This window comes from Leadbetterella sp. DM7, assembly GCF_040829825.2.
In the GTDB taxonomy this organism is placed as follows: Bacteria; Bacteroidota; Bacteroidia; order Cytophagales; family Spirosomataceae; genus Leadbetterella.
This window is the reverse complement of record NZ_JBFOLH020000014.1, coordinates 1-115,343: the sequence shown is the minus strand read 5'-3', so window position 1 is coordinate 115,343 and position 115,343 is coordinate 1. Positions and strand designations below refer to the sequence as shown.

At 49.2% G+C, this 115,343-nt stretch carries 100 protein-coding genes and 1 riboswitch (1 of these 101 running past the window's edge); of the genes, 57 read left to right on the top strand and 43 right to left on the bottom strand.

Features of this window, described 5'->3' with window-relative positions; translation table 11 throughout:
* The 4 genes from AB2U10_RS15180 to AB2U10_RS15165 all read right to left on the bottom strand — a co-directional run.
* A protein-coding gene (locus AB2U10_RS15180) for a TonB-dependent receptor (protein ID WP_367915691.1) crosses the window boundary here: on the bottom strand, positions 1-899 show its 5' portion. 1,837 nt of this gene lie to the left of the window's left edge; the window shows 899 of its 2,736 coding nt (coding positions 1-899); it begins with the start codon at positions 897-899; its stop codon lies off the left edge, out of view.
* Positions 900-914: 15 nt separating this feature from the next.
* Positions 915-1,568, bottom strand: coding sequence for a hypothetical protein (locus tag AB2U10_RS15175; RefSeq protein WP_367915690.1), 654 nt, complete (start codon positions 1,566-1,568; stop codon positions 915-917).
* A gap of 139 nt (positions 1,569-1,707) precedes the next feature.
* Positions 1,708-2,286, bottom strand: coding sequence for a hypothetical protein (locus AB2U10_RS15170; protein WP_367915689.1), 579 nt, complete (start codon positions 2,284-2,286; stop codon positions 1,708-1,710).
* A 31-nt stretch (positions 2,287-2,317) separates the two neighbouring features.
* Positions 2,318-4,666, bottom strand: a complete 2,349-nt coding sequence (locus AB2U10_RS15165; protein WP_493820662.1) for a TonB-dependent receptor — start codon at positions 4,664-4,666, stop codon at positions 2,318-2,320.
* Positions 4,667-4,806: 140 nt separating this feature from the next.
* Here AB2U10_RS15165 and argB point away from each other — a divergent pair, with 140 nt between their 5' ends.
* From argB to AB2U10_RS15100, 13 genes are all read left to right on the top strand, one after another.
* Positions 4,807-5,580: an acetylglutamate kinase gene (gene argB, locus AB2U10_RS15160; protein ID WP_367915688.1), complete on the top strand. Its 774-nt coding sequence runs from the start codon at positions 4,807-4,809 to the stop codon at positions 5,578-5,580.
* 4 nt (positions 5,581-5,584) lie between these two features.
* The gene (trhA, locus tag AB2U10_RS15155; protein ID WP_367915687.1) at positions 5,585-6,214 is read left to right on the top strand and encodes a PAQR family membrane homeostasis protein TrhA; all 630 of its coding nucleotides are present in this window, start codon (positions 5,585-5,587) and stop codon (positions 6,212-6,214) included.
* Positions 6,215-6,390: 176 nt separating this feature from the next.
* Positions 6,391-7,938 carry a M28 family metallopeptidase gene (locus AB2U10_RS15150; protein WP_367915686.1) on the top strand — a complete coding sequence of 516 codons (1,548 nt, stop codon included), beginning with the start codon at positions 6,391-6,393 and terminating at the stop codon, positions 7,936-7,938.
* 303 nt (positions 7,939-8,241) lie between these two features.
* On the top strand, positions 8,242-8,823 hold the full coding sequence (locus tag AB2U10_RS15145; protein WP_367915685.1) for a Crp/Fnr family transcriptional regulator: 582 nt from the start codon (positions 8,242-8,244) through the stop codon (positions 8,821-8,823).
* Between the two features lie 166 nt (positions 8,824-8,989).
* Positions 8,990-10,831, top strand: coding sequence for a prenyltransferase/squalene oxidase repeat-containing protein (locus AB2U10_RS15140; protein ID WP_367915684.1), 1,842 nt, complete (start codon positions 8,990-8,992; stop codon positions 10,829-10,831).
* Positions 10,831-12,036, top strand: a complete 1,206-nt coding sequence (locus tag AB2U10_RS15135; RefSeq protein ID WP_367915683.1) for a zinc metalloprotease — start codon at positions 10,831-10,833, stop codon at positions 12,034-12,036. The genes AB2U10_RS15140 and AB2U10_RS15135 overlap by 1 nt, the downstream gene beginning before the upstream one ends.
* An 11-nt stretch (positions 12,037-12,047) precedes the next feature.
* Positions 12,048-12,257 (top strand): hypothetical protein, encoded by a 210-nt coding sequence (locus tag AB2U10_RS15130; RefSeq protein ID WP_367915682.1) that lies wholly within the window; start codon positions 12,048-12,050, stop codon positions 12,255-12,257.
* A 68-nt stretch (positions 12,258-12,325) separates the two neighbouring features.
* A complete protein-coding gene (locus AB2U10_RS15125; protein ID WP_367915681.1) occupies positions 12,326-13,474 on the top strand; it encodes a carboxypeptidase-like regulatory domain-containing protein in 1,149 nt (382 codons plus the stop codon).
* Positions 13,437-14,354 (top strand): DoxX family protein, encoded by a 918-nt coding sequence (locus tag AB2U10_RS15120; RefSeq protein WP_367915680.1) that lies wholly within the window; start codon positions 13,437-13,439, stop codon positions 14,352-14,354. Before AB2U10_RS15125 ends, AB2U10_RS15120 begins: the two co-directional genes overlap by 38 nt.
* Before the next feature lie 319 nt (positions 14,355-14,673).
* The gene (locus AB2U10_RS15115; RefSeq protein WP_367915679.1) at positions 14,674-14,886 is read left to right on the top strand and encodes a hypothetical protein; all 213 of its coding nucleotides are present in this window, start codon (positions 14,674-14,676) and stop codon (positions 14,884-14,886) included.
* Complete coding sequence (locus AB2U10_RS15110; RefSeq protein WP_367915678.1) at positions 14,864-15,145, top strand: hypothetical protein; 282 nt, start codon at positions 14,864-14,866, stop codon at positions 15,143-15,145. Before AB2U10_RS15115 ends, AB2U10_RS15110 begins: the two co-directional genes overlap by 23 nt.
* Before the next feature lie 443 nt (positions 15,146-15,588).
* Entirely contained in the window at positions 15,589-16,407 is an 819-nt protein-coding gene (locus AB2U10_RS15105; protein ID WP_367915677.1) for a GLPGLI family protein, read from the top strand.
* 607 nt (positions 16,408-17,014) lie between these two features.
* Positions 17,015-19,027 (top strand): hypothetical protein, encoded by a 2,013-nt coding sequence (locus AB2U10_RS15100; protein ID WP_493820658.1) that lies wholly within the window; start codon positions 17,015-17,017, stop codon positions 19,025-19,027.
* Between the two features lie 212 nt (positions 19,028-19,239).
* Here the strand turns inward: AB2U10_RS15100 and AB2U10_RS15095 are convergent, their stop codons facing one another.
* Positions 19,240-19,803, bottom strand: a complete 564-nt coding sequence (locus tag AB2U10_RS15095; protein WP_367915675.1) for a hypothetical protein — start codon at positions 19,801-19,803, stop codon at positions 19,240-19,242.
* Position 19,804: 1 nt separating this feature from the next.
* On the bottom strand, positions 19,805-21,565 hold the full coding sequence (locus tag AB2U10_RS15090) for a T9SS type A sorting domain-containing protein (protein ID WP_367915674.1): 1,761 nt from the start codon (positions 21,563-21,565) through the stop codon (positions 19,805-19,807).
* Between the two features lie 211 nt (positions 21,566-21,776).
* Between AB2U10_RS15090 and AB2U10_RS15085 the strand changes: the two genes are divergently transcribed.
* The 10 genes from AB2U10_RS15085 to AB2U10_RS15040 all read left to right on the top strand — a co-directional run bounded on the left by AB2U10_RS15085 (position 21,777) and on the right by AB2U10_RS15040 (position 36,726).
* Positions 21,777-22,703: a DUF4249 domain-containing protein gene (locus AB2U10_RS15085; protein ID WP_367915673.1), complete on the top strand. Its 927-nt coding sequence runs from the start codon at positions 21,777-21,779 to the stop codon at positions 22,701-22,703.
* A complete protein-coding gene (locus AB2U10_RS15080) occupies positions 22,704-24,986 on the top strand; it encodes a TonB-dependent receptor (RefSeq protein WP_367915672.1) in 2,283 nt (760 codons plus the stop codon). It begins immediately after the preceding gene.
* 4 nt (positions 24,987-24,990) lie between these two features.
* The gene (locus AB2U10_RS15075; protein WP_367915671.1) at positions 24,991-25,584 is read left to right on the top strand and encodes an outer membrane beta-barrel protein; all 594 of its coding nucleotides are present in this window, start codon (positions 24,991-24,993) and stop codon (positions 25,582-25,584) included.
* 149 nt (positions 25,585-25,733) lie between these two features.
* Positions 25,734-25,930: riboswitch (cobalamin riboswitch) on the top strand.
* A 150-nt stretch (positions 25,931-26,080) separates the two neighbouring features.
* Positions 26,081-28,375 (top strand): 5-methyltetrahydropteroyltriglutamate--homocysteine S-methyltransferase, encoded by a 2,295-nt coding sequence (gene metE / locus AB2U10_RS15070; RefSeq protein WP_367915670.1) that lies wholly within the window; start codon positions 26,081-26,083, stop codon positions 28,373-28,375.
* A 5-nt stretch (positions 28,376-28,380) separates the two neighbouring features.
* Positions 28,381-28,743 (top strand): cysteine-rich CWC family protein, encoded by a 363-nt coding sequence (locus AB2U10_RS15065; RefSeq protein WP_367915669.1) that lies wholly within the window; start codon positions 28,381-28,383, stop codon positions 28,741-28,743.
* A 122-nt stretch (positions 28,744-28,865) separates the two neighbouring features.
* Positions 28,866-29,543 carry a response regulator transcription factor gene (locus AB2U10_RS15060; RefSeq protein WP_367915668.1) on the top strand — a complete coding sequence of 226 codons (678 nt, stop codon included), beginning with the start codon at positions 28,866-28,868 and terminating at the stop codon, positions 29,541-29,543.
* A 39-nt stretch (positions 29,544-29,582) separates the two neighbouring features.
* Positions 29,583-30,944 (top strand): sensor histidine kinase, encoded by a 1,362-nt coding sequence (locus tag AB2U10_RS15055; RefSeq protein WP_367915667.1) that lies wholly within the window; start codon positions 29,583-29,585, stop codon positions 30,942-30,944.
* Positions 30,945-31,163: 219 nt separating this feature from the next.
* The gene (locus tag AB2U10_RS15050; protein WP_367915666.1) at positions 31,164-32,438 is read left to right on the top strand and encodes a TolC family protein; all 1,275 of its coding nucleotides are present in this window, start codon (positions 31,164-31,166) and stop codon (positions 32,436-32,438) included.
* Between the two features lie 117 nt (positions 32,439-32,555).
* The gene (locus tag AB2U10_RS15045) at positions 32,556-33,626 is read left to right on the top strand and encodes an efflux RND transporter periplasmic adaptor subunit (RefSeq protein ID WP_367915665.1); all 1,071 of its coding nucleotides are present in this window, start codon (positions 32,556-32,558) and stop codon (positions 33,624-33,626) included.
* A gap of 13 nt (positions 33,627-33,639) precedes the next feature.
* Positions 33,640-36,726, top strand: a complete 3,087-nt coding sequence (locus AB2U10_RS15040) for an efflux RND transporter permease subunit (RefSeq protein ID WP_367915664.1) — start codon at positions 33,640-33,642, stop codon at positions 36,724-36,726.
* 83 nt (positions 36,727-36,809) lie between these two features.
* Here AB2U10_RS15040 and AB2U10_RS15035 read toward each other — a convergent pair whose 3' ends face one another.
* Entirely contained in the window at positions 36,810-38,588 is a 1,779-nt protein-coding gene (locus AB2U10_RS15035) for a hypothetical protein (protein WP_367915663.1), read from the bottom strand.
* A gap of 174 nt (positions 38,589-38,762) precedes the next feature.
* Here AB2U10_RS15035 and AB2U10_RS15030 point away from each other — a divergent pair, with 174 nt between their 5' ends.
* Positions 38,763-39,320 (top strand): thioredoxin family protein, encoded by a 558-nt coding sequence (locus tag AB2U10_RS15030; RefSeq protein ID WP_367915662.1) that lies wholly within the window; start codon positions 38,763-38,765, stop codon positions 39,318-39,320.
* Positions 39,321-39,345: 25 nt separating this feature from the next.
* On the opposite strand, the gene yidD is transcribed toward AB2U10_RS15030, so the two are convergent.
* Both yidD and AB2U10_RS15020 read right to left on the bottom strand, forming a co-directional pair.
* Entirely contained in the window at positions 39,346-39,630 is a 285-nt protein-coding gene (yidD, locus tag AB2U10_RS15025; RefSeq protein ID WP_367915661.1) for a membrane protein insertion efficiency factor YidD, read from the bottom strand.
* 76 nt (positions 39,631-39,706) lie between these two features.
* Positions 39,707-41,389, bottom strand: a complete 1,683-nt coding sequence (locus AB2U10_RS15020; protein ID WP_367915660.1) for an AMP-binding protein — start codon at positions 41,387-41,389, stop codon at positions 39,707-39,709.
* A 187-nt stretch (positions 41,390-41,576) separates the two neighbouring features.
* Between AB2U10_RS15020 and AB2U10_RS15015 the strand changes: the two genes are divergently transcribed.
* Together AB2U10_RS15015 and AB2U10_RS15010 are read left to right on the top strand one after the other, a co-directional pair.
* A complete protein-coding gene (locus AB2U10_RS15015) occupies positions 41,577-42,104 on the top strand; it encodes a DinB family protein (RefSeq protein WP_367915659.1) in 528 nt (175 codons plus the stop codon).
* 24 nt (positions 42,105-42,128) lie between these two features.
* Positions 42,129-44,399 carry a GH92 family glycosyl hydrolase gene (locus AB2U10_RS15010; protein WP_367915658.1) on the top strand — a complete coding sequence of 757 codons (2,271 nt, stop codon included), beginning with the start codon at positions 42,129-42,131 and terminating at the stop codon, positions 44,397-44,399.
* Here the strand turns inward: AB2U10_RS15010 and AB2U10_RS15005 are convergent.
* Both AB2U10_RS15005 and AB2U10_RS15000 read right to left on the bottom strand, forming a co-directional pair.
* On the bottom strand, positions 44,383-44,517 hold the full coding sequence (locus AB2U10_RS15005; protein WP_367915657.1) for a hypothetical protein: 135 nt from the start codon (positions 44,515-44,517) through the stop codon (positions 44,383-44,385). The two genes, AB2U10_RS15010 and AB2U10_RS15005, sit on opposite strands and share 17 nt — an antisense overlap.
* Before the next feature lie 195 nt (positions 44,518-44,712).
* Positions 44,713-45,855 carry a RagB/SusD family nutrient uptake outer membrane protein gene (locus AB2U10_RS15000; RefSeq protein WP_367915656.1) on the bottom strand — a complete coding sequence of 381 codons (1,143 nt, stop codon included), beginning with the start codon at positions 45,853-45,855 and terminating at the stop codon, positions 44,713-44,715.
* 72 nt (positions 45,856-45,927) lie between these two features.
* On the opposite strand from AB2U10_RS15000, the gene AB2U10_RS14995 reads away from it, so the two are divergent.
* Complete coding sequence (locus AB2U10_RS14995; protein ID WP_367915655.1) at positions 45,928-47,196, top strand: alkaline phosphatase family protein; 1,269 nt, start codon at positions 45,928-45,930, stop codon at positions 47,194-47,196.
* 66 nt (positions 47,197-47,262) lie between these two features.
* Here the strand turns inward: AB2U10_RS14995 and AB2U10_RS14990 are convergent, their stop codons facing one another.
* The 5 genes from AB2U10_RS14990 to AB2U10_RS14970 all read right to left on the bottom strand — a co-directional run bounded on the left by AB2U10_RS14990 (position 47,263) and on the right by AB2U10_RS14970 (position 54,276).
* Positions 47,263-48,951 (bottom strand): ribonucleoside-diphosphate reductase subunit alpha, encoded by a 1,689-nt coding sequence (locus tag AB2U10_RS14990; protein WP_367915654.1) that lies wholly within the window; start codon positions 48,949-48,951, stop codon positions 47,263-47,265.
* A 14-nt stretch (positions 48,952-48,965) separates the two neighbouring features.
* The gene (locus AB2U10_RS14985) at positions 48,966-49,940 is read right to left on the bottom strand and encodes a ribonucleotide-diphosphate reductase subunit beta (protein WP_367915653.1); all 975 of its coding nucleotides are present in this window, start codon (positions 49,938-49,940) and stop codon (positions 48,966-48,968) included.
* A 580-nt stretch (positions 49,941-50,520) separates the two neighbouring features.
* Positions 50,521-52,470 (bottom strand): DNA topoisomerase (ATP-hydrolyzing) subunit B, encoded by a 1,950-nt coding sequence (gyrB, locus tag AB2U10_RS14980; protein ID WP_367915652.1) that lies wholly within the window; start codon positions 52,468-52,470, stop codon positions 50,521-50,523.
* A 143-nt stretch (positions 52,471-52,613) separates the two neighbouring features.
* The gene (locus AB2U10_RS14975) at positions 52,614-53,468 is read right to left on the bottom strand and encodes a ParB/RepB/Spo0J family partition protein (RefSeq protein WP_367915651.1); all 855 of its coding nucleotides are present in this window, start codon (positions 53,466-53,468) and stop codon (positions 52,614-52,616) included.
* A complete protein-coding gene (locus tag AB2U10_RS14970) occupies positions 53,458-54,276 on the bottom strand; it encodes a ParA family protein (protein ID WP_367915650.1) in 819 nt (272 codons plus the stop codon). The genes AB2U10_RS14975 and AB2U10_RS14970 overlap by 11 nt, the downstream gene beginning before the upstream one ends.
* 161 nt (positions 54,277-54,437) lie before the next feature.
* Between AB2U10_RS14970 and dnaG the strand changes: the two genes are divergently transcribed.
* The 3 genes from dnaG (at position 54,438) to AB2U10_RS14955 (ending at position 58,120) form a co-directional block, all read left to right on the top strand.
* Positions 54,438-56,345 carry a DNA primase gene (gene dnaG / locus AB2U10_RS14965; protein WP_367915649.1) on the top strand — a complete coding sequence of 636 codons (1,908 nt, stop codon included), beginning with the start codon at positions 54,438-54,440 and terminating at the stop codon, positions 56,343-56,345.
* A gap of 104 nt (positions 56,346-56,449) precedes the next feature.
* Positions 56,450-57,544 carry a TerC/Alx family metal homeostasis membrane protein gene (locus AB2U10_RS14960; RefSeq protein WP_367915648.1) on the top strand — a complete coding sequence of 365 codons (1,095 nt, stop codon included), beginning with the start codon at positions 56,450-56,452 and terminating at the stop codon, positions 57,542-57,544.
* Between the two features lie 132 nt (positions 57,545-57,676).
* Entirely contained in the window at positions 57,677-58,120 is a 444-nt protein-coding gene (locus AB2U10_RS14955) for a regulatory protein RecX (RefSeq protein ID WP_367915647.1), read from the top strand.
* A gap of 16 nt (positions 58,121-58,136) precedes the next feature.
* On the opposite strand, the gene AB2U10_RS14950 is transcribed toward AB2U10_RS14955, so the two are convergent.
* The 6 genes from AB2U10_RS14950 to AB2U10_RS14925 form a co-directional block, all read right to left on the bottom strand.
* A complete protein-coding gene (locus AB2U10_RS14950) occupies positions 58,137-58,538 on the bottom strand; it encodes a hypothetical protein (protein ID WP_367915646.1) in 402 nt (133 codons plus the stop codon).
* A complete protein-coding gene (locus tag AB2U10_RS14945; protein WP_367915645.1) occupies positions 58,528-59,694 on the bottom strand; it encodes a DUF4221 family protein in 1,167 nt (388 codons plus the stop codon). The genes AB2U10_RS14950 and AB2U10_RS14945 overlap by 11 nt, the downstream gene beginning before the upstream one ends.
* A 111-nt stretch (positions 59,695-59,805) precedes the next feature.
* On the bottom strand, positions 59,806-59,991 hold the full coding sequence (locus AB2U10_RS14940; protein WP_367915644.1) for a hypothetical protein: 186 nt from the start codon (positions 59,989-59,991) through the stop codon (positions 59,806-59,808).
* A 276-nt stretch (positions 59,992-60,267) separates the two neighbouring features.
* Positions 60,268-61,722, bottom strand: coding sequence for a SusD/RagB family nutrient-binding outer membrane lipoprotein (locus tag AB2U10_RS14935; RefSeq protein ID WP_367915643.1), 1,455 nt, complete (start codon positions 61,720-61,722; stop codon positions 60,268-60,270).
* Positions 61,723-61,737: 15 nt separating this feature from the next.
* A complete protein-coding gene (locus AB2U10_RS14930; RefSeq protein WP_367915642.1) occupies positions 61,738-62,001 on the bottom strand; it encodes a hypothetical protein in 264 nt (87 codons plus the stop codon).
* Positions 61,971-64,892: a SusC/RagA family TonB-linked outer membrane protein gene (locus AB2U10_RS14925; protein ID WP_367915641.1), complete on the bottom strand. Its 2,922-nt coding sequence runs from the start codon at positions 64,890-64,892 to the stop codon at positions 61,971-61,973. Before AB2U10_RS14925 ends, AB2U10_RS14930 begins: the two co-directional genes overlap by 31 nt.
* Positions 64,893-65,435: 543 nt before the next feature.
* Here AB2U10_RS14925 and AB2U10_RS14920 point away from each other — a divergent pair.
* The 4 genes from AB2U10_RS14920 to tpiA all read left to right on the top strand — a co-directional run bounded on the left by AB2U10_RS14920 (position 65,436) and on the right by tpiA (position 70,322).
* Positions 65,436-66,980 (top strand): DUF1800 domain-containing protein, encoded by a 1,545-nt coding sequence (locus AB2U10_RS14920; protein ID WP_367915640.1) that lies wholly within the window; start codon positions 65,436-65,438, stop codon positions 66,978-66,980.
* An 11-nt stretch (positions 66,981-66,991) separates the two neighbouring features.
* Positions 66,992-68,620 carry a DUF1501 domain-containing protein gene (locus tag AB2U10_RS14915; protein ID WP_367915639.1) on the top strand — a complete coding sequence of 543 codons (1,629 nt, stop codon included), beginning with the start codon at positions 66,992-66,994 and terminating at the stop codon, positions 68,618-68,620.
* 209 nt (positions 68,621-68,829) lie between these two features.
* Positions 68,830-69,558 carry a YebC/PmpR family DNA-binding transcriptional regulator gene (locus AB2U10_RS14910; RefSeq protein WP_367915638.1) on the top strand — a complete coding sequence of 243 codons (729 nt, stop codon included), beginning with the start codon at positions 68,830-68,832 and terminating at the stop codon, positions 69,556-69,558.
* A complete protein-coding gene (gene tpiA, locus AB2U10_RS14905; protein ID WP_367915637.1) occupies positions 69,555-70,322 on the top strand; it encodes a triose-phosphate isomerase in 768 nt (255 codons plus the stop codon). The genes AB2U10_RS14910 and tpiA overlap by 4 nt, the downstream gene beginning before the upstream one ends.
* Before the next feature lie 403 nt (positions 70,323-70,725).
* On the opposite strand, the gene AB2U10_RS14900 is transcribed toward tpiA, so the two are convergent.
* Positions 70,726-71,055: a hypothetical protein gene (locus AB2U10_RS14900; RefSeq protein ID WP_367915636.1), complete on the bottom strand. Its 330-nt coding sequence runs from the start codon at positions 71,053-71,055 to the stop codon at positions 70,726-70,728.
* A gap of 60 nt (positions 71,056-71,115) precedes the next feature.
* Between AB2U10_RS14900 and AB2U10_RS14895 the strand changes: the two genes are divergently transcribed.
* Positions 71,116-71,898 (top strand): L-fucose dehydrogenase, encoded by a 783-nt coding sequence (locus tag AB2U10_RS14895; protein ID WP_367915635.1) that lies wholly within the window; start codon positions 71,116-71,118, stop codon positions 71,896-71,898.
* Positions 71,899-72,024: 126 nt separating this feature from the next.
* Here AB2U10_RS14895 and recF read toward each other — a convergent pair whose 3' ends face one another.
* Positions 72,025-73,092, bottom strand: a complete 1,068-nt coding sequence (recF, locus tag AB2U10_RS14890) for a DNA replication/repair protein RecF (RefSeq protein ID WP_367915634.1) — start codon at positions 73,090-73,092, stop codon at positions 72,025-72,027.
* A gap of 156 nt (positions 73,093-73,248) precedes the next feature.
* On the opposite strand from recF, the gene pdhA reads away from it, so the two are divergent.
* From pdhA to AB2U10_RS14830, 12 genes are all read left to right on the top strand, one after another.
* Complete coding sequence (gene pdhA / locus AB2U10_RS14885) at positions 73,249-74,265, top strand: pyruvate dehydrogenase (acetyl-transferring) E1 component subunit alpha (protein ID WP_367915633.1); 1,017 nt, start codon at positions 73,249-73,251, stop codon at positions 74,263-74,265.
* A 260-nt stretch (positions 74,266-74,525) separates the two neighbouring features.
* Positions 74,526-75,224, top strand: a complete 699-nt coding sequence (locus AB2U10_RS14880) for a tetratricopeptide repeat protein (protein WP_367915632.1) — start codon at positions 74,526-74,528, stop codon at positions 75,222-75,224.
* 65 nt (positions 75,225-75,289) lie between these two features.
* Entirely contained in the window at positions 75,290-75,769 is a 480-nt protein-coding gene (gene ribH / locus AB2U10_RS14875; protein WP_367915631.1) for a 6,7-dimethyl-8-ribityllumazine synthase, read from the top strand.
* Between the two features lie 14 nt (positions 75,770-75,783).
* Positions 75,784-77,118 carry an aspartate kinase gene (locus tag AB2U10_RS14870; protein WP_367915630.1) on the top strand — a complete coding sequence of 445 codons (1,335 nt, stop codon included), beginning with the start codon at positions 75,784-75,786 and terminating at the stop codon, positions 77,116-77,118.
* 5 nt (positions 77,119-77,123) lie between these two features.
* A complete protein-coding gene (serS, locus tag AB2U10_RS14865; protein ID WP_367915629.1) occupies positions 77,124-78,395 on the top strand; it encodes a serine--tRNA ligase in 1,272 nt (423 codons plus the stop codon).
* A 111-nt stretch (positions 78,396-78,506) separates the two neighbouring features.
* Positions 78,507-79,286: a succinate dehydrogenase cytochrome b subunit gene (locus AB2U10_RS14860; protein WP_367915628.1), complete on the top strand. Its 780-nt coding sequence runs from the start codon at positions 78,507-78,509 to the stop codon at positions 79,284-79,286.
* Positions 79,287-79,301: 15 nt separating this feature from the next.
* Positions 79,302-81,290: a fumarate reductase/succinate dehydrogenase flavoprotein subunit gene (locus tag AB2U10_RS14855; protein WP_367915627.1), complete on the top strand. Its 1,989-nt coding sequence runs from the start codon at positions 79,302-79,304 to the stop codon at positions 81,288-81,290.
* Between the two features lie 34 nt (positions 81,291-81,324).
* Positions 81,325-82,074 carry a succinate dehydrogenase/fumarate reductase iron-sulfur subunit gene (locus tag AB2U10_RS14850; RefSeq protein ID WP_367915696.1) on the top strand — a complete coding sequence of 250 codons (750 nt, stop codon included), beginning with the start codon at positions 81,325-81,327 and terminating at the stop codon, positions 82,072-82,074.
* Between the two features lie 120 nt (positions 82,075-82,194).
* On the top strand, positions 82,195-83,523 hold the full coding sequence (gene rseP, locus AB2U10_RS14845) for an RIP metalloprotease RseP (RefSeq protein ID WP_367915626.1): 1,329 nt from the start codon (positions 82,195-82,197) through the stop codon (positions 83,521-83,523).
* Between the two features lie 118 nt (positions 83,524-83,641).
* Positions 83,642-84,097, top strand: a complete 456-nt coding sequence (locus AB2U10_RS14840; RefSeq protein ID WP_367915695.1) for a MarR family winged helix-turn-helix transcriptional regulator — start codon at positions 83,642-83,644, stop codon at positions 84,095-84,097.
* A 16-nt stretch (positions 84,098-84,113) separates the two neighbouring features.
* Positions 84,114-84,545: a hypothetical protein gene (locus tag AB2U10_RS14835; protein WP_367915625.1), complete on the top strand. Its 432-nt coding sequence runs from the start codon at positions 84,114-84,116 to the stop codon at positions 84,543-84,545.
* Positions 84,542-84,961 carry an NUDIX domain-containing protein gene (locus AB2U10_RS14830; protein ID WP_367915624.1) on the top strand — a complete coding sequence of 140 codons (420 nt, stop codon included), beginning with the start codon at positions 84,542-84,544 and terminating at the stop codon, positions 84,959-84,961. Before AB2U10_RS14835 ends, AB2U10_RS14830 begins: the two co-directional genes overlap by 4 nt.
* 122 nt (positions 84,962-85,083) lie before the next feature.
* On the opposite strand, the gene AB2U10_RS14825 is transcribed toward AB2U10_RS14830, so the two are convergent.
* A complete protein-coding gene (locus AB2U10_RS14825) occupies positions 85,084-86,070 on the bottom strand; it encodes a hypothetical protein (RefSeq protein ID WP_367915623.1) in 987 nt (328 codons plus the stop codon).
* Between the two features lie 144 nt (positions 86,071-86,214).
* Between AB2U10_RS14825 and AB2U10_RS14820 the strand changes: the two genes are divergently transcribed.
* Positions 86,215-87,213: an NAD(P)H-dependent glycerol-3-phosphate dehydrogenase gene (locus tag AB2U10_RS14820; protein ID WP_367915622.1), complete on the top strand. Its 999-nt coding sequence runs from the start codon at positions 86,215-86,217 to the stop codon at positions 87,211-87,213.
* Here AB2U10_RS14820 and ftsZ read toward each other — a convergent pair.
* The 11 genes from ftsZ to AB2U10_RS14765 all read right to left on the bottom strand — a co-directional run bounded on the left by ftsZ (position 87,210) and on the right by AB2U10_RS14765 (position 97,073).
* The gene (gene ftsZ / locus AB2U10_RS14815) at positions 87,210-88,532 is read right to left on the bottom strand and encodes a cell division protein FtsZ (RefSeq protein ID WP_367915621.1); all 1,323 of its coding nucleotides are present in this window, start codon (positions 88,530-88,532) and stop codon (positions 87,210-87,212) included. The genes AB2U10_RS14820 and ftsZ overlap by 4 nt on opposite strands.
* Positions 88,529-89,941: a cell division protein FtsA gene (gene ftsA, locus AB2U10_RS14810; RefSeq protein ID WP_367915620.1), complete on the bottom strand. Its 1,413-nt coding sequence runs from the start codon at positions 89,939-89,941 to the stop codon at positions 88,529-88,531. Before ftsA ends, ftsZ begins: the two co-directional genes overlap by 4 nt.
* 51 nt (positions 89,942-89,992) lie before the next feature.
* A complete protein-coding gene (locus AB2U10_RS14805) occupies positions 89,993-90,757 on the bottom strand; it encodes a cell division protein FtsQ/DivIB (protein ID WP_367915619.1) in 765 nt (254 codons plus the stop codon).
* A complete protein-coding gene (locus tag AB2U10_RS14800; protein WP_367915618.1) occupies positions 90,754-91,530 on the bottom strand; it encodes a GNAT family N-acetyltransferase in 777 nt (258 codons plus the stop codon). Before AB2U10_RS14800 ends, AB2U10_RS14805 begins: the two co-directional genes overlap by 4 nt.
* Positions 91,527-92,615, bottom strand: coding sequence for an undecaprenyldiphospho-muramoylpentapeptide beta-N-acetylglucosaminyltransferase (gene murG, locus AB2U10_RS14795; protein WP_367915617.1), 1,089 nt, complete (start codon positions 92,613-92,615; stop codon positions 91,527-91,529). Before murG ends, AB2U10_RS14800 begins: the two co-directional genes overlap by 4 nt.
* Positions 92,612-93,784 carry an FtsW/RodA/SpoVE family cell cycle protein gene (locus AB2U10_RS14790; RefSeq protein WP_367915616.1) on the bottom strand — a complete coding sequence of 391 codons (1,173 nt, stop codon included), beginning with the start codon at positions 93,782-93,784 and terminating at the stop codon, positions 92,612-92,614. The genes murG and AB2U10_RS14790 overlap by 4 nt, the downstream gene beginning before the upstream one ends.
* Positions 93,785-93,999: 215 nt before the next feature.
* On the bottom strand, positions 94,000-94,401 hold the full coding sequence (gene mscL / locus AB2U10_RS14785) for a large conductance mechanosensitive channel protein MscL (RefSeq protein WP_367915615.1): 402 nt from the start codon (positions 94,399-94,401) through the stop codon (positions 94,000-94,002).
* 17 nt (positions 94,402-94,418) lie between these two features.
* Positions 94,419-95,441, bottom strand: coding sequence for a DUF3078 domain-containing protein (locus tag AB2U10_RS14780; protein WP_367915614.1), 1,023 nt, complete (start codon positions 95,439-95,441; stop codon positions 94,419-94,421).
* 10 nt (positions 95,442-95,451) lie between these two features.
* Positions 95,452-96,288 (bottom strand): mechanosensitive ion channel family protein, encoded by an 837-nt coding sequence (locus tag AB2U10_RS14775; RefSeq protein ID WP_367915613.1) that lies wholly within the window; start codon positions 96,286-96,288, stop codon positions 95,452-95,454.
* A complete protein-coding gene (locus AB2U10_RS14770) occupies positions 96,281-96,478 on the bottom strand; it encodes a hypothetical protein (RefSeq protein WP_367915612.1) in 198 nt (65 codons plus the stop codon). Before AB2U10_RS14770 ends, AB2U10_RS14775 begins: the two co-directional genes overlap by 8 nt.
* Positions 96,468-97,073 carry an RNA polymerase sigma factor gene (locus AB2U10_RS14765; protein WP_367915611.1) on the bottom strand — a complete coding sequence of 202 codons (606 nt, stop codon included), beginning with the start codon at positions 97,071-97,073 and terminating at the stop codon, positions 96,468-96,470. The genes AB2U10_RS14770 and AB2U10_RS14765 overlap by 11 nt, the downstream gene beginning before the upstream one ends.
* 261 nt (positions 97,074-97,334) lie before the next feature.
* On the opposite strand from AB2U10_RS14765, the gene AB2U10_RS14760 reads away from it, so the two are divergent.
* The gene (locus tag AB2U10_RS14760) at positions 97,335-97,643 is read left to right on the top strand and encodes an SCP2 sterol-binding domain-containing protein (RefSeq protein ID WP_367915610.1); all 309 of its coding nucleotides are present in this window, start codon (positions 97,335-97,337) and stop codon (positions 97,641-97,643) included.
* Between the two features lie 14 nt (positions 97,644-97,657).
* On the opposite strand, the gene AB2U10_RS14755 is transcribed toward AB2U10_RS14760, so the two are convergent.
* Positions 97,658-97,894 (bottom strand): hypothetical protein, encoded by a 237-nt coding sequence (locus AB2U10_RS14755; RefSeq protein ID WP_367915609.1) that lies wholly within the window; start codon positions 97,892-97,894, stop codon positions 97,658-97,660.
* Positions 97,863-98,468, bottom strand: a complete 606-nt coding sequence (locus AB2U10_RS14750; RefSeq protein ID WP_367915608.1) for an RNA polymerase sigma factor — start codon at positions 98,466-98,468, stop codon at positions 97,863-97,865. The genes AB2U10_RS14755 and AB2U10_RS14750 overlap by 32 nt, the downstream gene beginning before the upstream one ends.
* A gap of 306 nt (positions 98,469-98,774) precedes the next feature.
* Between AB2U10_RS14750 and AB2U10_RS14745 the strand changes: the two genes are divergently transcribed.
* Positions 98,775-100,124 (top strand): hypothetical protein, encoded by a 1,350-nt coding sequence (locus AB2U10_RS14745; RefSeq protein ID WP_367915607.1) that lies wholly within the window; start codon positions 98,775-98,777, stop codon positions 100,122-100,124.
* Here the strand turns inward: AB2U10_RS14745 and rimO are convergent.
* On the bottom strand, positions 100,117-101,427 hold the full coding sequence (gene rimO, locus AB2U10_RS14740) for a 30S ribosomal protein S12 methylthiotransferase RimO (protein ID WP_367915606.1): 1,311 nt from the start codon (positions 101,425-101,427) through the stop codon (positions 100,117-100,119). The genes AB2U10_RS14745 and rimO overlap by 8 nt on opposite strands.
* A gap of 301 nt (positions 101,428-101,728) precedes the next feature.
* Entirely contained in the window at positions 101,729-103,732 is a 2,004-nt protein-coding gene (locus AB2U10_RS14735; protein ID WP_367915605.1) for a T9SS type B sorting domain-containing protein, read from the bottom strand.
* A 75-nt stretch (positions 103,733-103,807) separates the two neighbouring features.
* Here AB2U10_RS14735 and AB2U10_RS14730 point away from each other — a divergent pair, with 75 nt between their 5' ends.
* A complete protein-coding gene (locus AB2U10_RS14730) occupies positions 103,808-104,392 on the top strand; it encodes a hypothetical protein (RefSeq protein WP_367915604.1) in 585 nt (194 codons plus the stop codon).
* A complete protein-coding gene (gene recO / locus AB2U10_RS14725) occupies positions 104,382-105,065 on the top strand; it encodes a DNA repair protein RecO (protein WP_367915603.1) in 684 nt (227 codons plus the stop codon). The genes AB2U10_RS14730 and recO overlap by 11 nt, the downstream gene beginning before the upstream one ends.
* A 139-nt stretch (positions 105,066-105,204) precedes the next feature.
* Here the strand turns inward: recO and plsY are convergent, their stop codons facing one another.
* Together plsY and AB2U10_RS14715 are read right to left on the bottom strand one after the other, a co-directional pair.
* A complete protein-coding gene (gene plsY, locus AB2U10_RS14720) occupies positions 105,205-105,795 on the bottom strand; it encodes a glycerol-3-phosphate 1-O-acyltransferase PlsY (RefSeq protein ID WP_367915602.1) in 591 nt (196 codons plus the stop codon).
* 118 nt (positions 105,796-105,913) lie between these two features.
* On the bottom strand, positions 105,914-107,074 hold the full coding sequence (locus AB2U10_RS14715; protein WP_367915601.1) for a 2-isopropylmalate synthase: 1,161 nt from the start codon (positions 107,072-107,074) through the stop codon (positions 105,914-105,916).
* Positions 107,075-107,302: 228 nt separating this feature from the next.
* Between AB2U10_RS14715 and pyk the strand changes: the two genes are divergently transcribed.
* From pyk to AB2U10_RS14700, 3 genes are all read left to right on the top strand, one after another.
* Positions 107,303-108,760, top strand: coding sequence for a pyruvate kinase (pyk, locus tag AB2U10_RS14710; RefSeq protein WP_367915600.1), 1,458 nt, complete (start codon positions 107,303-107,305; stop codon positions 108,758-108,760).
* A 241-nt stretch (positions 108,761-109,001) separates the two neighbouring features.
* The gene (locus AB2U10_RS14705; protein WP_367915599.1) at positions 109,002-109,790 is read left to right on the top strand and encodes a UDP-2,3-diacylglucosamine diphosphatase; all 789 of its coding nucleotides are present in this window, start codon (positions 109,002-109,004) and stop codon (positions 109,788-109,790) included.
* Positions 109,787-110,965, top strand: coding sequence for a glycosyltransferase family protein (locus AB2U10_RS14700; protein ID WP_367915598.1), 1,179 nt, complete (start codon positions 109,787-109,789; stop codon positions 110,963-110,965). The genes AB2U10_RS14705 and AB2U10_RS14700 overlap by 4 nt, the downstream gene beginning before the upstream one ends.
* On the opposite strand, the gene AB2U10_RS14695 is transcribed toward AB2U10_RS14700, so the two are convergent.
* Positions 110,930-112,402, bottom strand: a complete 1,473-nt coding sequence (locus tag AB2U10_RS14695; RefSeq protein WP_367915597.1) for an MFS transporter — start codon at positions 112,400-112,402, stop codon at positions 110,930-110,932. The genes AB2U10_RS14700 and AB2U10_RS14695 overlap by 36 nt on opposite strands.
* A 412-nt stretch (positions 112,403-112,814) precedes the next feature.
* Between AB2U10_RS14695 and AB2U10_RS14690 the strand changes: the two genes are divergently transcribed.
* A complete protein-coding gene (locus tag AB2U10_RS14690; RefSeq protein WP_367915596.1) occupies positions 112,815-113,165 on the top strand; it encodes a hypothetical protein in 351 nt (116 codons plus the stop codon).
* 590 nt (positions 113,166-113,755) lie between these two features.
* On the top strand, positions 113,756-115,219 hold the full coding sequence (locus tag AB2U10_RS14685) for an SGNH/GDSL hydrolase family protein (protein WP_367915595.1): 1,464 nt from the start codon (positions 113,756-113,758) through the stop codon (positions 115,217-115,219).
* Positions 115,220-115,343 lie beyond the last annotated feature (124 nt).

The window sequence follows — 115,343 nt, the reverse complement described above, 5'->3', positions numbered from 1 at the left end:
CCGCCCCTTACGTTGAAGCCGTTAGCCGCTTCTCCCACGGTCTGTACGCCCGGAAGCGTAAGAATAACGCTGATCACATCGGCTTCTCCAAAAACGGCCGGGGTTTGTTTAATCGTCTTTATATTAAGCTTTTCCAGGCCCATCTGCATCCTTTTGACCTGGTTGCCCCGTTCGCCGGCCACCACTACCTCGTTCAGGGAGAACACCTGGTCGGTCATATCAATATCCAGGCGGCCGCTTCCGTACATGACCAGCTGCCGGCGGGTGTCACGCAGGCCTATGCTGGTCACAAGCAGCGTGCTGCGCTCTTCCGGTACGCTGATCGAGTAATATCCGTAGGCGTCGGTCTGCACGGCAGAAGGCTTGCCCACCACGCTTACCGTGGCATTGCTTATCGGAGCCCCCGTGTTCTTGCTCCGGATATACCCCGAAAGTATTTTCTCGCCTTTCGCCGGGTGATCTTTGCTCCCGATTTCAAAAACCTTGTTTTCAATGGAAATGTCTTCCGGTTGGGCTTCCAGGAAATCGTGGATCACCACATCGGGCAGTGCCGTTGAAGTATCCTTTTTTACGACATGAATATCCCGGAATTCGGTAAGAATAAAGGCATCCCGCGTAATATAGATCTTCTTGCGGGGGTCTGTTGAAAACCGGAAATTCAGGGGATGGAGTATTTCAGACAATACCTGGGACAGCGCCTTATTCGTGCCTGAATAGCTGATCAGCAGGCTGTCGGTATCGGCAGGAAGGTAATAGAACTTATAGGGAGTCTGGGTTTCCAGGCTCCGGATCATTTCACTGAACCGGGCAGAAGACAAATGCAGGCTTACCGGGTCATTCTGGGCCATTGCTTTTACGGATAGAAGAAGAATCAGCCAGAGAAAACAGATTTTATTCATGTTCGGAAAGAGGCTTTAAAGCGATGCTTTGTTAAGATAATCCAACACCAAAGCAATGGATGCCGGGAAGCTGTCCGGGTTTCCATGAGTACGCAATAAGTGTCTCAGTTTTTTTTTGTATTGCTTATCAAGGGTAAGCAGGTTTCGTATATTTCTTACCGGTATAAAATGCTCCGAACCGGGTGTTTTTACAAAATATTTTACGGTCTCGAGATAATAGCTTTTTTCTTTTACGGCCCGGGGCTCTTTGATCTCCTTTTTATAACGGGCCACGCCTTTGTACGCCGGTGAGTTGAAAATCTGCAGATAAAAGCCGTCGTCGGGCAGGCCGGTGGCAGCTTCTTTCAGATAGACAATGGTGTCTTTACCAATGGTAAAGAAATCTACCAGCTCCTTCACCACGATCATGTCGGTCAGCTCCTCGCGCCGCCGGGTGATGAGCTCGTCTGCTTTTATGTCGTAGAGCAGCCGTACATTTTTGTAGAGTACCTTGTCAAACAGGAGAGTGTTATTCTCCTGGTTTTCTCCGTCATTAAAAAAGGGAGATCCGGAAACAAGAATAGTGGTGAGCACATATTCCTTTCCGTCGTAAATCTTTGAATGAGAAGTTTGTGCAGTGGCGGGGATTAATGGAGCAAAACAAAACAAACATTTTAATAGCCTTTTCATTCTCATAAATCTAAGCAATAGCTTGCAAAGATAGGATTTCCGGCTGACGGACGCACCTTTGAGGAGAAATTTTTAGAAAGTCCCCGTATAATAAACAAAATAGAGGGTGTTTATTATACGGGGACTTTCTTTCTGCACCTTACTTGATCTTTGTATTAAAGGTTACTTCTGCATCTGTACTTGACTTCGTACTGTTAACAGGATCTGCGGTGGCCTTACCCGGTGGATTCCCGGGATAGTGTCTGAGCGTAACTTTTACGGTTCCGTTGGCGACAGCGCCTGTGGTCCACTTGCTTGTGATACCCAGGGGAACGCCATTGTCATCGTTATTCAAATCTGAAACGGTAATGTTGCTTCCGGAAGACGGCTCATAATAAAAACGATGTGCCGCATTTTCTTCTTTTACTTCAAGCGTAATATCTTCGGCAGGCGTTTCGGTTTCATTGAGCAGCTGCACGGTTACGTCATAGGTTTTAGACGGAGCCAGTACAATCTCTTCCACTGTGGGTTCAGCCCCTCCCGGCCCGTCGGCATCCCGGTACTGGTACGTAAGCGCTGTGCCGCCGCCCTGAGGGGTAAAAGTGAGCTTCACGGTAGTGATTACCTCGTTATCGTTCTCTTCCGGCTCCGGATCATCTTTTTTACACGCGGTAAAGATGCTTCCTGTCAATAAAACGCCTAATGCTGCTGCTGCTAATTTTGTTCTTAACGGTTTCATTACGATATAATTTAAAAAGTTATTGTTTGTTTTATGGTTGGGTGACGGGGATTTTCACACGGATACCCACATTCCGCCCGGTTTCATCGGTGAAATAGCGCATACTGTTCAGATAATCCCGGTACCGTGCATTGAGCAGATTGTGAACGCCAATACCCAGGGTAATAGCTGATTTACCAACGGCTACCGTAGTAGCGAGGTTAAGGTTCAGCAGGAAATAGGCCGGTGGGGGTGCTTTATAATCCTGTTTTCCCTGGCTTTCATCAGGTATATGCTTTTGCTGCATTACGTTTTGCATTTCGCAGGAGATATAGCTGTTGGACAGATGCCCGGTATTTTTGAAACGATAAGTGATCTCGTTGCTTATCCTGTTGGCCGGCATAAGGATAAGCCAGTCCTTTTGTGTAACATCTTTTGCATTGAGCACCGATAATTTTGTTTCCCATTGCAGGGCGGGAAGTATTTTCCAGGATGCGGCTATATCCGCTCCGCTTAGCCAGGCATCGGTTTGCCCGTACTTTATCAGTGGAAATGCCCCGGTAATGGTTAATACCGGGCTGTCGGGAACCGGCTTGCGGTAAATAAAATTGTGAATAGTATTGGAATACAGCAGCACATCAATTACCAGTGTCCTGGCGTTATTTTGATAATTAATGCCGGTGGAAATATTGGTGGAACGTTCTGCCTTCAAATTAATATCCCCTTTTTCATACGTTGCCGTACCGTGGTGTATGCCGTCGCTCAACAGTTCATTTACATAAGGAGCACGGCTGGCGCGGCTGGCATTTACATTGAAATGCCAGTTTTCAGAGGCATTATAAATGATATTGCCGGATGCCGCCAGCGTTGAAAAATTAAAATCGTGGCTGATGGTGTCACTATTGAATTTCAGCCGTGTAGTGCTGATGGTTTTGTGATCATACCGTATCCCCGCCTGAAAATCCCATTTATGCCTGCTCCATTTTTCGATATAGTAGCCACCATTCGTGTAAGAGGTATAATTGGGTATAAAATATCGCCCGGAGTAGCTGTTATCCTGTTGCATCAGGGCTACCCCTGCCACCCCGCTAAAGCCATTTGTTTTGGGATGCTCCCAGTTCAGGTCTTCGGTAAACGTAGCCACCGATAAGTGCATCTGCGGTTGGGAATTGGAGCTGCTCCTTACTATGTCAAATTCCTTACGGTCGTTAAACTGTCCTGCCAGTAAAAGGCTGAACTTATGATCGCCTTTCCACAGAACAGACTGGGATTTCAGTAAATGATGGGTAACGTCCTGGTAAGGGCGCCGGATGCTGTATGTTTTTTGCCCCAGGAAAACATCATCCGGTTTTGTTGCGTTAATGGCATTTTGCAGGTCGGTAAGGTTGCCGATATGTGAACCCGTAAATATGCCCACCCGGGTATTAAAAACGCTGTAATACAGGTTGGTGTTGAACTTTTCTTTCCAGTAGGCGGCGGTAGCCGAAAAGTTCTTTTCTTCGCTGCCCGTGTTGTTCAGACGGTAATCAGGGGTGGCCGCATTTGCCCCCTTTTTAAATGTACCCTGCAAACGGTAAGTAAAGGCAGGCAGCTTTTTAAACTGCTGTTCCCATATACCCGATACCATGTACTGGCGGTTATTGGTAAAATAAGCCGTATTGATTTCACCGGAATGGCCTGCAGCATTTCTCAACGCCTTTGGCTGTACCAATATCACACCGGCAATGGCATCAGAGCCATAACGCAGTTCATCTACCCCTTTTATAACAACGAGCTTATCGGCAATTAAGGGGTCTATTTCAGAGGCGTGCTCATTACCCCACTGCTGCCCCTCTTGCCTGACGCCATTGTTAATGGTCAGGATGCGGCTGCCATGCAACCCGTGAATTACGGGCTTTGCAATAACAGAGCCCGTTTGAAGCATGGTTACCCCGTTTAGCTTGCTTAAGGCCTCGGCCAGTGAAAGGCCTTTGACCTCTTCCATCTGCTTTGAAGTAAGCTCCTTTTTGTAGCCGGTATCGGGGATTCCTTTTTTGGTCTCTATGGTCACGGTTCCCAGCATTTTCATGGCATGGGGCATATAAATATCAATATGCAGGTCTTTTGTAAGCGTGACGGTTCTCTCAAGGGTATCGCAGGCAACATGGGTAACCTGCAAAGTATATTTGCCGGGGCACAGTCCCGTAAATATGAAATCACCCTTATCATCTGTAACATAGCTGGCATGGGTTTCTTTAAGGGTTACAATAGCGCCCGGGAGCATCTCTTTGATGTCTTTGTCTTCTACATGCCCCGATAAGGTTATAGCACAGGTTTGTGAAAAAAAAGTGTTTTCCTCAAGCCAGAAGCACTGTCCCAAAACCGGGGAGAAAGTAAATAGCACGATAATCAAATATTTCAAACCCACAAACGTAACGTATCTGATTTTAAAAATGCAATAGCGTTGCAAAAGTAGTAAATAAATCAACTGCAACAACGTTGCAGTTGATTTATTTCAGGTTATTTTTCTTTAATAGGGCCGGTTTGCCTAATTTTGAGGTAATGAATATTGTTAAAATAGGGGGCAATGTAATTGATGACGCTGAGAAGCTGGCCGGTTTCCTGTACCGGTTTTCGCGGCTCCCGGGCAAAAAGATCCTGGTACACGGAGGTGGCAAGATTGCCACAAGAGTGGCCGGAGAGCTGGGCATTGAAAGCCGGATGACCGAAGGAAGAAGGATCACCGACGCCCCCATGCGTGACGTGGTGACCATGGTTTACGGCGGCCTGGTGAACAAGCGGATGGTGGCCGGGCTCCAGAGCCTGGGCTGCAATGCCATTGGCCTGACAGGGGCTGACGGCGCCGCTATCCTCTCGCACAAACGGCCCGTAAAAACCATTGATTACGGCTATGTGGGCGATGTGGAGAAGGTCAATGTGCCGTTTATAACCCTGTTGCTGCAAAACGGGCTTTCCCCCGTGTTTGCCCCGCTGACGTTTGATGCCGGCGGCGATATCCTGAACACCAATGCCGACACCCAGGCCTCTGAAATAGCCCGGGCGCTCAGCAGGGGAGAAGCCGTGAACCTGGTGTATTGTTTTGAGAAAAAAGGGGTATTGAAAGATGCCGCTGACGATGATTCGGTGATCTCCCGCCTGACCCCGGAAACCTATGAGCAATACAAAAGTGAAGGGATCATTTATGACGGCATGATCCCCAAGCTTGACAACGCCTTTGCCGCCATACGGGCCGGGGTAAGAAAGGTAATTATCTGTGATGCAGATGACCTGGCCGAAGCCGTAGAAGGTTCGGCCGGAACGACCATTGAAATATAAGCGAGTGGAAAACGAGAGACACCTGAAGACCGAGCTAGCCAATGCGTTATCGCACGGGATAGGCATTATCCTGATCCTGGCGTTCTCGCCCCTGCTGTTTCTGAAAGCGTACGAAAGCCAGGTTCCCTACCTGGTACCGGCAGTAAGCTTTTATGTCTTCGGCCTGCTGATGGTTTTTACCTTTTCCACCCTCTACCATGCCACTGAGAACCCCCTGGCCAAATCGGTGCTTCGCATATTTGATCATATCAGCATTTTCCTGCTCATAGGCGGCACCTACCTGCCGCTGGTCATACTGCACGCTGACCCCGTCAGGGCCAGGTGGCTGCTGGTGGTGCAGTGGATCGTTATTGTGGCGGGCATAATCAACAAAGTACTGTTTACCGGCCGGTTCAGGCTGTTATCAAGCCTGGTTTACATCGGGTTGGGCGTAATGGTGCTGGCAATGGGAGAAAAATTCTGGTCGGGCCTGCCGCCGGTATCGCTCTACCTCCTGGTGGGTGGCGGGCTGCTTTATCTTTTCGGTGTGCTGTTTTACCAGGTCCGCTCCTGGCAGTACAATCATTTTATCTGGCACCTTTTTGTGCTGGCTGCCGCCATCCTGCATTTTCTTTCTGTCTGGTTTGCATTCTGAAATCAGAACCTGTTTGACAGCCTTTTAGGGGGCATAGCTGCAGACCGGCTTTTTTAGTCGGCTGAAAACAGGCATTAATCTTCATAATCCAGCGGATAATCGCAATGCAGGTCAACTACCGGAAATCAGTTACTATATTTAAACTGCATTTATTTCGTAACAATACTAATAAGACAATGAGGAGAATTTTATCATTTGTAGTACTGATGAGCCTGGGCTGGGCGGTAACGGCACAGGACAAGGTGGATGAGGAGGCGGTTAAGAAATTCCGGAAGGAAGGTCTTGAAAACTCCAAAGTGATGGATATCGCTTTTAACCTGACCGATGTCAGCGGTCCGAGGCTGCAGGGCTCACCCGGTTTTATGCGTGCCGCAAAATATGCGCAGGCCACGCTGAAAGAATGGGGCCTTGAAAATGTTCAGCTGGAACCCTGGGGAGAATTCGGAAAAGGCTGGGAGCTGGAGAAATGTTACGTGGCCATGACCGCGCCTTACTATAAGCCGATCCTGGCCCTGCCTAAGGTATGGACAGCCGGCAGCAACGGCCTGCGCCAGGCAGAAGTTCTGCTGGTAGATGAGCAGGATACCACCGCCCTCATGCAATACAGGGGGAAATTCAATAACAAAGTGGTGCTGCTGTACAGCGACGCCAAGCTTCCTTCGGGCTTCAATCCGGATGTAAGAAGATATACCGACGAAGAGCTTGAAAAAATGGCTAAAGCCGAGATCCAGGCAAGAGGCGGACAGGGCGGAAGAGACAATGCCGAATTCAGGGAAATGATCGCCAATATGCGCCGGGCTTCCTATGTGTCCAATAAAACCAAGGAAATGGCCCATGCAGAAGGTGCCATCACCTTTATAAGCATCAATGCCAGGGGCAAAGACGGCACCCTGTTTGTGCAGGGCGGCGGTTCTTATAAGGCGTCAGATCCTGAAAACATGCTGGATATGGTGATGTCTACCGAAGACTACCTGACAATTGTTCGCCTGGCCAAAGCGGGTATACCGGTGAAGATGGAGCTGGAAGTAAAAAGCAAATTCCATACCGATGACCTGAAAGGGTACAATGTGCTGGCCGAGATCAAAGGAACGGATCCGAAGCTGAAAGACGAAGTGGTGATGCTGGGCGCCCACCTTGACTCGTGGCATACCGGCACCGGCGCTACTGACAACGCAGCGGGTTCTTCGGTCATGATGGAAGCCATGCGGATATTGAAAGCCAGCGGACTGAAACCGAAAAGAACCATTCGCCTGGCCCTGTGGAGCGCGGAAGAGCAGGGACTTCACGGTTCAAGAAATTATGTAAAAAATCACCTGAGCGACACCGTTAAGCAATGGAGCAATGCGGCAGGAGATAAAATCTCTGCCTACTACAACCTGGATAACGGTAGCGGTAAGATCAGGGGCATTTACCTGCAGGAGAATGAAGCGGCCCGCCCGATATTTACCAAATGGCTGGAGCCTTTTCACGACCTTGACGCCAAAACGGTGACCATCAACAATACGGGCGGTACAGACCACCTCTCGTTTGACCGGGTGGGCATTCCGGGCTTCCAGTTTATCCAGGATCCCCTGGAATACAGCACCCGTACGCACCATACCAATATGGACACCTACGATCACCTGTACCCGGATGATCTGAAGCAGGCGGCCACCATTGTTGCGTCATTTGTTTACCATACGGCCCAGCGCGACCAGAAAATTCCAAGAAAAGCGAAGAAATAATAGAGGCTTAGCCGACATAGTTACAAAATCTAGTTGTTTAATTGAATCAGAAATTGGTCACCATTTTGGTGACCTTTTTTTATGGGGTTATGTATATCTCCGACCGGCCGGCCTACCGGTCAAACGTCTTCGGGGTAGGGTATAATGGCTTTTTAACTGCTTGATTACGTAGAAATACGGATAAAAATACCGTGTTTTCACGGGTGTTTTTGTATGTTTTTGGTTTTTACCTTTGTACCGTCATTGATTTGACATAACACACCCATTTAAAAACGATACTCGACACGATAAACAGAATCCTGTATGAACTCATTATTAACACTACTTGAGCCCTATGTACAACCGGAACCTGAAATACTTCATCAGATATCCACGGTGTTAAGAAAAGCAATATATTCCAAAGGCAGTATTTTGCTTCAGCCGGGGGATATTGCTGATAAAATCTACTTTGTCAAAGCCGGGGTGCTTCGTGAATTTTTTATCCGGGAACAGACTGGTGAAGAATTGACCACCCAAATAGTGACGGAAAATACCTTTTTCTATTCTACTCTGAGTTTTCTTAGTGTAGCCCCATCGAACAGGATAGTAGAGGTACTGGAAGATTGCGTTTTGATCACTCTGAAAAAGGATGATCTGGAGTATTGGTGCAGCAAAATTCCTGGACTTGAACATTTTACCCGGAATATGCTGGAACAGGCACTTATCAGAGCAGAAAAACGCACAGAATTATTACGGCTTAGAAAGCCTGAAGAAAGATTGGAAGTTTTTGAACGTCTTCATCCCGAACTACGGAACCGGATACCGTTGGGTTATATCGCTTCCTTTTTGAATATCACCCCTCAAACCCTAAGCAAGGTGAGAAGGGGAAGAGGGGCAAGGGGTTAATAATAAGCATGTAGTGTCATTTTTAATTTAGATTCATTATACTTTGAATCAGAATTCAGTGATTTTCTAATTATAGATAATCTGTTTTTGAATCCAGGTTCAGAGGGGGGAAATAGGAACACCCGAACTTTGTAATGGTTTATGTTATGAAGATGAACGATTAGGAATGATGATTAACACTACAAAACTTCCCAGGGAACATCGCTTCTATATTGAGCTGATTCCTATGCTTTCTGATCTCTATAAGAATATAGATCAGGAGAAGGTAAATTTGTTGAGTGGGGCTTCTTACAAGTACTTTTCTTTTTTGTTAAGCCTGGATACTTTTATAGACCATGAGAATATTGAACCTAAACATTTCCGTTTTACTAATTTTCTCCATGCCGTAAAAGACCTTGAATGGGCTATTCAGCAATTATCTTTACTATATCCTCCTCAAAGTGATTTTTGGAGGAAATTTGAAGAGTCAAAGAATCATTATTTTAAGGCGATTGTATATGAGAAGGTTATCTCAAATAAAAAGCCCGTAATGGATGAGCGTCTTTTCCTGAAAATTGCAATTGGTAAGTCCGTAATGTGCCATAATGCAGTTTACTCATTACAGGAACTGGCTAAGAATACCCAATACGAGGAAATACTTATAAAAAGTATTAATGAAATTCATATTGCTTTTCAATATCTTGATGACATAAGTGATTTTAAAAAAGATATTCACGAAAATCAATGGACATATCCCCAGTCGCAGATAAGAGAATTTCTACTGGAAAGATCAATTGAAGTAAAAGAACCTGCAGACTTATATAAATACCTTTTCCTGTCCGGCATTGCAGAACAGAATATACAAAAAGCAATTGCCCATTATCAGGAAGCTGTAAAAATTACGGATACCCTTCATCTTTTCGGCTTAGGGAAGTATATAAAAGAACAGATAGCAAATGCTGAATTCTACTTAAATGAGGTTACCTACCTATTTGAAAAAACAAAGACTAAATCAACGAAAAGCAACCTTATAATAGAGGGCAACTCTCTTTGTAAAGCAGTTGATCTCGGATTAGAATATATCTGGAAGAACCAGAACAGGGATGCCTCTTGGTCTGATTTTATGACAAGTGCGGGGGAAGGAAAAGCCTGGATAACAGGATATGTGGGTATGCAATTGGCTGAACATTTCAGGGATGATCCATCCGTTAAAAAGGTTATTGAAGTGATAAAAGAAAATCCGGAAAACTTTTTGTCATATAATCAAAGTATTTTTCAGGATGGAGACTCTACTACTTTTATTATTGGTTTGTTAAACTATTACGGGTTAGGCGACAGTTGTTTATTACATAAATGGGAACAGTTCTTTACAATTAGTGGAGGTTGGATTACTTATAACGAGGAAAAGTTGTTGAGAAAACGTTTAAAACTGTCTGAAGATATTTCTGTACATGCCTGGCTGAGCCCTCAAAATTGTGTCGCCGCCGCTGCCGCTTACGTTCTTAGGCTGAAGAGTCACCCCAAATTAGGTCAGACATTAACTTTCCTGAAAAAGAGAATGAATGAAAATGGTTCATGGAGCTCATATTGGTGGACCAGCCCGGTCTATGCTACTGCTTTTGCTGTACTTGCCATGGTGAAAAATGATAATGAACTGGCGAGGAAAGGGGCAGACTTTCTTCGAAATATACAAGAAACAGACGGAAGCTGGATAAACCCATTTACCGGCAAACCCAATGCTTTTTATACAGCACTAGCTTTAAAAGCTTTGTTGTCTTATGATTCAGGACAATATGCTGATACGATTGAGAATGGGATAAATTGGCTATTGGGAAACCAGGCTACAGACGGCAGTTGGATAACTGATCGGATATTGCAAATTCCGGCAACAGATATTCATGACCCCGAAGTAGTAACTAACTGGAGGAGCAGTTCTTTCGGAGTGAATTGTGTTACAGATGATCATAACCGGGTCTTTACGACAGCTACGGTAATCAACTGTTTATGCACTTATAATTCCTTAATCTGATGCTGGTAAATGAAAATATAACGGCTCATGCGTGGGGAAACGGGAAATGGGTACTTCATACCGGAGCAGAGCGGAATATTCTTTTGAATGAAAAATCGTTTGAGCTGTACAGGATATTACAGGAAACTGAAACTTACGAAAATGCACTCATCAGGTTTAACACTATGTATATGTGGAGTCTTAACATGGAAGATTTCAAAACACACATAGCTACAGTTTTCGGAGGGTATGGTTTGCTGAAAGATGATTTTAAAGTGGAGCGACCGGACATGAAAAATCAATACCTGAAGTTGAAAATACAGTTAATAAACCCAGAATGGGCTTCAATCCTCGCAAAACCTGTCTCATGGTTATACACCCCGAAATATTTCTGGAAAGCTGGGTTACTATGTGTTCTATTTATAGCGTGCATGGCTTTTTTAGATCCAGCTACCACTTCCAGTATTGAGGTTTCAGGTTTAGGAAGTATAGCTGTGCTTTTTTACTTTACTATGTTGGTGCATGAAGTAGGACATATAGCAGCCTGTCAAAACAGTGGTGTAAAACACGGAGGTATAGGGTTTGGGTTTTATTTTATTATGCCGGTGATGTATGCCGATATTAGTAACATTTGGTTAGCCAATAAAGAGCGTCGGGTGATAGCTAATCTGGGAGGAATATTTAATGAACTTATATACAGTTCAATTTTATTGATCATATTTTGGTTTACGAGAGATATGAGACTCTATTTAGTAGCTATTACTATAGCGATTTTTGTAATCTTTGAGTTAAACCCTTTTGTGAGATTTGACGGGTATTGGGTACTTTCTGATCTAAGTAATACGCCAAATTTGAGATTAAAATCCAAGAAGGTTTTACTAAAAACCTTAAAGGAGTTCGGGAAAAGGAGGGGTCTTGTAAGGCAGGAGGTCGGATTGTTTATTTACGGGTTTATTAATTCTGTATTTCTTTTTCTCTTTATGGGGGCAATATTCATTAATTATAGAATTGAGATTATAGAATTTCCTGAAACAGTTTATTACTTTATTCAAAAAGCCTTAGGGGGAAATTGGGATGAGGGAACACTTAACCGTAAGTTTCTTCTGATTCTTACCTTCTATATTTTACTTGGGAGGAAGATTTATGGCTATGTGAAAAAGAAATCGGGTGTTTTGTTTATTGGGGCGGGCAAAACAAAAACCGGTGAAATACGCCCATTACTTTAATTTTTTTAACTATGGAAAATTTAACAAAATCGTTGCCATCTGAATTGTCTCATTTTCAGGTAGAAGAGCTTGAGAATAGGTTGGAGAATTGTTGGAAAGGTATGGAAAACCAAGACCGAGGGTACTATGACCAATACGGCGAGTGGCATTCCAACTGGTTTAAGGTGCCTTGCGGTACAGAAAATCCAAACGATGTGGATACTCCATCTCCTTGGCATTAATTCTTTGTTTCTTATCCCTCTCAATTGTAGAACCAGTTGGGAGGGATTCCAAAAATTTACATAAGACGATGAAAGCATTGTTGTGTTTACTGATTTCTATGCTTAGTACTCAGGTATTAGGACAATATATATTGAAAGGTGTAATTTTAGATAGCCTTAACAACTCTCCGATAATTGGAGTTACTATTAATGAAGAAAGTAAAAAATCAGGGACAATATCTAATGAGGATGGGGAATTTGAGTTTATTGTTAATCAATTACCTGCCAGACTTGTATTTAGCCATGTTTCATATAAGAAAATCACGCTGGAGGTTAGGACAGATGAATATATTAAAGTCATAACATCTCCTGCTGTAATTCAGTTGCCAGAATTTAGAACCGGAGACCCGACACTTAATTATATCAGACGCGCTATTGATAAGTTATTAGAAGATACGTCAAGTGTCAGATATTTTAAAGCATTCTATCAAGATATTGTTCAGAGTAATGAGAACTACAAACTTTTAAACGAAATCCTGATGAATGTTTCATGGAACGCTTTTGGAGTTCAAAAATGGCAACCTTACAATATGCGTTATGCTATGGCTGATCGGCAATCTTACTTCTCTAATAATCAGACATTTTTGCCTTTTCTTTATTCTTCAATAATTTATAAGCATATTAGGTTTCCAATAAATAATAAGGATGTAGAACTAATCTATTCTTTTAAGATCAAACATTACTTGAATACTAACACAACTGATGAAACCGTCGTAATATCTTGTACTCCTAAGAGTAGAAAAATGGAGATGTCCCTCTTCGATGGTGATATCTTTATTGACATAGAAACTAATAATATCGTAAAAATGGCCGGAAAATTTACTTATCCCAATAAGAACAAAGATAAGCATATAGAATTTATAAGTATCGATTTTATGGAGGATGGTCTAGGCCAATCAATTCCTGAAAAAGTGAATATACGAACCGAAAGAACATTAAGCAAGGCAAATAGTAAGATAGTTCATAATACATGGCTTTATTTTTTTGAAGAGATCAGAGGATTTGGACCAGATCCGGTATATCCAGGCTATAATAGAAGTGATTTAGAGATATTGGAGAAAATCCCCTATAATGAGGATGTCTGGCAAAAGAATCGGTTCATTAAGCAACCTAATCTTTCAAAAGAAGTGTTAAATTCTTTTGAAAAAGGAAAGGCTGGGTTCAGAAGTAACTACTAAAATGATTAAACAAAATTTATCCAGATTACTTCCCATTGCACTAGGAACTATTTTTTTACTTAGTGGCCTCGCGAAAGTTTTGGACTCTGGGGAGTTAATTATTCGTTCCTTTAACCTCGGTTTGGGAGAAATTAGTTTACTTTCACCTTTACTTCCTCCACTAGAGATAATTTTAGGTTTATGCTTAATTTTGAACATTTATACAAAACGCATAGCACTGGTCGTTTCCGTATTTACATTTTTATTCACTATTGTTTTTGGTTATGCATATTTTTTTAGAGGAGTGGAAGACTGTGGCTGTTTTGGTGATTGGTTTAATATGAGCCCTGCTTTTACTTTTATCCGAAATATTTTTATAATAGGAGGTGGAGTATTTATCTGGATGAAAAGTGACTATAACGGTGCATATAAGGTATGGAAAGTAGCTTTCGTGTTAATATCGGGAGCTTTCTCATTTGCCATGACAGGATTTACAGTAGATAATTCTCTTACTACAACTATAAACTTTAGAACGCTAAAAGGTAAAAATATATCTGAAACGAATCTCGAAGGCTTAGGGCTTGAAAAAGGAGAATATGCAGTTTTTTTATTTAGCCCATCCTGCTCGCATTGTTGGAACTCCACCGAAAATATCAAACAAATAAAAGCATCTGGTTTGTTTGATGATGTAATTGGTTTAGTGGCAGTATCTCAGAGTAAAGCATTAGATAATTATAAAAAAGTGATGAAGCCAAATTTTGAAATTAAGGCACTGGAAACCAAGAAAATTGACCGCATATTCGGTATGCGTATGCCTAAACTTTTGCTTTTGAAGAATGGGATAATAAAACATATATATGAAAAGGATGATATTCCATGCTATCAATTGATTCACATTTAAATTATTGGAAGTGTCAGGCTCTGTATGGCTTATTGAAAATTTTAATGCTCCTCGTAGTTTAAGTATTAAAAGCTGGAAACTTTAGAAAACAGTAATGCACATAAAGAAGATAAACTTTATGAAACAGTTAGCAGAACTTATGTTTAATCTTATTCCAGTAGCTTTTGATAAATTGGCTCAGGTACCAGATGATACCCTTATTTTTTTAACTATTAGAGGAGCAGATTATTGAAACTGGTGCAGCATTATGAAATAGTCATATGTATAGCTATCGTATTATTATACTTTTAGTTGGGCTTTTTCTGAATATCCCCCCATAGTGCGGGGAAAAGAAAGTAAACGCGTTGAATTCGGGGCTAAGGTAAACAGCATACAGGTGGACGGTATCAACTTTATCGAGCACCTGAGCTTCAAAGCCTTCCACGAGGGTATACGTTTACCACGGAGCATAGACCATCAGCAATCGCTGCTTGGAAAACGGGTGACTCACCTGGCAGCAGATGCCCTATATGCCACCAATTATAACCGGTAGGTATTGCCATGGCAAAGGTATCCTGACCAGCTTTGTGCGTAAGGGTAAGGAGGTCAAAGACGAAAAGCAGCGTAAACAAATTCGCTCCCTGTTGAGAAAGGAGAGGGCCACCCGACTGGAAGGAAGCTTCGGGACCGAGAAACAACACTACTCCCTGGGAAGGATTAAGGCACGAACAAAGAAAACCGAAATCCTACGAATCTTCTTTGGTATCCACACCGCCAATGCCGTCAGAATGATATCCAAAATGAAAGATTAACCTTTAAGGCTCACCGGGTAACATCTCTCTATAAACCGCTCACAAAAAACTGAAAACCATATTGTTGGGGTGGGAAACTATTGTTCATAATCCACAAAATCAGACCCTTGACAACAACGTATTATCCCATCAGCAAAATCAGTAGCTGGCACTTCCTTAAAAAAACAAAATCGGCTGTCAAAAAGTTATTCAACAACCGATTTCAATTCTATTTACTGAATATCCCTATGTATATCTCCGACCCGGCCGGCCTACCGGTCAAACGTTTTCGGGTGTACGGTATAATGTCTTTTTAACTGCCTGATTACGTAGAAATACGGATAAAAATACCGTGTTTTCACGGGTGTTTTTGTATGTTTTTGGTTTTTACCTTTGTACCGTCATTGATTTGACATAACACACCCATTTAAAAACGATACTCAACACGATAAACAGAATCCTGTATGAACTTTGACATCGTAAAACTTCTCTTGGGAATATTCCTTACCCTTCATTTAAATACGGGCCTGGCACAGCAGGTTTTCAATATTACCCATGAAGCCAGGTATGAACTGAAATACAGACCGGATAAACAGTCAGACACGTATAAGATTAATACATTTATTCTTTTCATGAATCAGCAGGAAAGTTTTTTCAAAAACATGGCGGTGTATGTAAAAGACTCCCTTGAAAGACAAGGTACTTTGAAAAAAACGGGAGACATATATAAAGATCTGGCCAATTATGACAAATATATGCCTGAATTTCCTTACGCCATTTATACCAACAGAAACAAAGTTGTTTTCTCTGACCGGATAGCAATGACCGGGAATTACCGATATGAAGAGGAGGTACGGTTTGACTGGAAGTTAACCAGCGAAACCGGTATAATAAAAGGGATCAAATGTGTAAAAGCCACTACTTCAAAATGGGGAAGGAATTGGATAGCCTACTATTCTCCAACCCACCCGCACCCTTTTGGCCCTTATAAATTTCACGGTTTGCCCGGCCTGATCTTCAAAGTGGAGGATGAAGACAGGAACTTTGTATTTGAGCTGTACAAATACATTAAACGCAACGAAAAAGGGTTTAACCTGAATAATCCGGACAAAGTGGATTGGGTTTCCAAAGAGAAATATGTCAAAATGAAAAGGAATAGCGAAATAACTTTACCTAACGGGATTGACTTTCCGGATATGGATGTAAAAAGAAAGGCAGAGATACTAAACAGGATCAGGAAAGAGTATGAAAATAAAGTGCACCTGGAAATTTCTGAAGAATAGAGGTCTTCACCTGTGTGTATTTCTTTTATTTACACCTTTTTATTTATTCTCACAAGATAGAATTGAAGGGTTTTTATATGATCAGTCAGGGCTTCCCGTTTTAAATGCTTCAATAGTTGCAGAAGATACCCTCCGGAATGAAATACTTGGATTTGCACTATCCGATGAAAAGGGCTATTTCCGGATTAAAAAAACACCCCTGAAATTTCCCGTAAAGATAAAGATTACCTCATTAAACCATAAGCCTCTGGAACAGGTTATTCCTGCTGACCGCGGGATATTAAAATTTATATTGGAGCCAGCTGTCAATGACCTGGAAGAGATAACTGTTAAGGCTCCTGCTATACAACAACACGGAGATACTATACGCTATAACGTACAACAGTTTACAGGTAAAAACGATCGTGTATTGGCCGATCTACTGCAGAGAATTCCGGGAATTGAAGTTGAAAAAAACGGAAGCCTCCGGTATCAGGGGGTACCCATCAATAAATTTTATGTGGAAGGTAAAGATCTTCTGGAAGGGGGGTATTCTCAAATTACGAATTCTTTACCCGTTTCTGCAGTTTCAGGATTACAGGTATATGAACGGCATCAACCGGTTAAAATGCTGAGAAAAGAGGTTCCAAGTCCAAACGCAGCAATAAACATTGAGCTGGCCGGCAACACCGAAAGGGCAGGAAGGGTAGAACCGGGTATGGGTTTACCAGGCCCGTTGTGGAATGTAAAAGCCACGCTGATGCACTTTAATAAGAAGTATCAGCGTCTGTTGTCTTACAAATCCAATAACAATGCAGAAGACATAGTTTCTGAATCATTGTCGTTTGAAAATGGTTTCGAAAAGCCGGATATCCCACCGGCCACAGGTACAGTTTTAGATGCCGGAAAAGTAAATGAGCCTTTGTTTGATTCGGAAAGATACCTTTTTAATAAAACGCATGCCTTAAGCAGCAATGTGCTGGTTCCGATGAAGGAAGATTGGGAACTGAGGATAAATTCAGATTTCATCCTGGATAAAAGTACCTATACCGGGAGAGAAAGTACGATCTTACATTTGCCGGATTCAACTTTTCAATTATCCAGGGAAAACGAATATTTACAAAATAAAAGAGGGCTGAAGCTGACGGCTACTCTGATAAAAAATGCAGCTAAATCCTACCTGGTCAATAAGACCTCATTTAAGATAAACCGGGATCGGGTTTCTTCTGATCTGAAGATAAATACAGACCGGTTGGATCAGGCTTTAAACTCTCCCGGCGGTTACCTGGTGAATCAGTTTAAAAATATAATTCCTATAGGCAGATTACCGGTAAGCCTAACATCCAAATGGACATATATAAATGATGATCAAAATTATAGGGTGCAGCCGTGGAACGGTGTTTTCCCGGGTAATGAGCCGGGATCGCTGGAAAGGATAAGCCAGAAAAATTTACGGAAAATGTGGACTTCAGACAATAATGTTGCCGTCAGAACCCGGTTGGCAGGAGGAAGCTTTTCGCCTTTTATCGGGTTGAATTATTCATGGGAAGATAATAAAACACAAACATTTCTGACACCTGATAATACCGGTGGAACTTCTCTTAAATATGAAAATAATCTTGTGTATACAAAATATGTCCCCTCTGTTGGAGGGGCGTTTGACTTAAACCGTGAACACCTTAAAATGAACATCAGGTTGCCCCTGAATACATATTCCATTTCGGCTAACGACCGGCTCCGGGAAGAAATAAAATCAGTTTCTAAAATAGCCTTTGAACCTGAGCTATGGGCAACCTATATCCTGAATCAACAGTTCAGCAACACCTTAAGCAGCTATAAAAGGGTGACCTACTCTGACGCCCGGAATCTTCTCGGTGCTTATGTTTTTACGGGGTTAAATTTTACGGTTCAGGACGCAGGAATAGGGCACAGCACTATGTACAGCATCAGTGACCAGGTCGATTATAAAAATATTCTTGCCGGCATATTTATAAGCTTTAGAATGTCGGCTAAGTCGTTTTATTCCAATGTTATCGTATCGAACAAAATACAGGAGAACGGGCTCATGACCAGCACTCAGCTGGACAAAAATAGTATGGGTGGAAGTAAAAGTGTCGGAGCGGATGTGAGTAAATATTTTGCGGATTCAAAGCTTAAACTATCGCTTAATACCAGCTTCTCACGTCATTTTACGGAAATGATCATCAACGGGCAAAATACAAGGATTACTCAGAATACATGGTCTGTATTGCCCAAAGCAAATTATATCGGGTTAAAATGGGCTGTTCTGGAGTTCAGAGGCATGCTTTTAAATACATCAAACGGGTATGATAATAAAATTCAGATGATCAATGCCCGGATTTTACCCGGCTTTATTATTGGAAAATCGCATTTCCTGGGAATGGAATCGGAGAACTATCTCAATATCGTAAACAGGAGTAAATCGGGTAACAACCTGTTCAACATCAGATACAGGTATACGTTTCTCAAAACAAAAGCCGATCTGGAAGTGGAAATGACCAATATATTTCATCAAACCGTTTTTCATGAAAGCTTAACGAATTCATACGGTTACTCCGTTACCGAAACGGTGTTAAGGCCCCGCCAGGTGATAGTAACCTGTATGTTTAATATAAAGTAAGGCAAATTCCTCCCCGCTGTTGTATTATTATACTTTTAGTTGTAAGCCCACGTTATTGGGTTACAGAAAGAAGATATGAAATCTTGTATAAACCTGTTATTAACTGCTTTATCGTATTGTTTCTCACCGCCTGCCGGGGCCGGGAAGTGACCCTGTTTCCCGACAGTTCATGGGGGTATGACCGGGGCCGGAAAATCATCCTGCGTATTATTTCACTTCTCCTCTCCCGGTTGCCCCACAGGTACTTTAAACCTTCCCTGCCTGAACCGGAGGGTGTCTGCCGATGTATAGGTAGGCTTATCCCATCTCTCATCAATGATAAAGGTTATTTCAAACTCTCCTTCTATCATTTTTGTCACGGGGTCATAGGCTGTTACAGTAATATAGCTGCTATCTCCCAATACTCTGTACATTTTATCCAGAACATCACCATCCGCTATATGTGTAGAAAATGCTCCCTGAACCCAGGCTCTGTTATGGCTGATATACTCCTCATGAATCGGGTTATCTTGTATAACGAGTGGAATATTTTCCACAAACAAGACCTCTCTGTTTTCCTCATACTCTGTAAAAACGCCCAGCCGAAGAAAAAAAAGGTCTTCTCCCGAAACAACACGCCCTACCCCTGCTATAGCCGCCCATTGCTGACCGTTCTTTAAAGCAGTAGCTTTACCCGGATAGTAATCATACAACCCCGGTTCCGGTGGCAGGTTCTCCTCTGTACGGCATGCTAAAATACTTCCCACAATGCCCAGCACCACTATTATTTTTCGCATATTATTTTACTATAATCAGGCGATCTGACTGGATTTCGCCTGAACCCATTACTTTAACAATATAGTTCCCTTCGTTCAATGCAGACAAATCCAGGTCATCTTCCTGTCTGCCTGCATTTAATTTCTCCCGGTTTTTCCATAAAATTACTTTACCGGACACATCGGTTACTATCAAAGAGACTTTTTCCTCGTTATGCCGAAGGTTATAATATAACGTAGCCCTTCCTTTAGACGGATTAGGGAAAACCAGGCCTTTTACCTCTCCAGATACTCCTTCGGCAGTTACTCTGCACCCCGAACAGGCGTCTGTATTGAGGGTAGTAAAAGAAGCCGTTGAATACCGACCGTCTACATCCGTTGCGGTAAGCTTTAAATATAAATTCTGATTAAAGGGGAGTGGAGCCGTTACACTTGATGCTGTAGAAAACGGATAGTAATTTACCAGGTCTGTGCTGTATTGCCAGTTATACGTATAAGGCGTATGCCCGTTACTTACTGAGGAAGTCCAGGTATAGGTTCCTAAATTATTTCCGGAAAGAGGACCATTAATGGATGCTGACATAGGCCCGTAGATCTGGAATGCCGCTACGGTAGCCGCCTGCTCACTCAGCTGCCGGGCATTATCATTGACAGAAGTACCCGTTGCAACTCCACTATAATTAATGCCCGGGCTGGAGTAATGTAATATCCTGGATTCTCCGCTGGGAAGTGCAGCCAAAACCGTTCTGCGATGTGTTGATCCTGTATAGAAACTATGAGCATGCGCATAACCCGCGGCAGGATCCGTATCATGGCGTGCCCCAAATAAGTGCGCTAACTCATGGGCAAATGTGTAACGCCCGGTAGCAGCCGTAACCTGCACAATACCGTATGCTTCAGCATTACTTGGGCCAATATTTCGCACTATGCCAAAATAATCACCATACAAACTACTATTTGTCAGCATAATCACGACATCTGCCCCATAGTTATTTCTCAGGGCCTGAACTGTCGAGTTTGTACTTAAATTACCTACATCTATATCTATATAAGAGGTTTCCGTAAAACTGATTGGCTGTGTTCCCGCATAACTAAGATCCAGGTTAGTTACGCCACTATTGGCAAGCGCATCATTAGCCTGTGCCACACCCAACATGGCCGCGTTAATAATATTAGGCACTGCCGCGTAGGCAGCCGGAGTATAGAGAACCAGCACCCTGACCTGGCCATAGGGGTTGGTCATGGTTCTGCCTTTCGGAGCGTTTAATTCTACAGGTGTCTTACTATGATCAGTGGCACACTCGTCCAAAGTATATTTGGCATCATTGATACGAACCAGCAGATTAACTTCATTACCCAAATCGTGAATTTCGTACGCCTTATTCCCCATTGTTAAATGGCCAAAAACGTTTCCGACACCGTCTCCCAGTAGCATGATACTCCCTTCAATATCTGTGAATTCTCCCACCCAGGTAAATTCTGTCTCTGACTCTATGGTTTGTCTCCTGGTTTTGGCTTCATATTCCTTTCCGGCTCCCGGCAACCCAACTTTTAAACTCCCATCTTTCAGAAGTTCTGTTAAAGACCCTACTCTAATGAGAGTAGCGTCCAAATACATATCATTGGCCTTCATCTTGTTAAACATATCTTTCTGACCTGGAGAAAGCCTTTCTGCAGAAGGTGTGTCTAAAACCTCCATTAGTTTTTCAGAGCTTCTTTTCTGAGCATTCAGTGAAAAAAAGGGAATGAAGAAGATGAGGAAGATGTAATGAATTCTTTTCATAACTATAGATGTGTTTGGGTGAATAATAAGTACTGCTAAGTTATATATTATGTTTGAATATTACAATTTTCATAGGATTTTATTCATCTGAATTAAATTTAACCTTACCCAGTGGAATTGATGCAGAATTATGAAACAGTCATACGTATAGCTATCGTATTATTATACTTTTAGTTGGAAGCTCACGTTATAGGGTTATGAACGAAAATTCATGACATTTGTAAAGAAGCCCGTTTTTATCGCCATTATTATCTTCCTTCTCACCGCCTGCCGGGGCCGGGAAGTGACCCTTCCCCTGGCGTTTGAGGGGGAGAAGCTGGTTGTATGGGGTAAGCTGGAGGCGGGCCAGCCCGCTCAGGTACAGGTGAGGAAAACTTTCCCGGCGGTAGGGCCTGTTCCTGAGCAGACCGCCGTAACCACGGCAACGGTTTCCCTGTATAAAAATGGGGCGCTTTATACCCGGCTGGTACCGCGGGAAGAGGCCGGTATATACGGTTCAGACAGCCTGATACAGGCAGGAGAGCGCTACGTGGTAAAGGTAGAAGCCCCGGGCCTGGCCACGGCCGAGTCGGAAGAAGTAACGGTGCCGGCTGGTCTTCCCGGATTTACCTACACCCGTAAGCGGGATGCCGAACCGGAAAAGGACGCTGCTACCCGTCCGCACCAGGACCTTGTTTCGCTCCGCTTTACCGGCAACCTTCATAATTCTTACCTTATCGTGGGTTTCCTGGCCTATTTTACAGCGCATAACTGGCCTTTCTACTGGCCGGCCACAGACAATATCGTGGCCAATGAAGAAGACTGCCACACCCGGAGCAGTTTTTACGACCGGACCTACGGAGAAATGTTCATGATGAACGGAGATTGCGTACCTGCCGACACGCCGCTGGGCTTCTTTGTAAGTACGGGGGTCTGGACCCTGTTTCCCGACAGTTCATGGGGGTATGACCGGGCCCGGAAAATCACCCTGCTGCTGGCCTCCTCCACCCGGGAGTGGTTCCTCTACAACCAGATAGAAAATAAACAGCCGGAAGGGTTGGACCACCTGGTGCTTCCGCCCCAGAAGGCGTATACCAATATTAAAAACGGGTACGGTATTATTTATGGCTATCATGCCGCACAAATAGAATTAGAATAAATGAGAAAAATTTTAGGCATTCTTTTCTGGAGTTGTTCTATCCAGGCAGCGGCGCAACAGTTCACGGTAAGCGGACAGGTGCGTGATGCGGGCAGCGGAGAGCTGCTGGCCGGCGTGAGCGTGTGGGACAGCCTTTCAGGAGCGGGTACCTTTACCAATGCCTACGGTTTTTTCAGTCTTACCCTGGTGGCTCAGCCGCAGAAGATAAAATTCAGCCATGTGGGCTACCGCCCGCATTATGCCCGGCCTGAGAAAGATAAGCCGCTTGACATCCGTTTAAACCGGGCTGCAGAGCTGGAAGAGGTGGTGATCAGCGCCCCGCGGCGGCTTTCGGGTAACCCGGTTTCCCTGCCCGTCAGCGAGATCCGGAGCATGCCCTCGCTGCTGGGAGAAGCCGATGTGCTGAAAGCCTTCAGCTTTACCCCGGGCGTTTCTACCGGTAACGAAGGCAGCGCCGGGCTTTATGTACGGGGCGGCTCGCCGGACCAGAACCTGATTTTGCTCGATGACGCGCCCGTATATAACGCCATGCACCTGGGCGGTTTCTTCTCGGTGTTTAATCCCTCCTCCCTGAAAAGCGCAGATTTGTATAAAGGGGCTTTTCCCGCCCGGTATGGCGGGCGCCTTTCGTCGGTCATTGACCTGGCCATGAAAGAAGGCAACAATCAAAAGTTCGGCGGAGAAGTGGGTTTGGGGCTGCTGAATCAGAACCTGACCCTGGAAGGGCCTTTGCTGAAAAACAAAGCGTCGTTTATAGTGTCCGGAAGGGTGTCTACCCTGGGCCTGAGCTCTTTGCTTACACCCAAAAGGCGGGTAAATGCCTCGGGGGAAGATTACACCTATAAATTCCATGATCTTAACGCCAAAATGAACTTTCAGCTGAGTAAAACCGATCATATCTACCTCAGCTTTTACAACGGCTTTGACCGCTTTAAATACGACGAATGGTCAAAAACCGACACAAAAGAGGTGAGCACGGCCGTAGGGAATAACTGGGGAAACAACACCGGGACCATTCGTTACAGTAAAACGCTTTCTCCCCGGCTTTTCTCACGGGCTATGCTCATTTATTCGGACTATACCAGCCAGTTTACCAATGAGTTCAGCGACGGGGCGGAGACTGCTTACCGTTACAGCGATACCCGGATCACCGATATAGGCGGAAAGGTGCAGCTGGACTATTTCCCTTACCGGTGGATGGAGATGCGTACAGGGATTGAGCTCACCCGTCACCGGTTCGAACCGTTCAATATGACCACCAATTACGGGGTGAAAGGCAACGATCAGTCCGTTAGCCAGAAAGCCGTGGAGTCGGCCCTGTTTTTAGAGGCTGATATAAAGCTCAGCTCCCGCTGGAGCCTGAATGCCGGGGGGCGCTACACGGAGTATAGCATGGGAAGAGCGGCTTTTCGGAGGCCGGAACCCCGGCTGGCTCTTAACGGCTCGCTGGCCCGCGACTGGAAATTTTTTGCGGGCTATACCGTGATGAACCAATACCTCCATTTGCTGGTGAATAACGGGTACGGGTTCGGTTACGATGCCTGGCTGCCGGCCACCTCCCGGATACCGCCCTCAAGAGCCGTACAATGGTCGGCGGGCTTCTCGAAAAAACTGGCTCAACCCGGTGTGGATATCTCACTGGAAGTATACAGCAAGCGCCTGAAGAACATGATCGACTACCCCGAAGGCACCAATTTTACGGGTATGCTGGCAGACTCCTGGGAGAATATCGTTACCGGCAGAGGCGTGGGGCGAAGCGCAGGCCTGGAGCTGATGGCCGCCCGCAATACGGGCAAATTAAGAGGCCGGCTTTCTTACACCCTGTCCCGGAGCGAGCTCCGGTTTGATGACATTAATGCAGGGAAGTGGTACCCTATGAAATACGACCGCCGCCACAACCTGAACGCTTCTGCCACCTATCTTTTCAATAAAAAATGGAACATAACCGGGACATTTTTATACCAGACCGGGCATGCGGTCACATTGCCCGCAGGTGCGGTTCTTTACAATGATGAACCGCGGTTTATTTATCATGAGCGCAATAACGGCCGGATGCCCGATTTTCATAAGCTGGACCTGGGGATAAACCGGAACGGTACCCTTTGGAAAAAATACGAAACCCGGCTGAGCTTTGGGGTGTACAATGCCTATAACCGCGCAAACCCGCTGTACCTCGATTTCAAAACGGCCTATGATCAGCAGACCGGCCAGCGGTCGCTGGTGATCAAACAATATTCCATGTTTCCTGTTTTACCATTTATTAATTATTCTGTTAAATTCTAAAGTGATGAAGCATTTTCTTTTTTTAGCGACCGTTTTCGTTTCTTTTTACGCTGTGGGGCAGGAGACCGCACAGCCCGGTATTAATTTTTCCAAAGGAACATACATAGCGGGCATCTACGGCTCGGGAGGGTTCAATAACAGCCCCCTGTATAAGCACCCTACCTGGTCGCTTTCTCCCTGGGCAGGCTACTTTGTGGCCCCTAACCTGGCCACCGGCCTTCGCATAGCGTATGGAAATGACGCCAGCCGGTTTAAAGACGGTACGGCAGCCAGCTCTGTCATGCTTGAACACGATCATCGGTCGCTCGCACCCGAAATTTTTGTACGGTATTATGTACCCTATATCAAAGTAAAACCCTTTATACAGGTGAGCGCAGGATATAATTTTCAATGGGGAGAATCGGAGAACGACTCGGGCCGGATGGAAAAAGTGAAAGCCTCCAATGCAATAGGTTCGATAGAAGGCGGAATCCGTTTCCCGGTCGGGAAAAGGGTATCTATAGATGCCGCCTATAACTACAGAATTTTTTCAACCTCCGCATTGCAGGATCCCAATCAAAAGGGAAAAATCAGGATAGGCCTGTCTTACCGCTTCTGAGGCCGGTGCTGCAAAGTATGCAGATATACTACATATGGTTGATTTTTTGTTTGTTTTATCTAAAATTCATTTAATTTATAAATAAATTATCTGGTATATTTTATTATAACAGATAAATCATCTACATTCGCATCTGTAAAGTTCTAATCTTCATCAAAAGCAGAAGAGGTTGCCGCTTGCCGGTATGAAAAGGGAACCGTGTGTGAATCACGGGCTGTCGCGCAACTGTAAGTGCCTTTAACAGCTTTTGCCTGAGGGGTCCGGCCCCGAACAGGTCCACTGCTCCGGCGGGAAGGACGGCAAAAGCGGCACAAGCCAGGAGACCTGCCTGTTCTGAGTTGACAGTGGCTTTCGCGGACTGAAGCCTTCGGTTGGTTTTGATGTACCCGGTACTCCGTTTCGGCGGAGTAAGCAGCGGCGCGTATACCTCTCTGAAATCTTCCCGTTTTAAGCCCGGAGTTCAGGACTGTTTTTCTTCATTTTTCTCTCAAAAATTATGCAGACACAGAATCTTGGCTACCCGCGCATTGGTAGCCGCCGGGAACTGAAAAAAGCTTCTGAAGCTTATTGGGCGGGTAAAATACCCGTTGCCGAACTCGAAAAAACAGGCCGGGAGATCCGGCTTAAGAACTGGAAGAGCCAGCAGGAGAGCGGTATCGACCTGATCCCGTGCAACGACTTCTCCTTTTACGACCAGGTGCTTGATATGAGCGTTTTGCTGGGGGCTATCCCCGAACGTTATGCCGGCTTTGCCCGTACCCACTCAGGTACCGACCTGTATTTTGCCATGGCACGGGGATATCAGAAAGGTGATTTTGACCTGACAGCCATGGAAATGACCAAATGGTTCGATACCAATTATCACTATATCGTGCCCGAGTTTAAGGCGGGGCAGACGTTTGAGCTGAACCCGGCCAAGCTTCTGAGCGAGCTTCAGGAGGCCCGTGAGGCCGGTATCCAGGCCAAGCCGGTCATTATCGGCCCGGTAACATATCTTTTGCTCGGGAAAGAAAAAGAAACCGGCTTTCACCGGGTAGAGCTGCTGAGCCGCCTGCTGCCTGTATACGAACAACTGCTGAAATTACTGGCTGAGCAGGGTGTGCAATACGTACAGATTGATGAGCCGGCCCTGGCGCTGGATCTGACCCCGGCTGAACAGGAGGCCATCGCGCGCACGTATACGTTCTTCGCTGAGGCCGTGCCTTCGCTGAAGATCATCCTGGCCAATTATTTTGAATGTTACGGCGATAACCTGCAGACCGCCATCCACCTGCCGGTAGATACCCTGCACCTCGACCTCGTTCGTTGCCCGCTGCAGCTGGAAGACATCCTGGCTACAGATTTTGTTCAGAAGAAAACCCGGCTTTCGCTGGGCGTGGTAGACGGCAGAAATATCTGGAAAAACGACTTTGAAGCCTCTTTACAGCTGATTGAGCAGGCCAAAGCCGCCCTGGGAGCAGAAAGGCTCCTCATTGCCCCGTCGTGTTCACTGCTCCATTCGCCCTGCGACCTGGACTTTGAGAAGAAGCTGAACCCGGAGATCAAAAACTGGATGGCCTTTGCCCGTCAGAAAACAGATGAAGTGGCTTTTCTCCGGAAATGGGCTTCAGGTGAGCGATCAGAAGCGCTGAAAGCGGTATGGGAAGCCAACCGGCAGGCCATTGAAAGCAAAAAGACCTCGCCGCTGATCCACGATCCGGCGGTGAAAGACCGGGTAGAACAGGTGACCGAAAAAGATACCCGCAGGAACAGTCCTTTTGCCGCAAGAAGAAAGCAGCAGCAGGAAGTACTGGCCCTGCCCCTGTTTCCTACCACCACCATCGGGTCTTTCCCGCAAACACCGGAAGTAAGGAGCTGGCGCGCAAGGCTCAAAAAAGGAGAGCTGACGCAGGAAGAATACGACAGGCTGATTGAGCAGGAAACGGCTGACGCCATCCATTGGCAGGAGGAGATCGACATGGACGTGCTGGTGCACGGTGAGTTTGAGCGGAACGACATGGTGGAATATTTCGGAGAAAAGCTGCAGGGCTTTGTCTTTACCGAAAACGGGTGGGTGCAAAGCTACGGCAGCCGCTGCGTGAAGCCGCCGGTGATTTTCGGCGACATCAGCCGGCCGGAACCCATGACCTTACGCTGGACAAAATACGCGCAGTCGCTGACCCCGAAATGGGTGAAAGGCATGCTGACCGGCCCGGTGACCATTCTCCAGTGGTCGTTTGTACGGAACGATCAGCCCCGGCGCGATACCTGCATGCAGATTGCCCTGGCCATTCGTGACGAGGTAACCGACCTCGAAAAAGCGGGTATCCGTATCATCCAGATCGATGAACCGGCGATCCGGGAAGGACTGCCCCTGCGGAAAGAGAACCGGAGAACCTACCTCGACTGGGCGGTTCGGGCATTCCGGGTTTCGGCCAGCGGTGTGGAAGACGCTACCCAGATCCATACCCACATGTGCTATTCGGAATTTAATGATATCATCCAAAGTATTTCAGACATGGATGCCGACGTTATTACTATAGAATGTTCGCGTTCGCAGATGGAATTGCTGGACGCCTTCCATAAGTTTGCCTACCCGAACGAGATAGGACCCGGCGTTTACGATATTCACTCGCCACGGGTACCTTCTGAAGAAGAAATGGTAGGCCTCATGGAAAAAGCCCGTAAGGTGATCCCGGATGAGCAGCTGTGGGTGAACCCCGACTGCGGTCTGAAGACCCGTCACTGGGAAGAAACCCGCCTGGCCCTCGAAAAGATGGTTTCGGCGGCTAAAAAGCTGAGAACGGTGTAAGAATCATGAAACACGAAGAGGTACGGTGCCCGAGATGTGGCGGCGGGTTCGAATGCAAGGTGGGCGATGTGGCCAACTGCCAGTGCAGTACGGTCAGGCTATTGCCCGAAACGCAGGAGTACCTGTCCCGGACCCACTACGGATGCCTCTGTAAAAAGTGCCTGGAAGAGCTTAATCGCGCCGTAAAGGCCCGCGGAACCTACAAGTTCCCGGCCTCTCCCGAGCTGCTGGTAGAAGGCCTGCACTATTACAAAGAAAACGGCCTCTTCGTGTTCACTGAATTTTATCACATACTTCGCGGCTACTGCTGCCGGAACGGATGCCGGCACTGTGCCTACGGGTTTCATCCTGAAATGAGCGTAAAATAACACAACCCAGGCCGGATCTCTCCCGGCAGCTTAACGGAATTCTGCCCGATTGCCGGTGCCTGCCGTGAAATAACATTCGTGCATGTTGTGGTAATCCGCAGGTAGCCTGTATATTTACCCGCATGAAAATCCTGATTGTAGAAGATGACCCTACCTTAAGCCGGAATATCCGTGAAGCGCTGGAGGCCGAAGACCTCCGGGCTGAAAACGTATATGACGGGCTCCTGGCCGAAAGAATGCTGCAGAAAAACGCGTATGACTGCATCATCATGGACGTTAACCTGCCCGGTAAAACGGGCCTGGAGCTGCTGCAGAACCTCCGGGACCAGGATAATCCCACACCGGTGATCATGCTCACGGCCTTCGGAGACCTGGAAGACAAGGTGAGGGGCTTTGACGCCGGGGCCGACGATTACCTGACCAAACCGTTTTATATGCGCGAGTTGCTGCTGCGGGTACAGTCGCTGCTCAAACGGAATACGCCCGGAGGAGAAAAGAAAAGCAGCATCCAGGTTGACGATATCCGGATAGATACGGGCAGGAAAAAAGTAGAAAGGCAGGGCCGGGAAATTCCGCTGACGCCCCGCGAATACCAGATCCTGGTCAAGCTGTGCGAAACGCCCGGTGAGCTGGTTTCCAAAAACGACCTGATCCGGGAAATCTGGGGTACCGCCCTCGATGTCAACACCAATACCATTGAAGTATATATCAATTTCCTGAGGAATAAGCTGGACAAGCCGTTTGAAAAAAGCTCCATAAAAACCAAAGTGGGGTACGGGTACTACTTTGATGCGGAATAAAACGGCCCCGTAAAAAACTCGCCGGAACTCTTTTAGCGAATGAAAATAAGGAACAAAATACTCCTCTATTTCTCTTCTACCGTGATCGGGCTCACGCTCGTGTCGTTTGTGGTGATCTATTACCTTTTTTCCGAATACCGCGAAGAAGAATTCCAGCAGCAGCAGCACGATAAAATCACATCCACGGTACGGCTGGCCAGCGAATACAAAAAGCAGAGTGAGCAGCTTTCTCTTTTGCTGGACAGGCAGGATATCAACGATTTTTACGACGAAAAGCTCCTGATTTACGATGAATCGAAACAGCTGATCTTTTCAAGTATCGACAACCTGGAGATCCGCCGGGCAAACGATATCCTGTATGAGCTATCGCCGAATACACGCTGGATAGAGACCAAAAGCGGTGAATATGACGTGGTAGGCGTTTACCTGGAGTATGAAGGGAAGCCGTATTATGCCATCAGCAAGGCGTTTGACTCGCAGGGTTATTCCAAAAGAGACTTCCTGGGCAAGCTGCTCACCGGCCTCTTCGTGGTCTTCACCCTGGTGGTATGGCTGATCACCCGCCATCTTTCCAATATTATCTCCCGGCCCATTGTGGCGCTGTCAGAAAAAATGAGCGGCATTGTGGTAGAAGACTCGTCTACCATTGCGATCAGCACCTCTACCACCGAGCTGAAAAACCTGACCGATAAATTCAATGAGCTCCTGGCCCGCACGCGCGAGTCTTTCGTTTTTCAGAAGCATACGGTGCACCATATTTCCCATGAGCTGAAAACCCCGGTGGCCATACTGGTCTCTGAACTGGAAAAGCTGCAGAAAGAAGACGATATCGGCCGGATCAAACAGCAGATCCACCGGTTAACGGGTAATACCAAGTCGCTGGGCAGCATCATCAACGTACTCCTGGAGATCTCGAAAATTGATTCAGGACAAAAGGTGCTCAAAAAACCGGTACGGGTAGATGAGCTTTTGTTTGACAGTATTGCTGAGCTGAACCGCATATACCCGGAGTATACCTTTGAGCTCAACTACCCCTCAGACAGCTTTGATGAAGACCGGCTCTACATTCCGGCCAACCGCCTCCTGGTGAAGCAGGCGTTTCAGAACCTGCTGCTGAACGGGGTGACTTACTCTGATAACGGGAAAGTAGAGGTGCTGATCGGGTTTCCGGAAGCCGGAACGCTCCGCATCAGCTTCACCAATCACGGCCGGCCGCTCTCAGAAGAAGAAACCCGCTTCCTGTTCAGCCATTTCTTCCGGGGCGCCAACAGCCGCAACAAAACGGGGTTTGGCCTGGGTCTTGTGCTCACCCACCGGATCATCCGGCTGCATTCGGGCCGGATCGAATACGATAACCCGACGGGAGATGTAAACCGGTTCGTGGTGGATTTCACCATATGAGGCATATAAGTCACAGAAGAAAGAACTTTTTCATGGTGGATTTCACCATATAAGGCACATAAGTTACATAAGTCACATAAGAAAAAACTTTATGTCTTATATGCCTCATATGGTTTAACAAAAAGGCGCAGCCCTTTTATATCTTTTATCTCGTTTTTATCGCCCTTAAGCCCTTTTTAAGCTTATCCTCCCGAGTTTTGCAGCCCAAACAGGCAGTGAATGCGTCGGAGTATTTTAATATTAGTAAACGTTTTTATCTTTTTCGGGGGCTTTGCCCAGGATACCGTGCGACTTTCCCGCGCGGATGCAGAAACCTTGTTTCTGAAAGAAAACCTGCTGCTGATAGCAGAAAAAATGAAGGTTTCTGAAGCGGAGGCCCTTGTTCAGCAGGCAAAGCTCTGGCCCAATCCCAACATCACCGTAGACCAGATCAACCTGTGGGCTACCCGGAAACAAACGGGCGGACAGGAAGTGGTGCCTCCGCTCTGGGGCTCATTCGGCCGTAACCGGCAGTTTGGCGCCGAGCTGGAGCAGCTCATTGAAACCGCCGGGAAAAGGAAGAAAGAAGTGGCCGTAGAGCAGGTAGGAGTAGAGAAAGCCGCCGTGGAGTTCCGGGAGCTGCTCCGCGGGCTGAAGCTGGAGCTCCGGGGCCGCATGACCGGCCTGCAGGCCCTGGAAGAAAAGCAAAAAAATGAAGAAGCCCGGCTGGCATCGGTCAGGAAGTTAAGTCAGGCCTACCAGAACCAGGTGCAGCAGGGCAATGTGCCCCGTAACGAGGTAGCCCGCCTGAAGGCCCTGGAGCTGGAGATCAGCCGGGAGCTCCGCGAAATAGCCGATGCGTCTTTTGAGCTGCAGGCCGGGCTGAAGCAGCTGCTTAAGCTGGATCCCGCTCAGGTGCTGCTCATTACCGACCCCCTCGAAATGGAGGTGTCGGCCTACCGTTTGCTGTCGCCTGACCAGCTGATCGATACCGCCGACCGCCCCGATGTCAGGCAGGCACAACTGGAAGAAACGTATTACCACAAAGTAACCGAGCTGGAGCGGGCCAGGAGAGCGCCTGATGTCACCCTCCGGGCCCAGTATGACCGGAACGGCAATGCCATGCTGAATTTTGTTGGCGTAGGCGCCAGCGTAGATCTTCCTCTTTTTAACCGCAACCAGGGCAATATCCAATATGCGCAGATCAACGCCCGTAAAGCCGCTGTAATGACGCAGCAACAGACACTGACAGCCCAGACAGAGATTGTGCGGGCATACCGGGGCTTTAAAAATGCGCTCGATTTTTATGATACCCTGGAAGAAAGCTACGACCGGTCGCTGGATGAGCTCCTCGACCTCTATACCCGGAATTTTATGAACCGGAACATCAGCATGCTGGAATACCTCGATTTCTCGGATACCTACCGGAACAGCAAGCAGATCCGGATAGACGCCAAAAGAGAACTGAGAGAACAATTTGAAAAACTTAACTATGCATCAGGCAGAGACCTGTAGAAACCGGATACCCCGAAGAACTTTATGAAATAGCGCATGAGCTATGAGAAAATACGGCCCGTCAGGGGCCTGCCATGCGGCTCAAGGCTCATAGCTCACAGCTAAAAATGTATACCTATGAAAAATATCGCCCTGATCGCTGCCCTGGCCTTACTGTCCGGAGCATGCGGGAAAAAACAGGAAACAGAAGAAGTAAAGAAATTCTGCCTGGATGAATCGTTTAAATCGCGGATAGCCCTGTACACGGCTGAGCTTCAGGATGTGACCGAAGGCATCCACCTCACAGGCAGCGTGGAGCCCAACCCCGATAAGGTGGTCAGCTATGTGCCCCTGGTCAGCGGGGTGGTCACCTCCACCTTTTTCTCGCTCGGCGACCGGGTGAGCAAAGGACAGGTGCTGGCCGAAATGCGCAGCACCGAGCTGAGCGGCATGTCGGCCTCGCTGGCGTCGCTCGACAGCCGGATACAGGCGGCCCGGTCTAACCTGGCTTCGGTGCAGTCGATGTTTGACGACGGGCTGGCCTCACGGAAAGAGCTGGCAGAGGCCGTATCGGAGCTGGAAGTGCTGAAAGCAGAAAAAGCCAGAACCGAGAAAGACATGAGCCTGTACAGCGGAAATTCAGAAAAGGGCGTGTTCCAGATCAAAGCACCGGCCACCGGCATCATCACGGAGAAAAATGTCAATCCCGGAGAGCAGGTATCGGCCGGAGGCACACCGCTATTTACCATCTCTGACCTGAATAACCTTTGGGTGATGGTCAATATTTACGCCTCCAACGTGAACAATATTCGCCAGGGAATGGACGTAAGCATTACCACCCTGTCTTACCCCGATGACACGTTCCGGGGAAATATCTCGCAGATCTCGCCTGTATTTGACGAAGAAGCCCGTGTGCTGAGGGGGCGGGTGATCCTCCCTAACGGAGATTATAAGCTGAAGCCGGGCATGCTGGTAGATGTAACTGCCTGGAAGAGAACCGGCCGGCAGGCTGTGGGTATACCGGCTTCGGCCATTGTGTTTTCCGACAATGAATACTACGTGCTGGTATACAAGGACGATTGCCATATTGAAGCCCGGAAAATCACCATCGAAGCCCGGAACGATACCATGGTCTTTGTTTCAGAAGGCCTTCAGGCCGGTGAGCGGATCATTTCCCAAAACCAGTTGCTGATTTTTGAATCTTTATGACACCCCGGAAATCATGCAGAAATTTATTAAAAATATAGTCGGGTTTTCGCTGAAAAACTCCATTATCGTCTTCTTCATGACGGCATTGCTGGTAATAGCCGGTATTATTGCCTACATCCATACCCCCATTGAGGCCTTCCCGGATGTGACCAACACCCGGGCCCGGATCATCACCCAGTGGCCGGGAAGAAGCGCAGAAGAAGTAGAAAAGTTTGTGACGCTTCCACTGATGAAGACCATGAACACCATTCCGAAAAAGACCGATGTGCGCTCCATCTCTCTTTTCGGCCTTTCAGTAGTTACCGTTATTTTCGACGATAACGTAGAAGATTTTTATGCACAGCAGTATGCCTCTAACCGGCTGCAGGGAGTAGAATTGCCCGAAGGCGCTGAAGCCGCCATTGAGCCACCTTACGGCGCCACCGGCGAGATTTTCCGGTACGTGATCCGCAGCAAAAGGCCGGTGAAAGAGCTGACGGCCATCCAGGACTGGGTGATTGAGCGCGAACTGGTGGCCGTACCCGGTGTGGCCGATGTGGTGAGCTTCGGCGGAGAGGAAAAAATCTACGAGATCAAGATCAACCCTACCGAGCTGGCCAACTACGACCTCTCGCCGCTCGACGTGTACGAGGCCGTTTCCAAAAGCAATATCAACGTGGGCGGCGATGTGATTGAGCAGGGCAGCCAGGCCTACGTGGTGCGGGGTGTGGGCCTGCTGGAAAGCATTGACGACATCGAGAACATCATGATCGAAGTGAAGGGAAGCAACCCGGTGCTGGTCAAGCACGTGGCCCAGGTAGAAGTGGCCGCTAAACCCCGCCTGGGGCAGGTAGGGCTGCAGGACCAGGATGACCTCGTGCAGGGCGTGGTAATGATGCTGCGCGGGGAGAACCCGGGCGACGTGATTCCGCGGCTGAAAGAGAAAATAGCCGAGCTGAACAGCGAAATCCTTCCGGGCGATGTCAAGATAGAACCCTTCATTGACCGCACCGAGCTGGTGAATGCTACCGTACATACGGTGACCAAAAACCTGGTAGAAGGAATTATTTTCGTTTCCGTAGTGGTCTTCGTCTTCCTCTTTAACTGGAGAACCACCCTCATTGTGGCTACGGTTATTCCGCTGGCGTTTCTCTTTGCCATCATCATGTTGCGTATCCAGGGGCTGCCGGCCAACCTGATATCGCTGGGAGCCATTGACTTCGGGCTGCTGCTGGAAGGAACACTCGTTATTGTGGAGACGGTTTTCGTGGCCATGGAGAAAAAGGCGCATGAAGTGGGTATGCCGAGGTTCAACGCCATGAGCAAATCAGGGCTGATCAGGCAAAGCGCAGGAAGCGTGGCCAAATACATTGTTTTTGCCCAGATCATTCTCATCGTGGCCCTGATCCCGATTTTCTCGTTCCGGAAGGTAGAAGGCAAGATGTTCTCCCCGCTGGCCTTTACGCTGGGCTATGCGCTGCTGGGCTCGCTCATCCTGAGCATTACCTACGTGCCCGCCATGTGTAAGCTCATGCTGACCCGCAATATGGAGGAGAAAGAAAACGTCATTTCCCGCTTCTTCAAAACCACACTCTACCGGCTGTTTCAATGGAGCAACCGGCACCGGAGGGCCACCATTGCGGCCTTCCTGGTTTTCCTGGCCAGCTGCCTCACCGGCTTTATGTTTATCGGAACCGAATTTATACCGAAGCTGAATGAAGGCGCGCTCTACGTGCGGGCCACCCTGCCCAACAGCGTCAACCTGCAGGAGTCGGTGCGCCTGGCCAAAGAAATGAAAGAGCAGATACGTGAATTTAAGGAGGTGAAGTTTGTATTGAACCAGGTGGGCCGCCCCAACGACGGTACCGACCCCACCGGGTTTTTCAATATTGAATTCCACATCCAGCTGCACCCTGAAGACGAATGGACCCGCAAAATATCAAAAAATGAGCTGATTGAGGAGATGCGGACCAAACTGCAGCGTTACCCGGGCATTGTATTCGGGTTCAGCCAGCCTATCCAGGATAACGTGGAAGAATACGTGGCCGGCGTGAAGAGCTCACTGGTGGTCAAAATCTTTGGTGAAGACCTCTTTGAGCTGGAAAAATACGCCGTACAGGTGGCAGATGCCATCAGAGATGTGAGGGGCGTTCGTGACCTGAACGTTTACAAGAATATCGGTTTGCCGGAGCTGAGGATCCAGCTGCACGACAGCAAGATGTCGCGGTACGGGGTAGACATCCATGACGCCCAGGCGGTGATAGAAATGGCTATCGGCGGACGGGCCGCCACCCGGTTTTTTGAAAACGAACGTATGTTTGATGTCAGGCTCCGTTTTGACAAGGCCTACCGCGATGACGACCAGAAGATCGGCGAGATCCTGATTCCTTCCAAGAGCGGCAAGAAGATTCCACTGAGAGAAATAGCGACCATCAGGTACCTGACCGGCCCTACATTTATCTACCGCGAGGGCAGCAGCCGCTACATTGCCGTGGGCTTTAGCATTGAGGGGCGCGACCTGGGCAGCACCATTACAGAAGCCAAAGCACGGGTGGCAGAAAAAGTGCACCTTCCCGGCAGGCACAAGATGGTATGGGCCGGGGAGTTTGAAAGTAAAGAACGGGCCACCGCCCAGCTGGCGGTGATTGTGCCGGCCGTTCTGCTGCTGATCCTGTTCCTGCTGTATTTTAACTTCGGTACCATAAAAGATACGCTCATTGCTGCCAGCACCATCCCGTATGCGTTCATCGGCGGACTGGTGTCGCTCTTCGTAACGGGTACCGTGTTTGGTATTTCGGCCGGTATAGGCTTCATCATCCTCTTTGGGGTCAACACCATTAACAGCATTATCCTCATTGCGGTGATGAAAGATAATTTACGGAAGATGGGCCTGAAAGAGGCCATTGACAAAGGGGTTTATTCGCGTATACGGCCTATTGTCATGATTGCGCTGATGGGCTCGCTGGGCCTGCTGCCGGCGGCTTTGTCTACCGGTATGGGCTCTGAGATCCAGAAGCCGCTGGCCATAATGATCGTGGGCGGCCTGCTGATCTGCATGATCCTGTCGCTGACGGTCCTGCCCCAGGTATTTTACAGTGCGTATAAACGGAAAAAGGGGTAATAATTGTTTTGCGTTGAAAATCAAATAAGGCTCCGGTTTCGGGGCCTTATTTTTTATTTTAGGAAAAGCCGTTATACGGGTCTTTACCCCGCAAACTGCAGCTGAAAGGCGGTCACCTGTCTCTCCAGCTCCAGCAGCTCTTCCATCATTTTCTTCCGGCAGGCTTCGGTCTGGCTGTAAATGGCGGGAATCAGCTCCTTGTAATAATTGATCCCGTTTTGCAGCTGGTCTCTGAACTTCTGCAGGTACTTTACCTTCTTGAGATCGCGCAGGCTGGTATCAATATCCTTGCGGAGGTAATCCACGTACAGCCGCAGCTCGTTGATGAAAACATGGGAGCGGGGAATGTCGGCCAGGATATTCAGCTTGCCATAAATATGCTTCACCATTTCTTCCAGCGAAAATACCCGGGAAAAATAGGCCAGGTTAGGTCCGGGGCAAATGGCCACCGCCCGGTTCTCACGGGGTTTCAGGATGCCGTGCGTCAGGTAGGCAGACGTGGCCAGCCCGTCACACAGGCAGGTTTTTTCGGTCACCGCATCTACTTTTTTCTGCAGCTCGGCCGGGTCTTTTTCTTCCTCTTCCAGCTGCCGGATCTTCAGCGACTGGTATTGCCGTGAAGCCGTACAGATGGGCTCTTCGGTAAACTCGGTATTGGATACCAGGAATTTCTTTACGCAGGGACTGCCCGGCCGGTTTTTGGCTATTCGTTCCAGGCGTTGCTTTTCAGCAGTGGCCGGCCTGAAATTATTAAAAGGAATGCCCAGCGGCGAAGCGTTGCTGATATAGAAATCACCGGCCTTTGCATGGGTCAGTGCCTGGAGGGTATCGGCGTCTACCGTGGTGGCCTCCGGAACCAGCAGGAAAGGACTGCCCCAGCCGGTGGCATCCAGCTCGTAGTAATTTAAGAAAAAGGCGTTCTCCTCGGCTGTCCCGATGCCGCCCTGTACCGATATCTTCAGCCGGGGGGGCTCGGTGCACGTTATCTGCTTCGACTCCAGCACCTTACTGTAAAGCTGGAAGAGCTCACCGACCATCTCCGGGCGTTTGTTCTTAAACTCTTCCAGGATAGGCCCCAGCAGGTAGCCTTCGGTGGCAAAGGCATGCCCGCCACAGTTCAACCCCGATTCGATCCGGAATTCAGACACCCACAGTCCTTTTTTGGCCAGGAACTTGGCCTGGATCACCGCAGAGCGGTAGTCGCTGACTTTGAGAATGATCTTCTTCCGGAGCCTGTGGTGTGCGTCCGGGTAAAAATCAGGGAAGGTCTCCAGGTAGCTGTACAGCCGGGGATTCATGCCGGCCGACAAGACCACAGACGACTCGAGGTCGCTGTCGGCAAAGCCCTTCAACGCTTCCAGGGCATCGCTGCCGCTTTCCTCCCCGGTAACCGTGTAATTCATCTTATCTACTTTGGCCATGATGTTGACATCTACGGCCCCCGGTACCGCCCGGTTTTTTAATTCCTGTTCCAGCCGGTTCCGGGCTTCTCCTTCGGGCATTCCGGTATATTGACTATACAAATGTTTTAAGGAAGAAGAGTCGGGAAGCAGCTCATAATACCGGGTGAGGTCACCGTTCTGCTCCAGGCTTTCTTTTTTCAGGCTCTCCGTTTTCCGCCCGATGATCCGGTGCATCATATTCAGGTAAGCGGTAATTCTTTTTGAGCGGTAGCCCTCCTCCTTCATGGAAATAGCCTTGTATTCCAGGCCCTCCTGTTCGGTGTAAAACTTTCGGAGGCGTTCCAGTAAAATATCATCTACAATAGAAGTGACCGAAGAAATGCCGAGGTGGGCTACTTTAACAGGGGTATCTACAGAATAGGCGAGACCCAGAACCGGGATATGAAACGTATGAGACATAGAAAAACGGATAAAATGAGTACAAATAACCTGTTAAAAGCCGGCATAAAAAATGACGGCCGTCAGGGAGTGGTAAACAGGGGTGTTGAAAAATGTGACATAAGTCATATACGCTTGTCGCACCTATTGTCGCAGGTTTGTGTTTAGGAGGTATATAAGTTTTATTTCCGAACAATGACATTCCAGGATTATCTCGATTATTTCAGGTCTATTATTGACAAAAGCAATGAAGAACAGGCCGCTCCCTATGACAACCCCGATTACATTGAGTATACCCGCATGAACTGGTCGCGCATGAACCGCTGGCTGAAAACGGGTAAGCTTTCAGAAGAGCTGACCGCAATTGTAAAAGGCATTAAAGAGCCGCAGAACTGGATCGTCATTACCGAGCCCTGGTGCGGTGATGCGGCCCACAGCGTGCCGTTTTTCCATATGCTGGGTGAGCTGAACCCGCTGATCCGGGTAGATTACGAGTTAAGAGACAGCGAGCCTTTCCGGATAAACGACTACCTCACGGCCGGCTCAAAGTCTATTCCCAAGATCATTTTCAGAGATGCCGCCGGCCGGGATCTGGCCACATGGGGCCCGCGCCCCGCAGGCTGCCAGGAAATATACGCCCGGCTCACAGCCGAAAAAGCCGATTTCGAAACCGTGAAAACCGAAATCCAGAAATGGTACAATGGAGATAAGGGGGTGGAGATTCAGCAGGAGCTGGTGCAACTATTGCAGTGAACAATTAACAGTGAACAACTAACAATTATGAAACATTTTTGTTATCACTATTCGTTGTTCGTTGTTCACTGTTCGTTCTTTTTTTCACCGGGTCATACCCAAACCCGCCCCACGGGTGGCACCGCGCTATGCGCTTCAGGCCCAGCCAGGTACCCTTGAGCACGCCCCATTCCTGTATGCTCCCGATCATATAATGGGAGCAGGTGGGATCATACCGGCAGGCGTTAGGCAAAAAAGGGGAGATGGCCCCCTGGTAAAACCGTACCAGGAAGATCAGCAGAGTACCCAGTGTTTTGTTCAGAAAATTCATGCAAATGATATCAGGGGTGAGGCCACACACCGGCAGCCTCCCCTTCTATAACATTAAAATTCGGGGTTCCGTTCGCTCAGCTTTCTTTCAGCTCACGGCGAAGTATCTTGCCTACGTTGGTTTTGGGGAGGTCATCGCGGAACTCCACATACCGGGGCCGTTTGTAGGCGGTCAGGTTTTCTTTTGCATAGGCACGGATAGCCTCTTCGGTCAGGTTGGGGTCTTTCTTCACCACAAAGATCTTCACCGCCTCGGTAGACTTGTCGTCTTTCACCCCCACACAGGCCACTTCCAGCACCCCAGGACATTGCGAGATCACCTCTTCGATCTCGTTCGGGTAAACATTGAAGCCCGACACCAGGATCATGTCTTTCTTGCGGTCCACGATCTTGAAAAAGCCGTCGGGTTGCATAAGGCCGATATCTCCCGTTTTAAAGTACTTTTTACCGTCTGCGGGGTCGGTATAAAACACGTTGGCGGTCTCTTCGGGCCGCTTGTAATACCCGTTCATCACCTGCGGGCCGTGTGCACAGATCTCCCCGATCTCATCGGGAGCTCCCCATTGGCCGTCGTCTTTCAGGATCTTCATGATGGTAGAAGGGAAAGGCAGGCCAATGGTGCCCAGCTGCTGTCCGCCGCTGACCGGGTTAACCGAGAGTACGGGCGAGGTTTCCGATAACCCGTAACCCTCCGATATCCTGCAGCCCGTCACCTCGTACCATCGTTCCGCTACGGCAGCTTGCAGGGCCATTCCGCCGGATACGGTGATCTTTAGGGTCGAAAAGTCGAGCGCCCGGAACTCCTCGTTATTCAGGAGGGCATTAAAAAGGGTATTGAGACCGGGAAAAATAAAGATCCGGTGCTTTTTAAGATCGCCCAGCAGGGCTTTCTGGTCTCTCGGATTAGGAATAAGAATATTATGGAAGCCCAGCTTCATCATAGCGAAGACATTGACCGTCAGCGCAAAAATATGGTAAAACGGCAGCGCTCCCAGGATTTTCCTTGGGATATCGTACTTTAACGCAGGCTGGAACCACAGGCTGATGCCCTCCATATTGGCAATCAGGTTACGGTGTGTAAGCTCGGCCCCTTTGGAAACGCCCGTGGTACCGCCGGTATACTGGATCAGCACGAGGTCATTGATACGGGCATCGGGCTTGGTATAGGTAGCGGCTTTCCCGCGGGAGAGGGCCTCTGAAAACGAAACACTGCCCGGCAGGTGGTAGGCCGGAACCATTTTTTTGACCGTTTTGACCACGAAGTTCACGATCTGCTTTTTCGGGAAACCCAGCATATCGCCCATCCCGGTAACAATAACATGCTTTATCTGGGTGTCGCCAATGACTTTTTCAAGGTTGAAGGCAAAATTGGCTACGATAACAATGGCCTTCGCCTCCGAATCGGAGAACTGGTGCTTCATTTCCCGGGGGGTATACAGCGGGTTGGTATTTACTACCACCAGTCCTGCTAGGATAGAACCGAACAGGGCCACGGGATACTGGGTACAGTTCGGCATCTGGATGGCAATCTTGTCGCCGGTTTTCAACCCTAAGCTCTGCAGGTAAGCCGCAAATGCATACGCGTGGTCTTTGATTTGCCGGTACGTATGGGTCTTGTCCATAAACGTAAAAGCGGGTTGACCGGCATATTTTTCGAATCCTTCATCAAGAAGCTCAATCAGGGAAGGGTATGCTTCGGGGTTCAGTTCATGAGGAACTCCCTCCGGGTAATGATTAAACCAGGGAAAATCGTTTGACATAATGATAGCTTTACCGGGCCCGTACAGATCCGGGTATATGAATTGGAATAAACGTAAAAATAGTAGGATTTTTTTAGCATAGGAATTTTTTAATAAAGTATATTTAAAAAAGAACCGATTCGCGCAGAATACGCTTTTTATATCAGGGATGAAATGATGGTACAGGAAATTAAACGGCAGGAAAATAATGACAGATGACCTGGAATTCTGGATGAAGGGGCCCGTACAGGGCGTACCCGGCCTGTTGCAGCCGGTGGCCCATGCTTTATTGCAATTGAGGCGGGAAGCTAACGGAGACCTGGCCGCTTTTCGCGACGCAGACCTCTGGATGCGGCCGAACGGGGTGGCTTCGGTAGGGTTTCACCTGAAGCACATGGCCGGGGTTATCGACAGGATGTTTACCTATGCAGAAGAAAAACCGCTCAGTGATGAGCAGTTTGCCCGGCTGAGATCAGAGGCTGCAGAGGAAGAAGACGGGAAAGTGTCTGTCCTTCTTGACGCGCTGGATAAAACCGTTGAAGAAGCTATCAGCCGGCTGATGGGCATTGATGAAAACCGCCTGACGGAAACGCGCTTCCTGGGGCGGAAGAAAATCCCGGTCACCCTGGCAGGCCTGCTGTTTCACAGCGCAGAGCACGGTATGCGGCACCTGGGGCAAATGAAGGTGACGGCCAGGATAGTCAGCCCGGGCAATTTTAACACAAAAATCGTTTAACTTTACAGGATCAAAAAAACAGGAATGCATAGATTTATCTGCTTACTCTTTCTTCTTCCCGGCATTTCTCGCGCTCAACAACTGATCCGGTACGTAGATCCTATGATCGGCACGGCCAAGATGGGGCATACCTTCCCGGGTGCTACCGTGCCTTTCGGATCGGTGCAGCTCAGCCCGGATACCGATACGGTTTCCTATGAATTTAACGGGAAATACAACCCGGAAGTGTATACCTTTTGTGCAGGGTACCGCTACCAGGACCCCACCATCACCGGCTTCAGCCATACGCATTTCAGCGGCACGGGCCATTCTGACCTGGGCGACTTCCTGGTGATGCCCACCACCGGCAGGCTTCAGCTGAATCCCGGAACGGCAGATAAGCCGGAAACCGGGTTTCGTTCCCGCTTCAGTCATGACCGCGAGCATGCAGAGCCCAATTACTACAGCGTGCTGCTGGAAGACCACGGCATACAGGCCGAGCTCACCACCAGCCTGCGCACCGGTTTTCACCGCTATACCTTCCCGGAAAAAGAGGAGGCGCACATTATCCTTGACCTGACCTCGGGTATATATAACTATGACGCCAAAAATGTATGGACGGTGGTACGCGTGCTGAACGACAGCACCCTTACAGGCTATCGCCAGACCAACGGCTGGGCAAGGACCCGCACGGTGTATTTTTCGATGACCTTCTCCAAACCCTTCAAATCATACGGCAGTAAGAACTTTGAAAAAGGACAGGTTTACCGTGGATTCTGGCGGAAATTTGACCAGGCAGACAATTTCCCTGACCTGGCCGGAAGGCAGCTGCGCATGCATTTTGACTTTGACGTGGAGGCCGGTGAGCAGATCATGGTCAAGCTGGCGCTTTCACCGGTGAGCATGGCAGGAGCTACGGCCAACCGGGAGGCGGAAATTCCGCACTGGGATTTCGACAAAACCAAAGCCGAAGGACAGCAGCTCTGGGAGAAGGAGCTGGCGAAGATCCGGGTGAAGCTTCCTTCGGAAAAAGACTATGTGAACTTCTATACAGCCATGTACCATGCCGCCCTGATGCCTACCGTTTATATGGATTCTGACGGGAAGTACCGGGGGCTCGACTACGAGGTTCACCAGGCAAAAGGCTTTACCAATTATACCTCGTTTTCACTCTGGGACACCTTCCGGGCTTTTCACCCCTATATGAACCTGGTGAATCCTTCCCGGAATGCCGACATGGTGCAGAGCATGATGGAACATTACCGGCAAAGTACGCTGAAGATGCTGCCGGTGTGGTCGCATTATGCCAACGACAACTGGTGCATGAGCGGTTACCACAGCGTTTCGGTTATTGCCGATGCCATCATCAAAGGTGTGTACAAAGGTAATGCCGCTGAAGCCCTGGAGGCATGCGTAACCACCGCCCGCCAGAGAAGATACGAGGGTATAGGCGCTTATATCGACAAGGGCTATGTGCCCGATGAAACCAACGGTACCTCCGTTTCGAATACCCTGGAATATGCCTACGACGACTGGTGCATTGCCATGCTGGCGCGGCACCTGGGGAAAGAGGACGTATACCGTGAGTTCCTGAAACGCTCGGAGAACTGGCGGAACGTGTACGACACACGCATCGGGTTTATGCGCCCGCGACTGAAAGACGGTACCTTCCGGGAAAAATTTGATGTGCTGGATACCCACGGACAGGGCTTTATTGAAGGAAATACCTGGAACTACACCCTGTATGTACCCCACGATCCGGAGGCGCTGAAAGAGATGCTGGGCGGGGAGAAACGCCTTATCCGTTACCTGGATTCGCTGTTTACCATGCATCTTCCCGACGAGTTCTTTGCCCAGACCGAAGACATCACCCGTGAAGGCATCATCGGTAACTATGTGCACGGCAATGAGCCGGCTCATCATGTGGCCTACCTCTACAACCTGGTCGGCCAGCCCCGCAAAGCCCAGGAGCGGATCCGGATGATCCTGAGCCACCAGTACGATAACGGGGCAGACGGACTGCGCGGCAACGACGACTGCGGGCAGATGAGCGCCTGGTACCTGTTCAGCAGCCTCGGGTTTTACCCGGTAGCGCCGGGTTCGGAAGAATACTGGATCGGCAGCCCGCTGGTGCACGAAGCCGTTCTGAGCCTGGAAAACGGGAAAACCTTTACGGTAGAGAGCGTTAATCCCGGCCCGCAGAATGTGCATGTTCAGAAGATACTGCTGAACGGGAAACCGCTGAACGGATTTCGCCTGAAGCACTCGGATATTGTGAAGGGCGGGAAGATACAGTTTTTTATGACAGCTCAGTAATGGCTTCTTCGGGCGCCAGAACCTTATACCGGAAAAGCTCAATAGCGTATTTGCTGAAGGGATGGCGGTCAGCAATCAGATCTACCAGGATATGGGTGTCTGCAAATACCTTTTTCATATTTTTCTACTGCCAGTGTCGGCTTGGTTGTCATAGTAGTACGTACTTTTTTTTATAAAATGTACGTATAATTAACAAAATACAAAGTGAAAAAAAGCCAAACTGCCCTGTTTATTTGAAATCCCCGCCAAAAAAAGAAAACCCGGAAAGCATGACGCTTTCCGGATTTTCTTCAGTAGCTGCATTTTCAGCTGCTTAATACCCCTGGTTCTGAACCAGCTTTTTGTTGGTATCCATTTCCCGCTGGGGAATAGGAAGAATCAGCCGGGGTGAATTATAGGCAATACCGCCCCGGGTTTCTTTCAGTCTTTTCTGGTCATGCACCTGGAGCCCTTCAAACATCAGCTCCAGCTTGCGTTCTTTAAGCACATCGGTAAGCGTTACTGCACTTAGAGGAGCAAGGCCTGCTCTTGAGCGTATTTTATTCACATCAGCGGCCGGTGTGGCACCTACGGCTGTACCCAGGCGCAGGTTAGCTTCGGCACGGGTAAGGTACATTTCAGCCAGGCGTACCACCGGTACATTGCCAAACAGGTCGAGGTGCTTCTCGGTGTAGGTATTGTTATTGGCCCGCACAAAGAAGGCGCCTCTTGCATCACCGGCTTCGTACAGGTCGAGGTGAGCCTGCTGAACCCGCATGTCGCCCCGGCCTGCCGTACCCGGAATAGAGCCTACGGTTACCCCGTAAAACGTGTTCAGGTCAGAGGAGCCGTCCTGGGGGGTAACCACCATAGAAAAGATATACTCTTTCGGAGATGCCCCGCCGTTATTCAGGTAGGTGAAAAACAGGTCGGAGAAGGCCGATGCAAGCGTATATTCGCCTGATTGGATCACCTTATCGGCGGCATCACGGGCCCCGGCGTAGTCGCCCTGCTGAAGGTATACCCTTGCAAGCTGGGCATAAGCGGCTCCGCTGGTAGCATAAATGGTGTTGGAGGCCGGGAGCAGCTTCGCCGCTTCGGTCAGATCCTGGATAACCTGGGCGTAAACCTCGCTTACCGGGTTCCTGCTTTTGTAGTCGTCATCGGTAACACCGCGGGTAGGCGTTAGCACCAGGGGCACACCGGGGTTGGTGTTGTTGTCTCCGTCGCCCCAGGTCCTGGCATAGGCTCTCACCAGCTCAAAATACAGGGAGCCCCGGATAAACCTGGCTTCTCCTTCTATCTTGTCTCTCTTGCCTTCGTCTACTTTATCCAGTGCCGACAGCACGTTATTCGCCCTGTTAATGGCTACGTAGGCATCGCGCCAGGTAGCGGTGGCCGTAGTATTAACGGTGGTCAGCTGCGTTCCTTTAATGACCACGTTTACTCCAGGTAACGGCCGGCCGCCTTTCTTCACAAGAATTTAACAGTGCTATTCGGCCGGGAACATAAATGAAATGTATATTGCAGACTATATGTACTGGAACTTATGAGGAAACTATTGGGTATTATTTTCCTGCTTTACGGTTATCCGGCCTTCGCACAGGCCGATACCACGCAATACCGGGTGGCGGGGAGAAAGAATTTACCGGAGAATTATGGCCGTCCGTACGTGATCCTGATCTCGGCCGACGGCTTCCGGTACGATTATGCCACGAAGTACAATGCCGTGAACCTGCTGAAGCTGTCGGCTGGCGGGGTGGCTTCAAAAGGAATGATCCCTTCGTACCCCAGCAATACTTTTCCCAATCATTATACGCTGGTGACGGGCATGTACCCTTCTACCCACGGCCTGGTCGATAACAGCTTCTATGACCCGCATCGCGATGCAACGTACAACATGGGAAACAAGGCCATGGTGAACGACAGCAGCTGGTACGGCGGACTGCCGCTGTGGGGGCTGGCAGAGAAAAACGGACTGGTTTCGGCCAGCTTGTTCTGGGTGGCATCCGAAAGCCGGGTGGCCGGTATCCCGCCTACCTACCATTACAAATACCACAATGAGTTCTCAAACGACAGGAAGGTGGAGATCGTAAAAGAATGGCTGCAGTTGCCTGAAGCGGAGCGCCCGCACCTGATCACCCTGTATTTCCCGGAAGTAGACAGTCAGGGCCATTATTACGGACCTGACGCCAGAGAAACCGAAGCCGCTGTGCACCAGGTAGACGAGGCCATCGGCAAGCTGGTGGCGGAAGTGTCGAAGCTGGGCCTGCCGGATGTAAACTTTGTGTTTGTGTCTGATCACGGCATGCTTCTTTCAGATGTGGATCATCCCATTCCTGTTCCGGAGCTGGTCAGCAACCGGAAGTTTGTGGTGATCAACAGCTATTCGCTGGTACGCATTCATGCCCTGAATCCTGAACAGGTGCGGCCGGTATACAGGCAGCTGAAAAAAGAAAGAAATAAGGATTATAAGGTTTACCTGACCCGGCATTTCCCGAAAAGACTGCACTTCAGAACCAACGCCGATGACCGGATCGGTGATATCCTGCTGGTGCCCAGGGCCCCGAAAGTGTTCGGCTCCAATCCGCCCTCAAAGCGGAAATACCCCGGCGCGCACGGCTATGATCCTAAAAAGGTACCTGAAATGAAAGCCACGTTTATGGCCTGGGGCCCGGCTTTTAAGCCGGGTAAGGTTATTGGTACGTTTGAGAATATCCACGTATATCCGCTGGTAGCGAAGATCCTGGACCTGCCGGTCACTCACCTTATAGATGGCAGAAGCAAGGTGCTTGGAAAGACATTGAAGTCGCCCTAAGCCACTCGCAGTATCATGCCGGAAGACCGGTCCCTCCTGCGTGTTCATACAGGAGGGATGTATACCTTACGATTCGCAGCTGCTGCAGGTTACCAGCTGGGTCACCAGCTCTTTTGAAACGCTCTGGCTCCGCTGGTAATAGAGGGTTTTGACGCCCAGCTTCCATGCTTCAATAATGAGCCGGTTCACATCTTTCACGGGCAGCTCGGCGGGGATGTTCAGGTTCAGGCTTTGTCCCTGGTCTACGTACCGCTGGCGGATAGAGGCCTGCTGGATGATTTCCAGCTGACTGATTTCCTTAAAGGTTTTGAATACAGCCTTCTCATGTGCAGAGAGCTCTTCCAGGTGCTGTACGCTCCCGTTATTCAGCATAATGCTTCTCCAGATATCCTCGTTGTCAATTCCCTTTTCTTCCAGCAGCTTTTTGAGGTATTTATTCTTGCGCATAAAATTACCTTTGGAGAGGCCCGCCTTATAGTAATTGCTGCTGAAAGGCTCGATGCCGGGTGAAGTTTGTCCGAGGATGGCCGACGACGAGGTAGTAGGCGCAATGGCCATGGTGGTGGTATTTCTCCGGCCATACCCTTTTAAAATCTCCGGCTCCCCGTAAATAAGGGCAAGCTCTTCGGTGGCTTTCCCGGCTTCGCTGCTGATATGACTGAAGATCTCGGTGGTCAGCTGCTTGGCTTCGAGGCCCTCAAAAGAAAGCATACGTTTCTGAAGCAGCGAGTGCCAGCCCAGTACGCCCAGGCCCAGTGCCCGGTGGCGCCGCGCAAAGCGGTTGGCCGCAGCCATGTAATAATTGCCCTCGGTTTTGGCGATAAACTCCTGCAGAACGCCGTCGAGGAAGAAGGTAGCCAGCTTAACGGCTTTGGTATCTTTCCATTCATCGTACAGCTCCAGGTTCATGGAAGACAGGCAGCAGATGAATGATTCGTCGGCATTGGAAGGCAACATGATCTCAGAGCAGAGGTTGCTGCCGTTGATCCGCATATTCAGGTCTTTGTATACCTGCGGCTTGTTGCGGTTTACATTATCTGAAAAGAAAATATAGGGAAGACCCTTTTGCTGGCGACTTTCCAGCACACGGGCCCAAAGACTTCTTTTCTCCTTGTCGCCGTCAATCATTTCCTGCATCCAGTAATCCGGGATACAAACGGCAAAGAACAGGTTCTGGATAGGGTTACCGATATTTTTGATCTGGAGAAATTCTTCACAGTCGGGATGGTCGATGTCGAGGTAAGCGGCAAAGGCGCCTCTTCGTACACCTCCCTGCGAAATGGTGTCCATGGTGGTATCAAACAGCTTCATGAAGCTTACTGCCCCGCTGCTTTTGCCGTTGTCGGTCACTGCGCTTCCCCGTCCGCGCAGCTCGCCGAAATATCCCGAAGTACCCCCGCCTGTTTTGGTCTGCATGATCACTTCACCCAGCTTGTGCGTGATAGATTCAATGCTGTCAGGAATGTGAACGTTAAAGCAGGAAATGGGCAGCCCGCGTTCGGTACCCATGTTGGCCCAGATCGGTGAGCTCAGGCTCATCCAGCCCCGCTCAATCATTTCCTGGAATGCCTCTTTCAGCTCCGGCTTGTACAGTCGTTTTGCGGCGGCGGTACAGATCCGGCTGATGGCTCCCTCCACGGTTTCGCCGTTCAGCAGGTATCCGCGGTTCAGGATCTGCTCACTTTCCGAGTTTTTCCACCATAATCTTTGTGCTTCCTCTTTTGTTTCGGGGGCATCAGATAAAAATAATTCCATGGGTGTAGTTATGTTTAAAATAAATCGTCTGCAGTGATACTTTTATCATGTTTCGTATAATCTACCGGCCGCTTGGCAAAGAAATCGTCCATGGTGTTGGCAAAAACCTCTTCTTCAAACCAGCTTACCGGCTGATAATCGGCATTGCTGACATTAAACGGGGCGCCGAAGCCAATTTGCTTCATACTTTCGTCGATCCTGAATTTCATAAAGTTCAGCAGGTCATGCTTCCGGATGATCTCCAGGTCGCCTTCCGAGAAGATCCAGTCGAGGATCCTGCTTTCCACTTCGATAGATTCTTTCACCGTTTGCTGGATAAGCGCGGTGGTTTCTTCGTCAAAAAAGTCGGGAAACTCGGTGCGAATGGTATTGATGATGTAAATTCCGCCGTTGGCATGAATCTGCTCGTCTACAGACGTCCAGGCAATAATATTGCTCACATTCTTCATATAACCCTTGAACCGGGTGAACGAGAGGATAATGGCAAACTGGCTGAATAACGAAACGTTTTCTATCAGGATGGTGAACAGGATCAACGAAATAACGTACTGCTTGCGGTCACTGGAGCGCGTATGGGCCAGCACACCCGAAAGGTACTCCACCCGTTCACGGATCACCGGTATTTCCAGCAGTTTCTGGAATTCATTGTTGTATCCCAGCACTTCCAGGAGGCGGGAGTAGGCTTCCGAATGGCGGAATTCGCATTCGGCAAACGTGCTTCCCAGGCCGTTGAACTCCGGCTTGGGAAAATGCTGGTACAGGTTGCCCCAGAAAGTCTTGACGGCTACTTCCACCTGTGCAATGGCCAGGAGGCTGTTTTTAATGGCGGTTCTTTCCGCCACGTTCAGATTGGAATGAAAATCCTGTATATCCGCAGTAAAATCTACCTCGCTGTGAACCCAATAGGCTTTATTGATGGCTTCGGTAAATTTCAGTATTTCCGGATATTCGAACGGTTTGTAATTAACTCTTTTATCAAAGATGCTCATAACAAAGGATATGCGTTATTAACGGGAAAACATTTTCCCGCCAGGTTCATTAAAATCAGGTTTGGGCTATACTGCTTGTATCGGTAAGCCGGCACAGTCATGGTAACTGGTTCTCCGGAGCGGCAAGTGTATAAAATGAAAGGGCGTGAAAGCCGGTATTTTGCCTTATGCTACGGGTAAACAGAAGCCTGCTTATTTAAAAACAAATATATAATAAAGAATGATTCTAAAAAAATAAAATTTAAAAAGTTTACAAGATTTGTTATTTAGATTATTAATAATAAATAAGTTATGTTTTTTTAATTTCAAAAAAGTTTACAAAAAATGTATAATGATGAAAATAATTTAAGACATATTTATACAATTTACCAGGTATCCTTTGTGAAAATAACCTGGTGTGCTTTGTGAAAATACATAGCACAAAGGGCACGAAGGAAATTGCACAAAGATCACAAAGAGGAATGGCCCGGTTTGAGTCTGCGTGTATTCTTAAAACAAATCCGGTTGCCAAAAGATTTTCAGCAACCGGATTATTTATCCTAAAAAATCTGTGTCATCCGCGTTCTGTCCCTGCGTTCCGTCACGCATCTACATTCGCGTACTTCGCGTTTTTCTCAATGAATTCGCGGCGTGGCGGTACTTCATCGCCCATCAGCATGGAGAACAGTATGTCTGCTTCTACAGCCGACTCAATGCTCACCTGCTTGAGGGTACGGTTAACCGGGTTCATGGTGGTTTCCCAAAGTTGTTCGGGGTTCATCTCGCCCAGACCCTTGTAGCGCTGAACGCCCACGCTGTCTTCTTTGCCTCCGCCGGCTAGCCGTTTTACGGCCGCATACCGCTGGTCTTCGCTCCAGGCATACACCTCGTCTTTTCCTTTCTTCACCAGGTAAAGCGGTGGTTGGGCAATGTACAGGTAGCCTCTTTCAATGATCTCCCGCATAAACCGGTAGAAGAAGGTCAGGATGAGCGTACGGATGTGGCTGCCGTCAATATCGGCATCCGTCATGATGATAATCTTATGGTAACGAAGCTTGTCCAGGTTCAGCGCGCGCTCATCGCCGTCTCTTCCCATCTGAACCCCCAGTGCCGTGAAGATATTCTTAATTTCCTCGTTTTCGTAAATCCTGTATTCCTGGGCTTTTTCCACGTTCAGGATTTTTCCCCGTAACGGAAGTATGGCCTGGAAGTTCCGGTCACGCCCCTGCTTGGCTGAGCCGCCGGCAGAATCACCCTCCACCAGGTACACTTCGCACAGCGCCGGGTCAGATTCCGAGCAGTCGGCCAGCTTTCCGGGAAGTCCCGAGCCTATCAGTACGTTTTTCCGCTGTACCATCTCGCGCGCTTTCTTGGCGGCGATCCGGGCCCGTGCGGCCAGGATAACCTTATCTACGATGGTCTTGGCGTCTTTCGGGTTCTCCTCCAGGTAGTTTTCCAGCATTTCCTGAACGCAGCCGCTCACGGCAGCGGTTACTTCCGAGTTGCCCAGCTTCGACTTGGTCTGTCCTTCAAACTGGGGTTCGGCTACCTTAACTGAAATCACGGCGGTGAGGCCTTCGCGGAAGTCGTCGCCCGAGATCTCGATTTTCTCTTTGGCCAGCAGGCCTGACTTCTCTGCATACGCTTTCAGGGTACGGGTCAGCGCCATCCGGAAACCGGACACGTGCGTACCGCCTTCCGGCGTATTGATATTGTTTACAAAAGAAGATACGTTTTCGGAGTACGAAGTATTGTAGATCATGGATACCTCTACAGGCACGCCGTCTCTCTGGCCTTCCATGTACATCGGTACGGGAATCAGCCTTTCACGGCTTTTGTCAAGATATTCCACAAACTCGATCAGCCCGCCTTCGGAATGAAATTCCTCGTACTTCGGCTTTCCTTCCTCGTCGAGCTCCCGCTTGTCGGTGAGGGTCAGTGTGATCCCCTTGTTCAGGAACGACAGCTCCCGCAGGCGGTTGGCCACGGTCTCGTATTTGTATTCCGTTACCTGGAAGATCGAAGCGTCGGGCTTAAAGTGAATGATGGTTCCGCGGTAGTCGGTCACCCCGATCTCGCGGGCTGCATACAGCGGTTTTCCGATTGAAAATTCCTGCTCAAAGATCTTCCCGTCCTGGTGAACTTCCGCCCGTAAATGGGTAGAAAGGGCATTCACACAGGAAACCCCCACTCCGTGGAGGCCGCCGGACACCTTATAGGAATCTTTGTCAAACTTACCCCCGGCATGCAGTACCGTTAGTACTACTTCCAGGGCAGATTTCTGCTCTTTTTCATGCCAGCCGGTAGGTATACCCCGGCCGTTATCTCTTACGGTGATAGAATTATCCTCGTTGATGGTGGTCTCGATCCGGTCACAATACCCCGCCATAGCTTCGTCAATCGAGTTGTCAACTACCTCCCAGATCAGGTGATGAAGACCTTTGAACCCGATATCGCCGATGTACATGGCAGGCCGTTTTCGTACAGCTTCCAGCCCTTCCAGTACCTGTATATTACTTGCTGAATAGTCCTTGTTTTTGTTCTCGCTCATAAGTTGTTTTAATCCGTTTACGTTGCCTCCGAAAGACAGGACATCGTTTACACGAATGCTCTGAAAAAATCTAACAAAGATAATGAATCCGGGGCATCTACCCTATAAAAACCGGGAGTTCTTTCTCCCGGGTACGATCTTTCTTAACGCAGCTTTTCAAGAATGGCGTCGAGCTCGTCGGTACCTGAAAATTTAATGGTCACCTGCCCTTTGTTGATGTCCTGCACCCTGATCCGGAAAGGAACGGTTGTTTTGCCCTTCAGGGTCATTTCTTCTATCCGGATGTCTTCCCGGTGTATCTCCAGCTCATTGGCCTCTGCCTCAAATGCATTTCCCTTTTTCACCAGGGCTTCCACCTCGCGGGCGCTGAGGTTGTCTTCCAGGATCTTCTGGTAGATGTCCATTTGCAGGGCGGCATCGTTTACCGGGATAAGGGGCCTTACCTGGCCCACGGTCACCACGCCCAGCACCAGGCCGGTCTGGATATCGGCAGGCAGGTTCAGTAAACGCAGGTAGTTGGTGATATTGGAGCGGCTTTTGCCGATACGGTTGCCCAGGTCTTCCTGCCGGAAGCCCAGCTCTTCGATCATCCGCCGGTAAGAAAGCGCAATTTCCATGGGATTCAGGTTTTCGCGCTGGATGTTCTCGATCAGGGCCATTTCCAGCGAGCGCTGGTCGTCTACCTCCCGGATATACGCCGGTATCCGGGTGAGCCCGGCCAGTTTTGCCGCACGGAAACGCCGCTCCCCTGAAATGATCTCAAATTTCCCTTCCGGGGTTTCCCGTACGGTGATCGGCTGAATCAGCCCCTGTACGAGGATAGAGTCGGTCAGCTCTTTCAGCGCCGCCTCATCAAACGCTTTCCGGGGCTGGGAGCCTCCGGCCGCAATTTTATCCGTTTCAATTTCTTTCACTCCCACAAAGGCAGCCACCTTGCGCTTTACCACCAGGTCAGAATCGCCCAAAAGAGAATTCAGGCCTTTTCCTTTATTTTCCATCTTTTATGCCGGGAAGATTATTTCTTGTCAGAAGCTCCTTGGCCAGGTCAATGTAACTTTTTGCCCCTTTGTTTTCGAGGTAAGAGATATCAAACTCCCCGTCTTCCGAAAACATCAGCAGGGCGGGCACACCGTAGCTCGGCGCCTCGGCCAGCTTAACGTTCCTGGGAACCAGGGTGTTGAAGCACAGGCTGCCGAAGTGCTGGCGGACATCGTCAACCACCATTTTAGACAGGTTGGTACGTCCGTCATACATGGTCAGCACGTAGCCTTCCATGATCAGCTCGGGGTTCAGCCGCTTTTTAATGATCTCAATGGTGTTCTGCAGCTTGGCGATCCCTTCCAGGGCAAAATACTCACATTGTACCGGGATCAGCACCGCATCAGAAGCCACGATAGAGTTGATCACCATGAGCCCGAGAGAGGGCGAGCAGTCAATAAAAATAAAATCATACTCTTCTTTCACGCCCCCGATGATCTCTTTCAGGATGTATTCACGGGCCACCTGGTTCACGATCTCCAGCTCAAAACCGGCCAGGTCAATGTGGCTGGAGATCAGGTCAAGGTTAGGGATCTGGGTCTTAACAATGCAGTCTTTGATATCCGACTGGCCGATCAGGGCCGTATAAATATTATGTTGCTGTTCTTTGCTGTCAACACCGATACCCGAACCGGCATTGGCCTGAGGGTCGGTATCGATCAGTAAGATCTTATAATCTAAAACCGCCAGGCTGGCCGAAAGATTGATAGCCGTAGTGGTTTTGCCCACCCCGCCTTTCTGGTTTACAATAGAAATAATTTTACCCATTGGGACTGTATGTTTTAAAAAAGAGAACAAAGATAATCAATAAAAAAAGACGAACCGTAAACCCTGCCGGGATTGTCGATAAGTAGCCTTATTGTGGAAAAGTTTTGGAACGTTACCCCTGAATTTAAGCAGCCGTATCTGTAGGGGATAGAAAACAAAAGATGTATTTTTACGGGATGATTCCGCAGGATACCGTAAACCAGATCCTCCAGGCCGCCGAGATCAGTGAGGTGGTAGGCGAGTTTGTCAACCTGAAAAGAAGGGGGGCAAACCTGATCGCCTGTTGCCCGTTTCATAACGAAAAGACCCCTTCTTTTTCGGTATCACCGGCCAAAGGCATCTACAAATGCTTCGGATGCGGGAAAGGTGGCGATTCGGTGCGTTTTATCATGGACCTGGAAGGGTTCTCCTATCCCGATGCCCTGAAATGGCTGGCCAAAAAATACAATATTGAAGTTAAGGAGAAAGAATTTACAGATACCGAGCTGGCGGCCCAGAACGAAAGGGAGAGCCTGTTCATCGTATCCGAATTCGCCGAAAACTACTTCCGTGAAATACTCCTGAACACGGAAGAGGGGCAAAGCATAGGCGAAAGCTACTTCCGCGAGCGGGGCTTTTCAAAGCCTATGCTGGAGCGCTTCAGGCTGGGGTACGCCACAGACAGCCGCGACGACTTTGCACGAACTGCGCTTAAGGCCGGTTTTTCAGCGGAGGTGCTGGATAAAGCCGGGCTGGTGTCGGTAAAAGAGAACGGGGTGCTGCTTGACCGCTTCCGGGGCCGGGTGATCTTCCCGATCCATAACGTGGCCGGCAAACCCATTGCCTTCGGGGCGAGGGTCCTGAAAACCGATGCCCGGGCGCCGAAGTATGTCAACTCGCCCGAAACCGATATTTACCACAAGAGCCACATCGTTTACGGCATCTACCAGGCCAAGAATGCCATCCGGCAGAAAGAGAACTGTTTCCTGGTAGAGGGATATACCGATGTGGTATCGCTGCACCAGGCAGGTATTGAAAACGTGGTGGCCTCATCGGGTACTTCGCTGACCGTAGAGCAGATCCGCCTCATCGGGCGGTTTACCGATAATATTACCGTCTTATACGACGGCGATACGGCCGGTATCAAAGCCTCCCTGCGGGGTATAGACCTGATCCTGGAAGAAGGCCTGAACGTGAAGGCGGTAGTATTTCCGGAGGGTGACGACCCCGACAGCTTTATCCGCAAGGTAGGAGGGGAGGCCTTTGCCCGGTATGTAGAGCAGAGCCAGAAAGACTTTATCAGCTTTAAGACGGAGATCTCCCTGGCCGACATAGGAACGGATGCCGTGAAAAAGGCCGAGCTGATTGAGAGCCTGGTGGCGTCAATCACCAAGGTGCCGAATCCTGTAAAAAGACAGCTTTTTTACCAGGAAGTGGCCCGCCTGCTGAATATCGACGAGCATATACTCATCAATGAAGGGAATAAGCTGGTCGCCGGCCAGGTGCATACCGCCAGGAAAAACGACGGTGGCCGGGTGAGTCCCCCGGCACCGGAGCGCAACCTGGAAATGGAGTTCCTGGAGAAAAGCGACAGCCGCGATGAAGAAGCCCTGGTAAAAGACCTGGTCCTGTTCGGGCAGGTTAAAATCGGGGAAAGCCACGTGCTGGCCGATTATATTTTTGGCGAAACCGAGGCCGACATCCTCAGCGATGCCGTGCTCCGGGCCATATATAAGCAATACCGGGAATTTTATACAAGGGGCGAAGCCCCGCCTGACCGGTACTTTGTGTCCCATCCCGATTCCCGGATCCAGGAAACGGTCATCAACTGGGAGTCGCCCAAGCATGAGCTCAGCAAGCACTGGAAAAAATACGAGATCTTTGTGCCCGATTACCGGGATTTCCTGGGAGAGATCATCACCAAAACCAATTTCAGGATCCACCTGCTGAGAATCAAAAAAGAAATACAGGAGATCATTGAACAGCTCGACACGGAAGACGAAGACCAGGAGGTTATCCTGCAGGAAGCCCTCCGGAAAAAGAACATGGAGAAAATGGAAATAGCAGAATTTCTGGGGTCAGTTCTTTAATTGACAACGGGCAGTTGACGATGGACAACTATTCACTGTCAATTGTTCATTGTCAATTGTCAATTGTCAATTGTGCACTATCTTTGCAAATTATTACATAATCAATGAGTAACGAAGTTATATTTTTCGGTGGTTTCACCGTCTTCACCATTTTTGTGATGCTGCTTGACCTGGGGGCCTTCAGCTCACGGAAAGAGCATGTGGTGAAATTTAAAGAAGCAGCGTTCTGGAGTGCCGTATGGGTTTCGCTGGCGGTGGCATTCTACTTTTTCCTGAGGCACTACGGCTACCTGGTGCACGATGTAAGCGATGCCTCGCACCTGCAGCACATCAAAGACCGGTATTACCCGGCCATTGATTTTAACGGCGATTATACACGGGACCTGCAGCGCTTTCAGAACAATATGGCGCTGGAATACATCACGGGCTATCTCGTGGAATACTCCCTGTCTGTAGACAATATTTTTGTATTTATCCTGATCTTCAACTCGTTCGGTATCCGTCCCAAGCACTACAAAAAAGCGCTGGTCTGGGGTATCCTGGGGTCGGTTGTGCTTCGCTTTATCTTCATCTTCCTGGGAGCGGCGCTGATCCAGAAATTTGACTGGATCCTGCTGGTTTTCGGGGCCTTCCTGGTATATACGGGGCTGAATATTCTTTTCAAAAAAGAGCAGGAAGAGAATATCGACACCAAAAACCACCCGGCGGTGAAAATCACGGGCCGTTTCTTCAATGTATACGAGAGGTTTGTGGCTGACCGCTTTTTCTTCCGGCATAAATACGATAAAAACAAGCTGTATGTGACCCCGCTGTTCATGGTGATCCTGGTGATTGCCTTTACAGATGTGATCTTTGCCGTTGACTCCATACCGGCCATATTTTCGATCACCAAAGACCCTTACATCGTCTTCTTTTCCAACGTATTTGCCATTATGGGGCTGAGGTCTATGTTCTTCTTCCTGGTGAATATTATTGACATGTTTGCTTACCTCAAATACGGTCTGGGCGTGCTGCTTACCTTTATCGGGATCAAGATGCTGGCCCATACCTGGCTGCACGACATCGGGTTTACCAATGTGCATTCCCTGCTGGTGATTGTGGGTATCCTGGCGGTGAGCATTGTGGCATCGCTGCTGTTTCCGCCGGCTAAGGAAGAACCTCTTGAAAAGGAACCTTCGCACCGGAAGAAGACCCGGTAGATAAGCGGCCGCGGAGGGTCAGGAAATTTCCGGCACCGCACCGCCGTTGGTAACCCTTTCTTATGATGCATGCATAAGGTTCCCGGCCGGGTTAAGGCAGCCTGTTGTTCTGAGGCCTATTATATTCCTGCAATGAGTACATTAAAAAAAGCCTGCAGTTTCTGCATTTACCAGGAACGGACGCAGGAGGAGGTCCGGGAAAAGCTGAAGAGCTGGCATATACCTGCTTCGGAAGCCGAAGAGATCATTGCCTGGCTGATCAGTGAAAATTTTATCAATGAAGGGCGTTATGCCCAACAGTTTGCAGGAGGGAAATTCCGGGTAAAAAAATGGGGGAGAAGAAAGATTATTTTTGCCCTCAGATCCAAAGGGCTTTCAGATCGTTGTATTGAGGAAGCACTGGCCGCGATTGATGAAGACGAGTACAGGGAAACGCTGCTGGCCCTGGCCCGGCGCAGAAAGGAGCTCCTTGCAGCAGAAGAATCCCCGTTGCTGACCCGGAAAAAAATTACGGAATACCTGGTTGGAAAAGGGTACGAAACCGACTACATCCGGGAAGCTTTGCAGGCGTTGTGAGCGGCGGTCAGGCAACTTAATGCATGTTTTCCGGGCTTTGAACAGAAATGTCAGTTATTTTTTTGTTTTCCGCTTTAATAAACAAAGGGTAAATGGTTGCTTCGGTTTGAGGAAATTCAAACAGATTAGTGGAATCAATAATTACATTGGGGGCATGAAATATGCTGTCGCCCATTCTTATTTTCAATAGCTTCACCGAACTAATCCGGGTAAAAATGATCCGGGTAGCGTTTAATTCGGGGAAGTTAGTCAGCACATAATTCTCAACAGAGCTGATACACCCTTCACACCCCTGGTTCGGTAAAACAATAATGTCATGGTATGCATACATGTCCGGGTCCAGCCTGAGCAGGGAACGGCCCGTTTTTTCCCAGTCTCCTTTTTTAAGCGGGTTGCAGGCGGTGATACTACAAATCACTAAACAGAAGATACTGAGCCTTATTTTCGTTTTCATTATGCTTATTATAAAAATATATCCCTTTCTCTGTTACAAAATAGTTATCTCTTGATACATAATCAGGCAGGAAGACCTCTTTCAGGAAATTGAAATTTTCATCGAAGATCAGCAGCTTGGCCGGCTTGACGTACAGGTCGTATAATTTCACCTTTTCCGGAACCGGCAGTTCTAAAATCCGGGCGATTCGTTTTTTGCCGGGAATATAAAAAACCCCCTGGTAAGAGTAATTCCGGGTATAAAAATCAAGAATCATTTGTTTGGTCTTTCTTTTCTGAAAGCTCTTCCTGTCCATCTCCATCGGCAGAATTTCCGGTTGCTGAAGCGGGTTGGTGCCGTTCATTTTCAGCAGGCTGTCGTTACGCAGAATATATAAGGAATGAGACGCAGGAAAGCTTACCAGGATGTCGTTGTCCTTGAATTTGCAGGTATAGAGAAAGAGGTAAGCTTCTCCGGCCCAGTTTTTTTTATAGTACTCTTCCGGGTAATTGATGAAGTACTTTACATTGTGGGTTTTGAGATCTATTCTGCCAAAAGTTTTCCGGGTATGGTCTCTGTACTGGGGGTCTTCTCCCAGGAGCAGGCCGCTGAAAACCAGGGCAGAATCAGAGCTGAACATGGGGCTGGTATTGGCAATGAACGGATCAGGGGCCGTGCGGCTTTCAAAGATGTCCTGCCTCTTTTTCAGGAGAAATATTTCATGAAGCCGGGTATTAAAATTATAAGAAACAATGCCGGAACCTTCTTCGAAGAGCTGTTTATAGTAGACGCCGTCGCCGGATTCGTCGTACAACAGCCCATAGATTTTTTTGTTTTGCCGCTCGCTGAAGGAGGGCAGATGCCGAACGCCATCTGCTACGGCCCGGTTTAATTTGTAAAAGACAACCCGGTTGAAATTATTATCAAAAAACACAATGCTTTGTTTTGCCGGGAGGTATTGAACCTGGGTCCGGTTATTCACTACCAGGCTGTCATCCAGATGGAAAAAGATCGTATCAGCGACCATAAAGTCAGCTCCCCGGGCTTCCCGGCTTTTTTCCACAGGAGTGTCATCCCCGCTGCTCTTCGTCTGGCAGCTGGTAGTAATGCCCAGGAGAATAAGCAAAATACAATTTCGCATACGTAAGAATTTCTGTACGGATGGGCGGGAGACCGCACCTGCCCGGTATTGCGGGCCGGTAGCCTGAATGGTAAACATGTGCCGGATCCGGGTGAGGTCTCCCTGGTTTCACTATCTTATACAATCCAACTCAAGGTCATGATCGTATTTTTCCAGGCAGTTACTGGAACCGTCGCCCCAGGTTTTGCATTGCCCGTTATCCTTGCGGGGGTTGCGGATACATTCCGCATTCGATTGATAGTTGGCCAGTGAAATACCGAGTAAGACAACAAAGGCGGCCATAGTTTTCATTTTCATTGTTTCTGCAGGTTTTAGTTGAAAAATATATATACAAATAGTATGAAATACCGGCTTATGCTATTGGCCTGAGCGTACTGCATCCATCATCATGTTGTGCTTTCTGGAAATTTCGTAATAAAACCAATGGTAATACAAGTATACTGAAAAAATATTAAAAACTAAAATAAATTATTGAAAAACAGGAGATAAACAAGGATATAATTCCTGGTTATACATTAAAAAAAGCGACCTGGCGGGTCTCACCAGGTCGCACATACATAGAAGGTCAGCTGCTTATTTGCGCGTATCCCAGAATATTCTTACATCCAGGTTAGGCTTTTGCCCGGGGAAGCTCCGGTTGTTATCGTCTTCCGACTGGGGATAAAACAGGCTTCTCGGCGTATTGGGATAAATGGCATTGGCCGGTACGCTGATGGCCGGGTAACCGGTACGCCTCCAGTCGGTCCAGGGCTCAACGGCAATTCCGAAATTGGCCACAAATTTCTCTTCGATAATTTGCTTCAGCTTCTCTGCATTGCTGCCTGCCAGGGTTCCGTTGGCTTTAATGTAGTCGTCAATGACAGAGGCTGCCACGCCGGCATCCGACATAGATGCCCTGATTCCCGCCTTGAAAAACTCTTCTGCATTGCCCGGGCTGCCGAACCTCAGCGCGGCTTCTGCACGGATAAAATTATACTCGGCAAAGGTCAGCATACGCATCGGGGCCTGTCCGGTATAAGAACTACCCGACTGCGCACCCCTGAAATAGGTATGAAACTTGGAATAGTTCTGCGAAGCGGGGGATCCGCCTACAGCCCCGAGGTACTGGCCTGAACCGGCCGGGTATTCCGTAAAATATGTGCTTCTTCTCGGATCAGACTTCTTGTTCATCATGGAGACAATCGTATTATTGGCTACCAAGTAACCTGCCCGCGATACCTCAAACTGGTGAATGGGGTTTTGCCGGCCCTGCTCGGCCAGGAAGTTCACCTGGAAATTGTCTGCATTGCCTTCAAAAAACTGGGCTCCTGAATTAACCAGGGCATTGATCTGCTGGGTAGCAAAAGCAGGGTCAACCTCGCTGTAGTGCAGCAGCAGCCTTAATTTCAGGGTATTGGCAAATTTCACCCATTTGTCTTTCGAGGTACTGAACGTTCCCGAATAAATCTGAGAGTTGGTGCCGGGCGACTGCGCCGAGGTAGCTGCATTTACTTCTGCTATACCTTCATCCAGCAGGGAAAGAAGCTTGGTATAGATCTCCTTATCATCGTCATACGCCGGGTTAAGATTGGCAGATGTTTGCTGGGCCTCGTCATACGGCAGGTCTCCCCAGGTGTCTACAGATATCTGGTAAACATAGGCCTTCAGCAGCTTTGCCACCCCTGAGTAATGCGGGCTTTCCGTGCCTGAAGCCTTGATAATATTCTCTGCCGTATTAAGAATGGTGGCAAATAACAGGCTGAACGCATTGTTGGCATCGGTAGGAGAGATCTGGTATTTCTCATACTGCTGGGTCTGCGTTTCTCCGCCGGTAGACTGCCCGGAATACTGCTGCGAAATCAGCGATGTATACCGGTTTAAATCACTGCCCGCGGCAAATCCCGTAGAAACGGTCATGGAAGAAAGCTGCAGACTGATAGGAGCATTTAATATGTTGTCAGGGTCTTTGTTGATGTCTAACCATTTCTCACATGACGTGGCGGTCAGCAAAAGAAGACCTAAACAAGTGATATATGATATTCTTTTCATATTCTTGAGTAACTTTTAGAGCGTTAATTTTAAATTGAAGCCATAGGTACGGGTAGCAGGCAGCGAGTTAAATTCAAGGCCCTGCGCATTGGAAATACCCAGAGCGTTTTGCTCCGGATCAAAGTGTGGATAATTCGGGGCGCGCAGAAACAGGTTTCTTCCGAATACGCCGATCTCCACATTCCCGAACGGGCTCTTGTCGGTTACTGACTTCGGCAGGGCGTACGACAGGGCCGCCTCGCGGAGTCTTAGCCACGAAGTATCGTACAGGAAACCCACCCCGGCAGTGTGCTTCCCGGCATTTCCCCAATATTGTTCTGCCGATACGTAGGTGGTATTCGGCTGACCGGCTTTTTCGCCCGAAGCATATACCCCTTCAAAAGATAAGGCTTGGCAACGCTTCCGTCGGCGTTAAACCGCGGGTACTCGGCTGTTTCAATGGCCACACCGTTTCGCTGAATGTCGGCAATGTTCCGGGAGTATTGCATACCGCCCTTGCGGATGTCGATCAGGAAGCTCAGGTTAACGCCCTTGTAGTTGAACGCATTGGTGATGCCCATCAGGTAATCGGGATTGGGATTCCCGATTTTGGTTACAACACCGGAAGGCAAAGGCAGGCCGGTGTTCGGGTTGATGAGCATTCTGCCCTGGCCGTCGCGGGCGTAGTCCTGTCCGTAGATCTGCCCGTACTGGTCTCCGGCCACCAGGCGGATGTGCGGATCGGTAAATCCGCCCAGGAAGATGTTTTCCACTCCGGGAGCCAGCTCATCTACCATGGAGCGGAATTTGGTAAAGTTAAGCCCGATATCCCACTTGAAGGTATTCGTAAGCACCGGGGTCCCGCTGACCATAAATTCCACCCCGTTGGTGGTGAGCTTACCGGCATTGGCTACGTACGAGGTTACGCCCGAAACGGCCGATGAAGGTACGCTCAGAATCACGTCACGTGTTTTCCGCTGGTATAACGACCCTTCGAAATGCAGCCGGTTTTTAAAGAAGCCCAGCTCCAGGCCCAGCTCCATTTCACGGGTAAACTCCGGCCGGATGTTCGGGTTACCGGCTGTATTGCTCAGGTTGTATCCCAGTGATCCGTTAAACGGAAACACAATGGAAGGGCCGAAGCCGTCGCCGGGGTTCGACTGCACATAGTACGAATCGGTGGCATATACGCCGGCGCCTTTTCCTACCTCGCCGATGTTGGTCCTGATTTTTATCAGGTCAATCACCTTGTTTTCTTTTAATGAAGGCACGGCCTCGGTCAGCACAAAGCTGAGGGCGGCTGCCGGGTAGAAAATAGACCGGTTACCTTTTGACAGGGTGGAGGCCCAGTCGTTACGGGCCTTGATGTTGAGGCTTAAATACGACTTGTAATCAATGATAAAGTCGGCAAAAACACCAACGATCCTGGATTTCGACGAACCGTAGCTCGGTACATAGGTCAGTGTATTTTTGATGTTGTTAAACCCTCTCACCAGCAGGCTCCTGCCTGTCATATTTCCGAACCGCGAAAAATTCTCCACCGTTTCGCTACCCAATGTGGCGGTCAGGGCAAAATCGCCGAACGTTTTGTTGCCGGTAAGGGTAAAGTACGAGTTCAGGTTTCTCGACATCGACTTGTTGTCCAGCACACCGCCCACGCCCTGGGCACTGGTGTTACCGCCGCCGCGTATACCGATCTCGTCAAAGCCTTTGGCCTCCCGCAGGAAGAAGTCGGTACCTACTTTCAGGTCGGCAAATAGCCAGCTGGTGAAGTCATAGCGGGCATTGATGTTTCCGAAAACCCGGTTGATCTCATCGTTAAACGTTACGTGCTTGATAGACCAGTACGGGTTATCTTCACCACCGTACCACAATTGCTCACCTACTGCGTTTTCAAAAGGCAGGTTGGTCAGGTCATACGAACGGGGCGTAAAGTACGCCCGGAAAAGGGGGTTAGAGAGCTGGTTCCCCTGCTGGGTTCTTCTTGATTTGTTGTTGACATACGAGAAAGACGTTCCTACCCGCAGCTTGGTGGTAATGTTGGAGCTGGCATTTACGGAAAGGTTATGCCGCTGCAGGTCGTTGTTGTCCAGTACATACTGCTCCCGGGTGTTTCCGTACGACACGCGGTAATCGGTTTTCTCCGAGCCTCCTGAAAAGCTGATCGTGTTTTGCAGGTTGGTGGCTGTACGGAACAGATCGCTTACGTTATTGGGGTACGCCTTCAGCGTTTCCTGGTCGCCAAAAAAGTTGGTAACGGTCTGGCCTTTTATTTCAGGCCCCCACGAGGTAAATGAGCCGCTTCCCATACCCATATTGCTTGCGGTGATGCTGCCTGGTATGAAGTTACCGTTAGAGCCCTGCGCGTACTGGTTCTGGTACTCCGGCAGGCGGTTTACATTCCCGAATGAAACATTGGAGGTCAGCGTTATTGCATTTTTAGAGCGCCGGTTTGCTTTTTTGGTGGTGATCAGGATAACGCCTGACGCCGCCCGTGAACCGTACAGGGCGGTAGCGGCAGCACCTTTCAGCACGGTCATGTTCTCAATGTCTTCCGGGTTCAGGTCGCCGATACGGTTAGACAGCGAGGGCCCGTTCTGGAGAGGCGTTCCGCCGCCGCCGTTGTCTACGGGCATCCCGTCAATTACATACAAAGGCTGGTTGCTGCCCGTAAACGTGGTATATCCACGGATAATGATCCCTGACCCGGTAAAGGCACCGCCGGTTCCGGTAACCATCACCCCGGGCACTTTTCCTGCAAGGGCGTTAGAAACGTTCATCACTTTGGCGGTGGTCAGCTGCTCGGCCTTGAGAGTGGTGGTTCCGTAGCCCAGCTGCTTCCGGTCTCTTTCAATACCGAACCCGGTCACCACCAGCTCTTCCAGCTGTGTGCCCGAGTTCTCCAGTGACACGTTGATCACCGACTGGTTCCCTACCGCTATTTCTTTGTTGAGGAATCCGATGAACGAAAAGACAAGGGTTTCGCTGGCGGAAACGTTTTCGAGCCTGAACATGCCGTCTCCGTCGGTCTGGGTTCCGCGGGAGGTTCCCTTGATCACAATGGAAACGCCCGGCAGGCTGCTTCCGTCTTCGGCAGACAATACCTGGCCCGATACCGTTTTTGACTGGGCATAGGCAGCACTTAAACCGAAAAGCAGGAAGGCTGAAAGCAGGAATAAATTTTTCTTCATAAGGTTTGTATTTAGTTTAGTAATCAATTAATTCATACAAGTACGGACATATACTTACACAAACATTTCAGGCGTATTGCCTTAAGGCATACGGAGCAGCTAAAAAATGACAGACAGTTTACCGTTACCGGCAATTGGCAGAGCAGAACCTTTCTTTTGCTATGCGGGAAAGGTCATTACTGGGATCAGGGCATACCCATGCCCCGGATCATCCCGGGATACAAAAAGTAAAAGCAGTGGTGCACTTGGTATTTTTGTTATTTAGTTAGAACTTATCACAATACTAAAAAAAATTTCCCAATTAAACAATAGTTTTACTCTTTTAATAAAATACAAAATATAATTTTACGTTTGTTGTATTTCCTTTGCAATCCCCCTGTTCCGGGAGAAAACCCCCGGCGCTATGCTGCCGTTGCCTGCAACCGGCCCGGGTGCGGGTTCTTTGCCTGCTGATCTTAAAAAAGCATTAACATTCCCCGGAGGTGCTTGGCTTTCTTAATAAAATTCTACTATTTTGTGTTGATAACCTTAAATGTGTATGTGATGTCTGTAGTATCAAGAAGAGGTTTTCTGGATAGTTTTTTGGGAGGGTTGACCGAGCGCGGTGAAGTACAGGCAGGTTTGGAGGAGCATACCGCACCCCTTACCCGGGCAGAAGTGCGGCACCTGCTTCAGCGGTGTACATTTGCCGTATCACCGGCAGTTATTGATAAATATGCAGGAAAAACAGCGGGCGAGGTGGTAGATACCCTCTTTAGCAATGCGCAGGCGCGTACCAGCCCGGCTCCGCCCTCGTTTGTTAACGAAACCATTTACAACCCGGATAACCTTTCCGGAAGCCGGAAAGACGAAGAAAACCGTAAGCTGTCGCTGCATAACGGAGACTACAACTGGGAGCTCGGGGGCTGGTGGGTGAGCCAGATGAAAAACGACAGGGAGAGTATCCTGGAAAAGCTGGTGCTTTTCTGGCACGGGCATCTTACCACCCAGTATGCCAACTGCGTGAACATCCCGGTGATCCCGATGTACCTGCAAAACGATATGTTCCGCAAAAACTTTACCGGCAGCTTCTTTACCCTCCTTGAAAAAATTACCGTAGACGGCGCCATGCTGGTGTACCTGAACGGGAATGAAAACGTCAGTGAAGCTCCCAATGAAAATTTTGCCCGCGAATTACTGGAGCTGTACTCGCTGGGCGTAGGCAATTATACGGAAAGCGATATTAAGGAAGCGGCGAAGATCCTGACAGGCTGGAAGGTGAAATACTTTGCCGATGAAAGCGCTACCCCTAACCGCGGGTACCTTAACCCGAACGACTTCGACAAGAACTCCAAGCGCTTCTTTGAAGAGACCTTCAACGTTAATTACACCATAACCCAGGAAAACGTTTATAACAATTCGGTAAAAAAGCTGATCAACGTGATCCTCACCAAAAAGGGCGACGTGGCGGCGAAATTCATCATGCGTAAATTTTACCGGTATTTTGTATACGCCAATCCCGGTAAAACAGATGAGGCCCTCATTAATGACCTGGCCTCCCGGCTGATCGCCGCCAAATTTGAGTTTGCACCGGTGCTGAAAACCCTGCTGAAGAGTAAGCACTTCTTTGATGAAAAAAATATCGGTATCCAGCTCAAGTCGCCGGCAGAAACCATTGTCAGCATGGTCAGCCACTTTAAGTACGTAGACCGGTATGCCCGGAACGTCATGGCTGAGCTGGGCCTGGAGCTCTTTAACCCGCCTAACGTGAGCGGCTGGAAAGGCTACCGCAGCTGGGTTTCTACCAAAAGCCTGCCCACTACTGTATTTTATATTCATGAAATATTCAGCTTTAACTCCAATACCGACTTTGCCAACTGGGCCGATGGCATAGATAATTCAGGCGATCCCGACAAGCTCATTTCACGCATCATCGATACCTTTTTCGGAAGAACGGTCAGCGCTGAGCGCTTCAAGGGATATTCGGCCCTGCTGGCAGCCACCCCGGCCGAATGGAACTCGGTACGGGGCGATAAGAATGCTGCCGGGCAGCGCGTGAAAAAGCTGATGGAAAATGTCATAAAAGCACCGGAGTTTTACCTTTCATAAGTGTAGAAGATATGAGAAGAAGAAGCTTTATACGAAACTCTACAATGGGCTTAGGCGTGGTGTCTACCCTGAAACTGGACCGGATGGATCTCAGTGTTTTTCAGCCGGCAGCCTTCCAGAATGAGAACGATAATATTGTGGTGGTGGTGCAGCTCTTCGGAGGAAACGACGGTATGAACACAATCACGCCCTACGAATGGGAAATGTACTACAACCAGTTTCGTCCTACCCTTCATATTCCCCGCAACACCGTTACCCCTATCAACAAAGACAAAGGAATGGCCATGCACCCCGGCCTTTCGCAGGGTGTAAAAGGCGGCATGCTGGGCCTCTTCAAGGAAGGAAAGCTGGGCGTGCTCAGCGGCCTGGGTTATAAAAACCCTGATTTTTCCCATTTCCGGTCTACCGACATCTGGTTAAGCGGTATTGTGCCGTCAAGCACGTCGCAGCCCCTGCCTACCGGGTGGCTGGGCCGGTATTTCGATACCTTTTCCGGGGAGTCCAAGCCGGAGAGCCCCTACTGTATCCAGGTAGGAAAGACGCCCTCGCTCATGTTCCTGGGTGAAACCGGTGAAAAATCGATTGTGCTGGAAAGTGCCGACGATATGTACCTCCAGGGCCAGCTGGTGGAAGGAAACAGGATAGCCATTGAGGCCAGTGAATATTACAAAAGCGAATTTGACTACGTCAATAACGTGGGCATAGAAGTGCAGGAATACTCACAGGTGATCAAGAAAGCTTTTGACGCAGGTAAAAATAAAGAAACGTATACCAATGTCCCCCTGTCTCAGCAGCTGAAGCTGGTGGCCCGGCTGATAGACGGCGGACTGAAAACCAAGGTATACTTTGTGGAGCAGACCGGTTACGATACCCATGCCAACCAGGGCGGGCTTGACGGAACGCACTCCAAGCTGCTGAAAGAGCTTTCGGAAGCCATCAGCTCCTTCCAGTCGGATATCGAGCAGCTGGGCCATGATAAAAAAGTGGTGGGCATAACCGCATCCGAGTTCGGCCGGCGCCCGTATGAAAACGGGAGTGCCGGAACCGACCACGGTACATCCAGCATCATGTTCAGCTTCGGAACCGGGGTGAGGGGAGAAGTGATCGGAGACTATTTCGGGTATTTCCCCCTGTTTGACGGCTTCAACCATTCCTACGCCACCGATTTCAGGAGCATTTATTTCGAGCTGGTGACCACCTGGTTCGGAAAATCAGCTGACTTTGCAGCCGGCATCTTCGGTGAGAAGCTGAGCTATATCAATGAAACGGGTTTCCTGAAAGATACCAAAAAAGACCCCACGTTGCCTAAGCCGCCTGATCCGCCTGCGGTGATCATTGACCCCGATACCGGGCAACCCATCGTTAAAGAAAAGCCCAGCCTCGAAAAAGACCGTTTTACGATTTTTCCTAACCCGGTGGTAGACGACTGGGCGTATCTCCGCATGAATCTCTACTACCAGGCCAAAGTGGTGGTTACCCTGGTTACGGCAGACGGAAGAGAAGTAGGAAAGCTCATGGAAGGAGAATACCGCCCGGCACAGCACGATGTTATCCTGAACCTGAAAGTACCGCCCGGTACCTACGTGGTGCGGGTAAAGGTCGGGAAAGTGACTTATGGGGTGAAATGCATTAAGCTGTAATTGACAATTGACAATGGACAATTGACAATGGGTTAAAGCAGGAGGCTTCTTAGTTAGTAATGACTCAATTGACAATGAGTTAAAGCAAGGAAGGCGCTTAATTATTGATTATTTGTTTTATTGCCTTCGTCATTGACAATTGTCAACTGTCCATTGTCAATTTATTTTAGAAAATCCTTAGTTTTGCGACTTCAAATAATGTAATTTATATGGGAAGGGCGTTTGAATTCAGAAAAGCGCGAAAAATGAAACGGTGGAGCTCGATGGCAAAGACCTTCACCCGTATAGGCAAAGACATTGTCATGGCTGTGAAGCAGGGCGGCCCTGATCCGGCCACCAACTCAAGGCTCAGAGCCGTGATCCAGAACGCCAAGGCAGCCAACATGCCGAAAACCAACGTAGACAATGCCATTAAAAGGGCTTCTTCCAAAGACCAGGAAGACTACAAGGAGATCGTACTGGAAGGCTACGGCCTGCACGGCGTGGCTGTGCTGGTAGAATGTACCACCGATAACAACAACCGTACCGTAGCTAACGTAAGAAGCTATTTCAGCAAAACGGGCGGCAGCCTGGGGACCAACGGTATGCTCGACTTCATCTTTGAAAGGAAATGTGTCTTTAAAATTGCACAGACCGGTGGCATTGACCTCGAAGAGCTGGAGCTTGACCTGATTGATTTCGGGGTAGACGATGTTTTCCTCGATGAAGAAACCCACCAGATCAACATTTACGGGGAGTTTACCGCCTACGGTGCCGTGCAGAAATACCTGGAAGAAAAAGGATATGAGCTGCTGCATGCCGACTTTGAGCGGATACCCACCGATACCAAAAAATTAACCGAAGCAGAAGCTGCAGACATCGAAAAGCTACTGGAAAAGCTGGAAGAAGACGATGACGTGCAGAATGTATATCATAACATGGTAATAATAGAAGAATGAGAAAAAAATACGCCGCCGGAAACTGGAAAATGAACAAGACTTTTGAAGAAGGGCAGATCCTTTTATCAGAAGTAGTCAATATGGTTAAAGATGAGCTCACTCACCCCAACGTACAGGTGGTGCTGGGTGTGCCGTTTCCTTACCTGAGCACCTTTTCCAAACTGATCGATACCCCGAAAGTGGCCCTGGGCGCCCAGAACTGCCACCCCAAGGCATCCGGTGCCTATACCGGCGAGGTATCTGTGCCCATGCTGAAATCAGTAGGGGTACAGTACGTGATCATCGGGCATTCGGAAAGAAGGGAATACTTCGGCGAAAGCGATGCCTTCATTGCAGAAAAAACCGATGCTATCCTGGCAGAAGGCCTGACACCCATTTTCTGCTGCGGCGAAACCCTGGCTCAACGCGAAGCCGGAATTCATTTTGATTTTGTAAAAGGACAGATCACCAACAGCCTCTTTCACCTGGATGCCGGTACCCTGAAAAAAGTGGTTATTGCCTATGAGCCCATCTGGGCAATCGGTACGGGCGTAACGGCTACCTCTGCCCAGGCGCAGGAAATGCACAAGGTGTTGAGAGACCACCTGGCCGGTCAATACGGCAGTGAAACAGCAGAAGAAATTTCTATCCTCTATGGCGGAAGCGTAAGTGCCGCCAACGCACAGGAGCTCTTCAGCCAGCCCGATGTAGACGGCGGACTGGTGGGCGGTGCCTCTCTCAAGTCAAGAGACTTCACGGAGATCAGTAAATCATTCCCGGCCTAAGCGGCCTGATCGCTACAGGATAAGGCTTCTACGCAGAGTTTCCCGGCGGGAGACTCTGCGTTTTTTTTAATCTCCCGTAGGGAGAACCATCAGGTATCTCCCTTATTACCCGGGTACGCCCGCGGAGGAGCCGTACAATGTGCCTTATGGCATTATTTTATAAACATTTAACTGAAAGTAGTTAAGTTTTTGGTAATCAGTTATATAAAATTGTACTTTTCCAGGAATTTCAAAAAATAGTATGCACGAATACTTTAGGCTATTAAAAAATGGCCTTAGTTTTGCACTGTGATTCAGTGAAAGCAGAAGAAGAGCAGAAGAGAATCATAGTTTTGTGGATATGTTTTTTATTTAAGGTTGAATAGATTTTTAAAAACAGCATCATTTTGAATGCTGTTTTTTTTTACCTGTAATCCATGTCCCGGATATACACGATATAATCGCCGGCAGAACCTGTACGGGTTTTGTAAAAATCACCGTCAAAGAAAACGTTGACCTCCGCCCGGAACTCCTTGCCCAGGTTGCAGGGAGCCGCCCGCATGGTATAGGTAAGGCTGCCTTCAGTACTGAAATAAAGGTAAAAATTCTTCCCGGTGCTGTCGGGTGCGATACGCCCCGGCTCATTCTTTAAAGTCATTACAAAAGGGCCGGCATCGGGGCATTTTGCGCCCGGGCGTTGGTCTCCGCAGGCGATGTTCAAAAATAAAATGCTCAGGAAAGCCGCTTTCTTCATGGTATTTTCTTGCGAAGTTAGGGAATTATTCTATTTTTGTTTGGATAAGAAGCAATTCGTATGAATTTAAAATTAAATGAAAAGGTCATCCTGGTTTCCGGTGGGGCCAAGGGAATAGGAGAGGGTATCGCTAACCAGCTCAGCCTGGAAGGGGCCTTCCCGGTAATTATCGGGCGAAACCGGGCAGATAATGAATGGGCCCTGAGTAAAATAGAAGCAGCCGGTGGTTTCGGCTTTACGGTAGAAGCTGAGCTGTCAGACCCCGGAGAATGTGAAAAAGCCGTCAGGCTTACCCTGGAGCGGTTCGGCCGCATTGACGGGCTGGTCAATAATGCCGGTGCCAATGACGGCGTCGGACTGGAATCGGGTAACTATGAAGCGTTCATGGCATCGCTGCACAAGAACATGGTCCATTATTACCTGCTGGCTCATCACGCCCTGCCTGCTCTGAAGCAAACCAGGGGCCCTATTCTTAACATTACCTCTAAAACGGCTGAAACCGGCCAGGGCAATACCTCCGGCTATGCTGCCGCCAACGGCGCCCGCAACGCCCTTACCCGCGAGTGGGCCGTTGAATTGCTGAAATACGGTATCCGGGTAAACGGGATAGTGGTAGCCGAATGCTACACGCCGCTTTACGACAAATGGATAAAAACCCTGCCCGATCCTGAAGGTACCCTGAAATCGATTGAAAGTAAAATTCCTCTCGGGAAACGCATGACCACCATAGAAGAAATAGCCGACATGGCGGTATTCCTGCTTTCATCACGTTCCAGCCATACCACCGGCCAGCTCATTCATGTGGATGGGGGGTATGTGCATCTGGACAGAGCGCTGATTTAAGTGAACAGTGAACAACTAACAGTGAACAGTTGGCGTGGCTTGCAGCCTTCATCCTGAAAAGCTGGCCTCGCCCAAATCCACTTATTTATGCACTGTTAGTTGTTCACTGTTAGTTGTTCACTAATTTTACAACCTTATAAAATTAACATTCCCTCCCAACATCTCCCCCGTCCTTTCCGGGCGGGCGTCGGTAATAAAAACCTGGCCGAAAGAGCCGGCATGGATCATTTCGATCAGGCGTTCAATGCGGCGGTCATCAAGCTTATCGAAAATATCGTCCAGCAGCAGGATGGGCTTGAGACCCTTTTCCCGGTGTATACAGTCGAACTGGGCCAGCTTCAGGGCCATAACATAACTTTTGCGTTGTCCCTGGGAGCCGAACTTCTTCACGGGCATGCCGCTCATCAGGAACTCGTAGTCGTCTTTATGAACGCCCAGTGTAGTACGCTGGGCGGCGAGGTCTCTTTCCGTATGGGCATAAAAACGTGGTTCGAAACCATCGTCTTCCAGGTCTGAAACATACGTAAGGGTTACCTCTTCCCGGTTTTCAGACAGGCTGGCGTAATGGGTATTAAAAAGAGGAGTAAACCCTTGTATAAAATCTCTTCTCGACGCGAAGATTTTCTTCCCCAGTGCAATGATCTGTTCCGAGTAAATTTTCAGCAGGTCGGGATCAAAAAACTGCTGTTCGGCAAACTGCTTAAGCAGGCCGTTACGCTGATCCAGGGCCTTGTTGTAGCGAAGGTAGGTCTGCAGGTAGTCGGGATAAAGCTGCGACAGGATACCGTCAAACAGCTTGCGGCGCGTTTCGGCCCCGTCGCGGACCAGGTCGGTATCGTTAGGGGCGATCAGCACCACCGGGTATTTCCCGATGTGGTCAGACAGCTTCTCATAAACCTTTTTATCTGCAGTGACCGTTTTCCTGCCCTGCCGCTGCAGGTGGCAGGCCACTACCTCGTCGCGGTCGGTGCTGAAAGCGCCTTCTACCACGCAGAAATCTTCACCGAACCGGATGCTCAGCTGATCCTGGGCATGGATAGAGCTTTTGGAAAGAGCCAGGAAATACACGGCGTCGAGGAGGTTGGTTTTCCCGCTTCCGTTTTTCCCCACAATGCAGTTCAGGCCCGCTGAAAAGGTAAAAAAGCGGTCTTCGTAATTTCTGAAATGGTATAAGCGGAGGTTTTGCAGGTACATGTATGCAAAATTCGCGATTTAAAGTGGTAAGTTCAAATCTGCAGAGGGGATGTGCCGGCAGGAGAGCGGCCCCTGTCAAAATCTATGTGGTTTATTTTATGGAAATATAAGGGGAATCGCTATTTTTGTACCTCAATATTTTAGTGAACTACTTTTATGGCAGCAAAAAGCAAGGAAGCAGCAAAAGTTAAATATTCCAAAGAACAATACTTATATTGGTACGACTCCATGGTACTTCAGCGCAAGTTTGAAGAAAAGGCGGGTCAGTTATACGGCCAGCAGAAAATCAGGGGTTTTTGCCATTTATATATCGGCCAGGAAGCCTGTTCTTCCGGCTCGGTTTCTGCCTTAAAAAAAGGAGATAAATACATTACCGCCTATCGCGACCACGGCCATCCGCTGGCGCTGGGCACCGATCCCGGTAAGATCATGGCGGAGCTTTACGGTAAAGCCACCGGTACTACCAAAGGAAAAGGCGGCTCGATGCACATCTTTGACAAAGAGGTGGGCTTTATGGGCGGCCACGGTATCGTGGGAGCGCAGATCCCACTGGGAGCGGGTATCGGCTTTGCCGAAAAATACCGGGGCACAGATAATCTGTGTATCTGTTATTTCGGTGACGGTGCCATCCGCCAGGGGGCATTCCACGAAGCCCTGAATATGGCCATGACCTGGAAGATCCCTACCATATTTGTAGTGGAAAACAACGGGTATGCCATGGGTACATCTGTGGCCCGTACCTCGAACGTGAGAGAGCTGTATACCCTGGGAGAAGGGTACGATATTCCTTCAGAAGCAGTAGACGGCATGGATGTGGAGATCGTGCACGAGGCGGTTGCCCGTGCAGCAGAAAGAGCCCGGAAAGGAGAAGGCCCTACCTTCCTTGAATTTAAAACCTACCGTTACCGCGGTCACTCCATGTCGGATCCGCAGAAATACCGTACCAAAGAAGAAGTAGCGGAATGGAAGCTCAGAGACCCGATCGAGCTCATCAAAGACCGGATCCTGACCAACAAGATTGCTACCCAGGAAGAGCTGGATGCCATTGACGAGCGGGTGAAAAAGCAGGTAGACGACGCCGTGAAATTTGCGGAAGAATCGCCGTGGCCGAAGCCCGAAGAAGCCTTTGAAGACATCTACGTGCAGTCTGATTATCCTTTCCTGAGAGAATAAGCACCTGCAGGTAAAGATATACAGGCCGGGTCCCTTGCGGGGCCCGGCTTTTTTATGGGTTTAATTCATGGATGGGTCAATTTAAGCAACTTCACAGTTGGAGTACCTCTCCGGTTCAAACACCCGCCATCCCTGAATATCCTTCCCTCTCAATGAATTCCTGCATCCGGCCTTTCAAGGATAAAATATTGCCCCTACATACACAAAAATCTAAATATATTTAATAAATTTGCACTCCAAAATTTTGACAACCAATTAAAATGGCAAAAAAAGCGAAGTCAGGTATTGAACTCATAGAAGATTCGGAAGCGCTGAAAAAAGAAGTAATTAAAGTAGAAAGTTTTTTTGAAAGAAACCAGAAACTCACGTTGGCAGCAGGGGTGCTTATTCTTGCTGTAGTGGCTGGTTTTTTCGGATATAACTACTGGAACAAAAACCAGGAAAAAGAGGCGCAGTCGGCCCTGTTTGATGCGGTTTACTCTTTTGAAGCCGACTCTACCAGCCAGGCGCTGAAAGGCCAGGGCGGTAATGAAGGCCTGCTTTCCGTGGCCGATAATTACAGCAGCACCAAAGCCGGTAATCTGGCTAACCTGTATGCAGGTATTGCGCTGATGAAAGAAGGTAAATTTAACGATGCCATTGCCCGGCTGGAGAAATTCTCTGCCAACGACGACGTGCTTCAGCCCAGAGCCTATACCCTGATCGGTGACAGCTACCTGGAGCTGGGTAAGAATGACGATGCCATCAAATACTATAAAAAAGCGGCTGATTATAAGCCGAACAAATACGCTACCCCCGGTTACATGATGAAGCTGGGCAACGCTTACCAGGAAGCCAGGAACAACAGCGAAGCGGTGAAGGTATACGCTTCCTTAATTGAGCAATATCCCTCGGCCATTGAATCGGTGCTGGCTAAGAAGTATAAATCGAAGCTGGAAGCGGAGCTTGGCGGAAACTAAGATGGAAGTAAAGACAAAATCGAAGGGATAAGCCATGTGTTTATCCCTTTTTTATTCCTAAAAATATGGCATCTGCAGATAAAAATTTAAGCGTTTTCTCTACCGGAGGGCTACCCGACGTGTCGCATAAGCGATTTGCGGTGCTGGTAGCAGAATGGAATGAAGAAATTACCGGGGCCCTGGCAGAGGGAGCCGTAAACACTCTTTTAAAACACGGTGTTCTGCCGGAAAATATCGTAAAAAGGGCTGTTCCGGGCAGCTATGAACTGAGCTTCGGCGCCCAGGTGATGGCGCAACGCCCCGATATTGATGCGGTCATCGCCATCGGCTGCGTGATCCAGGGAGAAACCCGGCACAACGATTACATCAATAATGCCGTGGCCCAGGGCCTTACCCAGGTAGCCCTCAAATACAACAAGCCCGTGATATTCGGCGTGCTGACCCCCAATACCCACCAGCAGGCGCTTGACCGGGCCGGAGGAATCCACGGGAACAAAGGCGACGAAGCCGCTATCACAGCCATTAAAATGTTAGGATTACATTAAACGGAATATAGAAAATGCAAGTTTGGAAATTTGGCGGTACTTCGGTAGGTAAGCCGGAGCGCATGAAGTCGATAAGAGATCTGGTAACCGCTGACCCGGGCAGGAAACTGGTGGTGCTTTCCGCACTTTCCGGCAGTACCAACTCGCTCCTGGAAATAGGACAGGCATTAAAAGAAAAAGATATGGCACGGGCTAACAGCCTGATCGATGACCTGAGAGCCCATTACCACGCATTTATTGATGATCTTTTTGAAACGCCCGAAGGCCTTGACCGCGGCCGTCAGATCATCAGCGCCGAATTTAACGTCATTGCCAACCTGGCCACCTACCAGCCTTTTACCATGAAGCAGGACAAAGAGCTGGTTGCTGAAGGAGAAATTCTTTCTACCCAGCTGTTTACGGCCTACCTCATGGAGCGGGGCGACAGCGTAACCCTGATCCATGCCCTTGATTTTATGAAAATAGACGCCGACGGCGAACCGCTTTTCAATGAAATTGAAACCGGGCTGAAAGCCATCCTCGAAGAAAAAGAAAACTACCAGGTTGTGGTGACCCAGGGCTTCATCTGCCGGAATCCCGAAGGAAACATAGACAACCTCAAGCGGGGCGGCTCAGATTACACCGCCTCCCTGGTGGGAGGAGCGCTTACCGCTGAGGAGATCCAGATATGGACGGATATCGACGGCATGCACAATAATGACCCGCGTGTAGTGAAACGTACGTTCCCCGTACGGTACCTTACCTTTGAAGAAGCTGCTGAGCTGGCGTATTTCGGAGCCAAGATCCTGCATCCCAGCACCATTACACCGGCTAAGCTCAGGGGCGTGCCCGTGAGGCTGAAAAATACCATGGAGCCCAAAGCGCCGGGTACACTGATCTCTGCGGGTACCTCTGAAGGAGCCGAGATCACCGCCATAGCGGCAAAAGATAACATCACGGCCATCTACATCCACTCTACCCGTATGCTGAATGCCTACGGCTTCCTGAAGCGGGTGTTTGACATCTTTGAAAAATACAAGACCCCGGTAGACATGATCACCACCTCAGAGGTTTCAGTGGCGGTGACCATCGATAACTCAGAGCACCTGGAAGCTATCTCGGCAGAGCTCGGACAGTTTGCCGACCTTGAAGAGCACGACCGCAACCAGACCATCATTTGCGTGGTAGGCCAGTTCTTTGCCGACAAATCGGGGGTGGCCTTCCGTATTCTCGAAGCCTTAAAGGATATCCCTGTGCGGATGATCTCTTACGGGGCATCAGAACATAACGTTTCGATACTGGTAGATACCAAACATAAAAACCTGGCCCTCGAAGCACTCAATGAAGGGCTTTTCACCTTTGAAAAATAGAAGATATGTTACAATTGAACTATATCAGGGAAAACCTTCCGGCAGCCATAGCCGGACTGGAAAAGAAACATTTTAAAGACGCTTCACGGGTGGTGAACCAGGCCATTGACCTGGATAACCAGCGCAAAGACATCCAGTCGAGGCTCGACAGTACCCTGGCGCAGGCCAACGGGCTGGCCCGGGAGATCGGCGGATTGATGAAGTCAGGACAAAAAGAAGAAGCCGAAAAGCTGAAGGCGCAGACCGCTGAGCTGAAAGAGCTGTCCAAAGAGCTGGAAGCCGCTTTGAAGAAAGCAGAAGAAACCCTCCAGGAGGTAATGGTCACTCTTCCGAACCTCCCGCATGCATCGGTGCCTGAAGGCAGAACGCCGGAAGAAAACGAGGAAACGGAAAAAGGAGGAACCGTTCCCGTACTCGGAGAAGGTGCCCTGCCGCACTGGGAGCTGATTAAAAAATACGATATCATTGACTTTGACCTGGGAAATAAAGTGACCGGGGCCGGGTTTCCTTTTTACAAAGGAAAAGGGGCAAAGATTCAGCGGGCACTGATCAACTTCTTCCTGAACGAAGCCGATAAAGCCGGCTACCTCGAAGTGCAGCCCCCTGTGGTGATCAATGCCGCCTCGGGTTTCGGTACAGGCCAGCTGCCTGACAAAGAAGGGCAGATGTACCACGCCACGGCCGATGACCTCTACCTGATCCCTACGGCCGAAGTGCCCATCACCAATATGTACCGCGATGTCATCCTGAATGAAAATGACCTCCCGGTGAAGCACGCCGGCTATACGCCCTGTTTCAGAAGAGAGGCCGGAAGCTGGGGTGCCCACGTACGCGGACTGAACCGCCTGCACCAGTTTGATAAAGTGGAAATTGTACAGATTACCACCCCTGAAAACTCCTACGCGGCCCTGGAAGAAATGCTGGGCCACGTACGCGGTTTGCTGGAAAAGCTCAGCCTGCCGTACCGTATCCTGCGCTTATGCGGCGGTGATATGAGCTTCACATCGGCGCTTACCTTTGACTTCGAGGTCTTCTCGGCCGCCCAGGAGCGCTGGCTGGAAGTGAGCTCCGTATCCAACTTTGAAACCTACCAGGCCAATCGCCTGAAGCTGCGCTATAAAGTAGACGGTAAGTCACAGCTGCTGCATACGCTGAACGGCTCGGCCCTGGCCCTGCCCCGTATCCTGGCGGCTATCCTGGAAAACAACCAGACACCGGAAGGGATCATCGTTCCCGAAGTGTTACGGCCTTACTGCGGTTTTGATATCATCAACTGACGGGATTGACCCGAATTTAGATTGATTCTAAAACAATAATCCGCTAGCTTTGAGGCTCTGTAACTAATTGGATTATTCTAAGTATTTTAGCTCTACTTTAAAACATTCATTATGTCCTGGTTAACCAAAACCCTTACAAGCTCTATCGGTAAAAAAGTACTGATGGCGCTTACAGGTTTATTCTTGTGTACCTTCCTTGTGGTACACCTTTCCGGTAACTTTCAGTTGTTTAAACACGATGGGGGTTACGCCTTCAATACATACGCCGTTTTCATGACCACCTTCCCTGTCATTAAGGTGGTTTCGTATGTGAACTATTTCCTTATTCTGTTTCACGCCTTCTGGGGATTGTACATTACCTATAAAAATCGCCAGGCAAGGCCGGTAGGTTATGTAATGAACAAAAACCAGTCGTCGCCTTACAGCCGGAACATGGCCATCCTGGGCACTATCCTGCTGGTGTACATCGTAGTGCACATGAGCGATTTCTGGTACAAATTCCACTTTGAAAACCTGCCTTACGTGCAGTATACCGAACAGCTGAGCACCGGTGCTGTTACAACAGCAGATATGCCGGCCGGTTATACGCAGGAAGTGAAAAAGCTGGAAACCTTTAATGAAGCAGCAGGTACACGCATAGTGGTGGTGAAAGACCTTTATAAGGTGGTTTCGTATGCATTCCAGAATATCGGCCTGGTACTTTTCTATGTCCTGGCCATGTTTGCCCTGGCATTCCACCTGGTTCACGGTTTCCAGAGTGCTTTCCAGACGCTGGGTCTGAATCATTCCAAATACACCCCCCTGATCAAGGGCATCGGTGTATGGGTATTCGGTATACTGATTCCCATCGGGTACGCAGCCATGCCGCTTTATTTCTATTTCTTTAAATAATCATTCGTTTCAGATATGACATCTTCAAAACTGGATGCTAAGATACCTCAGGGGCCGATAGCCGAAAAGTGGACAAAATACAAGTCGACTATTCCCCTGGTTAACCCTGCCAACAAAAGAAACCTGGAAATTATTGTAGTGGGTACGGGGCTTGCAGGAGCGTCAGCCGCCGCTTCACTGGCCGAAATGGGCTACCAGGTTAAAGCTTTCTGCTTTCAGGATTCTCCGCGCCGGGCACACTCTATTGCTGCCCAGGGGGGGATCAACGCCGCAAAAAATTACCAGAACGACGGTGACTCGGTTTACCGTTTGTTTTACGATACCGTAAAAGGGGGAGACTACCGCTCGCGTGAGGCCAACGTGCACCGCCTGGCGGAGGTTTCGGCCAACATCATTGACCAGTGCGTGGCACAGGGGGTACCTTTTGCACGCGATTACGGCGGGATGCTTAAAAACCGCTCTTTCGGCGGGGTGCAGGTAAAAAGAACCTTTTACGCTGCCGGGCAAACCGGCCAGCAATTGCTGCTGGGTGCCTATTCGGCCCTGGAACGCCAGGTAGGCCTGGGGGCTGTAAAAATGTACTCCCGCCACGAAATGCTGGATGTGGTGATCATTGACGGAAAGGCCCGCGGTATCATTGCCCGGAACCTGACCACCGGTAAGCTGGAGCGTTACTTTGGCCATGCCGTGCTGCTGTGCACCGGGGGATACGGAAACGTATTTTACCTGTCTACCAACGCCATGGGCAGCAACGTTACCGCCGCGTGGAAAGCGCACAAGAGAGGTGCCTTCTTCGGTAACCCCTGCTTTACGCAGATTCACCCTACGTGTATCCCGGTATCGGGCGACCACCAGTCGAAGCTGACCCTGATGTCAGAATCACTCCGGAACGACGGCCGGATCTGGGTGCCGAAGAAGAAAGACGAAACCCGGGCCGCCAACGACATCCCGGAAGAAGACCGTGACTATTACCTCGAAAGAAGATACCCGGCTTTCGGTAACCTGGTGCCCCGCGATATTGCCTCCAGGGCGGCCAAAGAGCGTTGCGATGCCGGATACGGCGTAGGCACCACCAAGCAGGCGGTTTACCTCGATTTCCGGTATAACCTGATCAATAAATACGGGCGGGCAGAAGCCTCCCGGCTCAACATAGAAAACCCGGATCTTGAAACCCTCGTAAGACTGGGTAAAGAAGTGGTGAAAGAAGAATACGGTAACCTGTTTGACATGTACAAGCAGATCACCGGTGAAGACCCCTATGAAGTGCCGATGAAGATTTACCCTGCGGTACACTATACCATGGGCGGCCTGTGGGTAGACTATAACCTGATGACCACCGTTCCCGGCATGTACGCACTGGGCGAAGCCAACTTCTCTGACCACGGCGCCAACCGCCTCGGGGCATCGGCCCTGATGCAGGGGCTGTCTGACGGCTACTTTGTGATCCCGATTACCATTGGTGCCTACCTCTCAAGCGAGATTCGTACCAAACCTATTCCTACTGATCACGAGGCTTTCGCAGCGGCAGAGCAGCACGTGAAAGAACGCCTGGAAACCCTGAAGAACATTAACGGGAAACAGAGCCCGGAATCGTTCCATAAGCGCCTGGGCCATATCATGTGGGAAAAATGCGGCATGGCCCGGAATGAGCAGGGACTAACCGAGGCTATCGGTGAGATCCGTGAGCTGCGGAAAGAATTCTGGAAAGACCTGCGGGTGACCGGCGATATCGACGAATTTAACCCGGAACTGGATAAAGCGGGCCGTGTAGCCGATTTCCTGGAGCTGGGCGAGCTCATGTGTATTGATGCGTTAGACAGGAAGGAATCGTGTGGCGGGCACTTCCGCGAAGAATACCAGGAAGACGGTGGTGAGGCCAAGCGTGATGATGAAAACTTCATGTTTGTTTCGGCATGGGAATTTAATAAGGAAAGCGACTGGACTCTTCATAAGGAAGACCTGGTGTACGAGAACATCAAAATAGCCCAGCGTAATTATAAATAATCTAAACTATCGTAGTACAATGAGTAACGAGAATATGACAATACACCTGAAGGTTTGGAAACAAAAAAATACCGGATCTAAGGGGCGCTTGGAAGACTACACAGTAGAGAATGTTTCGCCGGATATGTCCTTCCTGGAGATGTTTGACGTACTGAACGAGGAGCTGATTCACGAAAATAAAGAGCCCATTGCTTTTGACCACGACTGCCGCGAAGGTATCTGTGGAATGTGCTCGATGTATATCAACGGCCGGCCGCACGGCCCGCTGGAAGGAGTAACCACCTGCCAGCTGCATATGCGGAGCTTTAAAGACGGAGATACCATTGTGGTGGAACCGTGGAGAGCAGCGGCTTTCCCGGTGATCAAAGACCTGGTGGTAGACCGTACGGCCTTCGACCGGATCATTGCTTCCGGCGGGTATGTTTCCGTTAACACCGGTAACGCCCAGGATGCCAATAACCTGCCTATCGGTAAAGACAAGGCCGACCTCTCGTTTGCGGCAGCGGCCTGTATCGGTTGCGGTGCCTGTGTGGCGGCCTGTAAAAACGCTTCAGCCATGCTGTTTGTATCGGCTAAAGTTTCGCAGCTGGCGCTCCTGCCACAGGGCCAGCCGGAAAGAGAAGCCCGCGCCCTCAGCATGGTGGCACAGATGGATGCCGAAGGCTTCGGCTCCTGTACCAACACGGGCGCCTGCTCAGCCGAATGCCCGAAAGAGATATCGCTGGAAAACATTGCCCGCCTGAACAGGGAGTTTATTGGGGCCAGTTTATCAAAACCCGAATAATTTGCGTAATTTTGTCAGACAGATAAAAAAACACCCGTTATCTAAATGGGTGTTTTTTAGTTATGTGAATTTTATTAACAGAAACGGCGTTACCCTTCTTGTAGCGTATACTAAAAATATATGAATGGATTAATCATGGCAGCCCAGCTTTTGCTGGCGTTGACTATTCTGGTAGGTCTCCACGAGTTCGGACACTTCCTTTTTGCAAGGATCTTTAAGATCAGGGTCAATAAATTTTATATCTTTTTCGACTTCCTTTTCCCCCTTCCCAACGTACTTAATTTTTCCCTCTGGAAAAAGAAAATCGGCGATACCGAATACGGCCTGGGGTGGTTCCCGCTGGGCGGATATGTAGATATAGCCGGAATGGTGGATGAAACCAAAGATGCCTCGCAGCTGGCAGCTGAACCCCAACCCTGGGAATTTCGCTCAAAACCGGCCTGGCAACGGCTTTTTGTAATGCTGGGCGGTATTATTGTGAACGTGATCCTCGGCATGATGATCTATTCAGGCGTGAAATACGTGTGGGGAGATACCGACTATGCCAAATCAGAACTCAATAAAGCAGGGATCTATGCTTATCCGATGGCCGAGCAGATCGGGTTGAAAACCGGCGACAAGATCATTAAGATAAACGGGCATGATTTTAAGAACTATAGCGATATCACCACCGCTATTGTAAATGAAAATACAACTTTCACGGTTCAGCGCGACTCACAGACCCTGGATATCTTTGTTCCCAACGAGCTGATCAACGATGTGGCCCGGAAAAAGATGTTCATATCGCCCCTGTTTGAATTTGACGTATACGCCGTTAGTAAAGGAAGCCCCGCCGAGCAGTCGGGTTTACGGGTAGGCGATAAGATTGTCAGTCTCAATGGCGAGCCGGTAAAATACTACCAGTTGTTCAGTCCGAAGCTGAAGGCCAATGTCGGGAAAAAAGTAGAGCTGGGCATCCTGCGTAACGGTACTCCGCTGACCATTAATCCTACTGTCAGTGCCGATTCAACCATAGGCTTTACCATGAACCCGCTTCTGAATATAACCAAATCAGAATTCACCATGGGTCAGGCGGTGGTAGTCGGCTCAACCGAGGCACTGAGCATCATACCCCAGCAGATCAACGGCTTTGCCCGTATTTTTAAAGGCCATATTTCTCCCAGAAATGCGCTTACCGGCCCGGTAGGACTGGCTCAGATGTTTTCTCCGGCCTGGGACTGGGAGAAGTTCTGGATACTCACGGGGATGCTTTCCATGGCGCTGGCTTTTATGAATGCGCTGCCTATTCCTGCACTTGACGGAGGGCATGTGATCATGTTGCTCTATGAAATGATTGCCGGGAAAGCTCCTTCCGAGAAATTCCTGGAAAGAACCCAGCAGGTGGGGACCTTCCTGTTGCTTGCGCTCATGGTTTACGTGCTCCTGAACGATACGATAAAGCTGTTTTAACCCAACAGCATGTGTTATATCCGGGTCGACCTTCGCGATACCTGCCGCAAACCAAACAATTTCGGTAGTATGCTTGCATACGATCGTAGAATGCTTAGCTTTGGGAAATTTTACCATGATGAAGAAAGACAAGACGCTGGATTTTCACATTAAGTGGGTATGGCATGCCATCTCCCGGATGTACAATATCTATGCAGCGGCAGAAGACATGACCATGTCAATAGGATATGTATTGTTGAATATCGATATCGAAAAGGGTACCCCTGCCACCAAAATAGGCCCGCAGATCGGGATGGAAGCCCGCAGCCTGACCCGTATGCTGAAGTCACTCGAAGAGAAAGGCTGGATTTACCGGGAAACCGACCCCAACGATAAGCGATTTGTCAATGTCTTTTTAACGGATGTTGGGAAAGAAAAGCGTAATTTTGCCCGTGAAGGAGTATTGGAGTTTAATAACCGGGTCATGAAGACCGTTTCCAAGGATGAACTCGATATATTCCTGAGAGTAATAGAAAAAATAAATAACGTCATCGAGTCGAATACGCATGAGCCAATCTCCGCGAAGAATTTTTAACAGGCCGTTCAGGGCTTTGGTTTTAGGTTTTGCCCTGCTGCTGTCGGGCAGCGCATCTGCACAAAGTATTGTATATTATCCCTTCAACTCCGTTTTGGGGATAAGCTCCAATCCGAATAACCTGTTTTGGGCCGATTTCCGTATTTTTACCAATTCGTACTTTACCTCGGTTACGGGAGAGATCTCCCCGCAATTTACCGTGTACAGTACCGAGCGGTCCGATTACTATGCCGGAGCGGGGGTTAAGCTTAATTTTTACAATATGTTTAACAACTATAACCCGGTAGAAGGGTACTTCATCAATGCCGGCGTAAAGGTGAGGCCTTTTGATAAATTCAAACGCCTGCATATTGCCTTTGAGATCTCGCCTTATGCCGTACGACAGATGGATGCCGGCCTTTTCAGGACCATGCTGGGCATAGGGTATAATTTTAACCAGTGGAAATGAGAATAAGGCCCGGCGCATATATTGTCCGCGATCACCGGGTACTTACCTTAAAATATACCTATTCCGGGGGCATTATCTATGCCCTTCCCGGCGGGAACCTCGAATTCGGGGAAGAGCTTGAATCGGCCCTGGTCCGTGAGCTGGAAGAAGAATTGGGTATCCGTTGCCGGCCGGGCGAGGTTCTTCACGTGGCTGAAGTAATGCACCGAGGTGAAAACACCATCCATTTTATTTTTAAATGCGGGGATTTTCCCGGAGAACCGCAGCTAAACCCGGCTGAAACCAAAGCCGAAGAAATTGCCTGGCTGCCCCTTTCCGAATTAGACCGTTTCACCCTCTACCCCAACATCGGCAGTGCACTTATGCTTGCCGAAGCCCCCGTATTCCTGGGTGTTATTGAACAACCCCGGTATTAAAAGCATGCCGTCTTCTGAAACAACCCGTTCCAGGTTAATAGAAGTCTCTCCTGAAACCCGTCTTATGGAAATAAAACGGCCCCCCGTTTGGGAGGCCGTCTCTGTTTTAGTACCTGTTGTATTTAGTTTCTGCTGCGGCTGCCTGCACTTCTGGAAGAAGAGCTGCGGGCCGGTGAACCGCTTTCTGTACGGGCAGAGCGGTTAGAAGAAGACACGCCTGAACTCCTGGAGTTGCTGCTTCTGCTTTCTACCGAGCTTTTGGCTTTTTCGGTGGTACCCACTCTGCTTCCTGACCGTTCAACGCTGCCGGAGCTACGCTCAGGCCGGCTGCCTGATTCCACCCGCGACTCCATCCGTGAACCCTCCGGCCTTACTGAACCTGACCGTTCGCCGGTAGCCGCTCTCTCCGGAGCAGCAGACCGGGAAGGCTCCATGATTCTCCCTGAAGATCTTTCAGGACTGCGCGATGACCGGCTTTCAGAGGTAGACGCCCTCTCGGGAGCCATGGAGCGCGAACCCTCCACTCTTCTCTCTGAATATCCCCTGGAACCCGAACTGGTCCTTGAAGAAGTAACGATTCTTTCCGGACGACGACTCCAGTTAGACGTATAATTATCTCTGTGTGTATAATATACGTGCTTCACCGGGTAATAGCTTCTGGGGACATAGCCCAGCCGGATGCTTCCGTAGCCCCGTTTGTCAAAACGGTAGAAGTCGTAGGCGGGGCCGAAGTACCAGTGAAGCGGACCGGTGATGACTACACCGGTATACCCGTAATATCTCCTGTCCCAGTCGCTCAGCTCCAGGCCGATGGCCCGGTTAAGATCTACCACATCCATCCATATCTCATCTTGTTCCCAACTGCTGTAATAGCCATCGGATTGGAAAGCCCATTCTTTGCGTTCAATGGCCTCCAGTCTTTTGTACAGGCGGTTGGCCTCCCGGTTGGTAAGATATCCCGAGCGGATACCATCAGAGATCCTGACCCGTACATCCCAACGCCAGTCAAATTCTTCTTCGTAGAAGTACCGGTCCGGTCCGTCTACATATTGCGCTTTTACCGAAATTGCAGCGAAGAATATTATCACAAATGCCATCCACTTTTTCATTGCCGTAATTGTTTAGGTTTTGCTTATTAGATGGAGAATAGACGAAAAGGTTTTGCTAACAAAGTGTTAATAGCTTAGTTTTGATAGCCTGAAAACCGGAAGACGCCACAACGGGCAGGTTAATCTATTTAAAGTCAGCAGACTATGGTATTTTCAAAACAGATAGCGGTTATCGGGGGAGGGAGCTGGGCTACTGCCCTTATTAAGATATTAACGGAAAACAACGTAAAAGTGAAGTGGTGGATGCGGGATACGGATGCCGTGGCACATATCCGGAAATTCCACCATAACCCGCATTACCTTAGCAGCGTGGAGCTGCACCCGTCTAAAGTAAAGCCCTATACCCAGCTGAAAGAAGCTCTGAAAGGGGTAGAGTGGGTTATCCTGGCGGTACCCTCCGCATTTGTTGAAGAAGCGCTGAAAGACGCTGATCCTGCCTGGTTTGCCGGGAAAAAAATAATTTCAGGGGTGAAGGGGATCATCCCCAGCACCAGCCAGCTGGTGACCGACTGGTTTTCGGAGAATTTTGATGTTTTACCGGAAAATATCGGCGCTATTGCCGGGCCCTGTCATGCCGAAGAGATTGCCCTGGAGAAATATTCCTACATTACCATAGCCTCTTCGGGTACCGAAACGGCAGAGAGCTTTGCCCGCCTCCTGACCTGCCGTTTTGTGAAAACGTCTTTCCTGACCGATATCCATGGCGTGGAATACGCTGCGGTGATGAAGAATATTGTGGCCATGTCGTGCGGTATAGCGCACGGGGTGGGCGCCGGCGATAATTTCCAGGCGGTCATGGTGTCAAATGCCATTATAGAAATAGAGCGTTTCCTGGATACGGTAAGCCCGCTCAAAAGAAATGTGAATGTGTCGGCTTACCTGGGAGACCTGCTGGTGACCTGCTACAGCCAGTTCAGCCGCAACCGTACCTTCGGTAATATGATTGGCAGGGGATATTCGGTAAAAGCCGCCCAGGTAGAGCTGAAGATGATTGCTGAGGGTTATTATGCTACAAAATGCATTGAGCAGATCAACCGGGTTTACCGGGTTGATCTGCCCATTGTAAAGTTTGCACACGATGTGCTGTACAGGAATGAAAAACCCCTTAAGGCCTTTGAAGAGCTTAAGGGGCGGTTTGTTTAGCTGATCAGGTTCTGGTTCACCAGGTTATCGTACAGCTCTTTCAGGCGTACCTTTCCGGGTGCCCGGGCTTCTATTTCGTTGTCGTCGAGTAAAACGGCCTGCAAACGCTGGTACGAAGGATTGGCCCGGAGAATATCGTAATCGGGAATTTCCTGCACAAATTCTTCGTACAGGCGCACCAGCTTGCTGTCGGCAGCAAAGAGGTCAAACTGGCCGGCCACAGGTGCCTTGGGTGCTTTCCGCGGTTTTTCCGGGATAACCGAGTGGATGCCTTTGCCCAGGCGCACTTCTTCCGGTGCAGCTGCTTTCACCGGCTGAGCGGCGTCGTGGTTCTCAAATTTAGCTGCCACAATGGTCACCCTGATCTTATCTTTCAGGCTGCGGTCTACCGCATAGCCGTGCTTGAATATCTGGGCCTGGGAGCGGATCTGCGTTTCCACAAAATCCATGATCTTGGATTGGTCAGACATTTTGATCTTGTACTCCGGAAGCTCGTCTGAATAGGCCATGGAAACCAGGATGCGCTTGGCACCCCGGATATTGTTGTTTTCCAGCAGGGGCGAGCTCAATGCCTTTTCAATGGCCTGGAAAGCCCGTTCGGGCCCGGAGGCCTCGGCTGTGCCCATCACGGCGTGGCCGGCTTCTCCCAATACGGTTTTCACATCGGCAAAGTCAAGGTTGATCACCCCGGGCCAGGTGATGAGCTCGGCAATGCTTTTTACACCACCGGCCAGCACCTCGTCTGCCATTTTGTAGGCGGTTTCAATGTCCATATCGGCGAACATATCGGCGAGGCGGTCGTTTTTAATGATCAATACGGTGTCGCAGAATTCCTTCAGCTTTTCGATACCGTTCAAGGCCTGTTCCAGCTTGTGGGTACCTTCGTGCCGGAAGGGGTCGGTGACCACACCTATGGTCAGGCGGCCGAGCTCACGGGCTACGCGGGCAATTTCGGGTGCGGCGCCGGTTCCGGTACCACCGCCCATACCGGCCGTGATGAATACCATTTCGGTAGGGGCGCCCATTACGCCGCGAATGGCCTCTTCGCTTTCCAGGGCGGCATCGCGGCCCACTTCCCAGTGGGTACCTGCTCCGAGGCCTTTGGTCAGTTCAGCGCCCAGCTGGATCTTCACCACATCTTCCGGGAACTGGTTCAGTACCTGCTGGTCGGTATTGCAGGCCACAAAGTCTACGTCGCGCATGCCGTGATTATACATGTTGAGCATGGCGTTGCAGCCGGCACCGCCTACTCCTATCACTTTGATGATTTTATTCAGGTTGGATTTCAACTGTATCTCGTAGTTAGGTTCGAATATCATTTTACATTTTGCACGTTATATTCATCATTAAGATCATTGGTAGGCTTCCGGAAAATGCCGCCCATAAAGCTGAATATGCTGCCGGTGGCCTTGTCAGGCTCGGCCGACGGCGCCGCTTCTTTTTCAGGCCGGGGGTGCATGTTTACAATGGGCCGCGGGGTCAGGATACGGTTATCTACCCGCCGGTCAAAAGGGAAGGCCGGTGCGGTGATCAGCCCAAGAAGGGTAGAGTATTTGGGATTTCTCAGCGTATCAAACCCGTTGAAATCAATAGCGGTATTGAACAGGGTAGGGCGTACAATCACATTTTTACATACCTGCGCAAAGATGCCTGCGATATTCACATACAGGGAGGTTCCCCCGGTAAGCACAATGCCGTTCAGGAGGTGTCCTTTGTAGCCCGAACGCTGCAGTTCGGCACTGACCAGCGTGGCAATTTCCCGCAGCCTCCATTCGGCTACGGTTACGGCATTTTTGAGGTAAACCTCTTTGGCCGGCATCCCGAATTTGCGCTCAATAACGATCACGGGCGATTCTTCGGTAACCGATGGCGGGATGCTGCCGCACACTTTTTTCAGAAGCTCAGCTTCCTGGAAAGTAATGCCGAAGGCCTTCTCCAGGTCGTGGTTAATGGAGTTGCCGGCGATGGGAATAGCCGACTGGTACCGGAGGCTGTTGCCGTGGTAAACGCTGATCTGGGTCATTTCAGCGCCAATATTGACAATGGCCACGCCGTCGCGCTTGGTTTCGGGCTCTTCTGACGAATTGTTCAGGAGCGCGCAGCTGTCGGCAATGGTATTGAGTATCACGTTTTCCACGTTCAGGAAACCGGAGGTGGTTCCCTTGGCGGGTACCTGGTTAACACATTCCAGGAGGTAATGAAGGTTATCTGACTTGGTGGTGATAAAGTTAAAGTCACCGCTTAGCATGTTGCCTATTTTGCCTACAATGGTGCCTGAGGCTTTCTCGTCGCCCACGTAAAAGTCTTTGGGAAGGCTGTGGAGGACCGTATGGCCTGCGGGGGCTTTAAACGAGCGGTTGGCGTCGTCGGTGAGCCGGTTGACATCGTCCTGCAGGATCCTGTTCATTCCCCCGGAGGTCACCACCCGGGTGTTTTTGGAATGGGTGTTGAGCGAAAGGTTGGTGATGTTGATGTTTACGGTGTTCAGCTGGAATTCGTAGTCTGATCTTTCAAAATCACCGGCCAGGTCATCCAGCACTTCCCCGATAAATTCGCTGGTGATCTGCGCATTTTCCACGTTTCCAAACCTCAGTACTTCATCGGTCGGCGAAATCTGCCGCTCGCTGAAGCCGATCACCTTTATTTTCTTTTGCTGCTGCAGTCCTACCACAGCGGCGATCTTCGAACTTCCTATCTCCAGTCCTATGAAACACTTGCCCTCCTCCATAGCCGTTTGTTGTTTAGATTGATTAATCACTGTAAACTTACTTAAAATTACCTACTTACACACTATCTGCCCGTCATATTTAACACTTACGTGACTAAAAGAGCTCCACTGCTCACGGGGCAGTATTTTTTTATAAAACACCAGCAGCTTCTCCAGCTTGGTCTGAATTTTCTCCGGCCGGCCGAATTCAATGATGTTTTCTCCCAATAACGGTTCCATTTGTATTTCCTTGTACCGGTCCACGTCCATTCGTGTGATCTGGGCATTCCAGAACTCGTCACCGGTAATGGTATTGACCAGCTTAAGGAGGTCCTGGTTTTGTGCCGACTCCAGGCCTTTCTTATCCCGGAAGTAGTAGCCGCTCAGCAGCAATACGGTAGGAGTGAAGTTTTTAGAGACCGGGAAAAAATGCCCTTTTTCATCCATATACCGGTCGGGGAACCCGCCGTCCCCAAGGATACGTGCTATGGGCTTGTAGACCTGTACATCAAGTATCAGCTTCCCTTTCAGGTCAACATAGGCCTGGCAATCGCGGATTATCCCGCTGTTTTCCACCCGTCTTTCCAGTTTTTTAAGGTCAATGGAAGCCAGCGACTGCCCGGTCAGCGGTTCGGTGCCTTCGCGGGTAGCCCATTTCTCCACATCGGCTTTTTTAACCAGGAGCTGGCGGTCGTCTTCCTGTATACGGATGATCAGGCCTTCACAGCGCCTGGCGGCATCGCTTTTGGCCGATGAGAAGACCAGGAACAGGGCCAGGGCGGCGAGGGCTACCCCGCCTATGGTATGAAATACGGTTTTAAAATCCGGCTTTTTCATAACGTATCCAGGTATTCGTCGGGATTCTCCATGCTCTTGAAGCGGTCGGCCGTTTTCGGCTCAAGATCGGTCTGACACCATTCTTTCAGGGTCTTCACGTCTTCGTTCCAGCGGGTGCCGTCCCAGAATTCCAGCCCTTTGTGGTCCCGTATCTTGTACAGGGCGGCAGGTTTGTAGGCGGTGCCCAGGTAGGCATGCCGGCGGCCGTTTTCTTTGGCCCAGCGAATCACCTTCCACATCATCCATTTGCCGAGCGAGTGGGTCCGCATATATTCCGTATCAAAGAAAGCAAACCAGTAATGCACCATATCGTCATTGACGGCGCCCAGCACGTAACCCATAATTTTGTCGGCCCGGCGGAACTCGAAAAGATGGGTGCCGGTCTCGCGGCTCAGGATGTAGTTCCACCGTTCCATGCTCATGTTGTCTTCACCGATCCGCTCATTGATATAGCCTTCGCAAAAGGCCATGAACTCGGGGTTAGCCGTGTCAAATTCCTGTTTGGGAATCAGGTTCATGGTTATCTCAAGCGGCTCCACGAGGCGGCTGACCCGCCGGTTCTCCGAGGTATCGTCAAATTTTTCCAGGTTGACCCGCAGGCTCCGGGCAAAGTAATAGACCTCGTGGCTGAGGGCCGAATTCCCGGTATAGGGAAGGAAGCCCCTGTTGTAGAGCTCACTTAACTCCTCCTGCGATTCTTTTACGGCATAAAGAGCATAGTTGAACGTGTAAGTAGTATAATCTACCGTATTTTCCGATAAAAATAGTTTCATTTCTCTACCAGTTTAAGGATCTCGTTTACAATATCTTCAGCGGCTTTGGGCCGGGCAAAGGCTTTAATGGCGTTTTCCATGGCGGCTATCCGGTCAGGATCGGCCAGGAGGGTGGTCACGGCAGGCACAAGCTCTTCGTTTACCCGGCTGTCGGGAATGAGCAACGCTGCATTTTTCCGGCTCAGGCTCTCTGCATTTTTGGTCTGGTGGTCTTCTGCCGCATAGGGGAAAGGCACCAGGATAGACGCCTTGCCGATCAGTGCAAGCTCGGATACGGCCAGGGCGCCGGCGCGTGAGACCACCAGGCGGGCAGCGGCATAGGCCTTATCCATTTCGTAGATAAAATCAGATACAAAAACGCCCGGCCTGTCTTTGGCAAGCGCCCGGGCTTCTTCAACGAAGGGTTTCCCGGTTTGCCAGATCACCTGCAGCCCGGCCCCTGTAAGGGCATCCAGCCCGGCGGCCACAGCGCGGTTAATGCTCAGGGCTCCGAGGCTGCCGCCAATAATGAGCAGGGCGGGTTTCTGCGGATCGAGCCCGAAATGGCTCCTGGCCTCTTCGGAGCTGATCCCGGAGAGCAGCATATCATTCCGTACGGGGTTACCGGTAAATACAATCTTTGAAGCATCAAAGAACTGATCCATATCGGGATAAGCCACACACACCTTTTCTGCCTTGCGGGCCAGGATTTTGTTGGTTACCCCGGCGTAGGAGTTCTGTTCCTGGATAAGGGTTTTTACGCCCAGCAAACCGGCCATGCGCAGGGTAGGCCCACTGGCAAAACCGCCCACGCCCACGGCAATATCGGGCCGGAACGACTTCACCACCTTGTAGCCTTTCAGCAGGCTGCTGAACAGCTTGAAGGGAAAGGTTACGTTTGCCAGGAGGTTTGAACGGTTAAAGCCCGCCACAGGCAGCCCCACAATGGTATACCCTTCGCGCGGAACTTTCTCCATTTCCATCTTCCCGAGGGCCCCCACAAAGAGGATCCCGGCGTCAGGCCGCTGACGTTTCAGCTCATTGGCTATGGCTACTGCCGGGTAGATATGTCCGCCGGTACCGCCTCCGGATATAATTACTTTCATGCGTTCCGGGTTTTGGAATGTTTACTGACACTTAAAACAATGCCTATGGCAATGAAGGAGAACAGGGCGGAGGTACCCCCGCGGCTGATCAGCGGGAGCGTTTGCCCGGTTACAGGCCCGAGCCCCACGTTGATGGCCATGTGCGCAAAGGCCTGGAAAACGAGCAGCAGCGTCAGGCCTACGCAAAGCAGGCCGCCGAATGCCCGTTCGGTGTAGTCAATGTTGGAAATGCCCCTGGCCAGCAGCCAGAGATACAATGCCAGCACCACCACCCCGCCGATGAGGCCGTATTCTTCAATGACAATAGAGTAAATATAGTCGGAATAAGCTTCGGGCAGCACATTTTTCTGGCTGCTGTTTCCCGGCCCTACGCCCAGGATGCCCCCCCGGGCAATGGCCACATGGGCAAAGTTTTTCTGGCTGCTTTTCCCGCCGAGGTAGCCGCCCACGTACCCGTCACGGTCCAGGTCGCGGCCCACAAAGCCTTCGGTACGGTCAATCACCGTAGATACCCGCCCGATCTCTTTGCCGGTGGTCAGCTTGATGAGGAACCCGGCTATCAGGGCAAAGGAGATCACGCCCAGGATAACGAACGACAGCGCCCGCAGGTACCTGCCCGGAACTTTGCCTATCCACATGATGATGAAGCAGGTAAAGCCCAGGATAATGGCCGAAGAGAAGCTGGAAAGGGAAATAAGAAAAACAATCAGCCCGCACCAGGCGATGATCTCCAGCAGGTCTTTCCGCTTGTATTCAATATGGATCTTACTGGCCAGCATGGCGGCCAGGTTCACGATCAGCACCAGCTTAACGAAGTCTGCGGTCTGGAAAGAAAGCCCCATGACGTTGATCCAGCGCCGGGCATTGCCGATGCTTACCCCGAACATCAGGGTATACAACAGCAGAAAAGGGGAAATATAAAGCAATATCTTGGCAATATGGGCATAGCGCGATATATCAATCTTATGTACAAAGTAGGTAACCACGATACCGATGACCAGGAAAAGAAAATGCCGGAAAATAACCGCTTCCGTATTACCGCCCGCCTGGCGGTAGGCCAGGCTGCTGATGCTGCTGTATACCGTTACCACGCTGATGAGGGACAGGAGCCCTAATATCCACCAGATCTGCTTGTCACCCTGCAGATGGTTTTTTAGTTTTTCAGTCATAAATACGGATCGTTTAGGAAAGCACGAATCATCAGGAGATGATTACTCAACAAATTTATAATTTTTGAAAGCACATAAAAAACAAAGTGAGAATTAATATTTGCGGCCAAAATGAAAAAAGGGGAAATTCTTCCGACTTTCCCCTTTTTTGTACACGATGATCTAATTTCCGATGGATGCTTTCCGAGAGCGGTACCTGAGCCAATCGTCAATTGTCAACTCCTGTTCAGCGCGTCTCTGATCTCGGTGAGGAGCTCCACTTCAGTAGGGCCTGCCGGTGCTTCGGGAGCTGCAGGTTTCCTTACTTTATTGTAGGCTCTCACAATGAGGAACAGCACAAAACCCACGGTCACCAGGTTAATAATGGTATTGATCCAGGCACCGTAACGGATGGCATTTTCAGGGATGGCTACGCCGTCAGCACCCATAGCTGCTGGGGTAAGCACATATTTGAGGTTGGAGAAGTCGGCACCGCCGGTAAAAAAGCCCACAACAGGCATGGCGATGTCTTCTACGAAACCATTGACTACTCCGCCGGTGGCGGCACCCAGGATCACGGCTACGGCAAGGTCAATGACGTTGCCGGTCATAATAAATTCTTTGAACTCTTTGAACATAGCTTTACGGGTTTAGGTTAAAAACTTGCCAGGAAACCTATTCCGAAACCGCTTGCGCTTTGCCAGCTGGATTTTACGGGATCAGTAGGCTTCGGAGTGGTATTGTTATACGCTTTATGGTCAAATACATCTTTATCCAGTATACCGATGTAGGTAAAATTCACGTTCAGGTACTTGTTGATCTTGGCCGTAGCCAGGAGGTCTAAACGGTGGTCAAGCGGCTTGTTCTTGTTTCCTTCGGTATCTTTCCAGGCTTTGAAGAAGTTATACCGGAAACCCAGGTTAACGTTTTTCACCACTTCTTTGTTGAAGCCCAGGGTAAGCTGGGAACCGAATTCCGACAGGGATTTTTTCCCTTCGGCTATATTCACCCCATAGGCATGACCGGTCTCTGTGTCGTAAATTACATTTTTATTGCTGACGAAAGTCCATTTGTTGGCAATGGGTGCCAGCTTAACGGTAAAATAATCGGCAGGGCGGTATTCAATACCCGTAGAAATGGTCAGGTAGCCGGGAGTCATGAAGGCGGAGGCGATGTTTCTTTTGGTTTCGCTTTCGTCGTCTTTCACCGCCAGGAACTGGGAGATGAAGTTCCCTTCGGCAAAGGCCGATATCTTATCGGATATTTTTCTTCCGTATTGCGAGTTCAGGAAGAGCTTATCGATGTTCCGGTTAAATTCCCGCTTGTTGGTCGTCGGGTTTTTGCCGCTGCTCTGGAAACCCAGCTGGCCTTCAAAGTCGTTGATCCAGATATTTTTGCCTTTAACCAGCGCATTCTGGTGCTTCAGTATAAAATGAAGGTTGGTGTTTCCTACCACGCCGGTGTTTACCTGTTTCCAGCTCTGGCTGAAGCCGGTCATGTTCAGGGTGGTGCCGAAGCTTGAGGCTTTATTCCAGCCTTCCTTGAACTCTCCCTTGAGGTCTTTGGAAGACATGGCATCGCCTACTTTTTTTTGTGCATCGTCTGCTTTGGGAACTTCCTGGGCATAGCTATAGCCGGCCAGGCACAGGGAAAACAGAAGTAGTGTTATTCTTTTCATAAGCTTGGAATTATTGATTTTTATGGAACAGCGTTATTTTTTCAGTCTGCAGAACCCGTAATGGGAAAGATACTTCAGCGCCCTCGGAGTTCAATACCACGGTGGTGTTATCCATGCGGAGAATGGTGCCTTTTACACCCAGGATCTCCACGAGGTCGCCTTCCCGGAAGTTTTTACGGGAATAAATGGAGCTGAGGATGTTCACCAGGATTTCTTTCGACGCAATGCCGTAGCCGATGGAGAAAGCCAGCACCAGGCCCGCCACGAGGATATTGAAGCTGCTTTCCAGCAGCTTGGTGTTGATACCGGCCTGACCCAGGGCCAGGATCACGGAAATAAAGCTCAGGAAGAAGAAGACGCCCATACTGATGAGCTTGCCCGAAGAAATCCGGAACGATTTGCAGAGGGTTTCTACAAATTTCCGGGCCAGGTCAGACACGAAAAGCCCGAGGAGGGTCATCATGATGGCCACGCCGAGCTTCGGAATGAAGTCAACCAGCATCATGAACATGTTGGAAATGGCCGGAACGCCCAGGGTGTCAGCGGCAGACACCGACAGGAAGAGCATGATCAGGATGTAGAGAATGACCGACAATACCTTGCTCAACTTGAAGTCAAGCTGGTATTTCCTCAGCATTTCCATGTTCTGGATTTTTTCGCCCAGCTTGTCCACGCCTACTCTCGACAGGAAAGACCCGAAGATGAATGAGGTTATTTTGGCAATGGCCCAACCGATGGACATGATCAGCACGGCGCTGATCAGGTTGGAGATAAAAGTACTCGACTGCTCGATTAACTTCGAGAAAGTATTAATCAGAATTTGCTTAATATCAGGAAACTCATTCATGGTTTTTTAATGGTATATCGTTCTCAACGTCTTCCAGAAGTTTCAGGCCGGTTTTCAGACTGGCATCGGTAAAAACCCCGAGAATCGACAAAGCGTCGCGGATGAGGTCTACTTCCGACAACAGAAGTTTTTTAAGATGTGGTGAGGCGTTTAGTTGCTCTTCATCGTACTGATCTTTTTCATCTATCATTTTCAAACAGACTTAGTATCTTCATTATAATCAGCACAAAGACAGCTATGTTTTCCAGATAGATCTTCTTTAGCTTCTCTTTGCTTCTCATCAGCCTCATCTTAACGGCACTTTCCGTAATCTTAAGCGTTTCGGCAATTTCCCGGATACTAAAATCTTCCTGGTACTTCATCTGCAAAATGGCGCGTTCGTCTGCCGCCATCTGCTTCATGCTTTTCGAAATCTCATTGCCATGAAAATCCAGCTGATCGCCGTCATCTTCATCGCTGATCTCCATATTATCGTACAATGCTACTTCTGTTTTCCGTTTCCCTGTTCTTATCTGGTCCATACAGTAGTTATAGGTTATGGAATACAGCCAGGTAGAAAATTTTGACGTTTCCTTAAAACTTCCGATCTTCACAATCAGCTTCAGGAAGATGTCATGCGTCAGATCTTCTGCCTTTTCCTGGTTATAAACAAATGAATAGCATTTACGGTAAACTTTATTAACGTACCTTTCGTAAATTTCTTCAAAATACTCGTTTCTCTGGCTGGTAACATAAAGAGCCACGAGCTCCTCATCTTTATGGGTGCTATATTTTGAGAATTTCAATTTTGACGGTGTTTAGGGAAAAAGTAACAAAACCGGAACATTTTTTTAATTTTCAACGGTTAAATTAGCTACAAAAGTAGGGTATTTTTTATTATAAAAAGACAATTATGTCTGCTTATTTTGCCTGTTTAGGCCTTAAATTAAAGGTTTCGGGAAATTTGTGCCCGAAAGTATTTTGGGCGGGCCCGGATGGAAAAGTATTGGCCGTATTTGCAGATCCGGATTAAAAACGGTATGCTTGCATAATATTTAACAATAAACATGACACTTAACGACTATTTTGATTCGCTGAGCCGGAAAGTAAAGCCGGAAGATCTGGCAGGAATAGATACCCGGATCAATTTTGACCTGAAGGGCCGGCAGATGCATGTGACGGTAAAAGATCAGCAGATTGAGACGGGAGAGGGGCCGGCAGATGACCCGGAAGTAAACATCACGGTGAAGGAAGACGACCTGTTGTCGATCATTCAGGGCAATACCAACCCCATGATGGCCATGATGACAGGTAAGCTGAAAATATCAAACCCCGGCGCCATGATGAAATATGCAAAGCTGCTGGGACTGATGTAAAGAAAAAAGCCTGCTTAAACAGCAGGCTTATAATTTCTCGAATAATCAAATATCCGCTCTAATGTGATGTCTTTCGGGACAAGCTCTATCTGATCCATTTCTTCCTTTAACTGGAGGCAGTCGAGGTAGAAATCCAGGTTTTCGGTATCACCGGCTATCCATTCTTCGATCAGAAGATTTTCAGAAGGGGAGGTTTCGTTGTAAACATAACGTATTATCTCATTCTGAGTCGATGTAAAGGTTTGTGTCATAGGCATATTTTGTTTTACTCATCAATTTTCGCAGATTGATAAGAGCATAACGCATACGTCCTAAGGCAGTATTGATACTCACTCCGGTGGCTTCGGCGATTTCCTGGAAACTCAGGTCTTCGTAGTGCCGCATCACCAATACCTCGCGTTGCTGCTGGGGCAGCTTTTTGATCAGGCTTCTGAGATGTTCATGAGACTCTTTTTTTATCTGAGCAGACTCAATGGAATCTTCTGCAAAATTCAGCGAGTTAAAAACACTGCTACCATCCTCAAATACTACGTTTGGATAACGTTTTGCTCTTCGAAAATAGTCAATGGCAAGATTGTGAGCTATTCTGAGTATCCACGGCAAAAATTTACCTTCTTCATTGTACCTCCCTTCCTTGAGCGTTTTAATGGCTTTTATGAAGGTGTCCTGGGTAAGATCTTCAGCTACGTAGCTGTCTTTTACCACAAGATAAATGGTAGTGTAAACTTTAGATTTGTATCGATTAACAAGAATAGTGAAAGCATTCTCATCTCCTCTGATATAAGCAGATATAAGCTCACTTTCGTTAACTTTGTTTTTGTCCATTATATTTTCACATTAGTTAACGTAGAGTTTTATACCATATTGTATCAAATAAGTGTTTTAATGATGAAAAATGTTCACGGGGTAAGAGGGTGATTTTTCAGAGGAAAGCCGCTACTGCCCGTAGTTCTGTGTCAAAAATCTAAACTATTTGAGACTTTTGCAAATTTTAATGCAAATTTTATGCCGTTTAATCACTTTTTTTTAAAATCCGATGAATGGTATGATTTTTGGGATTTGTTCTCTGCACGGAAACCGACCGGTGTATCGTTTTAGTTTACAGGGTGTGCTAAATGTGAGAAGGAGTCTATGTTTTCAAGGATATTTACTTTATTATTATTGCTGATTGCTTTCAGAGCCGCTGCCCAGCGGGAGGCCGCCATGCGTGACCTGATCATCACCCAGGCAGGTGAGCAGATCCGTTGCCGTATCGTGGATGAATCTTCCATGCGGTTCAGCTATATGTATGTGAATGAAAAAGGAAAGCAGGTAAAAACCGAGATATTCAAAACACTCATTTCTTCGTTTAAATACAATTATTTCCCGGAGGATCTCACTGCCGGCAAAAAGGAGCCGGCGGTAGCCAGCAGCTCAGCCCGTTCAACGGCGCGGAAGGCCGCTTCCCGGCCGGAACAGGATACCCATCCGCCTGCCCGTGAAGCCTCCGTACCGGCAACGGAGCGGAAAGAGTCGCCGTCTTTGCAGGAGGTGGCCACCCGGAAAGAAGAAAGCACCCCGGCTGTTTCAGCCAGTAAGGAAACCGCCGTGAGCCGTTCTGCAGCCGGTATGCCGGCTGGTAAAGAGAGCAGTACAACCGGGACGAAGAGAGAGACAGCCGGCAATAGCCCGGCAGATAAGCGGGAAACAGCGGCCGGAAGCCCGGATACAAGGCCCGTGACAGAAGAAAAGACCGGTGCGAAAGAAGCCGCAACAAAAGAAATCATAGCGAAAGAAGCCGTAACAAAAGAGGCCGCATCAGATGAATACGTGTCGCCGCTGAAAGGAAAGACCGAATTCACCAATTATCTTAAATACCGTATCGGCTTTAAGGGCGGACTGGGCAATATTATTGACGAAAATACAGATAATACACCGTTTGGCCTGTTCAATGAGAAGCTGAGAAGAGGATGGATCTACGGGGTGGATGCCGCCGTTTTCCTGAATGACCACGTGGGAATAGGCGTAGCTTACCACAGCTACCAGTCAGCGAACAAGAACAACCGGCTTGATTTTCCTAACCGGGTAACGGGCAGTGATTACCGTACGGGCTCACTGGAAAGCAAAGTGAACCACAAGTTTGCAGGGGCCACGCTGCTGGGGCGGATAGGAATGGACTATAAGACGTTTATTGTGGCTACGGTAAGCCCCGGGTATTATTTTTACAGCGACAAAGGAGTGGAAAACCAGATGGAGTATGTGTTCAGGGGTGGCACCTGGGGAGGAGCCGCTACCCTGGGTATTGATTTCCTGCTGGGGAGTAATGAAACCGGGCGTGACGTTATTCTGAGCTTTGAATGCGGCTACAATTACGGCCGCTTAAAGAGCCTGGATTACGGGGGCACCGTGGGCCGGCGTGACCTGGCCGAACCCATCAGCCTGAGCCGGCTTGATTTTGCCGTAGGACTGCGGTTTACGCGGTTCCCGCGGTATCTCAGATAACGGGGACGCCGTAAAGGTCGAATTCGGTGGCCGAGGTGATTTTTACCCGGGCGAAGTCGCCGATACGTACATAATGCTCGGCGGGTATCAGCACTTCATTGTCTACTTCAGGCGAGTCAAACTCGGTGCGGCCCACAAAGTGGCCGCTTTCTTTTTTGTCTATCAGCACCCGGAATTCCTGCCCTATCTTGGCCTTGTTCTTTTCTTCGGAAATGCCCTGCTGCAATTCCATGATAAGGTCGGTTCTTTCCTGCTTTTCTTCCGGGGTAACATTGTCTTCAAACGAGTAGGAATGGGTCTGCTCTTCGTGGGAGTACTGGAAAACTCCCAGACGCTCAAAGCGTTGCGCTTCAACGAAACGGTACATTTCTTCGAACATGTCTTCGGTTTCACCGGGGTGCCCCACAATAAGGGTGGTTCTCATGTGGATGCCGGGAATTTTTTCGCGGATGGTTTGGAGCAGCTGCTCGGTTTTGGGGCGGTCAATGCCCCGCCGCATTTTTTTCAGCATTTCACTCGATCCGTGCTGCAGGGGCATGTCCAGGTATTTGCAGATGTTGGAACGCTCGGCCATTACATCCAGTATATCCATCGGGAACCCGGCGGGATAGGCGTATTGAAGCCGTATCCATTCCAGGCCGTCAATATCGGAAAGGCGGGCCAGGAGCTCTGACAGGTTTCTTTTTTTGTAGAGGTCCAGTCCGTAATAGGTCAGGTCCTGGGCAATAAGGATGATCTCTTTGGTGCCTTTGGCCACCATGTTCCGGGCCGAAAGGACCAGCTCGTCTATGGGTCTGGACTCGTGTTTACCCCGCATCAGCGGAATGGCGCAGAAGCTGCAGGGCCGGTCACAGCCTTCTGCAATTTTCATGTAGGCGTAATGGGAAGGGGTGGTCAGCAGGCGCTCGCCGATCAGCTCGTGCTTGTAATCGGCTTTCAGGGTTTTCAGCAGCCGGGGAAGCTCATTGGTGCCAAACCAGGAGTCTACCTGGGGGATCTCGGTTTCCAGCTCATGGCGGTACCGGTGCGACAGGCAGCCCGTTACGAATACTTTTTCTACCTGGCCGGCCTCTTTGGCGTCTACATACCGGAGAATGGTGTCAATGCTTTCCTGCTTGGCATTATCAATGAACCCGCAGGTATTGATCACCACGATCTGCGAATCATCTTTAGCCGATTCATGGGTAACGTTCATGCCGTTTCCCCGCAGCTGCGTATACAGCAGCTCGGAATCGACCAGGTTTTTGGAACAACCCAGTGTTACTATATTGATTTTCGCCTTTTTATTGCCCTTGGTTTTCATTTATGCCCGATTTAGGGGCAAAGATACGAATTAGTTCCGAGTTCCGAGTAGAGAGTTCCGAGTGGAGAGTTCCGGGTAGAGAGTTCCGAGTGGAGAGTTCTGAGTAGAGAGTTCCGAGTGGAGAGTTCCGGGTAGAGAGTTCCGGGTGAGGTATCTTCTGTCACCTCGAGCATAAACGAGCATGAAAGTGCGGAGTTTGCCAGTGAGGCTGTCGGGAGGCACCTGGTTCCCGTCTTCACCCGAACTGACAGATGCCAGCTCTACCCGTTATTTCCCACCCATTACTCTCCACCCGGAATTACTAATAGAGCAGCACAAAGCTTCCGTTCTTGCTGATCACCTGCCCGTTGACCATTTCGGCTTTGAGGGTATAGAGGTAATTACCGAAGAGGGCCCGCTCACCGTTGGGCAGGCGGCCGTCCCAGCCTTTGGTGGGATCCAGCACTTCTGCTACTTTCTGGCCTGAGGAGCTGAAAATTTCCATGCGGAAGGTACGGATGCTGGCCAGGTTGCCAACGGCGGCAAAGGTATCATTGGTGTTATCGTTGTTCGGCGAAAAGGCAGTAGGCAGGAAAAGAGCACCCTTAACGGCAAAGGTCACCGGGTTGGAAGATGACTCCCGCCCGTCGCTGCTTATGGTTTTTACCACGAAAGTGCCGGTGCTGTTAAAGGCGGCGGTGTTGATGGCGTGCGAGTGGATGGAAGCACCTGCCTGCTGGGTACCCAGTGGGGGACCGGAGGGGGTGTCGCCTTCGTAATAAATGATGCTATAGTGATTGATACCGGCTTCGGCAAACGGAACGGCGGCCGTCCAGTTGAGCGTGCTGTTGCCGCTTTCCGAGAGGAATACGGAGCTGAATTCGGGTGTGAAGACGGAAGCGTTCCCGCATTGGTCCACGTACCGCACTTTGTATTTTTCACTTTTGGTGACCGCATCAGGGTCGGTGATGTACACCGTGGGTCCGTCTGCCGGCAGTACTTCGGCCAGGGCATAGTCGGTGCCGTCGTGCTTAAACAGCTCCCAACGGTCCAGTGTATAGGGGCTTAGCCCGTTACCTTCAAAATTTATACGGTTTTCCGTGCCCTGGGTAGTGACGTATGCCCCGGAGGGAAAGTCGGTCAGATCAACGCGGTGGTCGGTGCAGATCTGGTTAGAGAGGCTGCTGCCCGAGAAATTGGCACCGCTGACAACGCCCGAGTAGGTTACCCGGATGCGGTAGCAGTTTCTTTTTGAGCAGTCGAGGTGATCATCCTGGTAGGTAGTGAGCCCGTTTACCGGTATTATTTCGGTTTGGGTGTCGCTGATCTTCACCACATCAGAAGCCACCGTTCCAACGGCATGGCTGCGCCATTGCAGGTACGCAGTGGTTGTGGTAGGTGGCAGGGGTGAAGTGAGCGGTACGGAGCAGATGTCGCCTGAGCGCAAAGAAAACAGCCCGCAGTCGGCCATAGCAGGTTGAATAAAGTAGCAATAGACCAGGTCAGGATTCGGCGGAGTATCGGCTATCCGGTCGTCCACGGCAGGATCCAGGTTGTTTCTGACAGGGGTAAGCCCTACATTGGGCTGGCCTGCCGGGTACCTGAAGAGGTTGTAGGTCTGGCCGTACTGCCCCCGGAAGTCGAGGCTGATGCTCTTGTCTTCCAGCACTTTGAGCTCTTTGATCTCCGGGTAGTAGTCAAAGTCTTTTCCTGCGGGATTAAACGGTGGAATTACCGTGGTCATGGGCGGTGAGGAGCAGGTTTTACTGCCACCCTGCCCGGCAATGGTCAGCTTATTGGTTACGTTCTGTACCGGGAAGCTGTAGGGCGAGTTGCCGGGCGCTACGGTATGGACCTCGTCGTTGATGGTAATTTTATAGCTTGAATAGTCATTTAAAGGGTGAGCGGGTATGCTGATCTGCAGCACGGTGGGGTGTGTGCAATAGGTGTAGCTGAAGACCGGCGTGCTGGAGTTCCGCACTTTTATTTTTTCCGGGAGGCAGTACACGGTTTCTTTCCCGTCTTTTTTGCCTACCTGGATCACCTGGTAAAGACCCGGTTTTTCAACGGCACGCAGATCAAGGGCAGGACTGCCCGACGCGAGCACCTCTTCGTATGACTCTCCCCGGTAGTTATAGTAGTATACCGCATCTTTTACATCGGCGGTGTTGGTGACGGTGACGGTTTCGTTATGGCAGATATCGTTGCTGCTCAGCTTAAATCCACCGGGCGCATACCGGCTATCGGTACAGATACCCTGGGCGAACGAGCTTACCAGCGGCATCAGGCAGAGGATTAGAAAAGCAATTCCGGATGAAGATCTCACGTAACTTTTTAACTTTTAAAGTTGGTATTCTTTTTTTGCCACTAAATTTGAGTTAAATATAGCGGATTCTGAGGAATGAGCGATGAAAAGGAGATAAAAAGATACGAACCTTACGGTTTTCTGCTGGTGTTGGGCATGGTGTCTATGCTGGGGGTAATGCTGTATTCCCTGTACAAATTCAGGCAGAATCTCCGGGCGGGCCTTATCGCCGCACCCGAGCCGGGGTCGTTGGTGTATACGGCTGCAGGTGTGCTGGTGCTTGCGTTTGTTTTCCTGGTGCTGAGCGCCCGGTTCTCCCGGTTGCAGCGGTTTGCAGCGGGCCGGTTTTGCCTGGGGGCGTCTTTTGCCTGCAGCGTTTTTTTTGTGGTTTTGCAGGTCATGGTGCTGCCGGTGCAGCGGGCGGTGCCAGACCCGGTGCAGCAGGGGAATTATTTCCTCGCTTTTCTCATAGCGGTTCATTTGTTGTTTGCGCTGGCCGGGCTGGTGGCCACGGGCCTGATGCTGGCGCGGGTGTTCCGGAACCAGCAGTACGTGGAAGCCTTTATATTCAGTGTGAATCCACCCAATATACTGAACATGAAATTACTGATCCGGTATATGGGCTTTGTGACGGTATTGTGGGTGGCGGTTATTCTTTTCCTGGCAGGTCATGTTGCATAAAACAAGGGGGATCGTTTTAAATTATATCCGGTATAAGGAAACCTCTATCATCGTAAAGATTTATACGGAAGAGTTTGGTTTGCAGACGTATGTGGAAAACGGGGTGCGGAGTGCCCGGAGCAAGGGAAAAATCGCCCTCTTTCAGCCCCTGACCCTGGTTGACCTGGTCGTGTATTTCAAGCCGGGAGTTGAGATTCAACGTATTTCGGAGATCCGCTGCGGACACCCGTTTTTTCATATTCCCACTGACATCAAGAAGATGACGCTGGGCATGTTCGTTACAGAGATCCTGGGGCTGACCCTTCGTGAACATACCGGGAACCCGGCTCTTTTCAATTTCCTGCAGGAAGCCCTGCTTTTCCTGGAGGAGCAGGAGGAGCAGGTAGAAAATTTTCATCTTTTTTTCCTGATGAGCCTGAGCGCTTACCTGGGGTTCGGGCCGGAGACCGCCCGCGATATCCGGAAGCAGCTGCAGGAAAACAGCATACCTATGGGAACCGGGGAGGAGGCCGTGCTGCAAAAGATACTGGAGATGCCGTTCGGCGGGAAACTGGATATCGGTAAAAGCCAGCGAATGTTTGCACTGGACCGGCTGCTTGATTTTTACCGGCTGCATGTAGACGGTTTTACCGGGGTGAGGTCTGTTCAGGTGTTGAAGGAGGTGTTGGAGTAGTTAGTACCGAGTAGTTAGTGCCGAGTAGATAGTTCCGGGTAAGTAGTACCGGGTGACGAGTTTCGAGTACCGGGTGGTTAGTTTGGAGGGATGAGTTCGGGATGTTTGGTTCCGGACAGGAGAACAGGCTGATTCCTGTTCAGCGTTTACCGGAGAGCCGGTTTTCTGTACCGTTCAACAGGCGGGCCAGGTTTTTGCGGTGAGAGATAATAAGCAATGCTGCCAGAACCGTGGCTATGATCAGCATTTTCGGGGAGTTTCCGGCCTGGAAGCAGGTATACACCCAGAAAGCCAGCACACCGCATACAGACCCCAGCGAAACATAGCGTGAAAAGTAGAGCACTATGCCGAAAACCGCTATGCTGATCAGGGCGGCCCACGGTGAAAAGGCCAGGATCACCCCGAAGCCGGTGGCGATACCCTTACCGCCCTTAAAGCCCACGAAGGGGGAGAAGAGATGTCCCAGAACAGAAAATACGCCGGTCAAAAGGATGTTTTCGGGGGTGAACCCGAGTTTTCCGGCGATCAACACCGGGATCAATCCTTTCAGCATATCAATAAATAATACAATTATGCCGGCCTTTTTACCGAGTACGCGCAGGGAGTTGGTCGCCCCGATATTCCCGCTGCCGTGCTGCCGGATATCGAGGTGATGAACGTATTTAGCGTACCAATAAGCGGTTGGGACAGAACCGATTAGAAAAGCCAGCACAAATTCTAAAAACATCATACCGATTTAAAATTTGGGCAAAGCTACAAAAATCAACCGGGATACAATATTAAAATAGTGCAAGAGTTGGAAGTAACTACCCGGTACTACTTACTCGGAACTATCTACCCGGAACTACCTACTCCTTCACCCCCTGCAGCTCTTTCATCAGCTTCACCAGGCCGCCGTCATTTACTTCCTTGATTTCATCTGCCAGTTCCAGGAATTTCTCATATACGGTATTGAGCTCTTCTTTTTCCAGCTCGTAGCCGAGCAGGGCAAGACGGTGCTTCAGGGCGTGCCGGCCGCTGCGGGCGGTCAGGATGATGTCTGATTTGTCTACGCCTACTTCCTGTGGAGTCATGATCTCGTAGGTTTCTGCATGCTTCAGGAAGCCGTCCTGGTGGATACCTGAAGAGTGGGCAAAGGCATTGCGGCCAACAATGGCCTTGTTGGCCTGTACCGGCATACGCATGGTTTTGGAAACCAGGCGGCTGAGCGGAGCCAGCATTTCCGAGCGGATGTCGGTGTGCAGTCCCAGCTGCTTATGAAGCTTCAGGATCATGGCCACTTCCTCAAGCGAGGTATTCCCGGCTCTTTCCCCGATGCCGTTGATGGTCACTTCTACCTGGCGTGCCCCGGCGGTAAGGCCGGCAATGGTATTGGCAGTGGCCAGCCCCAGGTCGTTATGGTTATGCATGGAAAGAATGGCCTTATCTACATTCGGTACGTGGTTCATGAGGTAGGTAATGCGCTCATGCATCTGGTGGGGAAGCAGGTAACCGGTGGTATCGGGCAGGTTGACCACGGTGGCCCCGGCACGAATCACGGCCTCGGTCAGCCGGGCCAGGAATTCGATGTCGGCACGGCCGGCGTCTTCTGCATAAAATTCCACATCCTCCACAAATGTCCGGGCAAATTTAACGGCCTCTACCGCCCGCTGCAGGATGTCTTCACGGGTGCTGCTGAATTTGTATCTGATATGGGTATCTGAAGCCCCGATACCCGTATGAATACGCGGTTTCCGGGCATGTTTCAGTGCATCGGCGGCTACTTCAATATCATTTTTTACCGCCCGGGTAAGCCCGCATACGGTAGCGTTTTCCACGGCCTTTGAAATGGCTTCCACGGCCCTGAAGTCACCGGGGCTTGATACGGGGAAACCGGCTTCAATAATATCTACACCCAGCTTATCCAGCTCTTTGGCTATCATGATCTTTTCGTCGATGTTCAGCTGGCATCCCGGCACCTGTTCGCCGTCTCTCAGCGTGGTGTCAAACACATAAATTTTCTCGCTCATATTCACTATTAAGGGTAGATTAACGATGGGACAAAAGTAAGGAAATTCAGCAGGGAAGGAAAGGATCAGGTACCCGAAAGGGCCAATTAAGAATAATATGCCAATCATTTAGAAAGTATCTGATATTTTATTCTGTTACTATGAATGAATATGTCTAATTTTACGCCCGTATTTTTTGTTTTTCAGGAATAAAAGCCTGTCAGAAGTGGTAAAAACCGTTTTTTAGTAATGATAAAGAAGACCAAAATAGTGGCTACGGTGGGTCCGGCCTCGGAAAGTGAAGAAATGCTGATTGCTTTGGCGAGGGCAGGAGTAAATGTTTTCCGGCTTAATTTTTCGCACGGCACCCACGAGGAGCACAAAGTAAGAATAGAAAGAATCAGGAAGATCAACCGTGAGCATGGGTTTCACTGTGCCATTCTGCAGGACCTTCAGGGCCCGAAGATCCGGGTAGGACTGATGGAAGGCGGCAATGCCGGTGTTCCGCTTGAAAAGGGAAGTCGCTTTATTTTTACCAATGAAGATATTGTAGGAAACTCGGAGCGTGCCAGCACTCCTTACGACGGGATGTACCGCGATGTTAAGACGGGAGACCGGATCCTGATGGACGACGGGAAGCTGGAAGTGAAGGTAATAGAGATCAACGAAGAGACCCACGAAGTGATCACCGAAGTGGTATATGGGGGCCTGTTAAAGCAGAAGAAAGGGGTTAACCTGCCCAATACCAATATTTCGCAGCCTTCGGTAACGGATAAAGATTTCCGGGATCTGGAATTCGGGCTGGAGAATGATGTGGACTGGGTAGCCTTGTCATTTGTACGTACGGCAGAAGAAATTCTGAAGATAAAAGAATACATCAGGGAAAGAGGATCGCAGGCACGGGTAATTGCCAAGATGGAAAAGCCCGAAGCCATTCAGAATATGGACGAGATCATTGATGCCGCTGACGGTGTGATGGTGGCACGGGGTGACCTGGGCGTTGAAATGCCCTCGGAAGAGGTGCCGATCATCCAGAAAAGGCTGGTCAGCCAATGCCACCTGGCCGTGAAGCCGGTGATTGTGGCTACCCAGATGCTGGAAAGCATGATCGACAGCCCGACCCCTACCCGGGCAGAAGTGGGCGACGTGGCCAATGCCGTTCTTGATGGTGCTGATGCGGTCATGCTGAGCGCAGAGAGCGCCTCCGGTAAGTACCCGTTGCTGGCGGTACAGACCATGACCCGTACCATTCAGCATATTGAAGAATACGGGGACCCGTCGGTGCTGTATTACCGGCACCATACCCGGGTGACCGACCCGAACTATGTTTCGATAGAAAAAGACAACGATAACGTGATCATGATGGGCTGTCGCCTGGCGCGTGACCTCCGGGTGAAAGCCATTGTAGGCGTAACTACATCGGGGTATACCGCTTTCCGTTTGTCGCACCACCGGCCCAAATCGCAGATTTATATCGTTACCGGGAATGAAAAGCTGCTTAACCAGCTCAGCCTGTACTGGGGAGTGAATGCGTTTTCCCAGAAAGATCTTGAGCACGCCGATAACGAGCTTATCCTGATCGATGAAGCCAACAAGTTCATTGAGAAGAAAGGGCTGCTGGTGAAAGGAGATAAGTTTATCAACATGTCGAGCTACCCGCTCGGAAAGCAGCACAGGACGAATAACCTGACGCTGATGACGGTGTAGGAAGGTATAAGTTAAAAGTGAACAGTTAAAAGTGAACAGTTAAGGTACATTTCTGCATATAATTACGGAATGTACCTTAACTTTTAGTTTTTAGTTTTTAACTTTTCACTTATCACAATCCTCACATAAATACAGAATGTTCCTTAGCTTTTAGTTTTTCACTTTTATCTTTTCACTTATTTAACGGTCTGGTAACAATCCCTTAATTACCAGGTAATTTCCGGTGCAGATATTTGCGTATATGAAAAACCGATATCGCACCGTAGTCATCTCTGACCTTCATTTAGGCACCGGCGGATCCAAAGCCCGGGAGGTGACGGAGTTTCTCAAGTCGTGTCGCTGCGACCGGCTCATTCTCAACGGCGACATCATTGACGGCTGGCAATTGAAAAAGTACGGCTCCTGGAAGAAAAAGCACACCGGGTTTTTCCGGGTGGTGCTGAAGATGATGGACCGCTACGATACCAAGGTGATCTACCTGCGGGGCAATCACGATGATTTTCTTGATAATGTGCTTCCGCTGGTGATAGGAAAAAATTTCCAGATCCGGAGAGATTATATTCTTAAATCGGGGGAAAGGAAATTTTACGTAACCCACGGCGATGTGTTCGACAGCGTGACGTTGCACATGAAATGGCTGGCTTACCTGGGCGACCTGGGCTATACTTTCCTGCTCTGGCTGAATAAACAGTATAACCGCTACCGTACCTGGCGCGGATTGCCGTATTTCTCCCTGTCGCAAAAGATCAAAAATTCGGTTAAGCAGGCCGTGAATTACATTACAGACTTTGAAGAGAAGCTGTCGGAAATGGCCCGTGCCAAAGGGTGCGACGGCATTATCTGCGGGCATATCCACCAGCCGGCCATCCGGGACATCAACGGGGTGCTGTACCTGAATTCAGGCGACTGGGTGGAGTCGCTTTCTGCGCTGGTTGAAGATGACGAAGGCAACTGGGAGCTGATTTATTTCCGGGAAAAAGAGGTGGAACAGGAAGCTCCTTTAACGGTTTCACTGGCCATAACGGGATGAAATTTCTTTTCATTGTGCAGGGAGAAGGGCGGGGGCACCTGACCCAGGCCATTGCCCTCGCAGAGATCATCAAAAAACAGGGCCACGAGGTTTCGGGGGCACTGGTAGGCTCCGGGAGCGGTCACCGGGTCCAGGCGTTTTTCCGGGAGGCCTTCCCGGCAGAGATCATACCTTTCGTCAGTCCGGGACTGGCTTACAGCCGGAAGACCAGGGCGCTTTCTTTACCCAATACTTTCAAGGCTCTTTTCCGGCATTTCCGGCAGTATTGCAGCAGCCTTTTCCGGATAGATCGCTGCATCCGGGAGCTTCAGCCCGATGTTATCGTCAATTTTTACGATGTTTTGGGAGGCCTGCACCAGGTGCTGTTCCGGAAAAAGGCCCCGATGGTGTGCATTGCTCACCAGTATTTAATGCTGCACAAAGATTTTGTTCACCCGGAGGGCAACCGGCTGAACCGTTTTTTAGTGAACCTGAACAGCCGCATTACCGCCCTGGGTGCTGAAAAGAGGCTGGCTTTATCGTTTTATGCCGGTGAGCCGGATAAAAATATCCACCTTGTTCCGCCACTTCTGAGAGATGAGGTAAAAAAGCTGGATCCCGGGCCGGGAGATTATTTCCTGGCCTACGTGACCCAGCAAACCATGGCCGATGAGATAGCCGGCTGGCAAAGAAGATTTCCTGTGAACCGTATTCACTGTTTTTCAGACAGGCCCCAGGAGGAAGAGGTGGAGGAGGTCTCACCCAACCTGTTTTTTCATCGGATAAACGGCTCCCGGTTCCTGGAAATGATGCAGAAATGCAAAGGGGTTATTTCTACGGCAGGCTTTGAGTCGGTTTGTGAAGCCATGCTGCTGGGCAAGCCCGTGCTGATGGTACCCATAAAAAACCACTACGAGCAAACCTGTAACGCCATAGACGGGGAGCGGTCAGGAGCCGGCTTGTACCGCAATACATTTGCCGTCTCTGATTTTATCCGTTTTATGGCAGGTTATACAAACAAACGCTCCGTTTTCCGGGAGTGGGAGGCCGCAGGCGCCAGGCTCATTTTAGAGCATTTGATCCAACCGGCCGGTAATCCGGCCGCTGCTTCCCCGAGTTTGACTCCCCGGCCTTTCACTGCCGACAATTTCAAGGCTTTTTCATTCCTTCACCAGCAAGGTCAGCAGCCCGGCTAAAATCATGGAAATCCCGCCGATGATGAGCGCGTAGACCGGTTCGCTGTTAAAAAAGGTCTTTAATACAAAGCCCAGGATAGTGCCTGCCACAATCTGTGGAATTACGATAAAGAAGTTGAACACACCCATGTAATACCCCATTTTGGCGGCTGGCAGGGAGTTAGACAGGAGCGTATACGGTACGGATAGGATACTGGCCCAGGCAATTCCCACCCCGGTCATGGCCAGGATAAGGTGGGTCCGGTCAGTGGCGAAATAAATGGAAATCAGGCCCAGTCCGCCGAGGGTCAGCGCCAGGAGGTGGGCCTTCTGATTGCCCATTTTTGCCGCCAGCCTCGGCAGGCCGAAAGCGGCTACTGCGCATACCAGGCTGTAGAAGGAGAACATAACAGACACCCAGTCGGCGGCGTCATTGTATACTTTTGAGGTAGGGTCGTGCGACCCGAACACGTGCCCTGTAACAGCCTGGGTGGTGTATATCCACATGGCAAAAAGAGCGAACCAGGTAAAAAACTGTACCAGGGCCAGCTGCTTCATGGTGGCCGGCATATCCAGCATGCCGGTAATGATTTCGGTGAAGCCGTTGGAGATACGGTTTTGCCGCAACAAACCCGCCAGTACAAACAACAGGCCGGTTAAGGCCACACCGCCCGAGAGAATGAACAGCTCTTTGTCGAGCCCGTTCATGCTGATCAGCTGCCAGGAGAGCAGCCCTGCCGCCAGGAATGCCAGCCCGTAAATCATTTGTTTCTGTACGGGTACATCGGTGACGGCGGTTTCGGAAGATACGCTTCCTTCAAATTTTTCGAGCTCTTCCGGCGGGTATTCGGAGGAGCGCAGCACGGTCCAGAGCACGGCCAGGAAGAATACAATACCGCCACAGTAAAACGACCATTTGACCGATTCGGGGATCACACCGGGTCCGGCTGTATTGGAAAGGCCGATCCAGTTGGTAAAAATATAGGGCAGGGCAGAGCCTACCACCGCCCCCAGGCCGATAAAGAAGCTTTGGGTAAAGAATCCCAGCGGGCGTTGTTTTTCGTTCAGGTTGTCGCCTACAAAAGCGCGGAACGGCTCCATGCTGATGTTAATGGAGCTGTCCATGATCCAGAGGGTGCCTATGGCCACCCAGAGCGCGGGTGAATTGGGCATGATGAGCAGGGCCAGCGAGGCCAGCAGGGCCCCGATCATAAAGTAAGGTTTTCTACGCCCGAAGCGGGTCCAGGTTTTGTCTGAAAAATAGCCGACTACCGGCTGAACCAGCAGGCCGGTCACGGGGGCAGCCAGCCAGTACAGGCCGATTTTATCGACATCGGCGCCCAGGGTTTCGAAAATACGGGAAGTATTGGCATTCTGCAGGGCAAATCCGAATTGTATGCCTAAAAAGCCAAAGCTCATGTTCCAGATCTGCCAGAAAGAAAGGTCAGGTTTTTTCATGTATGTATACTGGTTCCGAGTGTATAGTTCCGGGTATATGTACCGGATGCCCGGCTACGGGTGTCTAAAAAGTGAAAGTTACTTTAGAAATGATCAAATACAAGCGTTTTGCCTGTTTTTTTGATTTGTAAGAATTCCTGAAAAAAAGTACATTCCCCGGGTAGTTGTCCTATAGATTTCTTAGTTAAGTGCAATTGCCTGAAAATCAGCTGGAAAGGTAACCCTATGAGATTTCAAACGAATGCTTGTACTTTTTATAGAACTGTGGTACTATTCTAATATTTTCGTAGCATCCTGGAAGGAACTTTTTTCAGGTAATTGACACGAATTAAGTAAGTTATCTACCTTTGTGATGTCAGAACAACGAGACATTAAACCAAATTTATTACATAATCAAAAAACCAGAAGAATTATGAAAAAGCTTGTAATCGTATTGGCGTTATTGGCCGGATTGGGCAATGCTTATGCAAACGAATCTTTACCTGCCGCTCCTAAGAAAGTGGAGGTGAAAGTAGTTGACGGACTGAAATTCAAAGTGACCATTCCTGAACTGGTTGAGAAGGGATCGGTATCTATCAAGAATGCAGCCGGTGATGTAATTTACCGCGAGGTTATCGGAGAAACTCCGGCTTTTGTAAAGGTGTATAACCTGGCCGGTTTCCCTGACGGAGATTATGCTTTTGAGGTCAGAGTGGCTGGAAAAGTGATCTCCAAAGACATTAAGATCAATACTACTACTAACAGAGTAGCTTCAGTAAACTAAGAAAAGCCGCTTACGGTAAAACAGGGTCGTTGCATGCAGCGGCCCTGTTTTTTTATTGACCAGCTTTACAAAAAATCAATGCGGGCCGAATGGTTACCGATGATGGGATACAGGTCAGCGCTAAGTGACCGGGTGGAGATTTTTTTCTTCCGATGGTATTCGACCCGGTGCTTTTGGTCATGCTGTGATTGCCAATATATTGTTTCGTTTCGGAATAGGGATCATGGAAGGTTAGATACGGTTGAAAATGAAACTGTGTAACTACACGAATTGATTCAAATCAATTTTTTTCTTATTTTAAATCAAGAGATTATGTGTAAACCTCCCCTTAACTTTGCTGTGTTAAAAGGAGGACGTCTCCCTTTCTTGAATAAACACAAATTGAGATTAGTCTGTCTTTATAGATTCCGGGACTTGTCATAAAAGGAATCACGTAGCCTTATGGCTAATTGAATCAATTTTTTCTTGATTTGAATCAAGAAATGGTTTAGACGGTGCAGGTTTAATATTGTAATGAGATTATAACACATCATTTAATTAAAGAATCATTACATTTTAGTTATCATAGAATCAATGTATTATAAAAATCAATGAAGAATAAAGTGCTACTAAATTTACTACTTGTTATCGGAGGTCTGATGAGCTGCGGGGAGAAGGATATCCTGAAATCAGACGTTCCTGATGTTTATGTCATTAATGGAGATACTATAAAAAGCAGGGTTGAAAAGGAGATTTCCCTCCTAAAGGAACGAACCCGTTTTATCAAATCTTTGGTGATTGTGGGCGATACAACTGTATTTATTCCGCCTGTAAGACCTGGAGCACCTCCTCAGCCCTCACTGGATTTACGGGAATTTCAGCGGTCGGAAAACAAGGGTAAACCGTTCCAATATTATGCATACGGCAGCAGCTTAACAGCAGGGTTCAGAGATGGCGGTTACTTTAATGACGGGATGGAAACCAGCTACCCGGTATTAATTGCCCGGCAAATGGGGTTGACTGACTTTAAAACACCCACTTTTGCCCATCAAAACCTGAACGGGGTAGGCAGATTAGTGCTTACCCACTTTAACCCTACGGGCGGGCCGGCTCCAAAATTTAAGCTGGTAAATAATAACCTGGGCATTTCTGTAAACACGGAGAAGGATTTTGAAATGGAAAAGAACCGGGAGGTAAGCCAGTTGAAGAACTGGGCGGTAGCCAACTCGGAGCGGTGGCAATTGTTACAGCTTTTTAAAGATGGAGGAGAGAATATTTTTGCAGACCGTTTAGGTGATAACGAATATTCCGTTTATTGTGAAAAGAACCCTGCAGATTTGGTAACCTTAGAATCGGGCTATACAGACCTGGTGAAAATGGTTAATGGAGAAGCTTTAGCAGGGTCTTTCGATGCTATCATACCCTGGGGGGCGATAGGAAATAATGAACAGCGGCTGGCCTGGGGAACTACTAATTTAGTAACAGGGGAAAGGAAGAGGCTTTTGTGTGTGGCCAATATTCCGGACCCCATGGATACTCCTCTGTTTTACGTAGTGACGGCGAGAGAGGTATATAATAGCCTGCTGGTAAAAAGAGACCTGGTATTTCATTCTAACACTGATTTAGATAATTCTGTTTTCCTGATGAACTCCACACTTGACTCGCTGTTGAGTCCGCGGGTCAGCCTGGCGCTTAAAGAAGACATTGTTGTAAATAAGCGAACAAAATTAGGGGGGCCTATGGATGTTAGAGCATACTATAGCGAATTTGTAAGTAATTCGGTCTATAATAATATGCGCTATAAAAATATAGAAATAGAAATACTTAGTGAGAGATACAATTTTCCGGTGGTAGACCTGCACGGCCTTTTTAAAAAGATCAGGGAAGGGAAGTTTATTACGGATGATGGGGTTCAGGTGGAGTTTAAATACCCGGGAGGGAATTTTTATTCTAATGATGGTTTCTATCCTACAGCGTTTGGGCAGGCTGTAATAGCCAACGAGTTTATTAAAGCATTGAATAAGCATTATGGAATGAAAATTCCTTTGATTAAAACCCGTGAGTACCTTAAATAGGGTTTGCTGTTAACAGGCTAAATTCTTTATTAAAAGGGGATTATTTCTTATTTTTCGGAGGCAAAAGCGAATAATATGGCAAAAGCGCGTCAAAAACGTGCATCAAGGCAGGCCTATATGCCGG

What these genes read in the sequence shown, in the direction of transcription:
- AB2U10_RS14830 (WP_367915624.1), top strand. Translation starts at nt 84,542, where the DNA reads ATGAGAATAAGGCCCGGCGCATATATTGTCCGCGATCACCGGGTACTT.
- AB2U10_RS14920 (WP_367915640.1), top strand. Translation starts at nt 65,436, where the DNA reads ATGTCTGTAGTATCAAGAAGAGGTTTTCTGGATAGTTTTTTGGGAGGG.
- AB2U10_RS14945 (WP_367915645.1), bottom strand. Translation starts at nt 59,694, where the DNA reads ATGCGAAATTGTATTTTGCTTATTCTCCTGGGCATTACTACCAGCTGC.
- AB2U10_RS15010 (WP_367915658.1), top strand. Translation starts at nt 42,129, where the DNA reads ATGCATAGATTTATCTGCTTACTCTTTCTTCTTCCCGGCATTTCTCGC.
- AB2U10_RS15135 (WP_367915683.1), top strand. Translation starts at nt 10,831, where the DNA reads ATGCTGGTAAATGAAAATATAACGGCTCATGCGTGGGGAAACGGGAAA.
- tpiA (WP_367915637.1), top strand. Translation starts at nt 69,555, where the DNA reads ATGAGAAAAAAATACGCCGCCGGAAACTGGAAAATGAACAAGACTTTT.
- ribH (WP_367915631.1), top strand. Translation starts at nt 75,290, where the DNA reads ATGGCATCTGCAGATAAAAATTTAAGCGTTTTCTCTACCGGAGGGCTA.
- AB2U10_RS15045 (WP_367915665.1), top strand. Translation starts at nt 32,556, where the DNA reads ATGAAAAATATCGCCCTGATCGCTGCCCTGGCCTTACTGTCCGGAGCA.
- AB2U10_RS15065 (WP_367915669.1), top strand. Translation starts at nt 28,381, where the DNA reads ATGAAACACGAAGAGGTACGGTGCCCGAGATGTGGCGGCGGGTTCGAA.
- AB2U10_RS14750 (WP_367915608.1), bottom strand. Translation starts at nt 98,468, where the DNA reads ATGGACAAAAACAAAGTTAACGAAAGTGAGCTTATATCTGCTTATATC.
- AB2U10_RS15095 (WP_367915675.1), bottom strand. Translation starts at nt 19,803, where the DNA reads ATGCGAAAAATAATAGTGGTGCTGGGCATTGTGGGAAGTATTTTAGCA.
- AB2U10_RS15145 (WP_367915685.1), top strand. Translation starts at nt 8,242, where the DNA reads ATGAACTCATTATTAACACTACTTGAGCCCTATGTACAACCGGAACCT.
- ftsZ (WP_367915621.1), bottom strand. Translation starts at nt 88,532, where the DNA reads ATGATATTCGAACCTAACTACGAGATACAGTTGAAATCCAACCTGAAT.
- AB2U10_RS14860 (WP_367915628.1), top strand. Translation starts at nt 78,507, where the DNA reads ATGTCCTGGTTAACCAAAACCCTTACAAGCTCTATCGGTAAAAAAGTA.
- recO (WP_367915603.1), top strand. Translation starts at nt 104,382, where the DNA reads ATGTTGCATAAAACAAGGGGGATCGTTTTAAATTATATCCGGTATAAG.
- AB2U10_RS14760 (WP_367915610.1), top strand. Translation starts at nt 97,335, where the DNA reads ATGACACTTAACGACTATTTTGATTCGCTGAGCCGGAAAGTAAAGCCG.
- AB2U10_RS14790 (WP_367915616.1), bottom strand. Translation starts at nt 93,784, where the DNA reads ATGACTGAAAAACTAAAAAACCATCTGCAGGGTGACAAGCAGATCTGG.
- pdhA (WP_367915633.1), top strand. Translation starts at nt 73,249, where the DNA reads ATGGCAGCAAAAAGCAAGGAAGCAGCAAAAGTTAAATATTCCAAAGAA.
- rimO (WP_367915606.1), bottom strand. Translation starts at nt 101,427, where the DNA reads ATGAAAACCAAGGGCAATAAAAAGGCGAAAATCAATATAGTAACACTG.
- AB2U10_RS14700 (WP_367915598.1), top strand. Translation starts at nt 109,787, where the DNA reads ATGAAATTTCTTTTCATTGTGCAGGGAGAAGGGCGGGGGCACCTGACC.
- metE (WP_367915670.1), top strand. Translation starts at nt 26,081, where the DNA reads ATGCAGACACAGAATCTTGGCTACCCGCGCATTGGTAGCCGCCGGGAA.
- AB2U10_RS14775 (WP_367915613.1), bottom strand. Translation starts at nt 96,288, where the DNA reads ATGAATGAGTTTCCTGATATTAAGCAAATTCTGATTAATACTTTCTCG.
- AB2U10_RS15105 (WP_367915677.1), top strand. Translation starts at nt 15,589, where the DNA reads ATGAACTTTGACATCGTAAAACTTCTCTTGGGAATATTCCTTACCCTT.
- AB2U10_RS14995 (WP_367915655.1), top strand. Translation starts at nt 45,928, where the DNA reads ATGAGGAAACTATTGGGTATTATTTTCCTGCTTTACGGTTATCCGGCC.
- AB2U10_RS14915 (WP_367915639.1), top strand. Translation starts at nt 66,992, where the DNA reads ATGAGAAGAAGAAGCTTTATACGAAACTCTACAATGGGCTTAGGCGTG.
- AB2U10_RS14770 (WP_367915612.1), bottom strand. Translation starts at nt 96,478, where the DNA reads ATGATAGATGAAAAAGATCAGTACGATGAAGAGCAACTAAACGCCTCA.
- AB2U10_RS14960 (WP_367915648.1), top strand. Translation starts at nt 56,450, where the DNA reads ATGAGTAACGAAGTTATATTTTTCGGTGGTTTCACCGTCTTCACCATT.
- AB2U10_RS15090 (WP_367915674.1), bottom strand. Translation starts at nt 21,565, where the DNA reads ATGAAAAGAATTCATTACATCTTCCTCATCTTCTTCATTCCCTTTTTT.
- AB2U10_RS14755 (WP_367915609.1), bottom strand. Translation starts at nt 97,894, where the DNA reads ATGACACAAACCTTTACATCGACTCAGAATGAGATAATACGTTATGTT.
- AB2U10_RS15150 (WP_367915686.1), top strand. Translation starts at nt 6,391, where the DNA reads ATGAGGAGAATTTTATCATTTGTAGTACTGATGAGCCTGGGCTGGGCG.
- AB2U10_RS15110 (WP_367915678.1), top strand. Translation starts at nt 14,864, where the DNA reads ATGCCACCAATTATAACCGGTAGGTATTGCCATGGCAAAGGTATCCTG.
- AB2U10_RS15005 (WP_367915657.1), bottom strand. Translation starts at nt 44,517, where the DNA reads ATGAAAAAGGTATTTGCAGACACCCATATCCTGGTAGATCTGATTGCT.
- AB2U10_RS15075 (WP_367915671.1), top strand. Translation starts at nt 24,991, where the DNA reads ATGAAGCATTTTCTTTTTTTAGCGACCGTTTTCGTTTCTTTTTACGCT.
- AB2U10_RS15130 (WP_367915682.1), top strand. Translation starts at nt 12,048, where the DNA reads ATGGAAAATTTAACAAAATCGTTGCCATCTGAATTGTCTCATTTTCAG.
- AB2U10_RS15125 (WP_367915681.1), top strand. Translation starts at nt 12,326, where the DNA reads ATGAAAGCATTGTTGTGTTTACTGATTTCTATGCTTAGTACTCAGGTA.
- AB2U10_RS15080 (WP_367915672.1), top strand. Translation starts at nt 22,704, where the DNA reads ATGAGAAAAATTTTAGGCATTCTTTTCTGGAGTTGTTCTATCCAGGCA.
- AB2U10_RS14895 (WP_367915635.1), top strand. Translation starts at nt 71,116, where the DNA reads ATGAATTTAAAATTAAATGAAAAGGTCATCCTGGTTTCCGGTGGGGCC.
- argB (WP_367915688.1), top strand. Translation starts at nt 4,807, where the DNA reads ATGAATATTGTTAAAATAGGGGGCAATGTAATTGATGACGCTGAGAAG.
- AB2U10_RS15140 (WP_367915684.1), top strand. Translation starts at nt 8,990, where the DNA reads ATGATGATTAACACTACAAAACTTCCCAGGGAACATCGCTTCTATATT.
- AB2U10_RS15030 (WP_367915662.1), top strand. Translation starts at nt 38,763, where the DNA reads ATGACATTCCAGGATTATCTCGATTATTTCAGGTCTATTATTGACAAA.
- serS (WP_367915629.1), top strand. Translation starts at nt 77,124, where the DNA reads ATGTTACAATTGAACTATATCAGGGAAAACCTTCCGGCAGCCATAGCC.
- AB2U10_RS14870 (WP_367915630.1), top strand. Translation starts at nt 75,784, where the DNA reads ATGCAAGTTTGGAAATTTGGCGGTACTTCGGTAGGTAAGCCGGAGCGC.
- AB2U10_RS14880 (WP_367915632.1), top strand. Translation starts at nt 74,526, where the DNA reads ATGGCAAAAAAAGCGAAGTCAGGTATTGAACTCATAGAAGATTCGGAA.
- AB2U10_RS14825 (WP_367915623.1), bottom strand. Translation starts at nt 86,070, where the DNA reads ATGAAAAAGTGGATGGCATTTGTGATAATATTCTTCGCTGCAATTTCG.
- AB2U10_RS14935 (WP_367915643.1), bottom strand. Translation starts at nt 61,722, where the DNA reads ATGAAAAGAATATCATATATCACTTGTTTAGGTCTTCTTTTGCTGACC.
- gyrB (WP_367915652.1), bottom strand. Translation starts at nt 52,470, where the DNA reads ATGAGCGAGAACAAAAACAAGGACTATTCAGCAAGTAATATACAGGTA.
- AB2U10_RS15085 (WP_367915673.1), top strand. Translation starts at nt 21,777, where the DNA reads ATGACATTTGTAAAGAAGCCCGTTTTTATCGCCATTATTATCTTCCTT.
- plsY (WP_367915602.1), bottom strand. Translation starts at nt 105,795, where the DNA reads ATGATGTTTTTAGAATTTGTGCTGGCTTTTCTAATCGGTTCTGTCCCA.
- AB2U10_RS14800 (WP_367915618.1), bottom strand. Translation starts at nt 91,530, where the DNA reads ATGAAACTATTTTTATCGGAAAATACGGTAGATTATACTACTTACACG.
- ftsA (WP_367915620.1), bottom strand. Translation starts at nt 89,941, where the DNA reads ATGGAGGAGGGCAAGTGTTTCATAGGACTGGAGATAGGAAGTTCGAAG.
- AB2U10_RS14730 (WP_367915604.1), top strand. Translation starts at nt 103,808, where the DNA reads ATGAGCGATGAAAAGGAGATAAAAAGATACGAACCTTACGGTTTTCTG.
- murG (WP_367915617.1), bottom strand. Translation starts at nt 92,615, where the DNA reads ATGAAAGTAATTATATCCGGAGGCGGTACCGGCGGACATATCTACCCG.
- AB2U10_RS14695 (WP_367915597.1), bottom strand. Translation starts at nt 112,402, where the DNA reads ATGAAAAAACCTGACCTTTCTTTCTGGCAGATCTGGAACATGAGCTTT.
- AB2U10_RS14900 (WP_367915636.1), bottom strand. Translation starts at nt 71,055, where the DNA reads ATGAAGAAAGCGGCTTTCCTGAGCATTTTATTTTTGAACATCGCCTGC.
- AB2U10_RS14925 (WP_367915641.1), bottom strand. Translation starts at nt 64,892, where the DNA reads ATGAAGAAAAATTTATTCCTGCTTTCAGCCTTCCTGCTTTTCGGTTTA.
- mscL (WP_367915615.1), bottom strand. Translation starts at nt 94,401, where the DNA reads ATGTTCAAAGAGTTCAAAGAATTTATTATGACCGGCAACGTCATTGAC.
- AB2U10_RS14855 (WP_367915627.1), top strand. Translation starts at nt 79,302, where the DNA reads ATGACATCTTCAAAACTGGATGCTAAGATACCTCAGGGGCCGATAGCC.
- AB2U10_RS14780 (WP_367915614.1), bottom strand. Translation starts at nt 95,441, where the DNA reads ATGAAAAGAATAACACTACTTCTGTTTTCCCTGTGCCTGGCCGGCTAT.
- AB2U10_RS14955 (WP_367915647.1), top strand. Translation starts at nt 57,677, where the DNA reads ATGAGTACATTAAAAAAAGCCTGCAGTTTCTGCATTTACCAGGAACGG.
- AB2U10_RS15035 (WP_367915663.1), bottom strand. Translation starts at nt 38,588, where the DNA reads ATGTCTCATACGTTTCATATCCCGGTTCTGGGTCTCGCCTATTCTGTA.
- AB2U10_RS14970 (WP_367915650.1), bottom strand. Translation starts at nt 54,276, where the DNA reads ATGGGTAAAATTATTTCTATTGTAAACCAGAAAGGCGGGGTGGGCAAA.
- AB2U10_RS14745 (WP_367915607.1), top strand. Translation starts at nt 98,775, where the DNA reads ATGTTTTCAAGGATATTTACTTTATTATTATTGCTGATTGCTTTCAGA.
- AB2U10_RS15170 (WP_367915689.1), bottom strand. Translation starts at nt 2,286, where the DNA reads ATGAAACCGTTAAGAACAAAATTAGCAGCAGCAGCATTAGGCGTTTTA.
- AB2U10_RS15100 (WP_493820658.1), top strand. Translation starts at nt 17,015, where the DNA reads ATGCTGAGAAAAGAGGTTCCAAGTCCAAACGCAGCAATAAACATTGAG.
- AB2U10_RS15020 (WP_367915660.1), bottom strand. Translation starts at nt 41,389, where the DNA reads ATGTCAAACGATTTTCCCTGGTTTAATCATTACCCGGAGGGAGTTCCT.
- AB2U10_RS15175 (WP_367915690.1), bottom strand. Translation starts at nt 1,568, where the DNA reads ATGAAAAGGCTATTAAAATGTTTGTTTTGTTTTGCTCCATTAATCCCC.
- AB2U10_RS15050 (WP_367915666.1), top strand. Translation starts at nt 31,164, where the DNA reads ATGCGTCGGAGTATTTTAATATTAGTAAACGTTTTTATCTTTTTCGGG.
- AB2U10_RS14805 (WP_367915619.1), bottom strand. Translation starts at nt 90,757, where the DNA reads ATGAAAAAGCCGGATTTTAAAACCGTATTTCATACCATAGGCGGGGTA.
- AB2U10_RS14685 (WP_367915595.1), top strand. Translation starts at nt 113,756, where the DNA reads ATGAAGAATAAAGTGCTACTAAATTTACTACTTGTTATCGGAGGTCTG.
- AB2U10_RS14940 (WP_367915644.1), bottom strand. Translation starts at nt 59,991, where the DNA reads ATGAAAATGAAAACTATGGCCGCCTTTGTTGTCTTACTCGGTATTTCA.
- AB2U10_RS14850 (WP_367915696.1), top strand. Translation starts at nt 81,325, where the DNA reads ATGACAATACACCTGAAGGTTTGGAAACAAAAAAATACCGGATCTAAG.
- AB2U10_RS15040 (WP_367915664.1), top strand. Translation starts at nt 33,640, where the DNA reads ATGCAGAAATTTATTAAAAATATAGTCGGGTTTTCGCTGAAAAACTCC.
- yidD (WP_367915661.1), bottom strand. Translation starts at nt 39,630, where the DNA reads ATGAATTTTCTGAACAAAACACTGGGTACTCTGCTGATCTTCCTGGTA.
- AB2U10_RS14820 (WP_367915622.1), top strand. Translation starts at nt 86,215, where the DNA reads ATGGTATTTTCAAAACAGATAGCGGTTATCGGGGGAGGGAGCTGGGCT.
- AB2U10_RS14975 (WP_367915651.1), bottom strand. Translation starts at nt 53,468, where the DNA reads ATGGAAAATAAAGGAAAAGGCCTGAATTCTCTTTTGGGCGATTCTGAC.
- dnaG (WP_367915649.1), top strand. Translation starts at nt 54,438, where the DNA reads ATGTATTTTTACGGGATGATTCCGCAGGATACCGTAAACCAGATCCTC.
- rseP (WP_367915626.1), top strand. Translation starts at nt 82,195, where the DNA reads ATGAATGGATTAATCATGGCAGCCCAGCTTTTGCTGGCGTTGACTATT.
- AB2U10_RS15055 (WP_367915667.1), top strand. Translation starts at nt 29,583, where the DNA reads ATGAAAATAAGGAACAAAATACTCCTCTATTTCTCTTCTACCGTGATC.
- AB2U10_RS14715 (WP_367915601.1), bottom strand. Translation starts at nt 107,074, where the DNA reads ATGAGCGAGAAAATTTATGTGTTTGACACCACGCTGAGAGACGGCGAA.
- AB2U10_RS14705 (WP_367915599.1), top strand. Translation starts at nt 109,002, where the DNA reads ATGAAAAACCGATATCGCACCGTAGTCATCTCTGACCTTCATTTAGGC.
- AB2U10_RS14990 (WP_367915654.1), bottom strand. Translation starts at nt 48,951, where the DNA reads ATGGAATTATTTTTATCTGATGCCCCCGAAACAAAAGAGGAAGCACAA.
- AB2U10_RS15015 (WP_367915659.1), top strand. Translation starts at nt 41,577, where the DNA reads ATGACAGATGACCTGGAATTCTGGATGAAGGGGCCCGTACAGGGCGTA.
- AB2U10_RS14910 (WP_367915638.1), top strand. Translation starts at nt 68,830, where the DNA reads ATGGGAAGGGCGTTTGAATTCAGAAAAGCGCGAAAAATGAAACGGTGG.
- recF (WP_367915634.1), bottom strand. Translation starts at nt 73,092, where the DNA reads ATGTACCTGCAAAACCTCCGCTTATACCATTTCAGAAATTACGAAGAC.
- pyk (WP_367915600.1), top strand. Translation starts at nt 107,303, where the DNA reads ATGATAAAGAAGACCAAAATAGTGGCTACGGTGGGTCCGGCCTCGGAA.
- AB2U10_RS15060 (WP_367915668.1), top strand. Translation starts at nt 28,866, where the DNA reads ATGAAAATCCTGATTGTAGAAGATGACCCTACCTTAAGCCGGAATATC.
- AB2U10_RS14985 (WP_367915653.1), bottom strand. Translation starts at nt 49,940, where the DNA reads ATGAGCATCTTTGATAAAAGAGTTAATTACAAACCGTTCGAATATCCG.
- AB2U10_RS14690 (WP_367915596.1), top strand. Translation starts at nt 112,815, where the DNA reads ATGAAAAAGCTTGTAATCGTATTGGCGTTATTGGCCGGATTGGGCAAT.
- AB2U10_RS14840 (WP_367915695.1), top strand. Translation starts at nt 83,642, where the DNA reads ATGAAGAAAGACAAGACGCTGGATTTTCACATTAAGTGGGTATGGCAT.